This is a genomic window from Streptosporangium sp. NPDC001559, assembly GCF_042893955.1.
Lineage (GTDB): Bacteria > Actinomycetota > Actinomycetes > Streptosporangiales > Streptosporangiaceae > Streptosporangium.
The window spans coordinates 1-110399 of record NZ_JBIAVG010000017.1; the positions used below are offsets into that span (position 1 = coordinate 1).

The following is a 110399-nucleotide window of genomic DNA, read 5'->3' on the forward strand; positions in this document are numbered from 1 at the left end:
CCGCCGACTACGCGGCCGTGATCGCCAGCGTCGGCCTCGACGCGGGCGAGGCGATCCGCATCGTACGGGCGGCTCTGACGTCCGGCACGGCGGCACCGGCCTCGTCATGACCGCGACCCGGCCGCAGAGGTCACATCGCAGGGCACATGACGTCGGCCTGGCGGCCGATCAGGCGGCGTCCGAGCCGCTGCATCGGCTGCTCCAAAAGTCCCGCACCGACTCCGCGGTGATCTCGATCTCGGTGTGGGTCATGCGGAGCGGCAGTAGCCGGATGGCGGCCGCTCGTTCCGGTTGCCGGAGCGGGAACCGGCTCGTGAAAGACGCGGGCGTCTGACCGGTCGGATCCACCCGGGTGGCGGCTCGCCGTAGCCATAGGTCCGAGTGCGGGGCCGGAACGGTGGACGGCGGCGACTCCGCCCGCGTCGGCCTGCTGACGCCACTGACCGTTCCATTGTCGATCAAGCCTCGTGACCTGCTGAGAGTGGCCGAATCACGGGTGGCGGTGGTGACCAGGTCGTTTGAACGGTAGCGGACGCCATCTCCACCAGCCGCCAGGCGTACGGAAATTCCCCCGGGGTCGGTCGTTTTCCCGGCCGACTCTCATTAAGGCGGGGCTCCCGTTAAGTCGGAGCTCCGGATCGTTGGACGAAATGCGTCACGGACGGCGTCCTCCTGCTCGACTCCCACCGCGAACCACGGCCCCTGTTTCCCCGCGTGACTGAGCGAAGGGGCCCGCATACCCGGCAGTGCCGGTTTCATCGGCATCGAGAAAGCACCTGTTCCTGTTGAAAAGGGGTATCAGTGCGATTAAGACTGCGATCACGTCTGACGTTGTTCATCGCCGCGGCGACATTGGCCACCGTGGTGGCAGGCGCGCCCACGCCGGCCGAGACCCGGATCGGCACGCCGGAGTCGGCGGTGGCCGAGGCCGGGGGAGCGGCTCCGATCTGGGGCGAGTGCCCGCCGGCGGAACCCGGTACCCTGCGCGACCCACGCCAGCGGTGCGCGACGTTGCGGGTGCCGCTGAACTACCGCGCCCCGCGCGGGCGGAGCATCGAGATTGCGATCTCCCGGATCGTCACGACGCGACCCGGGTCGCGTCGCGGGATCCTGCTGTCCAACCCGGGCGGCCCGGGCGGCAGCGGCCTGGAGCTGCCCAGCCAGCTAGTGAACGTCCTGCCGCGCGAGGTCCTGAATCGGTACGACCTGATCGGCTTCGATCCGCGAGGGGTCGGCCACAGTACCCCGGTCACCTGTGGCCTCGATCTCATGAGGCAGTTCACGCTGCTGGTGCCCTACCCGGCGCCGGACGGTGGCATCGAGCGCAACCTCGCCTTCGCACGGGACACCGCAGCCGCCTGCGCCGAGCATTCCGGCGATCTGCTTCCGTTCGTCACCACGGCCAACACGGCCCGGGACATGGACCGCATCCGAGCCGCACTCGGTGAGCCGAAACTGTCCTACTTCGGCGTCTCCTACGGCACCTATCTGGGAGCCGTCTACATTTCGTTGTTCCCGGGACGCACCGATCGGATCGTGCTGGACAGCGCGGTCGACCCGGGTCTGGTGTGGCGGGACTTGTGGCGGGCCTGGAGCCAGGCGGTCGCCGTGCGCCTGCCCGACCTCCTCGCCTTCGCAGCCGAGCGGGACGCCGTCTACCGTCTCGGCGCGACGCCGGACGAGGTCAGGCGCACGTATGACCAACTGACCGCGGCCCTCGACCGGCAGCCCCTGCCGAACCCGGGCGGCCCCGTACTCGACGGCAACGCACTGCGCGAGATCACCCGGGTGGGGCTTTACTTCGACGGCTTCTTCCCGCTCATGGCCGAGCTCTGGCAGGAACTGGCGGCCGCCATCCCAGGATCCACCGTGGACACCACCATCCTGACGCGACTGGACCGGCTGCTCTCCGTCGGCGGTGTCATCGGTGGCAGTGGCACCGGGACGGCGGAGACACCGGCGGACAACCGTGTCGCCGCGCTCTACGCGGTGATCTGCGATGACGTCGCCTGGCCGCGCAGCGTGGCGTTGCACGCCCGGCAGGTCGCGGCCGATCGGCGGGCGTGGCCGGTGACGGCGGGCATGCCGTCGAACCTCTGGCCGTGCGCGGCGTGGCCGACCCGGCCGGTGGAGCCGCCGGTGACCGTTACCGGTCACGGGCCGCGCAACGTGCTGATCCTGCAGAACACCCGCGACTCGGTCACGCCCCTGGCGAGCGCGCGAGGCCTGCGCGCCGCGCTCGGACGACGAGCCGCCATGATCACGGTCGACCAGGGCGGCCACGGCGTCGTCGGCCTCGGCAGCTGCGCCGACGAGGCGATGAACTCCTTCCTCACCACCGGGGCACTGCCTGGGCGGGACCGCTTCTGCCCGGCTCCGTCACCGGCCGACGCCGTCGCCCGCTCCACGCCCTTGCCGTACATACCTTCTGCGGGGCCGCTGTAGGGCTGTTGCCTGTGGCGCCGTGTGCCGGTAGACCGGAGGGGAGAGCAGGGCGGGACCTTGCCAACGCGGGCGCTGACAGTGCCCCGAGGCGGTGGCAGACGCCCAGAGGCGCTGATCGGTCAAAGACGTTCTCACCAGGTGCGGCGAGGCACCGGGGGATGTCGGTAGACGATCTGGCGATCCCCTGATCTGAGTGACGCCTCCGTCTCCCGATCCTACGCAGCCCTCACCCCAGACATGCGAAGGGCCGTTCCCATCAGGTCTGACAGTGAAATAGGTCCCGCTTGCGCAGACGTAGGACCCAGCGGCGTGCGTGGCCGGAACCGTCAGCAGGGGTTCGGCGAGGGCAGCCACGACCGCGGTGACGGTAAGACGCTTGGTCGGCGGCATGGGGATGCCCTTTCACGGAGAGGGCCAGCGAGACCGTTCGGGGAAACGCCTCGAAAGTGACCCGGGAGACCGTTCTCACTTCCTGACCGGGCAGGCGCCCTGCTCCAGTTGGGGCCGCTGTTGCAGGCGGCCGAGGCTGAGTAGAGCATGACGGCGCCCCGCCCTTCGCGCGGAGAGCGAGGCGCCGTCCTATCAGCGAGCGCCAGCCACCTGCGGCGAGCGGATCACGTTCGCACTGTGCGCGGGTCCCGCCATCATCACCAGTACCGTGACGATCCCGAGGACAGACAAGACACGGCGAACCATCGGGACTCCCATCGGATGAGGGACAAGTCACCTGGAGCATGCGCTGGCCCTACCGGATTGTCCATAGCCGAGGACGCTCCGTCGCCCGCCCTCCGAGCAGTACCCCAGGAGGACCCAGCGAGCCAAGTCGGCACGACAGGCGCCGGTGACCGCTACCACGCCACCGAAGACTGCCGCGCGCTACAAGCCGGCCGCCTCGAGGGCGAGGCCCAGGGTAGGTACACCACGGCGCCCCCGTCCTCCGTAGAGGCGGGGGCGCCGTCACGTCTGGGCCCTCGAAGGGTGATGAGGAAGTCTCACTGGTAGGCAACGGCTGACGGCATTCTGGCGGTGCTGCGACTCCTCACAGGGACGATGAGAACCAGCACTCAAAGAAGCGCGGCTGGCGATCAAGCATTGGTTACGACCCCCCAGAGGCGATGAGGCGGGTCTTCTTCGCCAGCGACGGAGCGAGGTACGTCACGTTGGGACCCCTCACAGGGGTGATGAGGACGATCGCACTCGGCTGGACCTGAGGCCTCACCATGTTGTTGCGAACCCTCGTGGGGCTGATGAGTACGTACAGGCGAGAGCGGCCCAAGATCTGAGTGACTTACAAGTCACGAACCCTTCAGGGCGATGAGCCACCAGTCTGCCCCGCGACGCCGACGGCCGCAAGCAACGGCGCCCCCGTCCTTCTGGGCGGGGGCGCCGTCGAGCCGCTACAGCCAGACGCATTCCTTCGCGTTGGTGAAAACGCTGGATTCGCTCAATACGAGCACTCCCGGGCAGCTATAGCTCTTGCCCCAGGGGGTGATGGTGATCACGCCGGGACCGGAGGACAGCGGGGTCATGGGCCCAGTGCACCCTTCTCCGGTCAGCCACAGGAAGTGGAACATCGGCTCGCCGCTCTCCAACCTTCCCTGAGCGCAGACGAAGGTGCGGTCGGTGGCGGCGGCGGCCGGGGTCGCCGCCAGTGGAGCCGCGAGAACCACGGCGGCTGCGGTGACGGCGAGGCGTTTGATCAGGGACATGGGGGTGCCCTTTCACGAGGGTTGGCGAGACCGTTCGGGGGAGCGCCTCGAAGGTAACCCGGGAGAGCGGTCCCGCTCCCTGGCCGGAAGCGGACAACGACGCCCCCACCTTCCTGGAGCCGCACCGCGAGGGCGTCGCCGTACCGCTCGGCGTCGCGTCAGTCGTACAAGGCGGTGCCTCGGTCCTGCACGGTGCCCGGGAAGTCGACCGACGATATCTCGCCCACCCCCGCCCGAGGCGGTGCCTCCGCCCTTCCGGACGGTGGCGTCCTGCTGTGTGACAGCGTGTCAGGATTGGCAGTAAACCAGTGCTTAATGGCATGTTTTCTTATGGCGCAAGTGTGTGGTGTGCGTGACCCTCGGAAATGGAAATCCTCACTCCGGAAGGTGCACAAATGATCTCCGCTCTGAAGCGCCAGAAGAAGAGCATCGCGCTTGGTATAGCCGCTTTGTCCACGCTCGGCGTGCTCGCAACATCGGGCACGGCATCTGCGTCCAGCACTGCTGAAACAAAGGCACTCGCCTGCGGCTGGGACCCCACCCCGGCCCTCGCCGCCGCCTACTACAACCACTGCGACCCCAGCACTCATGTCCTCATCCGCGTAGAACGGACGTGGCCGCTGAGCGACTACGACCAGTGCGTCGGGCCAGGAAGGACCTACCTCGGCACTACTTACGAGGTTCATAACGCCTGGTACAAGGGCTCTCTCTGCTGAGCCTAATCAGCTCTTGACGCTCGCCGCTCCCCAAGGCGGCGGGAGCTTGGGGCAACCCGGCTGAGAGGGTGACCACCGCGTCAGGTGCGTGCGGTGGAAGCGCACCGGCTCAGGTGCGAAGGGAACAGGGTGTCTCTGTCTCGGGGAGACGGAGAGGCACTTCCTCGAACCGACTGATCGTGTCGCCGCGCTGGAGGCCGGGAGTGCTCTCCGGGACAGGGGGGGACGCCTTCCTGTTCACGTCCTGTCGCCGCACTTTCCGTTGAGACAAGACAGGGGGACGGTTCGGCCTGCCGGAGCCGTCGGTATCACCACCTGTCATATGGCGGCCCGGTCTATGACGTGAGGTTCCGCCGGTGTCGCCAGGCGAGGTCCAGCACGGCCGCGCCCGCAGCCTGCATCGGCTCGTGGTGGACGTATCGGCTCACCTGGTCGGCCTGGAACGGGATGCCGGCGACCCCGACGACCCGCCCTTCGGCGTTGTCGTTGACGATGCCCTCGAAGAGTTCGTCGAACACGTCCGCCTCGATCACGGTGACGGCCAGGATGTCCGCCGCGAACGTCAACGGGTCGATCCCCAGTCCGAGGACGAAGGAGCGGAGGCGGCCTTCGGCCTTCGCCTGTTCCATCCGCTGGTAGAAGGGCCAGGACCCGTAGGAGAAGGTCTCGCCGTACACCTCGGAGCGCCCCAGGAACTCCTCGCTGTACTCCCGCGCCGTTCCTTTCCAGAGGTCGAAGTCCTGGCTGGACGACGCGGCGCTGATCGGCTGGAAGACGCCCACCGGCATGACCTGGTAGAGGCCACCTGCGTGCGCGACCTTGGCGGGGTCGCGCCAGTGCAGGACGAAGGTCATGTCTCCCGTACGGTCCTGCCGCAGGGTCAGCATTGAGACGGCGGGGAGCACGACACGTCTGCCCAGGTCGGTGGGGTCCCCGACGAGGGATCGGAAAGGGAGTCGTTCTTCGCGGAGCAGCCGGGCCGCCGCCAGTTCGTGCGCCGCGGTCTCCCCGACGTTGACACCGTCGAAGTAGGAACCGCCGGTGAAGCCCAACGTCGGCCATGACACGTCGAGCAACCGGTAGCACGGCCGGTTCTCGAACAGGGCGGGCCGGTCATGGCCGGCGATGGCCTCGGAGTAGTTCGCGCTGTCCTCGGGAAGGGCCGAACGGGCTTCCGGCTCCTCGCCCGTCACCACCGGGGAAGGAGCCTGATCGCTCCACTTCAGGGTGATCCGGTCGAGGGGGAGCGGCTCGTCCAGCCGCCAGTCCTCGCGGGTCAGCAGGGGTGTCGCCCCCACCTGCCGGCAACCGTCATGGAACCGGCTCGCGACGCGAGCGAGGTCGTGGCGGCGACCGTTCATGTAGTCACGTACCTCCCGCCAGGTCGGGCGGGAACCGGTCGGCCGCTCGTTCACACTCATCGTGCCTCCGGGGCAGAGGTGGCGTCGACCATCAACTCTAGGGAGCCTCCGATGCCTCCAGGAGGGAGCCGGGCGCCCGGTGAATGGGCGGCGCCCCCGGTCCTCCGTAGAGGTGGGGGCGCCGTCATGCCGTTCGGGGTCGTATCAGTCGTACAGGGTGGTGCTTCGGTACCACACCGTGCCCGGGAAGTTGACCGACGATGTCTCGCCCACCCCCACCCGGGGGCCGGTCATGGCGACCCATCCCACCGCGGGGTTCACGTGCACGCCGCTCACGTAAACCGCTTGTGTGCCTGTGCCGCCCGTGCACTTGCTGTGGACGACGTACCCCTCCTGCCAGGTGGTGCAGCCCGTCAGGGTGGCGTGGGCGGGGGATGCGGAGCCCACCAGCAGCGACGCGGTGAGCAAGGCGGTGGCGGACATGGCCGTAAATCGACTTCTCATGTGTGCTTCCTCCGGTTTCAACGGCAAAGCCACTTCCAGTATGAAATTGTCCTAAATGGACGATACGGACTAGGAGGGGCCGGGCAAGCGCTTTCTGTGCCTTCACCAGGCCGAGAACGCCCTGCGGTGACGCCCTGTCATTTCTGACAAGTCGTTTTGACTTCGCCGTCCATGAAATTGTCGGGCCGATCAAGGGCCGACTCGGATGGCCCGGCCCGCTGGACGGTTTCCTCCGCGAAGCCGGGCCGGAGATCTCTGGCCTGGCCTGACACCGGTCTTCCTGTTCGATCACGAGAACGGGAACGGCGGGGCTCGGAACCGGCGACCCCGGTGGTTCGCGTGGACGCCTGTGTCCTCGCCGTGGTGCGGGGCGGCGAATACGCGACGATCGGGCGGGATGACTATTGGCAGTTGTCTTTGTGAAAATTACCGTCAGGTCATGATGCGACGGATATCTCTTCTGTTGATCTTCGGCCTTCTTCTGTCCACTCCTGGAGTGGCCTTCGCCGGAACGGGCGCCCCCATCTACGTCGGCGACTCCTTCGGGACCAACGGCCGCTGCACGGTCGGGGCGGCTGTTCCCGGCGGGTTCGTCACCTCCGGGACCTGCGGCTCTCCGGGCGAGACCGTGCGCGCGGCGAACGGGGCGGTCGTGGGGACCGTCCGTGCCTCGACCTACCCCATCCCCTCCAGCGCCTGGGTCAGCGTGACCTCCGCCTGGGAACCGGTCGGCGTCCTCAGGGTCCCCGGTGGTCGTGACCTGCCGGTTCGTGGCAGCACCCCGGTTCCCGTCGGCTCCCAGGTCTGCGGCTTCGGCGGTACGACCGGGTGGCGGTGCGGCACCCTGCTCGGCAGGAACGCCTCGCTGAGCCTGCCCCAGGGAACGGTGACCGGCCTGCTCGTGACCAGCATCTGCTTCGAGCCCGGCACCCCGCCGGGATCTCCCCTCTACGCGAACGGTCAGCTGCAGGGAATCCTGCTCGGCTTCTCCGGCAACTGCAGCGCGGGGGGCCGTTCCTACTACGTGCCCATCAACGAGATCCTGCGGCAGTACGGACTGACCCTGCTCACCTCCTCCTGACCTCCGGACACCGGAGCACGCGTGACCGGCCACGATGAGGGGCCGTCCAACGGGAACCCGGGGGCGGCCCCTCGTCATTGAGGGCGGGCGAGAACCCGGTGCCCGGGATCGGGTGAAAGAGGGCGACCAGTTCTCACGGACGGAGCCCAAGTTTGATCGCCCAAACCGAACCGGACGACGCGGAGGTGATCGCCCGCGCCCGGCGTGATCCCGCAGCGTTCTCCGTGCTGTTCGACAGGCCGTCCTTCGACAAGTTCTGGCGTGACGTCGAACGGCTTCTGCTGGGAAGGCCGTGATCTCCGGAAGTGTCGAACCCCACGCCCTGTGCCGGAGTCTGAGTCGGTATGAGGTCCTGGGGTTCTCTTGGGCGGTTGGTCGTGGTGGCGGTGTCGCTCGGGTTGCTGGTGGCGGGGGGCGCGTGGTGGGCGTTGACCGCGGCGGGGGAGGCGTTGTGGAGCGACATACCGATATTTCGCCTCTTCCCTGGCGGCTGACGTTCCCGGGTGCGGCGCGTCCCAGGGGACGCGCCGCTTGGAGGTCAGGCGACCTTGGGGGAGGGAGCCTTCCAGGTGTTGCAGGCGCCGGGCTTCCCCGATCCGTAGCCGGCCTTGAACCAGGCGAGACGGTTGGCGGGCTTGCCGTACCACCTGGGGATGAACCTGCCGTACTCCTTGGGCGTTCCGGCGGAGAGCAGACGCCCCCAGTCGCGGGCCGTACGGCCGAGGCTCCTGACGGACACTCCGGCCAGGCAGTCGGCCTGCTGGTAGAAGCGGTGGGTCTGCTCGTTCATCTCGGCCTCCTCACCGTCGTAGCGCAGTGCCCACCAGGCCTCGCTGATGCCCGTCTGCGTCTGGACGAACCCGGCGTAGGCGCGGGCGACCCCGACGAGGACGGGCAGTTCGGACTTGGCCTTGATCCAGTCGGAGCGCAGCTGCACCTCGACGGAGCGGTTGCAGCTGGTGGCGAAGGAGCCGGACACCTTGATGCCGGTGTAGCAGGGGCTGTGCTCGTAGGTGTCCTTGATCGTCACCTCGGCCGGGACGAAGTTCTTCACCCGTTTGCCCCAGGCGGCGTCCAGGCAGCCGACGACCTTCTTGAGATAGGCCGTCGTTGAGGCCTTGGTGGTGCCCTTGACCGCAGTGCAGGAGACCGAGGGCAGGGCGGGCACCGTGTAGAGCGGGTTCTGGGTCAGCTCGGGCGCGCCGACGACGGGGTACGCGGACGCGGCGGTCGGGATGGAGAACAGAAGAGCCAGGGCTCCGGCGGAGACCGTCAAAACACGGCGAGTTGTCATAGATCGTGATCGTAGGGAGCGACGATCCCGCACGGACGTGTCGTGATCATGTCGTGCCCCAGGGGGCCTCCAAGGACCCCAAGGCCTTCAGGGCCTCCGAGGGCCCCAGAGCTCTCAAGACCCCCGGGGCTCCCGCCGGTGGGATGTCACTGCCTGCGGCGGAGGTTGCCGTCGTCGAGGCGGGCGTTGACCAGTTTGCCGATGAGGCCGATGAGCTGGTCGCGTTCGGCGCGGGTCAGCGTCTCCGCCCAGTAACGCTCCCTGGCGTTGTACACGGTGAACGCCTCGACGAAGGCGGTCCTGCCCTTCTCCGACAGGGTGACGATGTGGGTCCTGCGGTCGCGTTCCGACAGGCGGCGCTCGATCATCTCCTGGCCGACGATCTTGTCGAGCAGGGCGGAGGCCGCGGCCCTGCTCATCCCGGAGAGCCTGATCAGGTCCCGGGACTCCATCTCCCCGTACATGTAGAGGATCAGCAGCAGTTTGAGCGTGGGGGCGGCGACGGCGTCGGCGCGCCTGAGGGTGGCGGACAGGTCGTAGAACACGAGGCTCGTCGCGCAGTGCAGCGTCATGCACAGCCGCATGGCCTCGTCGTCGACCCCGGGGATCTGCGGGGGGACGGACTCGACCGCCTGGCCGATCAGGGACCACATGGTGGTGTCCTCCACGGCGTCGGGCGCGGTCTCGGCGTTCGGTGCGCGGTCACTGGGCAACGGCACGGCTCCGCTTGTCTGGGTGGTGGGAACGATCAGGACATTCAACCATCATGATGACTGCCAATGTATTGACGGTCAATCTATTGACAAATTTTGCGGTGCTGCCCACGCTGGTCGAACCCAACCGAGAGTACGGAGACACCGCCGCATGATGAGGTATCACTCCCTGGGCGTTAACGGTCCCAAGGTGTCCGCGCTGAGCATCGGCTCCTACCACACCTACGACCGGATGCGTCACGAGGACATCGTCGAGTTCCTGACGACCGCGAGGAACGCGGGGGTCACGTGGTTCGACGTGGGCCACTACACCTCGGCCGCCCGGCCGGACGACCCGGTCTCCGAGACCGACATGCGGTTCGCGGCGGCGCGGGACGCGGCGGGCATCGCCAGGGAGGACTACTTCCACACCGAGAAGCTCTGGTACGGCGGGCCGCGCCCCTCCTTCCGCGACCAGCTCGCGGAGTCCCTGCCCCGGGCCAGGGTGGACGCGGCCGACTGCGTCATCTACAACCCGGACACGGCCTACTACTTCCAGACCGTCGTGGACATGAAGGACATCGTCCGTCAGATGGCCGGGCTGGTGGAGGCCGGGCTGACCAGGTACTGGGGCATCAACCACGCGACCCCCGCCGAGATCGACGAGGCCTGCGCCTACGCGCACCAGGAGGGCATGCCGCTGCCCAGCGTGCTGCAGCTGCCGTACTCGGCCATCGCCAGGAAGATGGGCGAGGACAGCGAGCTGGCCGAGGTCATGGAGCGCTGGGACCTGGTCATCCAGACGACGAACGTGCTGGCCGTCGGCGTGCTGGCCGGGCGGCGCGCCGCAGGCAGCGAGCGCCCGCTCGGCCCCACGGGCATGACCAGGCACGCAGAGAAGGTCCGCGACGCGTTCGCCGCGCGGGCGGAGGAGCTGGGCGCGACCGCCGCGCAGCTCGCGATCGCCTTCGCCCTCACCCACCCGCGTACGGCCTCGGTGCTCTTCGGAGCCAGCAGCGTCGAACAGCTCAAGGCCAACCTCGGAGCGCTCGACCTGGTGAACAGGCTGGGCACGGAGGGCGTGCGCGCCGCCGTCGCCGACCTGCCCCAGAACCCGGACGAACTGCGGGTCGGAGAGATCGACACCGAGCCCGCCGTGGGCTGACCCGCGCGCGAGCGCACCCGTCGGGGGACAAGCTCCAACCATCTGTTTTGAAGAAAGGCCGACCCGTGAGCCCAACCACCACGCGCATCCGACGCCTGATCGCAGTCGCCGGTGCCACCGGTCTCGCGCTGGCGATCACCTCCTGTTCCAGCGAACGCGGCACGCAGAAGACGGCCGCGGGCGGCGACAAGGCGGGGACGTTCGTCTTCGCCGCCGCCTCAGAGCCGGTCGCGCTGGACCCGGCGTTCGTCGCCGACAGCGAGAGCACACGGGTCGCCAACCAGATCTTCGAAGGTCTGGTGTCGATCAAGCCCGGCACGGCCGAGCCCGCGCCGGGCCTGGCGACCTCCTGGTCGCAGACCGACGACGGCCTGAACTACACCTTCCAGCTCCGCAAGGATGTGAAGTTCTCCGACGGCACACCCTTCGACGCCGAGGCCGTCTGCTTCAACTTCGAGCGCTGGTACAACTGGAACGGTCCTTTGCAGGCCGAGAACATCAGCAACCTGTACCAACTGGTCTTCGCCGGCTTCAAGACCAGCGACAACCCGGCACTCACCAAGAGCATCTACAAGAGCTGCGCCGCCGAGGGCGACGCGGTCACCATCACGCTGACCCGCCCCTACGGCAGCCTCATCCCCGCGCTGGCCATCTCGTCGTTCGCCATGCAGAGCCCGGCCGCACTGAAGCAGTACAAGGCCGACGACCCCGGCGCCTCCGGCGACGTCCGGCGCAACGAGTACTCATCCGCCCACCCCACCGGCACGGGACCGTACCTGTTCGAGTCATGGGAGAAGGGACAGCGGCTGACGCTGCGCGCCAACCCCGGCTACTGGGGCGGGAAGCCGAAGATCGACAAGATCGTCGTACGGATCATCCCGGACGGCACCGCCCGGCTGCAGGCGCTGCAGAGCGGTGAGATCGACGGCTACGACCTGGTCGCGCCTGCGGACGTGCAGGGGCTGTCCGGCGCGGGCTTCCAGGTCCTGCCCAGGGAGCCGCTCAACATCCTCTACCTCGGCATGAACCAGGCCGACCCGCTGCTGGCCGACATCAGGGTCCGCAAGGCGATCGCTCACGCCCTGGACAAGCAGGCGATCGTCTCCCAGACGCTGCCCGCGGGCACCAAGCCCGCCGAGCAGTTCATCCCGCCGCCGGTCAACGGCTACGCCGACAGCGTCGCCACCTACGACCACGACCCGGCCAAGGCGAAGAAGCTCCTCGAAGAGGCGGGCGCGGTCGGCAAGACGGTCACCTTCAACTACCCGACCGGCACGTCGAGGCCGTACATGCCGAGCCCGGAGGACACCTTCGTGGCGATCCGCACCCAGCTTGAGGCGGTCGGGCTGAAGGTCAACGCCGTACCGGAGAAGTGGAGCCCCGAGTACCTGGAGAGGATCAAGGCCAAGACCGACCACGGCCTGTACCTCCTCGGCGGGACGGGCATCATGAACAGCGCCGACACCTTCCTCGGCATCTTCTTCGGCCGCAAGACCGTCGAGTGGGGCTTCGAGGACAAGAAGCTGTTCGAGTCGGTCGCCGCGGCGCGCAGCGCGCGCAACCTCACCGAGCAGGGCGAGAAGTACGCCACGGTGAGCAAGGAGCTCATGGACCTGCTGCCGGGCATCCCGGTGGCCCACCCGGTCCCCTCGCTCGCGCTCTCGCCCAGGATCTCCGGTTACGTCACCAGCCCGCTCGCGGCCGAGGTGTGGAACAACCTCCAGATCAAGGGCTAGGGAACAGACGACATGATCGCCTTCGTCGCCCGGCGCCTGGCCCTGGTCGTGCCGGTGCTGTTCGGCCTCAGCCTGCTGCTGTTCGTGTGGCTGCGGCTGCTGCCCGGGGACCCGGCGCGGGCACTGCTCGGCGAACAGGCCACCCAGGAGGGAATCGACCGGGTCAACCACCTGTACGGGTTCGACCGGTCGCTTCCCGAGCAGTTCCTGCTCTTCCTCGGGCGGCTCGTGCGGGGCGACCTCGGCTCCTCCATCAGGACGGGCCAGAGCGTGGTGGACAGCTTCCTTGAGCGTTTCCCGGCGACCGTCGAACTGGCGGTCGCCGGGCTCGGCCTCGCGGTCGTGGCCGGCATCCCGCTCGGCTATCTCGCCGCCCGCCGCAGGGGCGGCCCGCTGGACCACCTGTCCGTCGGGGCGTCCCTGCTGGGGGTCGTGGTCCCGGTGTTCTTCCTGGCCTACCTCCTGAAGTACGTCTTCGCGATCCGGCTCGGCTGGCTGCCGACGGCGGGACGCCAGGATGTCAGGCTCGACGCGACCCACCCGACCGGCCTGTACGTGCTGGACGGGGTCCTGACCGGGGAGTGGGACGCCGCCTGGGACGCCCTGCGGCACCTGATCCTGCCCGCGATGGCCCTCGGGGCGATCCCGCTGGCGATCATCGTGCGGATCACCAGGGCCTCGGTGCTGGAAGTGATGAACGAGGACTTCGTCCGCACCGCGCGCGCCAAGGGCCTGACCCGGGCCGTGATCCGGCGCAGGCACGTCATGCGCAACGCGCTGCTGCCCGTCTCCACCACGATCGGCCTGCAGGCCGGTGCCCTGCTGGCCGGGGCGGTGCTCACCGAGACGGTGTTCGCGCTCAACGGGGTCGGGGAGTTCCTGTTCACCGCCGTCAACCATCTGGACTATCCGGTGCTCCAAGGATTCGTGCTGTTCATCGCGGTCATCTACGCGATCGTCAACCTGCTGGTCGACGTGTCGTACGCGGTCATCGACCCCAGGGCGAGGCAGCGATGAGCGCCCCGACCGCCGGGGCCGTCCCGGTGCGGGCCGGCGGGACGTGGCGGGTCGCGTTGCGCCGCCTGCTCCGCCGCGGATCCGCGGTCGCCGGAGGCGTCATCGTGCTGCTGTTCACGGTGATCGCGCTCGCCGCGCCGCTGCTGACGCCGTACGAGCCGGGCAGCGCCGAGTGGGCGGGGAAGATCACCCCGTCGTCCGTGCCGGGGCCGGGCCCCGGCCACCTGCTCGGCCTCGACAGCTTCGGCTCCGACCTGTTCACCCAGCTCGTGTACGGCGCGCGGCAGTCGCTGGTGATCGGCGTCACCGCGACCGGGCTCGGCCTGCTCGTCGGGGCGCTGGTCGGCCTGCTCGCCGGAGGGCTCGGCGGCTGGGTCGACACGCTGGCGATGCGGGTGACCGACGTGATGCTGTCGATCCCCGCGCTGCTGCTGGCGGTGAGCGTCGCCGCCGTGATGGGCCGCAGTCCGGTCGCCGTGATGATCGCCATCGCGGCGGCGCAGGTGCCGGTCTTCGCCCGCCTGCTCAGAGGGTCGATGCTCGCCCAGCGAGGCCTGGACTACGTGGTCGCGGCCCGTTCGGTGGGCGTGCCGACGAGCCGGATCGTGTTCGGCCAGATGCTGCCCAACTCGGTCGGTCCGGTGATCGTGCAGGCCACCCTCGTCCTGGCGACGGCGACGATCGAGGTGGCCGCGCTGTCGTTCCTCGGCCTCGGGCAGGCCGACCCGACGGTCGCCGAGTGGGGCCGCATGCTGGTCAAGGCACAGGCCAGGCTGGAGAGCGCCCCCCATCTGGCGCTGCTGCCCGGCGCCTGCATCGCCGTCACGGCGCTCGGCTTCACCCTCGTCGGTGAGGCCCTGCGCGAAGTCCTCGACCCGAAGACCACGAGGTGACCATGTCCCTGCTCGACGTACGGAACCTCCGGGTACGGTTCGCCTCCGCCCAGCCCGCGATCGCCGCCGTGGACGGCGTCAGCCTCACCGTCGAGGCCGGGGAGGTCGTGGCGCTGGTCGGCGAGTCCGGCTGCGGCAAGTCCGCGACCGCGCTGGCGCTGCTCGGGCTGCTGCCCGACTCGGCGCGGGTCGAGGGCGCGATCGTGTTCGACGGCGAGGACCTGACCACGCTGAACGACCGGCAGCTGTCGGCCAGGCGCGGCCGTGACCTGGCGATGGTCTTCCAGGACCCGATGACCTCGCTCAACCCGGTCGTGCCGATCGGAGTGCAGATCACCGAGGTGCTGCTGCGGCACACCGACCTGTCGAAGGCGGCGGCCGGGGCCCGCGCGGAGGAGTTGCTGCGCGAGGTCGGCATCCCCGACCCGCGCCGCAGGATGCGGCAGTACCCGCACCAGCTCTCCGGCGGCATGCGCCAGCGCGTCATGATCGCCACAGCGATCGCGTGCGGCCCCAAGCTGCTCATCGCCGACGAGCCGACCACGGCGCTCGACGTCACGATCCAGGCCCAGGTCCTCGAACTGCTGGCCAGGCTGGCCCGTGACCACGGCGCCGCCCTGCTGATGATCACCCACGACCTGGGCGTCGTCGCGGGCCTGGCCGACCGGGTCAGCGTGATGTACGGCGGGCGGGTCGTCGAGACGGCCTCGGCGGAGGAACTGTTCCGCATGCCCATGCACCGCTACACCCGTGGCCTGCTCGCCTCGATCCCGGCCCTCGACTCCCCGCAGGACACACCGCTCACCCCGATCCCTGGCTCGCCGTTCGACCGGCTGCCCTGGGAGTCGGGGTGCTCGTTCGCGTCCCGGTGCGCGGTGGCCGACGAGGCCTGCATGGTCCCCGACCTGCCCATGACCGACGACTCTCCCGGCCACCGGTTCCGGTGCGTCCACCCGGCGGGCGACGCGCCGGTCCCCGTTCCCGTCTCTGCCTCTGCCTCTGCCTCTGTGCGGGAGCCTGCCGCCCCCGCCGAGGGGGAGGGCCCCGAGCCGCTGGTGCGGATCAGCGACCTGCGGGTGCGCTACCCGGCCAGGCGCGCCGCGGTCACCAACCGCCCCGTCGAGTACGTCCGCGCCGTGGACGGGGTCAGCCTGGACCTGCCGAAGGGGCGGACGTACGGGCTGGTCGGGGAGTCGGGCTGCGGCAAGTCAAGCCTCGGCCGCGCGCTGCTGCGCCTCGAACCGGTCGCCTCGGGCAGCGTGCTCTTCGACGGCGTCGACCTGGCCGGGATGCGGGAGCGCGCGCTGCGCCCGATGCGCCGCCGGATGCAGATGGTCTTCCAGGATCCGATGGCCAGTCTCAACCCGCGCCAGAGCGTCGGCGACATCCTGGAGCTGTCGCTGCGCGTGCACGGCGTGCCCGGCGGGCGCGGGGAGCGGCGCGCCAAGGTGCTGAACACGCTGGACCAGGTGGGGCTGCCACGCACGGCCGAACACCGTTACCCGCACGAGTTCTCCGGCGGCCAGCGCCAGCGGGTCGGCATCGCCAGGGCGATCATCCTCGAACCCGACCTGCTGATCGCCGACGAACCGGTCTCCGCGCTCGACGTCTCGGTCCAGGCGCAGATCGTCAACCTGCTCCAGGAGGTCAAGCGGACGCTGTCGCTGACGACGCTGCTGATCGCCCACGACCTGGCCGTGGTTCGGCACATGAGCGACACGGTCGGCGTGATGTACCTCGGCAGGCTGGTCGAGGAGGCGGACTCGGGGGAGCTGTTCGAACGCCCGCTGCACCCCTACACCGTGTCGCTGATGTCGGCGGTTCCGCTGCCCGATCCGGTGGCCGAGGCGCGGCGGGAGCGGATCATCCTCAGCGGGGACCTGCCGAGCCCGGCCGCCCCGCCGAGCGGCTGCCCCTTCCACACCCGCTGTCCCTTCCGCAGGGAGACCCGCTGCGCGGAGGAGGTCCCGCAGGTCAGAGAGGTCGTCCCGGGACACCGAGTGGCCTGCCACTGGGCGGAGGACATCGCGGGCCTGGCGTGAGGACCGCGCCGTACGGACGGCGTCCCCACCGCCCGATGGGGCTTCGGCCGGTGGGGACGCCGCCCTCTCCCGTCACGGCGTCCGGTACAAGCCTTCCTCCATCAGGCCTCCACCGGGCCTCCGCGGGCGTAAACCATGTGCGAACTGTCGGTGGGGCAGGCAAGAATGCGGAGCATCATGGTTATCTCCCCAACGCTTCCGTTCACCGCCACGACGTCGCTCAACGGCGACATCGTGGTCTTCTACGTCGGCCCCGAGCCCCGCATGACGGCCGAGCAGGCGCTCGCCTTCGCCGACCTGCTCCGCGACCTGGCGACCGAGCCCGCCTGTCTCAGCTGACCGGGAGGGCGGGGACGGCCGGCCTTCCGGTCGTCCAGCCCGCCTCAAGGACCACCTCGACCTGGTCGTCCCCGTTGCCCGGCTTGCCGGTGACGGTCGAGGACAGCACCTGTGAGGTGACGGGGTCGATGACGAGGGTCCGCCGCACGGCCACCGGGAGCCGTGTGGCGCCGGCGGTCTGCAGGGTGAAGGAGAAGGCCGCCCCGGCCCTGCCCCGTTCGTCCTTCGTCTCACCGAGATAACGCACCTCGGGCAGGTCGGCGAGCGCCCGGTAGGCGGCGGCGCGCACCTTCGGCGGCGACGGCTTGCTCCACAGCAGGCCGCTGAGCGCGTCCGCGACGACGCCGTCGAGAGAGCCGCCCGGCGCGTCCCTGACCAGTTCGGCGACCTGTTCCCGCAGGGCGACGGGATCGGTGGGCAGCGCCCTGATCTGTTCGAGGGTCATGGGCTTGCCCGCCATGCTGAACGCCGTCCCGTCGGTCACGGCTCTGAGCCGGCCCCGGTCGGGTGCGGCGGACAACGTCCCGCCGGGCACCGGCCACGTGGCGGGGGAGCCGTCACGGCGCCAGGCCTCCTCGTCGGCCTCGCTCGCCGGGCGCGCGCCCAGGGAGCGGGTCCCGACCCAGATCCCGTCGCCGTCCTCGGCGACCCACTGCTCGGTGAGTCGTGACTCGACGACCCGGTAACGGTCGCCGTCGCCGCCGAACGACTCCGGGTAGGTCCGCCGGTTCAGCTTGCTGACGTGCCAGTACGGGCCGTCGGCGGCGACGTCCGCCTCGGCGGTCACCGCGGCGGCCAGCAGGATCGACCGCCCGGAGACGGTCGCGCTCTCCGTGACGTACGGCGACGCCGCCGAAGAAGGCGCCCGCCCCGGCCCGGCGGTCGTGGCCCCCGTGACCACGACCGCCACCGCCACCGCCGTGGCCACCACCGTGCCCACCGTCGCCGTGGCGGCGAGAGCCCCGGTGATCCCCTTGACGAACCTCAGGCGTGGCCGCCTGGCCTCGGCGTCCAGGGCCTGGCGCACTTTGGCCTTGAGGATCGGGTCGGGCCGTGGCTCGCCGTACAGCTCGCGGAGCGTCTCCAGCTCATCCACGGCGGGTCTCCTCGGGGTCGAGCATCGGATTGGTCTCACCCAGGATGGCGCGCAGCTTCCGCCTGGCCCGGTTCAGGCGTGATCCCACGGTTCCGTAGGGGATGCCCAGGGCCGCCGCGACCTCCTCATGGCTGAGGTCGGCGAGGGCGACCAGGAGCAGCACGTCGCGGTCACGCTGGTGGAGTTCGGCGACGGCGGCGGCGAGACTCGGCCGCAGGCTCTCCGCGCTGACCCGCGCCGCGACGCGTTCCTCGTGCCCGGGGGCGTCGGGCGCGGGGCCGTGCCGGCCGAGCGCGCGCAGCGTGCGCACCTCGACGCGGCGCTGCCTGCCGATGAGGTTGGTCGCGATGCCGTACAGCCAGGCACGGACCCCGGCGCGGGACGGGTCGTAACGCGACCGTTTGCGGAACGCCGTGAGGAAGGTCTCCGAGACGATGTCCTCCGCGACGTCGTCGCCCAGCCGCTGGGCGGCGTAGCGGTGGATCTCGGCGAAGTGGGCGTCGAAGATCGCGCCGAACCACTCGGCCTCGTCGAGGGAGTGAGGCACGGCCTCGGGGCTCCCCGCACGGACGGCCCATGAGATCGAGGTCACGAAGGTCTCCCGTTTCCAACGCGGTCGGCGGTCACCCCTTCTCACCCGATCCACCGGATCGCTTTCACGGGCCCGTTCTCAGCGGGCTCCCTCAAGGACGTCGCGGACGTCCATGAGGGCGAAGCCGAGCAGGTTCAGACCCCGCCAGGTCGCGGGGGAGGCGGCGCGTTCGTCGTCGGCGGCCAGCCCGATGCCCCAGATCGGGTCGACGGGACTGGCCTCGACCAGGACCCGGTCCCGGGTGCCGAGCAGGAAGTCCCCCAGCTCCGGGTGCGCGCCGAACTTGGCGGTGTTGCCGCGCACGACGGTCGCGTACCGGTGCTCCTCCCACACGGCCTCGTCGAAGCCGCGGACCTCGCGGCCGAGTCGTTTGGCCTCGCCGGGGTGCGTGGCCGTGAGGATCGCCGCCGCCGTCTCGTCGTCGCCGAACAGCCACGCCTTGTGCGCCATCATGTGGTGCTCGGCGGAGGGGAAGACGTGCTCGCCGCCGCCGAAGGCGTTCTCCGCGGGGAAGGACGCCCGCCACCACTGGCTGAGGCATCCGGCGCCGGTGCCGCCCCCGCGCGGCGGCCGGTGGCCCCAGAAGAACAGGTAACGCAGCCGTCCGCCGTCACGCTCGGCGGCGACGGCCTCGGTGACGGAACGCGGCAGTCCGGTCAGGTCGGGCACCGTCACACCCTGCCACGCACGGTCGGCACGCGGCCAGCGGTTATCCGCGCGGGCGACCGGCCGGGTACGGCGACGGCCTCCGCCCGCGTCGCGCCGTGTCGCGGGCGGAGGCTCCGTACGTTGAGGGGCCGGCGCGGTCCCTCAACGTACGGCGACGGCGTAGGCGAGCAGCCACTCGACGCACTCGGTGACGTGCCTGGCGTGCGTCAGGTCCCGGCCCCAGGCGTACAGGCCGTGCCGGGCCACGATCACCGCCGGGACGGCCGCGTCGTGAGCCTCCTCGAAACGGTCTCCGAGTTCGGCCATGTCCTGGCTGTTGGCGATCACCGGGACGACCACCTCGTCGTCGTGCGCCAGCCGTCCGATGCCCTTGAGCATCTCGATGTCGCGCAGCGGCACGCCCCCTGGCCAGTGGTGCCCGGCGACGACGGCGTTGACGGTGTGGACGTGCACGACCGCGCCCGCGCCGGTCAGCGCCGCGACCCGGGCGTGCAGGCCCGCCTCGGCCGAGGGCCTGCGCGGCTCGACGCCCTCGACCGGCACCGTCTCACCCGCGGGGCCGACGACCGAGACGTCCGCGGCGGTCAGCTCGCCCTTGTCCAGACCGCTGGCGGTGACCGCCAGCCGCAGCGGGTCACGGCTGACGACCTCGGAGAGGTTGCCCGAGGTGCCGCGCATCCAGCCGAGCCCGGCGAAACGCGCCGACTCGGCGGCCAGCCGGGCACCGGCCCCGAGGACCAGCTCCGCCGTACGGGAGTCCCGCCCGGCGCTCATCGCGGCCCCCCGAAGCCCGGCCCCCCGAAGCCCAGCTCTTCGAAGGACGCGACGACCGGGTGCGGGCCGAAGTCGGCGTTCTCACCCGGCTCGCCAGGACGGCGCAGGCCCGTGGTCCGCCAGCCCGCGGCGGCGGCCGCGTCCAGCTCGGCGGGTACGTCGGACAGGAAGAGCAGATCCGTCCCGCCGAGTTCGGCGGCGATGCGCCGGTAGGACGACGCCTCCCGCTTCGGCCCCGCGTTCACCGTGTCGAACCACCCTTCGACGAGGACGGACAGGTCCCCGTCCCCGGTGTGCGTGAACCACGGGCGCTGGGCGGAGACCGAGCCGGAGGAGAAGACCGCCAGACGCCTCCCCTCGGCGTGCCAGGCGCGCAGGGCCGGGGCCACGTCGGGGAAGAAGTGCGCGGTCAGCTCGCCCGCCGCGAACCCCTCCGCCCAGATCCGCCCTTGCAGTGTCTTCAACGGCGTCGCCTTGACGTCGTGGTCCATCCAGTCGTGCAGCACCTTCACGACCTCCTCGGTGGTGCCGCCGCCGATCTCCTCGACGGCGGCGCGGACCTCGGGGTCGTCCCGGTTCGCGTCGATCCACGGTCCGAGTCTGGGCCTGGCGAAGGCGTAGAGCCCCACGTGTACGGACTCGGTGGAACTCGTCGTCCCCTCGATGTCGAGCACGGTCCATCCGGTCATCGGGTAAGCACCTCCACGAGGTCGGGGGCGGGCTCGCAGGCGAGGGCCGACGTGACGCCCACGGGGTACGGCGGGGTGTCGGTTTCGATGTGAACCATCAGCTCTCCTCGGTGCGGCCGGAAACGGCGAAGTGGTCGCGGACACGGGACGGCTCGTAGACGCCGTGCTCGGTCACGATTCTGGTCACCAGGCGCGGCGGGGTGGTGTCGAAGGCCGGGTAGTAGCCGACGACCCCCTCGGCCGCGGTGCGTCGTCCCAGCACGTGCAGCACCTCGTCGCCGTCACGCCGTTCGATCACGACGTCGTCGATCGTGCGCGCCTGCGGGTCCGGCGCGTCGATCAGCGCGTGGTACGGCACGCCGAAGGCGTTCGCGGCCAGGGCGACCCCCAGTGTGCCGACCTTGTTGACCACGTGACCGTCGAGCGTGACCCGGTCGGCCGCGGTCAGCGCCACGTCGGCGAGCCCGTCGGCCAGCGCGGCCGCGACCATCCCGTCGGTGATCAGGGTCGGCCGGTAGCCCATCTCGACGAGCGTGGCCGCGGTGAGCCTGGCGCCCTGCAGGTAGGGGCGGGTCTCGGTGCAGACGAACTCCAGGTGCTTGCCCGCGGACCGCGCCGCCCGCACGGTCGCGATGAGGAAGGCGTCGGCCCAGCAGTGGGTGAGCACCCGCGCGCCGTCACCGAGCAGGCTCGCCGCGTGACGGCCCAGGGCGGCGCTGCGCGCCCGGTAGGCGGCGTCGTGCGCGTTGGCGGCCCGGGTGACCGCCTCGACCAGCTCAGCGCCCGAGGTCGCCTCCCGCCCGTCGAGCACCACCCCGAGCACTCCCTGTACGGCGTCGCGGATGTGGTTGTTCGTCGGCCGTGTCGCGATGAGCCTGGCTCCCGCCCGGCGCAGGTGGGCGGCGGCCTCCTCCGGCGGCTCCCGCCGGGCCTCGCGGGCGGCCAGGACGAGTCCGGCGGTCGCCGCGAACAACGGTCCGGAGCTCTGCGTGACCATCCGTTCGATGGCCGTCGCGACCTCCTCGCTGGTCGTACAGCGCACCCAGCGCACCTCGAAGGGGTAGACGCGCCGGTCGAGGATCTCCACCGCGTCGTCGGTGATCCTGACGGAGTCGGCCAGGACGGGGGTGTCACTCATTGAGGCCTCCAGGAGACGTCGCCGCCCACGGGCGGCCGGGTACCGCCCGGCGTCATCGCGACGACGGCGACCCGGCCCCTGCCCGCGCTCATGCCCTCACTGAACAACGTCACGCCGCTCGGCGCCAGCCGTGTCCCGCCGGGCACCCGTGTGTTCCCGGCCTCCGGGAAGGCCGTGCGGCGCTCCGACGCCGGCACGGCTGTGCCGTCGCGTGGAGTGCGCGTCGGCCGTTCCCCTCGCGGGACGCGGGGTCAGACCGTCGCCGGTGCCCGCATCAGCTCGGTGCGGTAGCGGGCCAGGGCCGAGGGCAGGCCGATCATGACCACGCCGACGAGTCCGCCGCCGTCGTGGTAGCCGACCGCGACCTCCCCGCCGAGATCGCCTTCCAGCACCCGGATGTCGTCGCCGCCGAGCCCCGGGGCGCCGAAGGACTGGATGCGCAGGTCGTACTGGTCGCTCCAGAAGGTCGGCAGCGGCGTGAACGGGGCCGGATCGTGCCCGGCCTGCCCGAGGTCGGCCAGCAGGGTCGGCACCGCGCGCTTGGCCGTGTCCGTCGGAACGCTCCAGTGCTCGACCCGCCGGGCGACGTCGTCGTAGCGGGGGTTGGGGAAGCGCGCCACGTCGCCGACCGCGACCACGCCGGGACGGCCCTCGACCCGCAGCGCGTTGTCACAGAGCACACCGTCGGACAGGTCCAGGCCGTTGCCCCCGAGCCACTCGGTGTTGGCCGCGGAGCCGACCGCCTCGACGACCACGTCGGCCTCGGCCACGGTCCCGTCGGACAACTCGGCACCCGCCGGGGAACCCTCCCCGAGGAAGCGCCTGACCGTACGGCCCAGCAGGAACCGCACCCCCTCCTCCTCGTGACGGCGCCGGAGCGCGGCCCCCAGTCCGGCGCCGAGCGGGCGGAGCATCGGCTCGGCCTCGGGGGCGACCACGGTGACCTGGCAGCCGAGCACGCGGGCGGTCGCGGCGACCTCACAGCCGATGAACCCGGCCCCGACGACCAGCACCCTGGTTCCCGGCAGCAGTCGCGCGCGCAGCGCCGCCGCGTCCTCAATCGTCCGCACCACGTGCCGTCCCTCGGGGCCGGGCACGGGCAGCCGCCTCGGACGCATCCCGGTGGCCACCACCAGCCCGTCGTAGCCGATCTCGGTGCCGTCGGCGAGCCGTACGGCCCGTGCGGCCAGGTCGGCCGAGGCGATCGGGACGCCGAGCCGCCATATCACGTCGGCCACCGCCGGGCGGAGCCTGAAGGCGACCGCCTCGTGCGTGACCTCCGAGGCCAGCGCCTCCTTCGACAGCGGCGGCCGGTTGTACGGCAGGTGCCGCTCGTCGCCGACCGCGACGATCTCCCCGGTGAAACCACCCGCCCGCAGTCGTTCCGCCGCTCGCAGGCCGCCCATGGAGGCGCCCGCGATCACGATCCGGCTCGCTGCCACCGTCATCCCTCGACCGTGATGGCCTGGAGCGGGCACACGTCGGCGGCCTCCTCGACGGCGTCGCGCAGCGCCTCGTCCACGTCGGGCTCGTAGGCCAGCCTGCCGTTCTCGTCGAGCCGGAAGACCTCGGGCGCGGAGAAGACGCACTGCCCGTGGTCCTTGCAGACGCCCATGTCGACGATGACCTTCATTTCATTACTCCTGGTGGTACGGGGAGGGGCAGGGGTCGATGCGGTGCGGCGCCGGGAGAACTCCCGTCGGCGGGTCGAACCACGACAGGGCCTGACCGGTGCCCATGGAGTTCTCCTAACCGTTTGACTCCAAACAAACTAGGACCTGCCAATGGCGATGGTCAAGGCCGGCGATAAGTCGTTTGGAGTCAAACGAACTGCTCGAACAATATCGCGATTTTTCGTGGTATGTCGGTGAACCCGCAGGTCGGAGGGGAGGGTAAAGCGGGGGTTCGCCGTTCGCCCCGGTTTCATCGACGGTACGCGGGCCGGGCTTTCGGTCTGTGGGAAAGGGCTCTTGCGCCAACTTCATTTGAGCACATACGATCCCGGCCACGTGGTTCGTACGGGTACGAACGAAACATGTCTCCGTGCCGCCCCACACTTCTGTTCTGTCCCAATGGAGGGTCGCCATGGCCGTCAACGAATCGGCAGCCACCCCGGCCACGCTGTCACGCCGACGCATCGGCGTGCCGGACATCGTGTTCTTCGTGGTCGCCGCGTCCTCCCCGCTGACCGTCGCGGCGGGTGGGACCCCACAGAACTTCGCGACCACCGGTGTGCTCGGCGTGCCGTTGATGTTCCTCATCCTGGCCGCGGTGCTCGCCCTCTTCTCGGCGGGATACGCCGCGATGAGCCGTCACATCTCCAACGCGGGCGCCTTCTACGCCTACATCACCCACGGTCTCGGCCGTGTCCCCGGTGTCGGCGCCGCCTTCGTGGCGCTGGTGGCATACAACGCCATGCAGGTCGGGCTGTACGGCCTGCTCGGCTTCAGCACCTCGGGATTCCTCTCCGGGGTCCTGGGCGTCGAGGTGCCCTGGTGGATCGTCTCGCTCGTCTTCCTGGCGGTCATCGCCCTCCTCGGCTACCGCAGGATCGACCTCAACGCCAGGGTGCTCGCCGTCCTGCTGGTGTGCGAGGGCCTGCTCGTCCTGGTCTTCGACATCTCCCAGATCGCCACCGCCCCGCAGGGGCTGTCGCTGGAGCCGTTCGGCTGGAACGCGCTGACCACTGGGGCGGTCGGCGCCGCGTTCCTGTGGACGATGGCGGCCTTCATGGGCTTCGAGTCCGGGGCGATCTACAGCGAGGAGTGCCGGGACCCGCGCAGGACCGTCAGCCGGGCCACCTACATCGCCGTCGCCGTGATCGGTGTCTTCTACGCCTTCACCGCCTGGGCGACCGCGATGGGCGCCGGACCGGGCGACGTCATCGCCGCCTCCCGCGAGCACGGCCCCGAACTGGTCTTCGTGCTCGGCGAACGGGCGCTCGGCCCGGCCTTCTCGACCCTCGGCCAGGTCTTCCTGATCACGGCGGTGTTCGCCGCCACGCTCTCCTTCCACAACGCGGTCGCGCGGTACTTCTTCGCGCTCGGCCGTGAGGGTGTGCTGCCCGAGAAGCTCGGACTGTCACACCCCAGGCACGGCTCGCCGTACATGGGGTCGGTCAGTCAGACCGTCTTCGCGGCGGTCGTCGTGCTCGCCTTCGGCCTGTTCGGCGGGGACCCGATGGGCACGCTGTTCAACTGGTTCACCAACCTGGGCGCGCTGGGCGTGATCCTGCTGCTGGTCGCCACCTCGGTCGCGGTCGTCGGCTTCTTCCGCAAGGAACGGCGGGGGGAGAGCGCCTGGAACGTGGCGATCGCCCCGGTGCTGGCCGGGCTGGCGCTGTTCGCCGTCCTGTACGTCGCGTTCACCAACTTCTCCGCCCTGCTCGGCACCCCGCCGGACTCGGCGCTCAACTGGGCGCTGCCCGCCGTCGTGGTGCTGGTCGGCGTCGTCGGCCTGATCTACGGCGCCTACCTGAGGTCCGCCGATCCGCGGGCCTACGCGCGGATCGGACAGGGGGCGCCCGTGCGGGACTGACGGCCGTGCGAGGCGGCGCCGATCGGGGGATCGGGACTCCGGCAAGGGTGACCTATACTTGTTCGGGTCCGTACGATCCATCCTGAGCTGCGAAAATCCGCTCAGAGGTGGTTTTTTTCCTGGCCTTTGCGTCCTGTTCGGGACTGACGTCGAACGTATGGTTCGAGGCCAAATGAGGCGAGTCGAGGGAGACACCGTGAGCATGGATTCCGTGGAAGGCGCCGCCGGCCATCCGGGGGAGCGGGACGCCGCCGTCCTCAACAGCTTCCCGACCGGCGCCGAACTCGACAGCTACCTGCTCGGCGCGGGTCCCTACTACCTGCTCGAAACCGACCCCGTCCAGGAGTGACGGGGACGTCATCCGAACACCATCCGGAGGAGATCCATGCGCCTCGACGAGGTCGACCTGGCGGACAACGACAAGTTCCTGGACGGCGACACCCCCTGGCGCATGTTCGACGTGCTCAGAGCCGAGGCGCCGGTGCACTGGCAGGACGAGGGCGAGTACGGCAGCGGCTTCTGGTCGGTCACCCGGCACGCCGACATCGTGGCCGTCGACCGTGACGCCGAGACCTTCACCTCGACGAGGTTCACCAACCTCGAAGAGGTGGACGAGCGCCAGGCGACCATCCGGCGCTCCCTGCTGGAGACCGACGGCCCCCGGCACGGCGTGCTCCGCCGGATCCTGCAGCGCCAGTTCACTCCCCGCGCGATCGCCGGATACGAGGTTTTCCTGCGCGGCCTGACCGCCAGGACCCTGGACGCCGCCCTGGCCAAGGGCACCTTCGACTTCGTGAAGGAGGTCTCGGCGGACTTCCCGATCAACGTGCTCGCCAAGATGCTCGACGTCCCCGAGGACGACACCCAGCAGCTCATCGACTGGGGTAACCGCATCATCGGCAACACCGACCCCGACTACGCCGACGTGCTGCTGCACAGCCAGGAGAGCGAGAAGTACCGCGACCTGCCCTTCCGTAGTCCCGCCTCGCTTGAGGTCTTCGAGTACGGCCGGGAGCTGGCCCGCAAGCGCCGGGGCGGCGACGGTACCGACCTGGTCAGCAAGCTCGTCAACGAGCCGACCGCGGACGGGGTCCCGCTGTCGGAGCGCGACTTCGACAACTACTTCCTGCTGCTGGTGGTCGCGGGCAACGAGACCACCAGGCACGCGATCACGCACTCCATGCGCGCGCTGATCGACAACCCGGGCGAGGCCGAGCGGCTCCGCCGGGACCCGTCGCTGATGCCGGGCGCCGTCGAGGAGTTCCTGCGCTGGGCCTCCCCGGTCTACCACTTCCGCCGTACGGCCACGCGTGACGTGGAGATGCACGGCAGGCGGATTCGCGAGGGGGACAAGGTCGTCATGTGGTTCGCCTCGGGCAACCGGGACGAACGGGTCTTCGACGACCCCTACCGGTTCGACGTCACCCGCGCCGACAACGACCACATCACCTTCGGCAAGGGCAGCCCGCACTTCTGCCTGGGCAACGCGCTCGCCAGGCTGGAGATGCGGGTCATGTTCGAGGAACTGCTGCCCCGGATCTCCGACATCAGGCCGGCCGGTGAGTCGCGCCGCGTCCGCTCGAACTTCGTCAACGGCATCAAGACCCTGCCGGTCACGGTCACCCTGGCCTGACGACCGCTCCGTGAGGCCCGGATCCGCCGGGCCTCACGGAGCGGATCCGTCAGCGGACGGGATCGAAGTCCCGCAGGGCGGCGGGCTGCCTGCCCGTGACGATCTGCTCGGCGAGCAGGCGGCCGGTGACCGGACCGTGGGTGAGTCCCCACATGCCGTGCCCGCCCGCGACGAACCTGCCGGGCGCGTTCGTCGCTCCGACGAGGGGACGGCCGTCGGGGGTGACGGGACGCGGGCCGACCCACGCGTCGGTGAGCCCGTCCCACGAGACGCCGGACAGCAGCGGCCTGGCCGAGGCGATGATCGCGTCGATGCGTGCCCGGTCGAGAGGGGCGTCCGCGTCACGGAACTCCATCGTCCCCGCGACCCGCAGCTTGTCCTGGTACGGCGTGCACGCCACCCGGACGGCGGGCAGGTAGACCGGCCCGGGGACGGGCTTGTCGGTGGGGACGGTGAAGGAGTAGCCGCGTCCCGCGCGCACCGGGACCCGGACCCCCCAGGCCGCGCCGAGATCGTTCAGCCAGGCGCCGGTCGCCAGGACCACGGCGTCCGCGACGACCGTCTCCCCGGCCCCCGACCGTACGGCCAGGCCGCCCGCCTCCTCGTGCACCCCGGTCACCCGGAAGCCGGAGCGGATGACGACGCCCTTGGCGACGACCGCCTCGGCCAGCGAGTGGGTGAACCGTCCCGGGTCGACGTAACGCTGGTCGTCGAGCCGGATGCCCGCCCGCACCTTGGAGGACAGCTGCGGCATCTGCTCGCGCAGGGCGTCGCCGTCGAGCGCGGTGTAGTCGATCTTCAGGCCGGAGTCGTCGATGCGCCTGAGCTCGTGCAGCAGGCCGGTGGCCTGCCGTACGTTCTCGAAGGCCGCGGTGATGGGGGCCTTGATGGTCGGGGCCTCGACACCGCTGGAGGTCAGGATGTCGAACGCCGCGAGGCACTCCTCGTTGAAGGCGAGGTTGGCCTGAACGGCGCGGTTCCACGACTTCCAGGTGCAGTTCGCCGCGAACCGGGTGAGGAAGGACCACAGTCTGACGTCGGGGGTGGCGGGCACGTGCAGCGGCGCGCCGGGGTCGAGCAGGGAGCGCAGGCCGTACTTCAGGACGCCGGGCTCGTTCAGCGGGATCGCCAGGCCGGGGGAGAGCCAGCCCGCGTTGCCCCACGAGGCGCCCGCGGCGACGCCGTCGCGGTCGACCACGGTGACCTCGACCCCGTGCTCCCGCAGGAACCACGCGGTGGACAGGCCCACCACACCGGCACCGATCACCACGACCGAGCGCGGACCACCGTCGACACCCATGACCACTTCTTTCGCTTCTTGAGGGGGTTCCTACCATTCGAGCATCGTCGGAACAGAGGGGAAATGAACTGTATGCCGCGGACAAGTGGATCGGGGAGGTTTGACGGACAACGACAAAGACCGAAGATCAGGGGCGGCCGACCGCCAGGGCGATGATCATCGCCAGCCGCTTCTCCGGCATGTCGAGCCGCAGATCGGTGATCTCGGCCATCCTCCTGAGCCGGTATCTCACGGTGTTCGGGTGCACGCCGAGGCGTTCGGCAGCGGCGGCCAGGTCCCCCTGCGCCTCAAGCCAGGCGCGCAGCGTCGCGATGTGACGGGTGCCGTGCTCGGCGTCGTGCCTGGTCAGATCGGCGACGGGGCCTCGGGAGGGGACGCGCCCCGCGGAGGCCGCGGCCCGTAGCCGCTGCAGCAGGATCTCATCCCACGACTCGTCGTAGACGACCGCGACGCCGCCGCCGGGCCGCGCCGCCCGCAGGGCGAGACTCTCGTCGGCCTCCTGCCTGCAGGAGGGCAGCTGCGCCGGGTCCGCGGTGCCGCCGACCCCCGCGAGCACGGTGACCTGCCGGGGCAGCACCCGCACCATCGCGGCCAGCCAGTCCAGGGCGGGGGTCACGTCGTTGCCACAGGGCAGCAGCGTGTACAGGGTGTTGCCGAACAGCGTGCTGCGCCCGGGCCGTGACCAGCCGAACCCGGTGGTGGCCCGCTCGAACGCCAGCAGCACCGCGGCGTGCCGCTCCTCGGCGATGTGCGCCTGGAGCGCGATCACCCGGAACCGCCCCCTCGGCAGGCCGAGCCTGGTGATCACCGCGTGGGCGTCGGCCGTACCCTCGAGCAGGCGGATGACGAGGTCCGACTCCACCTGGCGCTCCAGGTCGGCGCTGACCCGGGAGCGCAGCAGGTGCAGCGCCACCGCCCGCGCCCCGTCACCGAGGACCGTCCTGTGCCGTTCCGGCAGGGGCCGTTCGCACTCGACCCAGATCGACCCCAGCAGCTCACGCCCCGCCCGCACGGCGACCACCATGCGACCCCTGAGGCCGTGCTCGGGGGAGGGGCCGACGAACAGGGGCTCGTCGGAGGTCGCCAGGTGCGCGAAGACCCCCTTGCCCTCGAACAGCCGCCGTACGGCATCCGGCACCCGCCTGCCCAGGATGGTCTCAAGCCGGGCCGGGTCCGCGGTCTGCTGCGAGCCCGAGTAGGCCAGGACGCGGGACATCTGGTCCTCGATCGTCACCGCGGAGCCGACCTCGGCGGCGAGGGTGTCGGCGAAGGAGAACAGGTCGGTGGGGCCCCGTCCGGCGTCGGTCTCGCGCCCTTCGAGCACCAGGCCGTAGACCACCCCGGACAGCTGACTCCAGGAGACCTCGGGCTCGACCAGCAGCACGGCGATCCCGGCGCCCGCGGCCTCGGCGAGCACGGCCTCGTCGAGTGGCGGGCTCACCCGGACCAGCATCGCGACGGCGCGCGCCGCCCGTGCCAGGCGGACCGCCTCGGCCGCCGAGTCCACGCCGACGGCCAGGAACACCTCACCCGTCGCGGGCCGGGTGTCGGTCGGGTCGTGCACGACCACACTGCGCAGTTCGACGTCCCGGGAGGCCGGGGCGCAGCACAGCCGGGCGCCGTACCCGCCGAGCACGTTGACCAGCCGGTCCAGCCTCAGCATCCGGCGCGCCCGGGAATGCGGCCTCTGGTGCGTTCCACATCCCGATTCTCCCCCGTCCCCGCCGTGCCCCCGCCGTGCCCCGGGAAGGGGCCCGCGGGCCTCCTGAAGGCCTACGGTGAGGACATGCGCCTGACCGCCTTCACCGACATATCACTTCGTATCGTGATGCGGTTGGCCGTGGCGCGGGAAGAGGACCTGCTCACCACCCGTACGGTCGCGCTGGCGCTGGCGGTGCCGTACTCACACGCGGCGAAGGCGGTGGCGCGCCTGGTCGAGCTCGGCCTGGTCGAGACCAGGCGGGGGCGCGGGGGCGGGCTCCGGCTCACCGGCGCGGGCCGGGACGCCTCGATCGGCGGCATCGCCCGCGCGCTGGAGAGCGGGGGAGACCTGGCCGGATGCGAGGACGACCCGCCGTGCCCGCTGCGGGCGGCGTGCAGGCTCCGTACGGCGCTGGCCGAGGCCAGGGAGGCGTTCTTCGCCTCGCTCGACCGGATCACCGTCGAGTCCCTGGTGGCCTCCCCGGCCGGTCCGGCGCTCATCCTGCTCGGACGGGGTCCCGGACCGGAGGAGCAGGAGGGGGACCTTCGTCCCTAGAGGAGATGGCTTTCGGCCCCGGTGACCGGTGGAGATCACGGGTTTTAATTTGCATGTCAGATGAATATTTAACTTCCTCCCGTTCTCTCCCATCCCCTCCCCTGGAGGCCACGTGCTTTCCCCGGAGTCCGCCGAGACCGTCCGCGCCACGCTTCCCGTCATCGGAGCCTCGCTCGACGCGATCACCACGCGGTTCTACGCCACGATGTTCGCCGACCGTCCCGAGTTGCTCGACGGCCTGTTCAACCGCGGCAACCAGGCCAGCGGTGAGCAGCGAAGGGCACTGGCCGGGTCCATCGCCTCCTTCGCGACCGCGTTGCTCGACCACCCCGACGAGCGCCCCGACCGGCTGCTCGCCAGGATCGCGCACAAGCACGCCGCGGTCGGGGTGACCCAGGACCAGTACGTCATCGTGCACAAATACCTCTTCGGGGCGATCGCCGACGTGCTCGGCGACGCGGTGACCCCTCAGGTCGCGCAGGCGTGGGACGAGGTCTACTGGCTGATGGCGGGCGCGTTGATCGCCATGGAGGCCCGCCTGTACGCCGAGGCGGGAGCCGGCGAGGGGGAGAGGACCTGGCGCCGCTGGAGCGTCGTCGAACGCCGCGAGGAGACACCCGACGTGGCCTCCTTCCTGCTGAGGCCGCTCGACGGGGAACCGGCACCGCCCGCGCGGCCGGGACAGTACGTCAGCGTCCGGGTGCTGATGCCGGACGGCGTCCATCAGCTCCGTCAGTACACCCTGTCGGGCGGGCGGGACGGTCTGCGGAGGATCACGGTCAAGCGGGTGCGCGGCGACGGCTCACCCGCGGGCGAGGTGTCCGGTCTGCTGCACGAAACGGTGCGAGCCGGTGACGAGCTGACGCTGTCCGCGCCGTTCGGAGAGGTCACGCTTGAGGACGGCGACCGCCCGCTCGTGCTCGCCTCGGCGGGCATCGGGTGCACCCCGATCGCCGCGATGCTGGGGCACCTGGCCGAGACCGGTTCCGGGCGTCAGGTCATGCTGCTGCACGCCGACCGCTCCCCGGCCAACCACGCGCTGCGCGAGGAGACGGCCGAGCACCTCGGGTCGCTGTCCCGCGCCGAGAGCCTCCTCTGGTACGAGGACGGGGCACCGGAGGGGGCCAGGACCGGGCTGATGGACCTGGCCGGAGTCGAGGTGCCCGACGGCGCGGTCGCCTACCTGTGCGGGCCGCTGCCCTTCATGCGCCGGGCGCGAACCCAGCTCATCCACGCCGGGGTGGCGGCGCGTGACGTCCACTACGAGGTCTTCGGCCCCGACCTCTGGCTGGCGGACGAGGACGCCTAGACGACAGAACGGCCACCCGGTGACCGTCCGGCGGGTGCCGGGCGGCCGCGGGTGGCCGTTCCTTTCTCTATGTGGTGTCCCGGCTGGCGGGATCGTGATGGTCCAGGGGGTGCGTCAGCCGTACGGACAGCGGGTCAGCGCTTCTCGGTCCTGAGGGAGACGATGGTCCCCGGCGGGAGGTAGGCCGTCGAGGTGGCGCCCGCGGAGACCCACGGCCCGACGCTGTAGACGTAGCCGACGGAGGGATTGGCGTGCAGGATGGTGACGCCGACCCGGTGCTGACCGGTGCCCGAGGCGCAGTAGCTGGAGGCGTAGGACCCCGAGGTGGAGACCTTGCAGTTCTCGGGGGCCGCATTGGCGCCGGAGGCCCCGCCGATCAGGAGCGCGCCGGTGAGCAGGGTCGCCGCGGACAGGGACAGGGCCCGGATGCGGGTTTTCAAGAGCGTTTCCTCCGGTGGGAGAGGTGGGGGGTGATTCGCGGGTACGGCGGAGCCGCCCGCGTGGCGGCCGGAGCGTGTGCTCCGGCGTCCGCTCTCCTGGGGTGGCACACACCAGGGAACGGAGGCTGGAGGGTCAGCGCGCGAGCGCGCCGACGGAGACGGCCGTGCTGGAGCCCGTGATGGAGGAGATCCGCCCGGCGGGCTTCAAGGGAGCGATCGCCCACGTTCTGGCTTTCACGTCTTCTTCCTCCGAGGGGGGACTTGGAGTGTCGGAAGCGCCGACCGAGCCTTTCCTTTAGGAAAGTTTCCTAAATAGGAAGATACTTGCCTGGGAAGATGAGTCAAGGGCCGACAGCGCGGTAATTTCGGCCGACCGTGAACCCCCTCCCGGAACGGCTATCGGACGTGCTCCCTCGGCCGCTCCCCGGAGAGCGTGGGAAGCGGTGAGGCGGAGTCCAGCGGGACCTCCTGCCCGCGTACCAGGTCGAGTTGGACCGTCTGGCGCGGCAGCAGCGCGTCCAGCAGCCAGTCGCCCGCGATGCGCGTCCTGCCCCCGGGGATCGCCAGCAGGTGGTACCCCCTGGCGACCACCTTTGCGGGCAGTCCGGAAAGAGGCACCCCCAGTGGGTCGGCGGCGGCCTTGACCCCGCCGAGGTCGACGACGAACCCGAGGTCGTGGTGCCGGTACGGCTCCCGCTCCGCCCTGCCGTAGGAGGCGGCCAGGTTGAGCGCGGCCCGCGCGCCCTGCCGTACGGCGTGCTGGGCGGTCATCGCGGTGTACTGGCCCGGCCTGGTCAGATCGGGTACGGCCGCCGCGTCCCCGCAGGCGAGGATCTCGGGATGGCCGGGTACGCCGAGATACTCGTCGACCAGCAACCTGCCCCGCTCCGTCGGCAGCCCGAGCGACTCGACCAGCGGGTCCGGCCGTACGCCGACGCACCAGATCAGCGAGCGGGTCGGCACGAACTCCCCGTCGGAGAGCCTGACCCCGTCCGAGGTCGCCTCGGCCACGCTGGTGCCGGTGCGGATCTCGACGCCGCGTTCGGCCAGGGTGCGGTGGGCGACCCGGGAGAGCCGCTCGTCCAGGTCGGGCAGGATGCGCGGGGCGAGGTCGGCCAGAATCCAGCGGACCGGCTGTTCGCGCAGGCCGGGACGGCGCCGCCAGGTGTCCAGTGCCAGCAGTTGCCCCTGCGCGGTGACCTCGGTCCCGGTGTATCCGGCGCCGACGACGACGAACGTGCAGCGGGCCCGGCGCTCCTCCCGGTCGTCGGAGGCGTCGGCGAGCTCGATCTGCCGGATGAGGTGGTCACGCAGGTAGAGGGCCTCGGCGAGGCTGCGGAAACCGTGCGCGTGCTCGGCCACCCCGGGAATGGGCAGCAGCTTGTTGACGCTGCCGACCGAGAGCACCAGGCGGTCGTAGCCAAGCTCACGGCTCCGCCCCTCGGGGTCGACGCACCGCACCCGCCTGCCCGCCACGTCGATCGAGTCGACCGAGGCGAGCAGGTGCCGTACCCCGGGGCAGACGCTCGTCAGGGGAATCGCGATCTTGCGTGGGTCGAGGATCCCGGCCGCGACCTCAGGAAGCAGCGGGAGGTAGAGGAAGTAGTCGGTCGGGTTGATCAGGACGATCTCGATCGCGCCGCGCGCCATCCGGGAGAGGGTCCGGGCCGCGCTGAAGCCCGCGAAGCCCCCTCCCACCACGACGATCCGTTGCCGCTTGCCCATGTCCGGCCTCCTCCGGTGGTGAAATCCCGCCCTGTCGGCCCTGCCCGTCACACGCGGCGTCAAGCGTCGGAGGGGCGTAACGCCCGTGTGAAAAACGGTGAACGCCGTCCAGGACGGTTCACCTCGGCTCGGGCTTTACCTGTGAACGACACGCCCTCCCTTGTTCATGAAACTTATGCCTGATAGAACGGACGGGCCGTGGCCAGGAAGGTCCGGCGACGGAAAGGACGGCCTATGGGCGACCTCGTCATCGTCAACTGCACCGTGGTCGACAGCAGGGCCGACAGCGGGGCCGACGGCAGGACCGCAGAGGGCGCGCGGGTGCTCACCGACGCGGCCGTGCTGGTCAGGGGAGAGCGCGTCGTGCTCGCCGGCCCCCGGGAGGAGGTCCTGCCCCACGCCGAGGGGGCGAGGGTGATCGACCTGGACGGCGCCCACCTCACGCCCGGCCTGGTCAACATGCACACCCACTTCTCGCTGTCGCTGCCCGGCGGCGCCGGGGAGGGCGTCAAGAACCTCAACCCCCACGAACTGGCCCTCCACATGGCCGACGGGGCCCGGCGCACCCTGCGCTGCGGCGTCACCACCGTGCGGTGCGTCGCGGAGAAGGACCACGCCGACTTCGCCCTGCGCCGCGCCATCGAGGCGGGCACCGCGACGGGACCGCGCGTCTTCACCGCGGGACAGGCGCTGGTCTGCACCGGCGGACACGGCCACGAGGGCTCGGACACCCTGGAGTGCGACGGCGCCGACGGGTTCAGGCGTGGCGTCCGCACCCAGCTCAGGGCGGGCGCCGACCTGATCAAGGTGATGATCTCCGGTGGGATCGCCGGGGAGCACGAGCGCATCGACACCCCGCAGCTGTTCTCCGACGAGATGGCCGCGGTGCTCGCCACCGCCCACGCCTGGGGGCGCAAGGTCACCGCGCACGCCGGCCCCGCCCCGGTGATCGCCGAGGCCGTGGAACTCGGCCTCGACTGCGTCGAACACGGCTACCAGCTCACCCCGGAGGTCGCGGCGGCGATGGCGGCGCGCGGCACCGCCCTGGTGCCGACCCTCATCGTCACCAGGTGCAAGGAGTTCTTCGACGAACTCGGCGTGCCCGAGTGGATGCAGTGCCGCTCCCTGGGGGCCGGCCCGCGTCACCTGGAGAGCTACGCCATGGCCCTTGAGGCGGGCGTCGAGGTGCTGCTGGGCAGCGACATGCCGCCCTTCTGGGACTTCGAGGGCACCAACGCGACGGTGCGGGAGCTTGAGCACATGTCGGAGGGCGGCCTCGGTCCGGCCCGCGCGCTGTACGCGGCCACGCTCGGCCCCGCCCGCTGGCTCGGCGCCGCGCAGGACATCGGCACCGTCGAGGCGGGCCGCTACGCCGACCTCGTCGCCATGGACGCCGACCCGCTGGACTCGGCGTCGGCCTTCCGCACGATCCGCTGGGTGATGAAGGGAGGCCGGGTCGTCCGCGACGACCGGGCCGGAGAGGCGAACCATGTCTGAGAGCGCATCCGGGACCGCGAGCGCCGACGTCGAGGCGATCTCGACGGGCATCGACGACATGTACGAGGCGTTCCTGCGGGGCGACCGGGCGCGCTTCGACGCCCACCTGCACGCCGAGGTCACCGTCTGGGAGACCCATCTGCCGGGGCCGCTGCGCACCCGCGCCGAACTGGATGCATATCGTGAGGAAAGGGACCAATCAGGCGCCCGGCCCGTCCTCGACGGGTTGCGGGCGCAGGACAGGCGGATCGACGTGTGGGGGGACACCGGAGTCGCCCGCTACGTGCTCGTCGCCGAACCGCCGGGCGCCCCCGCCGAGCACAGCAGGGTGACCGACGTGCTGCGCCGTACCGGTGACACGTGGCTCATCGTCCACCACCACGCCGAACTGCTCGGACCCTGAGGCCCTGAAAGGAGACGTCACCGTGGAGAACACCGTGGAGAACACGGAGGACGGCGACATGGAGCTCCACGACCTGCGGGTCGTGGTCGACCGCATCGAGGGCAGGTCCGTCTGCGGGATGGAGGTCGGCGACTGTTTCACCCTGGAGAACAGCGCGCACCTGCGGCTGCCCGACGGCAAGCACTTCTGCGTGTACGCGCTCGCCTCGGTGCTGCCCTTCCTCGCGGCCAAGCAGCGTGACCTCGCCTCGGGGGACTGGCTGGCCCAGGACTCCCTGTTCGCCTGCCCCGACCCCGAGGAACGGCTGGTGATGCGGGTCGAGCGCACCGGCCGCCGCAGGATGAACTCCGCCGACCTGACCTGAAGGAGCCCCCATGACCGTCGCCGAGATCGGCCTCGGCCTGCAGAGCGACAAGAGGGCGGGCGACTACGCCAGGCTCGCCCGCCGCGCTGAGGAGCACGGCTTCGACGTGCTGAGCGTGTTCGGCGACCTGATGTACCAGCCCCCGATCTTCCCGCTGCTTGAGATGGCCGCCGCCACCCGCCGGGTACGGCTCGGCCCGGCCTGCCTCAACCCCTACTCGGCGGCGCCGTACGAGATCGCGGGGCAGGTGGCGGCGCTCGACCTGGCCTCGCACGGCCGGGCCTATCTGGGACTGGCCAGGGGCACCTGGCTCGGTGCCGTCGGCATCGCCCAGCCCAGGCCGCTGACCGCGCTCGACGAGGCGGTGAAGGTGGTCCACCTGCTGCTCGCGGGCGACCGGGAGGGGTTCGAGGGGGAGATGTTCCGCCTGGCCCCGGGCACCGCGCTGCGCTACGCCGTGCACAGGCCGCGCCCGCCCCTGCTGCTGGGCGCGTGGGGGCCGAAGGGGGCCGCCCTGGCCGGGCGGATCGCCGACGAGCTGAAGGTCGGCGGCAGCGCCAACCCGGCGATGGTCCCGGTGATGCGCGAGCGGGTCGCGCGCGGCGCGGCGGAGGCGGGACGCGACCCCGCCGACGTCGGGCTGGTGTTCGGCGCGGTGACCGTCGTCGACCGGGACGGGGCGGCGGCCAGGGCCAGGGCCCGCACCGAGGTCGCCATGTACCTCGCGGTCGTCGCGGACCTCGACCCGACCGCGCACGTCCCCGCCGACCTGCTGGCCCGGGTCAAGGAGCTGGTCGACGCCGGACGGCACGAGGAGGCCGGGCGGCTGATCCCCGGCGACCTGCTCGACCTGTTCGCCTTCTCCGGCGATCCCGAGCACGTCGCCGCGCAGGCGCAGGCGCTCATCGACGCCGGGGTGCGGCGCGTGGAGTTCGGCACCCCGCACGGCCTCACCGACGACGGCGGCGTCGATCTGCTCGGCGCCGAGGTGCTTCCGCTGCTCGACCGCTCCCCGCGTGTCGTGGCCGGTTGAGCACGAGGGGGTCACGTTCCGTCATGTCGAAACCCGATCCGCCGATAACCTTCGACCCATAAGGCGAAAGGCGCTAATCACCTCACAGTCCTGATTTCAGGAACGTTCAGCAAGCGTGAACATATAGCTGAACGAAGGAGGCCACATGACGACGAGGCGCACCAGAGGCCCGGGGGCGGGCCGGGTCGGGGTGATGGACAAACGCGGGCGCGCCGACCGGGCGGCGGCCAACGCGGGCGCGCCCACACTGGAGTTCACGGCGCGGACCCCCTACGACGAGTACGTCGGCACCGAGGTCCTGCACGGTCTGCAGCGGACGGTCACCGACGTGCCCGAGGAACTGGCGTTCCTGGTGACCACCCAGGTCATGGAGCTCTACTTCGGCCTGCTGCGCGCGGAGTGGACCCTGGCCAGGGGGCTGCTCGACGAGGACGACGCGACCGGGGCCACCACGGTGATCGTCAGGAGCGTGCGTCACTTCGAGGCGCTCAACGCGGCCTGGACGGCGCTCGGCTGGATGACCCCCGCCCAGTTCAACTCCTTCCGTGACGAGCTTGGCGAGGCCTCGGGATTCCAGTCGGCGATGTACCGGCACCTGGAGTTCCTGCTGGGCAACAAGTCGGAGTCGCTGATCCGCCCGCACCGGCGGGACCCGAGGGTCTACCAGGAGTTGCTCGACGCGCTGCGGGCCCCGAGCCTCTACGACAGCGCGCTGGCCCTGCTGTCCAGGAGGGGCTTCGACATCCCCGTACGGGACGACCTCACCGCGGAGTACGTCCCCAGCCCGCTGGTCGAGGCGGCCTGGGTCAGGGTCTACGCCGAGCAGGGGCCGGGCGATGAGCTGTGGACCCTGGGTGAGGCGCTCACCGACCTGTCCGAGCGCTTCTCCGACTGGCGTTACCGCCACCTCATGGCGGTGCGCAGGTCCATGGGGGCCAAGCCGGGCTCGGGCGGTTCGAGCGGGCTGAGCTGGCTTGAGCGCAGCCTGCGCCGGGAGGTCTTCCCCGAGCTGTGGTCGGCCAGGACGGCGATGTAGCGGTTCAGAAGAGCCGGGGGGTGACCACGGAGACCACGGTGGTGACCCGGTCGGTGTCGTTGTACATGCTGTGCGGGACCGCGGACCTCAGGTGCACGCTGTCACCCGGGTGCAGGCGGTGCTCGACGCCGTCGACCTCGTAGATCAGCTCGCCCTCCAGCACGAAGGCGAACTCCTCACCCGGGTGACCGTAGGCGTCCTCGCGCCGCCCGCCGGGGGCGATGCGCACCAGCAGCGGTTCGAGGACGAGGTTCTGGCCGCGGGCGGAGAGCATGCGGTAGGTCTGCTGCCCCGAGATGTACTCGGTGGCCCCGGCCTGCGCCCGGGTCAGGGTGAAGTGGCCGGGCGGCTGCGGGGCCTGCGGCTCCTCCCGCCGGGGCTCCTCGCCGAAGAAGTCCCCGACACCGCGGCCGAGAGCCGCCGCGACGCCGTTCAGGGCGGTCAGGCCGATGGCGGAGATGCCCCGCTCGACCTGGGACAGGAACCCGATCGAGAGCCCGGAGGCGGCGGCGAGCCCGCGCAGCGTCAGGCCGCGCTCCTTGCGGAAGCGCCGCATCCTGGCGCCGACGTCGCCGTGGACCCCCGCTCTCGCGTCGCCCTGGTGCTCCGGCACGGCCACCGGCTCTCCTCCTCCGCCTTGTTCGCTCCCGCCAAACATAGTTCACGGAGCACGGCCGTACGGCCCGCGGGCTCAGACTCGCAGCATCGCCGCCATCGGCGGTTCCTTGCCGGTGAGGTACCAGTCGCCGATCCAGACCTCCTTGGCGTCGGTCGGGTCATGGGTGGCGAAGGTGCGGGCATTGCGCCAGAAACGGTCGAATCGGTACTTGTTGGCGGTGCTGCGCGCGCCCGTGAGATCGAAGATCTCCTGGGTCACGGTCAGCGCCGCCCGGATGCAGGCGACCTTGACGCCGAACGCCTCGACGAACAGCTCCGTCGGGTCGTCGTCGGGGTCGCACCGCTCGATCCTGCGGGCGGTGTCCAGGAGGAAGGCGCGGGCGGCGCGCAGGTCGACCGCGCAACCGCCGATACGGCGGCGGACGAGGACGTCCTCCGTCGCGCTCTCGAACTCGGGGAAGCTCGGGCGGTCCAGCTTGCGCACGTAGTCGAGGGCGGCGTCGAACGCGCCGAGACCCGGCCCGAGCATGATCGCCGCGTGCATCAGGAAGACGTAGGACAGAAAGGACGAGGAGGCGCCGTTGCCGTTGAAGTGGTAGCCGTCGGGGACGAACACCTCGTCGTAGACGATGGTCTGGCTGTGGGTGCCCCGCTGGCCCATGGTGTCCCAGTCGTGCTTCATGGTCACGCCCGGCTGGTCGAGGGGGAGCAGCGCGTTGTAGCGGCCCCTCCTTCCCTCCAGGGTGAGGCCGACGGAGGCCCATCCGCCTCCGCCGCTGTTGGTGTTGAACGCCTTGGTGCCGTTGACGACGAGACCGCCCTCGACGCGCCTGGCCGTCACGGGCCCCGGCGCCCCCGCCTCGGAGTTCGAGGCGCAGAGCCTGACTCCCTCGTCGCGGATCAGGCGGGCCATCTCCACCTTCGTCGACTCGGGCAGCGTGTTGCCCTCCCGGAAGATCTCGAAGGTCACGAGCGCCTGGACCACGAAGTTCATCCCGGCCGAGGAGTCGCCCGCCATGATGTCCAGGGCGATCCTGAAGAAGTCCTCGGTGTACAGCTCGGGCCTGGCGTCGTTGATCCCGCCGAACCTGTGGGGCAGGCAGAAGGCGAACAGGCCCTCCTCCCAGAGCCGTCGCATCCCGAACGTGGTGTCGACGTTGGCCGCGTCGACCTCAGCGGCGCTCTCCGGCAGTTCCTTGCGCAGGAGCGCGGCTCTGTGGGTGAGGTCGGCTATCCGTTGTCTGACGGCGTCCTCACCATTCATAGCGGAAGTCGCCCCGTTTTCCTGAAATTTCATGACCTCTCCCGTCTTGCGGTCGTGTACCCGACGAGCAGCTGGAACCCGGGCCTTCGACCTGCGCGCACCGCCACGCCGGGACGTCCGTCAACCGGCCGGGCCGCGCCGCCCGGTGGGGTCCGGACCGGACGTCGAGGCGACCGTCCACCGGACCTGCCGCGCGAGAGCCGTACCCGCGCTTCGAATTAAGTAAAATCCGTATTCGGATTCTAAGTCAAGGCTTGACCGAAGTGCCCGGCTGTCGGTTGCCCGGTATTGACGGAGCAAGGAGAGCGCCGGATACTCGAAAAAGAATACTGATTCGGATTGACCGACGTCGTCGGTCCGGGTCCCCGCCCGCACGACCGGCCGAACCCCCTCCCCACAGAGGAGACAGTGGAATGCAGCCCTTCGTCGTCGGACTCGGGGGCACGACACGCGCCTCCTCGAGCAGCGAGAACGCCCTGCGCCTCGCGCTCGACGCCGCGGCCTCCGCCGGGGCCAGAACCGAGCTGTTCGGTGCCGACTACTTGTCCGGCCTGCCGATGTACGACCCGGCGCGCCCGCCGGGAGGTCCCGGGCGGCGCCTGGTGGAGGCGCTGCGCTCGGCGGACGGTGTGATCGTCTGCTCTCCCGGCTACCACGGCTCGGTCTCCGGCCTGGTCAAGAACGCCCTCGACTACGCCGAGGACCTCAGGGACGACGCCCGCCCCTACCTGACGGGCCGCGCGGTCGGCTGCGTCACCACCGCGTACGGCTGGCAGGCGGCCGTCACGACGCTGCAGGCTCTGCGCACCATCGTGCACGCGCTGCGAGGCTGGCCCACCCCCCTCGGCGCGGCCCTCAACGTCGCCGAGGGCCGGGACGGACGCGGCTGGAGGCCCGACGAACGGGTACTCGCCCAGCTGCGCACCGTGGGGCTTGAGGTCTGCGGGCGCGGCGTCGTCCCCCCGCCGCGGGGGATACGCGGCGCACATCAGAACGAATCTTCGGATACTGCTACGGTGGGAACGCGCTGACAACCGGACCGAGGGGCGACGGCACCGCTGACGGCATCACCGGCGGAGCCCCTCGCGCGTCCACGCTGGGCGGAGGGAATGGCATGTCGGGAGGCCCGGCGACCGCCCCCGGGAAGGGCGGCCCCGAGGACCACGCGGGGGGCAGCTGGCTGCCCGGCCTGCACGAGGGTCTGCTTGAGGAGCCCCAGCAGCGCCGCAGCCGCCGTTCCGCCCTGCAGATCCTCGACGCCGCCAGAACGGTGCTGGCGCGCGACGGCGTCGACGGCTTCACGATGGCCGCGGTCTCCGAGGCCTCGGGCATCTCCATCGGCGGGATCTACGGCCGTTTCGACGGCAAGCAGGGCCTGATGCGGGCGGTCGGGGACATGATCCTCACCCGCCTTGAGGACGACCTCACCGAACGGCTGGAGCGGGCCGGGACGACCCTGGCGGACGTGGTGCTCGCGTTCGTCACCTGCCTGTCCGAGGACGTCGCCTCCCACGCCGTGCACCCCCTCGCGGAGCACTCGACGGACGACGAGCCGCTCAGGGCGCGCAAACTCCGCGCCCGTGAGCGCATGTTCGCCTCCTTCAGGCTGGCGGTGCTGCGCCACGAGGACGAGATCGGGCACGAAGACCCGGAGGCGGCCCTGCTGACGGTCTTCCACATGTGCCTGAGCAGCTTCCTGACCGCCTACGACCTCGGTGGCGGGCCGGGGCTGCCGAAGTCGGCGGCGCACCTGCGCGACGAACTGGCCCGCGCCGGTCTCGCCCACCTCACCTCCCCGGCTCCCCGGTCGTAGACCACGTCATCGGGGCTCACGACCGGAGCGCCGGATGACGCCCGTACGGGCGCGGCGGTGTCGCCTGTTGCCCGTCGCGCCGGGCGGGGTATCGCTCATGGCATGAGCTCATCACCCAAGGATCCCCTGCCGGATCTCGACCCCTTCGACATCTTCGACACCGAGGCGGCCCGTCTCGACCGATACTTCTCCGGGCTCGACGAGGAGGGCTGGAACCGCCCCTCCCGCGCGGCGGGCTGGTCGGTGCGCGACGTCCTCGGGCACCTGGCGGGGGAGGAGCTGTACAACCACGCCTGCCTCGACGACGACCTCGACGGGTTCTCGGCGATGCTCAGGCGAGAGGGGGTCGAGGGCGGGTTCAACGCCTTCAACGACTGGTGCGTGCGCCGCCGCAGGGACCTGCCCGTCGAGGAGGTGCTCCAGGAGTGGCGCGAGGCGAACGGCGAGACCCGCGCGCGTATGCGGGCACTCGGCAGGGACGCGTCGCTGCCGACCCTGGCCGGGCCGTACCCCGTCGGGCTGCAGACCTTCCACTACGACTCCGAGTACGCCACCCACGCCGACGACGTCGGGGCGCCCGTCTCGGAGGAGGAGGCCGACGACCGGGCCTGGTGGCGGGCCAGGGTCGCGGTCTTCGTGCTCGCCGAGCAGGGCTCACAGGCCCAGGTCGAGCCGACCGCGGAACGGATCTGGGTGTACGCCTACGACACGGCCACGCAGCTGCCCGTGCCGATCTTCGTCGAGGCGACCGTCGGCAGGCTCCCCGACGACTACCCGATCGACCGCAAGGTCAGAGCCGCCCTGCGCTGCCTGGCCTGACCCCGTGGCCCCTCTCGCGGGCAGTACGGCCCGCCCGTCCTCAGGACGACAGGAGGTGCGCGTTCGGCCCGCGCGCCGCCTCGGCCAGCTCCGGGATCTCCAGCACCGTGACGCCCGCCGCGGTGAGTTCCTCGGCGCCGCGGCAGTCGACGAACAGCAGCGGCTCCCGCCAGGCCAGCACGACCCGCCGCACTCCGCTGCCGATGATGAGCGTGCTGCAGGGCACCGGGCGGGAGTGGCGCACGCTGCACGGCTCCAGGCTGCTGTAGACGGTCGCGCCGGGCAGCCGGGGGTCGCCGGGGGAGACCCTGGAGAGCGCGACCTCCTCGGCGTGCAGGTTGGGGCCGGTCTCCCGGGAGTGCCCCCTGGCGATCTCCACACCGTCCGCGCCGACCACCACGGCGCCGACCGAGAAGGCGGTCGAGGAGGGCGGGCAGAGCCCGGCCAGGTCACACGCGAGCCGTAGCCATTCGTGGTCGTCCAACTCTCCCCCTCCGGTGGAACCGTCCCCGCAACGCTACCGGGCCTGTCCGCGGTGCCCCTGGCCCCGGGCCGGGGAACGCGTCAGGTTCCCGGACGGTCCTCCTGGCTCCTGAGGTAGGCCAGCACCGCCAGGACCCTGCGGTTGGTCCCCTCGTCCGGCGGGAGCGAGAGCTTGGCGAGGATGTTGCCGACGTGTTTGCCCACCCCCGTCTCCGAGATGGACATCATCCTGGCGATCGCGGTGTTCGAGTGGCCCTCCGCGACGAGCGCCAGGACCTCGCGCTCCCGCTCGGACAGCGCCGAGAGCGGGTCGTGGTGGCGGCGCAGCAGCCTGCGCACGACGTACGGATCGACCACGGTGCCGCCGTCGGCCACCTGGCGCAGCACGGCGGCGAACTCCTCGACGTCGACGATCCGGTCCTTCAGCAGGTAGCCGATCCCCCTGCCCTCCCCGGAGTCGATGAGCTCGTAGGCGTAGCTCTGCTCGACGTACTGGCTGAGCGCGACCACCGCCAGCCCGGGACGGGCGCGGCGCAGCTCGACGGCGGCGCGCAGTCCCTCGTCGGTGAAGCCGGGAGGCATCCGGATGTCGGTCACCACCAGGTCGGGGGAGTGCTCGGCGACGGCGGCCACGAGCGCCTCGGCGTCGCCGACTCCGGCGACGACCTCGAAGCCGAACCTGGCGAGCAGCCCGGCGAGCCCCTCCCGCAGGAGCACGGCGTCCTCGGCGACGACTACTCGGACGGGTCGTTCTGGCCGCAAGGGATCTCCACACGTAGCAGGGTCGGGCCGCCGGGCGGGCTGGACATCAGCATTCTGCCGCCGGCGACGGAGACCCGGTCCGCCAGGCCGGTCAGACCGGTTCCCTCCCGCGGGTCCGCCCCGCCCCGGCCGTCGTCGGAGATCTCGACCACGAGGAGGTCGCCCTCCGCGCCCGCGGTGAGGGCGGCGCACGTGGCGCCGCTGTGCCTGGCGATGTTGGTCAGCGCCTCCGCCGCCACGAAGTAGGCGGTCCCCTCGACGTGGGCGGGCAGCCGTTCCGGCAGGTCGGCGCGGACGGTCACCGGCACCGGGCAGCGGTCGGCGAGCTCGTCGAAGGCGGCGGCGAGCCCCTGGTCGGACAGCACCCGGGGGTGGATGCCGTGGATGAGCTCCCTCAGCTCGGCCATGAACTGTTTCGCCTGGCCGTGGGCCTGCGCCATGGCCTCGGCTGCGGGGGAGCCGGGCGGGACGTCGAGCCTGGCCATGCCGATCTGCAGGGTGAGGCCGACGAGCCGCTGCTGGGCGCCGTCGTGCAGGTCGCGCTCGATGCGCCGCCGTTCGGCCTCGAAGGCGTCGACCAGCCGGGCGCGGGAACGCGAGACCTGCACCAGCTGGGCGCGCAGCCGTTCGCCGGGCCCGCCCTGGAGCAGCGCCCGCGCGAGCGCCGCCTGCGCGCCCGCGAGCACCGCCAGCGGGTAGGGCAGCAGCGGCAGCAGCACCAGACCGGCCAACGCGTACGGCAGCGCCTCCCCGAGGCCGCCGACCTCGGTGAAGCCCAGGGAGACCGGGTCCATCTCCCCGGCCACCAGGAAGGGGGCGGCCAGGAACGAGACCGTCAGCAGCGCCAGCAGCAGCACGACGGCGTAGACCACGGGCCCGGCCGTGGCGAGCAGGAGGGCGTAGCCCAGCTCGCGCCAGGTCGCCGGCTCGGCGTAGCGGGTCCGCAGCCACGGCCACACCCCCGGCGCGGGCGGCGCGCGGTGCCCGGAGACCAGCGGCGGGGCGCCGACCATGCGCGTACGCAGCCGTTCGACCCTGGCCAGGGCCGTCGCCACGACCGGCCAGAGGGCCACGAGCCCGGCGCCGAGCAGGATGAGCGCGACGGCGGGACCGGGGGACAGCGGCCGCCCGCGCGCCTGCCGCAGCAGCACCAGGCCCCACGGCCACGCGAGCGCCCCCAGCGCCAGTACGGCCCCGGCCGTCAGCGGGATCCCGGTCAGCAGGTAGCCCGCGGAGCGCCACGGCCAGCCCGTGGCCAGGAAACGGCGGTCGGTGACCGCCTCAAGCGGGGTTCTCGGTTCTCGGGACGGCACGCGCCCCACGCTAGCCCGCCCGTTCGTCCCGCCCCATCCGTCTGGCGGTAGTCCCCGGGTACGGCCGGCCACCCCCGGATCGGGTGTTCCGGCGTAGTGACCGTGGCTCGGGGCGGGTGATGTGCTGACGCGGCGTCCGGGACGGTCCCGGATGTGAACGGAACCGAGAGAAAGGCGGAACGGCGGTGGCGTGGAAGGACAGGGGCGTGCTCGCCTACCTGCTCATCACCTTCGGGGTCTCCTGGGCGGGGATGTTCGCCGTACGGCTGCTGCTGGGGATGTCCCTGGCCGACCCGCCGGCGCAGTTGTCGATGGCCTTCGTCCCCGCGATCGCGGCGTTCGTCGTACGTCGCTGGGTGACAGGGGAGGGGTTCGGCGACGCGGGTCTGGCGCTCCGGCTGCGAAGCGCCTGGCCCTACTACCTGGCGGCCTGGTTCGGCCCGCCCGCGCTGGTGGTCGTGTCCGCCGGGGTCGCCGCGGCCACGGGACTGGCAGACCCGAGTTTGGCGTCGTTCGACGACGTGCTTCCCGGCCTGCCGGGGTGGGCCTTCCTGCTGCTGCTGGTCGGCCTGGTCCCCCTGCTGTCCCCCCTCTACTGGGGAGAGGAGTTCGGCTGGACCGGCTACCTGCGGCTACGCCTGTTCACCGGCCGCCCGGTGCTGTCCTCCGTCGTGACCGGTCTCATCTGGGGCGCCTGGCACTACCCCCTGGCCTTCCTCGGGTACGTCGAGTACGCCGACGTCGTGGCCGGTCTGCTGATCTGGACCGTCTCCTTCCAGTTCCAGGAGATCCTTCTCGGCTGGCTCCGCCAGCGCAGCGGCAGCATCTGGCCGTCGAGCCTGGCGCACGCGGGCAACAACATGGTCCTGTTCCTGCTGGTCGGCATGTTGCTGGGGAAGGAGGGCACGCGGTTCGGCGGTTCGGCGGCCGACCTGGTCGTGATGGGGCCGCTCATCCTGGCCTCGATCCTGGTCGTCCTCGGCGGGCGGGGGAGGCGGTCTCCGGGGAACGCCGTCACCGGGAGCGGCAGGGCCGCCGGAGCCGTCGGAACCGGCTGACCGGACGGCGGTTCACGGCGGCCCCAGCCGGTGTCTCACGCCCCGGAAGTGTTCTTTGCCATGCGCCCGTTACTGTGGATTGAGAGCTGGTCACAGAGGGATGTCATGACTGGTCACAGGGGGGCGCCATGAAACGCATCATCGCCGTCACGGCTCTTGTCATGGTCACCACGGTCGGGCTCGTCGTCACCGGGACCGGTACGGGGACCGCGGCGCGGGAGCTGCCGAAGGACAACGGCAGGACGCCGGTGAGCCGGTCCCAGTACGAGACGCTCCTCAACCAGTGCTCCTACGCCGCGACGGCACGGCGCAGGACCGAGTGCCGGGACACGGTCAGGCAGGGCTACCGGGTGGGCGGCGAGGAGAACCCGGACCTGGACTGCCGTGAGTACTCCGGGGTCTCCGTGTGCGGCAGGCTGCGGCTGAGCCCCGCTGAGCGTGCGTGCGTGCGGGACTCGGTCGCCAAGGGGTTGACCTACCGCCGCGCCGAGGTCGAGTGCTACGCGTTCACCTGACGGGCGGCCGGGGCCCCGGTCAGGGCTTCCACTCCTCCTTCCAGCCGGGACGCAGGCGGTAGCCGTACGCCGTCTCGGTGAGCGCCTCGGTGAGCACCTCGTCGCGGATGGCGGCGACGGCCAGGGCGTGCGCCTCACCCGCGGTGAGGCTCTCGCCCTCGCGGATGCGGCTTTCGAGCCCGTCGAGGACGGCCCGGTTTCTGGTGAACATCTCGACGATCCTGATCTTCGCCTCGCTGTTCGAGCGGATGTGGTCGATGAACCCTCGGCCGCTTCCCGGGCCGAGGGTCCTCTCCCCGAGGGTGGCGACGAGGTCGGTCTCCGCGGCGAGAGCTTCGGCTCCGGCGACCTCGCGCCTGATGGTGTGGAACAGCCAGCCCGCGATCTCGGCGGTCACGTCATCTCCTTGGACATGCGCTGCCCCGGCGGCAGTCGCGATTATTTACGATCATTAATCGCAATTCCGGTCCTGTCGACAGGGGGCGGGTCGCCCACCGTCACGGCAGGACGGGCCCGGCGGGACGGGCCGATGGCCGGTCTCCGCCACCCGCCCGTCCGGACTCGCTCACGAGGCGGTAGCGTAACGACCAGATGTAGTGATTTTTCGGTGATTCGCCTGATGGTTGGGCATTTTGGGCTCGGGGGGAACTCCTCTGTCGTCCCACGCGTCATTCCGGTGTGAATCCCCCGACACCGAGAGGCATCGCCTGTGCGTAGCTCGTTCTTCGGAAACCTCGACCAGGGGCAGGTTCCCGGTCACTTCGCCCTGCAGAACGCCAAGATGCTGCGGGTGCACCTGAACGGGGAGGTTCTGGCCCGGCAGGGGTCGATGGTCGCCTTCCAGGGGCAGATGGACTTCGACTACGAGGGAGGCGGCGTGGGCCGCCTGCTGAAGAAGATGGTCACGGGGGAGGGCGCGCCCCTGATGCGCGTGCGGGGCCAGGGCCTGCTCTTCCTGGCCGACAACGCCGACGACGTCCACCTGTTCTACCTGGAGAACGAGGCGATCACCGTCAACGGCAGGAACCTGCTGGCCTTCGACCCGCAGCTCACCTGGGACATCCAGCGGGTGCAGGGCGCGGGCATCGCCACCGGCGGTCTGTTCAACACCACCGTCCAGGGCACCGGGTGGGTGGCCGTGACCGCGCACGGGGCTCCGGTCCTGCTCGACGCCTCCCGCATGCCCACCTACGCCGACAGCCAGTCCGCGGTGTGCTGGAGCACGGGTCTGCGTGTCGGCGTCAACCGCACCTTCAAGGCCTCGGCGCTCATCGGGCGCGGCAGCGGCGAGGCGGTCCAGCTCGCCTTCCAGGGACAGGGGTTCGTCCTGGTCCAGGCGAGTGAGGGCCCGATCGTCCCGCAGAACGGCGGCTGACACCCCGGCGGGTGATCCCGGCCGGGGGGTCACCGGGGCGGCGCGGGGCGGGCGGCGCGCCGGAAGAAGGCCGCGATCGCGTAGGGGTCGACCGGGTCGGTGAGCAGGGCGAGCATCTCCTCCCGGCGTGCCGGGTCCACCTTGAAGGGATGGCCGAACACGTGCGGCCCGGTCCCGTCGTCCAGCAGCCTGGTCAGCATCAGGTCGCCCGGCCGCGCCTGAGAGGGCAGCAGCTCGTCGGCCAGCGTGACCGGCGGCCCGGCCTCGTCCGCCGCGTCGCGCAGGGTGATCCGGTCGTCGTGGACGCCCAGCACCTCCCACAGGCGCAGCGGCGTCCCGCGCCACGAATCGAGCAACCGGACCTCGTCCTCGCGCAGCCACTCGCCCCGCGCGTCGAGGAACTCGCCGACGACGTCGTTCTCGAACAGCGCCAGATCCGCCAGGGCGGGCTCGGCGACCCGGACGCTCAACCCGACCAGGTCGTCGATCAGGCGGCGCCTGGCCGGGCGGTCGCCGTAGACCAGCAGGCCGCGGAACAGGTGCGCGGCCCGCGCGGGCAGCGGATCACCCGGGTCGGTACGGCACGCGGCGTACTCGGCCGCGTCCCGCTCGGCGGGGGCCAGCCCCGGAGACAACGCCAGCGCCTCGGCGACGAGTCCGGACGCCTCGAACGAGCGGCCCTCACCCTCGGCCGACCTGGCGGCCAGCAGCAGCGCCGCGGGGTCGGTGCGCGGCAGGGCCTCGACGAGCCGCGCGGGCAGCGGCTCCCGTTCGACCTCGTCGGCGATCCTGGCGAGCACCGCCGCCGAGCGGCCCAGGTAGGTCAGCGTCCGCGAAAGGTCGGCGCCCTCCCCGTAGGTGCGCAGCGCGCTGCGCACCAGGGCCAGCCTGACGACGTCGAGCGGGGCGAGGTCGGCGACGGAGTCCGGCTCCCACGGCGCGCCCACGATGCCGACCCGGCCGCCCCGGACCTCCAGCGAGGCGCCGTTCAGCAGCGGGGCGAGCGGCGGCAGCGGATCGGCGAACGTCTCGGGGTCCTTGGCCAGCAGACCGAGGACCGCGACGTCGATCGAGACCCCGGGGCTCGGCTCAAGCCCCTCGGCGAAGGCGCGCAGCGCCTCGAAGGCCCGCTGGGCGAACTCCTCGGTGACCCGGACCGCCCGTTCGGCGGAGAACCCGGCCAGCGTCGTGGTGGACAGCTCGAACCCGCCCCCGCGCAGGCGTAGCGCGACCACCTCCTCCGGCCGCACCGCCGAGAGCCAGCCCTCAGGCCCGGTGAGGTACGGCTCGCCGGCCTCGACCACGGTGCGCACCGTGCCGCCCCCCGCGAGCGGCAGCCCGTCGCCGTCGGCGAGACGGGCCCACAGCCGCAGGTCGTCCACGGCCCGCAGCGTGCCGTCCGTCAGCTCGGCCCTGGTGGCCAGGTGCGTCAGCACCGCGCCCTCGCTCAGCGTAAGAAGCTCACTCACCCGTCCATTGTTCTCGACGTTCCCGCTTCGCCGTACCGGGCCCCGGCCGGGGCGTGCGGTGCCGGACGGGCCCGGAACGTCAGGACGCCGCCGTCCCCTTCGGAAAGGGGCGGCGGCGTTCGGGGACGGGGGGCCGGAACCCGGCCGTTCTGGCCGGGCGGGTGGTGAACGCGGGGGGTACGGGTTCTCCGTGGGCTCCGCGCCGGATGTCTCATCGTCGCGTCACGGAGAGGTGCCGAAACGCGGGTTGTCGGCGAGCCAGGCGGCGTAGCGGACGCTCTGCCGTACCGCGTCGGCGTGGGCCGCCTTGGCGTGCTCGACGATCGAGGCGGCGGCTCGCGCACCCGGGCCTTCCGGGTGCCAGCCGAGCAGTTGCCGCCACCGCAGTGGAGCGTCCACGAGCGGTACCAGCGCCACTCCCGGTGTCGGCTGGAAGGTCGCCTGGCACAGCACGACCGCGCGGCCCACCTTGGCCAGGTGCATGCATGTCGCCACGTCCGTCTCGTAGATGGTCTGCGGCGTGAAGCCCGCGCGGGCGCACGCCGTGGCGAAGCAGTCCCCGAAGCAACTGTCACCCGGGGTGACCGCCCAGCTCTCGCCTGCCAGTTCGGCCAGTGTCACCTCCTTCCGATCCACGAGGGGATGGTCCTCGTTGAGCAGGACGAAGACCGGGTCCATGCCCACGGTCAGCCACACCACCGGTCCTTCGACCGGAGGGGCGCTCTCCCCGCAGGCGCCGATGAGCGCGAAGTCGATCCGGCCGAGCATCACCATCGTGGTCAGCTCCCTGGCCGACCACGACGTGTACGTGCTGACCGGGGTCGACGGCCACGCCCTGGCGAGCCGGTCGACCAGCCCGCCGAGAATGGGGCCGTTGGTGGCTCCCAGCCGGTAACGAGGGATGTCACCGGTGGCGTTGGCGAAGCGGACCGCCTCCTCCTGGAGTTCCCTGGCGGCTGGCAACAAGACCATCGCCCTGGACAACACCAGTTCCCCGAGGGGTGTGGGCCGCGCACCGTTGTGGTCGCGTTCGAAAAGAGCTCCCCCGAGCACTCGCTCAATCCGTTTGAGCTGCGCGGTCAGCGCGGGCTGTGCCAGCCCGAGATGGCTGGCAGCTTTGGTGACGCTCCCGGCCTCTGCGACCGCGCGCACGATCCTGAGGTGTCGGAGCTCGAGATCCATACCGGGAAGGTAAGGCTAAGACGTTATGGCCGCAATGCAAACCGTGTCACGAAATCTGACTCAATTTCGTGAAAGCGCTCCAATGAGAAGGGAACAAGGAATGCCGGGGGGCGCGGCGGAGGTGGGACGGGGCAGGTGGAGGCCCATGACAACGGGAGTCGATCCACGCGGTCCCACCGGGGAAGACCTGCTCCGAGAGCCCTGTCATCCGCACGTTACTCGCGATGGGACGTTTATGCACGCATCGGACGAAGTGTTGATAGATCACACCAGAGAAACACGAACATGAATATCTCCGTCGCCATCCGGAACGGGACGCCGAGCGGGTGACGGCCGTGTGACGCCGCGGGCTCCGGTGGGAAGGTCCCCGAAAGGTTCCTGGACGGCCCGCAGGAGGCCCACAGAGAGGCCGCAGAGGGGCCACAGGGGCCCTTGGAAAGGCTTCCGGGGATCACCCGGAGTAACACGCCCGAAAGGGGTGAGACAAGGTTCTGGGGCCGTAAGCCGATCCGGGAAGGAGAGCGGAGCATGAGCGAGGAACGACAGGCGGACGTCCAGGCGCTGTCCACGACCGACACCCGCGTCTACGAGGCGGTGGCCGTGCTCGCGGTCGACACGAGGACCGCGAGCGTCGAGGAGATCGTCCACGCCACCGACCTGCCGGAGCAGGCCGTACGGCACAGCGTCGAGACCCTCACCAAGGCGGGCTGGCTGACGGCCGAAGGCGGGTCCTACGCCGTCGGCCGTCACGACTGGAGCGTCGAGCGCTGACCTCCCGGACGGGGCTCACGCGCGCCGGCCGTACGGTCAGGACCGCCAGACCTTGGCCACGACCTCGGCGACGTCGGGGGCCTGGGCGAGGCCGGAGGCGAAGGCGGGCCGCCACAGGGTGGGGTTGAGGATGTCGATCCCGAAGACGGAGATGGCCGCCTGGTCGGGCGCCACGTGGGCGACCGCCGCGTCCCCGAGCGTGGTGACCTCCGCGTCGAAGCGCTCCCTGGTCTCCAGATGCGCCAGCGGCTCGACGACGACCACCGCGGAGCTGCCCGCGGCCAGGTCGGCGTTGGTCACCGAGCGGACCCCGCCGTCCATGTAGTGGCGCCCGCCGATCTCCACCGGCGGGAACACGCACGGCACGGCGCAGCTCGACGCGACGGCCAAGGACAGCGGGACACCCGAGTGCCGGTCCCAGACCACGAACCCGCCGGTCGTGGTGTCGACCGCGGTGACCAGCAGCCGGCGCTCCGGCCACTCCTGCACGGGCAGCCGCCTGCCGATCTCCTCGGTCCTGGCCCCGGTGTCCCCGGTGCCGAGGGCGAGCGCGCCGACCCGCCGCCTGGCCTCCTCCGGGTCGAGGGAGGAGTCGTGGAGCAGGCCGAAGACGGTCATCACCGCCTCGGGGTCGACCCGCGGGGACGCGGCGGGCTCGGCCTCCGCCTGCGCGACGACCGCCTCCTCCAGGTCGACGCCGGTGGTCATGAGGGTCCCCACGACCGACCCGGCGGACGTGCCGATCACGAGATCGGCCTCACCCAGGTCAAGGCCCGCCCGCCGCAGGCCGGTCACGACGCCCGCCTCCCACGCGATTCCCGCGATTCCTCCGCCGCCAAGCACCAGTGCTCTCGTCATGTCCCCATTGTCGCGGTCGCGGGGAGTGTCCGTCCGAGCCGCGCATCCCCTCCTGGCCGGTTCGAGCCCCGGGGACGATCCGCGCCGGATGGGGAAAGGTCATGATTCCGGCGCACAACCTCAATCAAGGTGAAGGTCACGTTAGAGTGAAATGTGTCCGCGAACATGGAGCTCACCGTCGGCCAGCTCGCCTCGCGCAGCGGGGTCGCCGTCTCCGCCCTGCACTTCTACGAGGCCAGAGGCCTGATCAGCAGCCGCCGTACGGCCGGCAACCAGCGCCGTTTCAGCCGTGACACGCTGCGCAGGATCGCCTTCATCCGGGTCTCGCAGCGGGTCGGCATCCCGCTGAGGACGATCCAGGACGCCTTGTCGGCCCTGCCGGACGAGCGCACCCCGACCCGCGACGACTGGGCCAGACTCTCGGCGGCCTGGCGGAGCGAGCTGGACGACCGCATCAGGCAGCTGCAGTTGCTCAGGGACGGCCTGACCGACTGCATCGGCTGTGGCTGCCTGTCCCTCGACCGCTGCGCGCTGATCAACCCCGACGACAAGGCGGCGGCGGGCGGCCCCGGCTCACGGCTGATGCTGCGTCCGCGGGAGTGCCCGGTGGACTGTGATCCGCCGAAGGCCGGGGCCGCCTGAGGGTCGTCCTCAGAGGCCGTGCGCGCTCAGCCAGAGCCGGTTGGCGCGCTGGTCGGCCATGGCGCGCCCGACGTCCTGGCCGGGGCCGGGCGCGTCCTGCTCGACGACCAGCCAGCCCTCGTAGTCGCGCAGCTCGCGCAGGACACCCGCGAGGTCGACCTCGCCCGCCCCGAGCGGGGGGAAGGCGTCGCCCGCGATGACCGCGGCCAGGTCGCCGCCCGCGGCCCGCGCCCGGTCGCGCGCCCGCCTGCTGGCGTCCTTGAGGTGGACCTGCCTGATCCGGTCGCCCCACAGCCGCAGCGCGGTCACGGGGTCACCTCCGGCGAGCCAGAAGTGGCCGGTGTCCAGGCAGATCGAGACGTCGGTGAGGTCGAGCAGCCTCTCGACCTCCTCGGGGGTCTCCACGAGTGTGCCCAGGTGGTGGTGGAAGACGGGTTCGAGACCGCGGTCCCGGCAGCGGTCGGCGGCCTCCTGCACCCGTGAGGCGAAGTCGGCCCACGCCTCGCCGGGCAGGCCGGGGGCGACGCCCTGGGCGAACCGCCTGCGGTGCGGCGGACAGGCCAGGGTCAGGCGGGGGGCGAAGCGCGGGTCGGGCACCGGAACGCTCGCGAAGATCGCCAGCGCCGTGTACAGCCCGGCCAGCCCGGCGGCGAAGGCGTCCTCGTCGTCGTAACGCAGGTCCACCTGGCCGCCCGCCAGGCCCATCCCGGTCCTGGCCAGCCGGTCGAGCAGTCCGCCGCCGGTGCCCAGGTAGCCGATCGGCCCCGAGTCGATTCCCTCGTAACCGGCCTCAGCCAGCCCGTCGAGCAGGAGGTCGGGGCTCGGTGTACCGCCCCCTGCCCGGTTGATCCCGAAGTTGACGGGCGCGTTCGCGACCTTGATCGACATGGCCTATGTCGTGCAGGTCAGCCAGCGGAGGGGGTTGTCATGGGTGATCATGCGGATGGCGCCCTCACCGATGCCCGCCTCGCGGAGCCTGGGCAGGAGGGTGCGGAACAGGTGGCTGTAGCCCGCGCCGCCGTACCGCTCGATCTCGGAGACCCTGGACAGGCCGCTGCTGAGCAGCAGCCTGGAGGCGTAGCCGTCCTCGATGAGGTCGAGGGCGTCCCTCAGCCGGTCGCCGCCCATGGAGGTGAGGCAGACGTAACCGCCCGACTCGACGACCTTGTGCGCGGTCATGGGGTCGGCGCCCGCGTCGGCGACGCTGATCCGGTGCGCGGGGACCCCCTCGGACAGGAGGATCTCCAGCAGGGGCAGGCCGCCGCGCTCGGAGACGGCGAGGGGCAGGCCGGAGGCCAGGGAGGCCCTGGCGGCGGCGACCGCGCACCGCTCCTCGGCGGAGGTCGGCTCCTCGTCCCAGGCGCTGATCTCGCCGATCACCCCGGGGCGGGAACCGGTGCCGTCGAGGCCGTCGTTGATCTCGTCCATCAGGTGGGCGGTGAGCGTGTCCACGTCGGCGGTCAACGCCCACGGCGGGCTGAACGGCCCGGCGAAGAAGCCGGTTCCGGCGATCACGGACACCCGGCTGCACGCCGAGATCCTGGACAGGGTCGCGGCGTCGCGACCGGTTCCGATGGAACTGAGCTCGACCACCAGGCCGAGCCCGTCGGACCTGCGCAGTTCGCGCAGCTCTACGGAGGCCGCGTCCTCCTCGTCCAGCCAGCGGTGCGGGTCGGACGGGACACCCGCCGCCCACCGCAGGTCGGCACGAAGGCGCTCGCGGGGCAGGACCGAACCGGTGATGGCGGACACGGCACAGGGGCCGCTCACGGTCCTCACACTGACGGTCTTGACAAGGGGAGCCTCAGACATGGACGGACATTAACCCACTTTTGGGGCTAAAATCACCCAATTCACCAGGGTTTTTACCTTTGACTTGTCAGGGCTGTTTCGAGGTCTCGTCATCCCCAAGGATTCGTAACCCCCGGTCGCGGCCGGAAAACGTCGGTCGCCCCGGCTAGGGTCCCTCCCGTGATCACGACCTCACCGGAAACCCCGCTCTGCGCCGTCGGCCGGATGGTCCTGCCCGTCGGCGACCTCGACGCGGCGCTCTCCTTCTACCGCGACGTCCTCGGCTTCGCCGTGCTCCACGACCGGACCGACGACGGCTACCGCTACCTGCACGTCGGGCTGCCGGGGCAGGAGCCGGTCGGGGTGTGGCTCATGCCCGCCGCCGGCCGGGAGCGGGCACCCGGCGGCAGGCCGTCGCTCGTGCTCTACACCGCCGACCTCGGCCGCCTCTCCCGGCGCCTGGGTGAGTACGGCGTGCGGGTGTGGAACGAGCGGGAGGACGCCGAGAGCCGTTCGCTGCACCTGGCCGACCCTGACGGCAACACACTGATCGTCGCGGAGCTCAAGGGCTGAGGATTGAGCGCGATCCACTCGAAGGCGCCTATTCTTTGACGAAACCAACGTCCAGGGGATCGAGTGGCCACTTCCAACGGGATGCATGACGAACGCGACGCCTCCGGGCGTCCGTCCGAGACCGGAGACGCCGACGTCCTGAAGGACGAGGCGGCCCGGCGTTCGGGCATTCACGGCTGGCTCGACGGTGTCAGGTCCACCAGAACCGGCCGCCTCACCCTCAAGATCGTCATCGGCGTCATCGGATCGGTGCTGGTCGTCGCCGGCCTCATCATGGTGCCCTTCCCCGGGCCCGGCTGGCTGGTCGTCTTCGCGGGCCTGGCCGTGCTGGCGACGGAGTTCCACTGGGCGCACCGCCTGCTGCAGTTCGGCAGGCGGACGCTGGCCGCCTGGACCGCCTGGCTCGGGCGCCAGGGCTGGACGGTCAAGATCCTGGTGGTCCTGGCCGCCGCCGCGACCGCCATGGTGATCGTCTACTACGGTCTGAGGCTCAGCCTCCACATCGACCTGATCGCCGAGGCGCGCGCCTTCCTGAGCCGCTGACCTCCGGCCGCGCTCGCGGTGCACGCCCGGCCGGACGGGGATGGCGACGATCAGCCCCGCCCGGCCCGCGTGTCTCCGATTTCTCCCGTTCCCCATTGGAATCACCCCCAACCATCCTCTTCTCGGTCCTCTTTGGGCGAATCCCATCAGTCCATTCCCGGAAGCCGCCCTTGTCAGGGAAACCGATTCGGTATAGATCACAAACTATGAGTAGCTCCCGCCCTAGGCTGCGCCCGTGCCTGTGACTCCTGGAATCAACAAAACGCTCGGCGGCGCTGTCATCGCGGCCTGTCTGACCGTGCTCGTCCCGTCCGCGGCCCACGCCGCCCTGCCGGCGGACGTCACCCTGCCCGACACCGGGGTGACCGTCAGGGAGAGCTCCGCGGACCCGCTAACGGTGTCCTCCTACACCCTCGGCAATCTCGCCTACCTGCGCAGAGGTGAGGCGTTCGCCAAGCAGAAGGGGTACCAGGAGATCACGGTGGCGCCGGGCGGGACCAAGGCGCTCGCGGTGCCCAGCTCCTACAGCTCGGGGCACGACTCGGTGCTGCTGGCCGATCTGGTCTCGGAGAAGGCCGTCAAGATCCAGACGGTGCAGAAGCCGTTCGTCGCCCACTTCGCCCACTGGTCCCGCGACGGCCGCAAGGTGGTCCTGACCGTCCAGCGCAAGGCGGCCGGAGGCTGGACGACGACCGGGTTCGTGATCGTCGACGTGGCCGCGAAGACCGCCCGCACCGTGACCGTCTCCGGGGTCGACCCCGCCGCGACGTTCCGCTGGACCCCGGACAACGCCCAGCTGGTCGCCGCCCACCAGGGTGGCGTCCGCTTCTACGGCCAGGACGGCACGGCCAGGCGCACCCTGGCCAAGACCGGCGCCCCGGGTGGAGGAGAGGACGTCTTCTCCCCCTCCGGCAAGGGGCTGATGACCTGGTGCCCGGCGAGCTACGCCGAGGACGTCTGCGTCTGGGACCGCGGCTCGGGAAAGATCGCGGTCAAGGTGAAGGGCGTCAAGCCGAAGGCCCTGCTCGGCTGGTGGGACGAGCGCAGCTTCGTGGCCGTCCTGCCCGGCTCCGGCGTCTACAAGGTCGTGGTCGTGGACGTCAAGGGCAAGGGCCTGCGGGTCCTGGCCGACGTCTCGGCGCGCGACTGGAACAGGAAGATCTATCTGAGCTACACCCGTAGCTGACCGCTCCGCCGGGCGCCGCCTCGCGGTGCCCGGCCGTACGGAACCGTCCCGGGACGCCTGGGCGCCGTCCGGCGAGTCCTGGAGGCGCGGCGCGCCTGATGGCTCAGAGGTACAGGCCGGTGCCGTTGTCGGTCTGCGGAGTGGCGATGGCGTGCAGGTCACGCTCGCGCATGACGAGATAGAGCTGCCCGTGCACCTCGACCTCGTACTGCTCCTCGGGGTTGAACAGGACCTTGTCGCCGACCTTGACGGAACGGGCGTTCGCCCCCGCGCCGCAGACCTCACCCCAGACCAGCCGGTTGGCCATCTTCACCGTCGCGGGAATGACGATGCCCGCGGTGCTGCGGCGCTCCTCCGACTCCTGCTCGATCTTGACCATGACACGGTCGTGGAGCATCTGAATCTCGAATTTCGGGTCACCCACAGGAGAAGCTTATGGGAACGGCGCCCCTGGGCCACCGGTGATCCGGCGGGCCGCCGGCCGTACGGCCCAGGCGAACCTTGAAGTCCCCCGAGGGGCCGAAAGTAGGATTTTCCGCTATGACGTCCTCTGAGCTCGTGAACGACTTCGTCGCCTGGCACCTGGAGAGCAACCCCGTCCAGGCCACCCTGCTGGGGGCCGAGGGCTACGACCGGACCCTCGGTGACCTCTCCGAGGCGGGCTTCCTGGCCAGGGAGGGTGAGTCCCGGCGCTGGCTCGAACGCCTCGCGCGGGCCCCTCAGGAGGAGGGGTTCGAGGAGGAGATCGACCGCGAACTCGTCGTCTCGACGCTGCGGGGCGCCCTGGCGTACGAGGACTGGCCGACCTGGCGGCGTGACCCGGCGGTCTACGTGGGTACGGTCTTCGGCTCGATGTTCAGCCCGTTCCTGCAGCGCCTGGCGCCCGAGGCCGAACTGGTCGAGGCGGCGGTGGCCCGGCTGGCCGAGGTCCCCGGCGTCCTGGCCGCCTGCCGGGCCAACCTCGACCCGGCGCTGGCCTCCGAGCTGCTGGTCAGGCGGGGACTCGGTCAGGCGCGCACCGCGCGTAACTTCCTCACCGTGACGGTCCCCGGCCTGGTCGAGGACGAACGGCTGCGCGCCCGCCTGGCCGAGGCGGCGGAGCCCGCCGCTGCGGCCTTCGACGACCTGGTCGTCTTCCTTGAGGGCTTCCGGGCGGGCGGCACCTGGCGGATGGGGGAGGAGCTGTACTCCAGGCTGCTGCACGAGCGGGAGACCCTGGGGTACGGCGCGGCCGAACTGCTCAAGCGCGGCCAGGAGGCTTACGAGGAACTGGACGCGCAGATGCGGGAGGTCGCGCTCCGGCTGCCCGGAGGCACCGAAGACTGGCACGCGGCCGTCACCGCGCTCCAGGACGACCACGCGCCGACCCTTGAGGACATGCGGGCCGAGTACGAGGCCGAGACCGAGCGGGCCAGGCGGTTCGTGCGTGAACGCGGCCTGGTGACGTTCGCGGAGGGGGAGGAGTGCCGCGTCGTGCCCTCCCCGGAGTTCCAGCGGCCCATCCTCGCCGTCGCCTCCTACCTGCAGCCCCCGCCGCTGTCCACCTCCCGGATCGGGCACTTCTTCGTGCCCTTCACCCCCGACTCCTTCACCGGGGAGCAGGTCCGCCAGCGGCTGCGCACGAACGCCAGGGCGCAGATGCCCTCCATCGCCGTCCACGAGGCCTACCCCGGTCACCACTGGCACCTGTCCTGGGTCGCGGGCAGCCCCCGCCGGGTCCGCAAGCTGTTCCGCACGCCGTACTTCGTCGAGGGCTGGGGCCTGTACGTGGAGAAGGTCATGCGGGAGCAGGGCTACTTCACCACCGCGGCCCAGGAGCTCGCCCACCTGGACTTCCGGCTCTTCAGAGCGGCCCGCATCATCGTGGACACCTCGCTGCACTGCGGTGACATGACCGTCGAGGAGGCCGAGGAGTTCATGACGACGAGGTCCACGCTCACGCCGGGGACCGCCAAGGGTGAGGTGGACCGCTACTGCGCCTGGCCCACCCAGGCGCCGTCCTACCTGACGGGCGCCCTGGAGATCGACCGCATCCGGGACGACTACCTGGCCGCGGGACGGGGTGACCTGCGCGCCTTCCACGACAGGCTGGCGGGCTCGGGCGGCCTCCCCCTCGGCCTGGCCCGCAGGGTCGCCCTGGAGGGGTAGGACGCCGGCCGGGCTCTCGGCGAGGCCGGGGATCCGGCCGGCGTGGGGTGTCAGGCGGGCAGGCCGGACTCGATGGGCAGGCCCGCCTCGGCCCAGTCCTGGATGCCCTCGCGGTACTTGCGGACGTGGGTGTAGCCGAGCGCGGTCAGTCGCCTGGCCACCGCCTCGCTGTTGCCGCAGGAGGGGTTGGAGCAGTAGGTGACGACGGCGGCGTCCTTGTCGGGGAGCAGCCCGGCGGCGCGCTCGGCGACCTCGCTCTCGACCAGGGCGATCGCGCCCGGCAGGTGCTGCTGCGCGTAGTACTCGCCGCCGAGGGTGTCCAGGACGACGACGGAGCCCGTCTCGATCGCGGTCCTCAGCTCGTCGCGGGTGATCAACTGGGTCATGACCGGCCTCCCGAAGGATAAATGGACTATAGTCCGTTTTTGTGAACAGGAGAGAATTTAACGGACTACGGTCCGCTTCGTCAACCGAGCCGCTACGCGTGCTGATGGGCGAGCCGCCCAGGGAGCGCGCCGACGCCGCGCGCAACCGTACGAAGGTGCTGGCCGCCGCGGCGCGGCTGTTCCGCGAGCGGGGGGTGGACGGCGTCTCGATGGACGCGGTCGCGGCCGAGGCGGGCGTGGGCAAGGGGACACTGTTCCGCAGGTTCGGCGACAGGTCGGGTCTGGCCGTCGCGCTCCTCGACGAGCGGGAACGCGAACTGCAGGAGGCGATCCTGACCGGCCCCGCGCCCCTTGGGCCCGGCGCGGAGGCCGCCGAGCGGCTGGCCGCGTTCTTCGAGGCCTATCTCGACTATCTGCTGGCCCACCTCGACCTGGTCAGGGTGTCGGAGACCGCGAGCCCCGGCGCCCGTTACCGCATCGGCGCCTACCGGTTCTGGCACCGGCACGTGGCGATCCTGCTCGCCGAGGCCCGCCCCGGCTGCGACGCCGACCCGCTGGCCCACGCCCTGCTCGCGCCGCTGGCCGCCGAGCACATGACGGCCCTGGTCGCCGAGTACGGCCGGGCACGCGCCAGAAAGGCCGTACGCGTACTCGTCACGGAGTGAGAATCGTGCAGACGAACGTGCATGCGAACGTGCAGATGCCCGATTCGCCCTGAACTGCTAGGGAATCGGCGTCAGACGTAGGTGCCGCGAACCTCGACGATGTCGGCGAGCGGGAACTCCAGATAGTCGCCGGCCTCCTCGCACCAGGCGTCCAGCGTCCCGCCGCGCAGCTCACCGTGGCTGATGGTCGCGGTCAGTCCGTCGGCCAGCGTGATCGCGGCCCGCACGCCCCGGTCGACCACGAAACCGAGCAGCGACTGCTGGGCGGTGGGCAGGCGGGAGGCCATGCGGCCGATCACCGCCCACGTCCTGCCGTTGCCACGGGCGCCGTCCCCGGTGGCCAGCAGCCGCCTGGCGTGCTCACCCGGGTCCGGAGGGGCGTCGAGGACCGGGTACGGCGGCTGCTCGAACTCGGCCACCCGCCCCCCGGGCAGCAGGATCAGCCGCCCGCCCTGGGGCTCCTCGATCCGGGCACGGCGGACGGTGATCTCCCCGGTGTCCTCCACCGGGACCGGGGCGTAACCGTTCTCCCGCAGCGCGGCCAGGGTCTTGGCGGCGGGCACGGAGCTGGCGAGCACGGTCGGCGCGAGCAGCCGGAGCCCCAGCCTGCCCAGCCGCCGGTGACCGGCGATCTCGGCCAGCAGCACCGGGTCGGAGGCCTGGACGATGCAGGCGACCGTGGTCACGGTGACCTCGCCGTGCCGCCTGGCGATGTCGCGCACGAGATAGTCGAGCGGCTGCGGCACCGTGCCGACCTCGGCGAGATCGGCCAGCAGGTCGTCGGCGGAACATCCGGTGTCCATCGCCCGCCGTATGCTCGCCGGGCTGAAGCGCCACACCGAGGCGGCGCCCCTGGACTCGCGGTCGGCGGTCCGGTCGAGCAGCTCGGCCAGTTCGGCGGAGGGGGGACCCGTCACCACGGCGGTCAGGTCGGCACCGAACAGCGCGCTGCGCCGTACGCTGGCCAGGGCCCTGATCGAGCACTCGGCCAGGAGCGGGTCGTTCTCGACGAGCGGCACCGAGTCGTCGTTCTCGTCGCCGGCCGTCTGCAACGCGGCCAGCGCGCGCCCCAGGTCGGTGATCGTGTCGTAGGCGACCAGGCCGAGCATCCTGGCCTCCTCAAGCGCGGCGGGCGCGCACTCGCCAAGCAGCGGGCGTTCGAGCAGCGGGGAGTGCCAGTGGGCCGCCTCGACGAGCCCGGCCTGGTCGGCGCACGCCGTACTGGCGGGCAGGCGGGCCAGCACGCCCAGAACCGCCCGTCTGGCGCGGGCGACCATGATCCCCGCGGGGTCGTCGCCGAGCACCGTGCCGTATCTGCCGTCGATCCGGCGCAGCGACGAGCGTTCCATGCGCCACCAGGCGGCGAGCAGCACCCGGAGCCTGGCCGCCGCGTCGTCCAGCCGCCAGCGGTCGAACTTCTCGGTCGGCACCAGGCCGCCCGCCGTGTCGTCCCAGGCCAGCAGCCGGGCGACCGCGCAGATCTCCAGCAGCAGCCGGGTCTCGTCCTCGTCACAGCCGATGTCCTTGGCCAGCCTGCGCACCTCGCGCACACCGACTCCGCCCGCCTTCAGCAGCGGCAACGGGATCTTCGCGGTGTTCTCCAGCATCGCGGCGCAGCGCTCGACCACGTGGGGCGCCGCCAGGGTCATCAGGTGGTCGACGGCCTCGGGGTCGACGGGGACGGTCGCCAGGTCGGGCGGGGCGGGGGTGAACGGGGGGTGGTAGTCGGCCCCGCGCAGCGCGAGCGCCACCTCCCTGGGCATCTCGGCGGTGTTCCAGCTCGGCCGGAAGAGCAGGCCGTGGTCGCCCGCCCACTTCTCCGGGGAGCCGGGGACCACGAACCGGCCGCCGTCGACGCCGCGGGACGGGCCGTCCCAGGCGAACTCGTCGAGCAGCCTCCTGGCTCCCTCGGGAGCCCGTTCCAGCAGGGCGGCGAGGCGGCCCGGGTCGGAGAGCACCTCGATGATCTTGCTGACCGTCTGGCGCTTCTGCCCGTTGGGCAGGCCGAGGGCCCTGGCCAGCGCGCGCAGGGCGTCGGCGCTGACGGTCCACGAGTTCAGGTAGTGGGCCAGCGATTCGCCGAGGCCGCACGGAGCCGTCCAGCAGCGGGCCAGGCCTCCGGCGAGCCGGATGCGTCCCTCGTCGTCGGGCCAGGCGAGGGCGTGGTCGGACAGCAGGTCGATCCAGGGGGCGGTCTCGGCCTCCGAGACGCCCATGAACCCGGCCAGCGTCTCAAGGTCGACACGGCCGCCCAGGGCCAGGGCCGCCTGCGCGACCTCGAAGGAGGGCAGGGGAAGGGCGCGCATGACCGCGGAGATCGCGGATCCGTTGCCCAGCCGCTGCGCCAGGGTGTCGAGGCGCCGCGGCCACGGTGCGGCGATGGCGTCCGGCCGGTTGGCCAGGATTCGGGTGAGCCGTTCTTCGTCGAGGGTCTTCAACCAGCCGAGCAGGTGATCGTCCATCTCGCAGCTCTCTGCAGGAATCTCACACGGGGACTCTCCGTGAGCCATAAACATCCACGGTAATGCAGAGGGCGTCGCCAGGGGACGCACCGCGCAGAATGCGACAGGTTCACAGGATGTTCACCGTGTCACCGCCAGGTCAGCACATGGTCACTGCCAGGTCACCGTCGGGTCGGCGGTGGGTCGGCGGCTGGCGGGAGGCCGGGATCGGCACGGGTTTGGCCGGTCCCGGGACCGCTCGCGGGGGTGCGTCACGGGCCCGGGACCGGCCGGCGCCAATGAGGGAAGAGGCGGCGCCGTCCGGGATGGTCTTCGCGGGGGTACTGCGGGGGCGTCAGCCGAGGACGGCCCAGACGATCTTTCCGTAGGGGGCCAGGGGAGCCCAGCCCCAGCGCACGCTCAGCGACTCGACGATGTGCAGTCCGAGCCCGCCGATGTCCAGGGGTGACGGATCGCGCAGCGCGGGAAAGCCCGATCCCGGGTCGTTGAGCGCGCAGGTGACCAGTCCTCCCCGGCGCAGCAACGAGAGCCTGATGGGTTCCTTGGCGCGTGACTCGGCCAGGCGCAGGCCGTGTCTGAAGGCGTTGGTGGCCAGCTCGGAGACGATGAGCTCCATGTTCTCGACCAGGTCGGTGAGCTTCCAGCCGGTGAGTGTCCCCGTGGCGAAGCTGCGGGCGGAGTGCACCGACTCTGCCTGCGGGGGAAGCACGAAGGTGGCGCTCGCCATGGCCGCTGATCCGGAGAGAAGATCGCGTGCCGTATCGGGCCACCAGCCGACGGGGGGCCACCAGTCGAGCGCCGTCCAGGAGGTCCGGGAGAGCGCGGTGTGGGCGGACTGCACAGCGATCATCATGGTGCAAACTCCCGTGCAGGTGCAAGAGCGAATGCACGTGCATAAGGTGCGTGCAACCGCTACGGTTACCCATGAAATCGGCAATCGGACAGAAAGGGGATCTTGTCCGCGGCTGGGAAATCTTGGGCCGCGAAGTGACAGACTGTCGATCAGGAAAGCGAGCGAGGAGCAACCACGTGTCCATGGACCCGCCCGGTACCGGTTCCACCGTTCGGCGCATCATGCTCGGCGCAAGCCTGCGTCGCCTGCGTGAGGAGAAGGGGCTTCCCCGTGAGGTGGCCGGATTCCACATCCGGGCCTCGGAGTCCAAGATCAGCCGGATGGAACTGGGTCGCGTCGGTTTCAAGACACGAGACGTGGAAGACCTGCTCACCCTGTACGGCGTGCTCGACGACGCAGAACGGCGCGGCCTGCTGGAGATGGTCCGCGAGGCGAACACCCCCGGCTGGTGGCACAAGTACGGCGATCTCCTGCCGAACTGGTTCACCACCTATGTGGGGCTGGAGGAGGCGGCGAACGTGATCCGCACCTACGAGGTGCAGTTCGTTCCCGGCCTGCTGCAGACGGCGGCCTACGCGCGCACCGTGATCCGGTTGGGCTACCCGGACGTGCCGGAGGCGGAGATCGAGCGTCGTGTGCATATGCGCATGCAGCGTCAGGAACGCCTGACCAAGAAGGACGGTCCCCGCCTGTGGGCCGTCATCGACGAGGCGGCCCTGAAGCGCCCTATCGGAGGACGGGAGATCATGCGCGAACAGCTCCAGCACCTGCTGGAGGTGGCCGCGCTGACCAACATCACCATCCAGGTGATGCCCTTCCGCTTCGGCATGCACGCGGCCGAGGGTGGTGCGTTCAGCATCTTGCGGTTTCCCGAGTCCGACCTGTCGGACGTCGTTTATGTCGAGCAGCTCTGGGGTGCCCTCTACCTGGACAAACGTGAGGACATTGATCCATACCTCACGGCCATGGAGCAGCTGTGCGTGGAAAGCACCACGCCTGGGGGCACCGCCGAGATCCTCGGCGACCTTCTCAGAGAGATCTAAATGAACCACACCTACAACGGCATGCCCGCCACGGACCTGGCCGGGGCGAGTTGGCGTAAGAGTCGTCACAGCAACTCGACGGGCAACTGCGTCGAGCTGGCGGAACTGCCCGACGGCAGTATCGCGGTCCGGAACTCCCGCTTTCCCGGGGGGCCGGCACTGATTTACACCCGCGACGAGATCCGTGCGCTGGTGCTCGGGGTGAAAGACGGGGAGTTCGACAGCCTTACGGTGTAACGCCGTTTTCACATCGGGGCGAGTGATTAACCTCGCCGTGCCGATGACGTAACCCGGGGAGCGGGTCGGCGGAGAAGAGTGTGAGCCAACAGCGAATGGGGGCTCAAGCCATGCTCGACCGGATGACCCTGTATCCCGTGGCCGACGACGTGCTGTTCGCACCAGGCGGTCGCGTCGTGATCCGCACATATGGTGTCGCCTCGCAGGCCACAGGCGACGGTGCGACCACTCCGGTGTCCTACCGCACATGGGTCACCGGAGTACGCGACCAGCCCTGCCACTGGAGATGGAGGCACTGCGAGGAGGCCCGCGCGGGCCACCAGGGAGTGCTGATGTGGTTGACGGGCCGCGGACCGCGGCCCGGCCCTCAGACGGGGGCGTTCCAGGTGAGCGCCACCGGTTCGCCGTGCTCGAAGCCCAGCCGGGAGTAGGTCCCGGTGTCCAGGCGGAACAGGCGGCCGTCCTGCGCGGGAAGTCCCAGCCAGCGGGCGCACAGCACCCGCAGCAGGTGACCGTGCGCCACCACGGCGACCGTGCCGTCCGCGGCGCGGGCCCTGGAGATCACCCGGTCGGCGCGTGCCGCGACCTCCTGCGCGCTCTCGCCGGGATGCTCGGCGTCCCCGGGGACGACCCCGTCGCGCCACAGATACCAGCCGGGGCGTGTGCGCCGGATGTCCACGGTCGTGACGCCCTCGTAGCCGCCGTAGTCCCACTCCCACAGGTCCGGGTCGATCTCGTAATCCGTCAGCCCGGCCAGCTCCGCCGTACGGCGGGCCCGCGAGGCGGGGCTGACCAGGGTCAGCCCGAAGGACCCGCCCCCGACCAGCGGCGCGAGCGCCCGCGCCTGCTCCTCGCCCCTGGGGGTCAGCGGCAGGTCGGTACGTCCCGTGTGACGCCCGTCCCTGCTCCACTCGGTCTCACCGTGCCGCAGCAGAATCATCTCGTCCATATGTGATCCATCATGCCGGTACGGCCTCCTGGTTCTGGTGGGGTGGGTCCCTGATGAGCGCACGACCGGCGGAAGGGGTCATGAGAAGCTGGGGCCGTGACGATATCTGTGGGTTTGGTGGGCGCGGGACCGTGGGCGGAGATGGTGCACGCACCGGTTCTCGCTGCCGGACCGGACACGCGCCTGGTCGGTGTGTGGGCACGGCGCCCCGAGGCCGCCGCCCGGTTCGGGGTCCCGGTCTACGAGCGGATCGAGGAACTGTTCGACAACTGCGAGGCGGTCGCCTTCTCCGTGCCGCCCGCCGTACAGGCCGAGCTGGGGGTGCTCGCCGCGCGGGCGGGCAAGGCGCTGCTGCTGGAGAAGCCACTCGCCGCAGACCTCGACGGGGCCAGACGGCTCGCCGAGGCGATCGCCGAGGCAGGAGTGCCCTCCCAGATGGTCCTGACCTGGCGTTACTCCGCGGCGACCAGGGCCTTCCTGGCCAGGGTCTCGGCCATCGAGCCCTTCGGCGGCAACGCGGTCAGCGTCTCCGGCTCCATGCTGGGCGGCGACTTCGCCACCCCCTGGCGACTCGAACGAGGTGCGATCCTCGACATCGGCCCGCACATGATCGACATGCTGGACGCCGCGCTCGGCCGGATCACCGGTGTGCGCGCGCACGGCAACCCGCGTGGCTGGGTCGGCCTGCTGCTCGAACACGAGACGGGCGCGGTCAGCGAGGCCTCGCTGTGCATGAGCGTCCCCGGTGAGACGTCGCCCTCCAGGGTCGACGTGTACGGCAGGCTCGGCAGCGAGCACCTCGACGGGAACCGCCTCGGCTCCGACTCGTTCGCCGTCATGCTCTCCGAGTTCGCCGAGACCGTCGCCCGCGGCGGCGGCCACCCCCTTGACGCGGCACACGGCCTACGCCTCCAGGAGGTGATCGCCGAGGCCGAACGGCAGTTGCACTAGAGAGCCCTGCCTCTCTGCCCCGCCTACGGCGTCGCGGGCTTGGCCGCTTCGGGTCGGTGTCCTCCCTCGTCGCTCCGTCGCCGCGCTCCCGCGTTCCTCGGTCCAGACACCGACGCGCCCAAGCCGACACCCCTCACGCACGGCTCCGGGTTCGCAGAAGTCGGGAGGGTGGACTTGACGGAGGCGAGGATCGGGGGGATTGATAGCGTTTGTTTGTTGCACGGCGTGTAGCGAAGTCCGGTGTGAGTCCGGCGCTGTCCCGCAACTGTCATGCTCAGAGGAGCGTTCTCCCTGATCGAGCCAGGTCGCCTTCCGCCGTGCCGACGCTGTCTGCCCTCGTGGAAAGGGTGACCCCGTCCCTTCACGGGTCTCTCCTGTTCCGATGACCGAAAGGATCCCCCGAGTGAGGCCCGCACGTATCGCCCTCGTCGGCGCGCTGTCCGGTGTGCTTGCCCTGTCCGGATGCGCCGGGAGCACCGGAGGCGCCGGAAACACCGGGAGCACGGCCGACCCGTCCGCGACGACGGCGCAGTCCCCGCAGGGGGCGGCCTTCCCCGTCACCGTCCAGGCGGGCAACGGCCCGGTCGTCGTCCAGAAGCGCCCGGAGCGCATCGTCTCGCTGTCGCCGACCGCGACCGAGAACCTCTTCGCCGTCGGCGCGGGCCCCCAGGTCGTCGCGGTGGACGACCAGTCGAACTATCCCGCGCAGGCGCCGAAGACCACCCTGTCCGGGTTCAAGCCGAACGTCGAGGCGATCGTCGCCAAGAAGCCCGACCTGGTCGTGCTCGCCAACGACATCGACGGCGTCGTCGGCAAGCTGGGCGCGCTCGGCGTCCCCGTGCTGGTCGAGCCCGCGGCGGCCAAGCTCGACGACGCCTACGACCAGATCGCCGACCTGGGCCTGGCCACCGGCAACGTGGACCAGGCCGGTGAGGTCGCCGGTGACATGAAGAAGCAGATCGAAGCCCTCGCCGCCGAGGCGCCCCAGGACAAGAAGCTGACCTACTACCACGAACTGGACAGCACGCCGTACTCGGCGACCTCGACGACCTTCATCGGCCAGATCTACGGGCTGTTCGGGCTGACCAACATCGCGGACAAGGCCCCCGACGCGGCGGGCGGCTACCCGAAGCTCTCCGCCGAGTTCGTCGTCAAGGCAGACCCGGACCTCGTCTTCCTCGCCGACACCAAGTGCTGCGGCCAGTCGCGGGAGACCCTCGCCAAGCGTCCCGGCTGGTCCGGGCTCTCGGCGATCAAGAAGGACAGGGTCGTCGCCCTCGACGACGACCTCGCCTCCCGCTGGGGTCCCCGTGTCGTCGACCTCGTCAAGCAGGTCGGCGAGGCCGTCCGGAAGACCGCGACCAGTTAGTTGACATCCTCCCGGCCCCGAAAGGACCGGGATTCCCAGCCGAAACCGGGTGGTTCGCGGTTCACAGCCCCGCCCAACGGCTGGAGGGCTCCCCGCGCTGCCACCCCATGCCCTGGGGCGGTCACGCAACGCCAGCTTGGTTATCGCCGGCCCGATCACCGTAGCCAACCCCGCCAAGCACATCCGGAGAACGCCATGAGAGACCGTTCCGCATCTCCCCCCCGCCCTGAAGGACGGGGCATCCATGCTGGAGGAACGTGGTGACCGGTCTCTCCCGTCCCTCAACGGGCGCGTCCTCGCCGGAGAAGGCCGGTGCCCGCCGTGACGCGGCCCCCGGCCTCCTCCGGACGGCGGGCAAGCGGCTTCCCCGCCGGACCGCGGGGCCGCGCCCGTTCGTCACACTGGCGGCCTGCCTCCTGCTGCTGGCGAGCATGCTCGCCGCCCTGCTGGTCGGCGCGGCGGACATCGCGCCGCGCGGGGCCGCGCTGCAGCTGCTCGACTGGCTGCCGTTCGTCTCCGCCGACTCCGGGCTCGCGCCGGTCGAGCGGGCGTTGCTGCTGGAACTCAGGCTGCCCAGGGTCCTGCTCGCCGCGATCGTCGGCGGCCTGCTGGCCTGCGCGGGCGCCGGGTACCAGGGGGTGTTCCGCAACCCGCTGGCCGACCCCTACCTGCTGGGGGCCGCCGCCGGGGCGGGCCTGACGACGACGGCGGTGATCGTGTTCACGACCGGCGAGGGAGGCACGCTCCTGGTGCCCGGCGCGGCGTTCGCCGGGGCGATCGGCGGTGTCCTGCTCGCCTACGCGCTGGGCAACGTCGCGGGGCGGGGCGGCGGTACCGCGACGCTGGTCCTGGCCGGGGTCGCCGTGACCTCCTTCCTCACCGCGGTCCAGACGTTCCTGCAGCAGCTCGACGTGGAGGAGCTCCAGCGCGTCTACGGCTGGATCCTCGGCAACGTCGGCGGCGGCTGGGAGCAGGTCAGGCTGATCCTGCCGTACGCGGCGGTCTCCGTCGTGGTCATGCTGCTGTACGGCAGGCTGCTCGACGTGCTGTCGGTCGGCGACGACGAGGCGGCCAGCCTCGGCGTGAACGTGGCCAGGGTCAGGCTCGTGGTGCTGCTGGCCGCCTCGCTGGCCACCGCCTCCGCCGTGGCGGTCAGCGGGCTCATCGGCTTCGTCGGCATCGTCGTCCCGCACGTGGTCCGTCGCCTGGCCGGGGGGTCCTACCGGGTGGTGCTGCCGTTGTCCCTGGTCGGCGGGGCCGTCTTCCTGGTCCTGGCCGACCTGGCCGCCAGGACCGTGATCGCCCCGGCCGAGCTGCCCATCGGTGTGGTCACGGCCTTCGCGGGGGCGCCGTTCTTCGTGGCCGTGCTCCGCCTCACCCGGCGGGTGGAGACATGAGCCGCGTCGAGGCCAGGGGGCTCGGTGTCGTCCTCGGCGGGCGGGCCGTGCTGTCCGGTGTGGACCTGCGGGCGGGTGCGGGGGAGTGGCTCGCCGTCATCGGAGCCAACGGCGCGGGCAAGTCCACCCTGCTCAGGGCGCTGGCCGGGCTGCTGCCCCACTCGGGCGAGGTGCTCGTCGACGGCGCGCCGGTGCGCGGGCTCAAGCCGAGGGAACGGGCGCGACTGCTGGCCTACGCCCCGCAGACCCCGGCGCTCCCCGGGGACATGACGGTCTTCGACTACGCGATGCTCGGCCGCACACCGTACATCCCGCACCTGGGCAGGGAGAGCCGGGAGGACCGGGAGGTGACCGCCTCGGTGCTCGACCGGCTCGACCTGTCCCCGCTGGCCGCCCGCGCGCTCGGCCACCTGTCGGGCGGGGAGCGCCAGCGGGTCGTGCTCGCCAGGGCGCTGACCCAGCGGGCGTCGGTGCTGCTGCTCGACGAGCCGACCACGGCCCTGGACCTGGGGCACCAGCAGCAGGTCCTCGAACTCCTCGACCGGCTCAGGCTGGCCGACGGCCTGACCGTGGTCACGACGCTGCACGACCTGAGCGTCGCCGGGCAGTACGCCGACATGATGACGCTGGTCGCCGGCGGTGGGGCCGCGGCGGCGGGCACTCCCGCGCACGTCCTCACCGAGGAGCTGATCGGTGAGCACTTCGACGCCCGGGTCCGTGTGGTGGCCGACGCGGGCGGCAGACCACAGGTCCACCTGGAGCGCCCGTGAGACTCGGACTGAGCAGTCGTGAGGAGGACGGGGCCACGCTGACCTCGCTGCTGTGGGAGTGCGGCCCCGGCTGGCGGGCGATCTCCTCGGCGATGCTGGGCGGCGGCGTCGGGCCGGTCGGGTGGGTGCTCAACGCCCAGGTGGCCGGGGGTTACTCGCGGATGGACCCGGTGGCGCACCTGCTGGAGATGGCCCCGCCGGGACCCGGGGTGGGCATGCTGACCGCGGCGGCCGTCGACCGGTTCACCACGGCCGCCGACGGGGGAGTCGAGGTCGCGGCGACCGTCGGCCTGCGCGTGCCGACCTGGGCGGCGGCCCCCGAGGGGACCCCCGACCCCGAACTGGCGCCGATGTACCTGCCGGGGACGATCAACATCGTCGTCGCCGTCCCGGTGGCGATGACCGACGCCGCCCTGGTCAACGCCGTCATGACGGTCACCGAGGCCAAGTCCCAGGCGCTGGCCGAGGAGGGTTTCCCGGGTACGGGCACCGCCTCGGACGCGGTCTGCGTCGCCGTGCGGGAAGAGGGGCGGGCAGAGCTGTTCGGCGGCCCGCGCTCGACCTGGGGCGCCCGCGTCGCCCGTGCGGTGCACGCCGCCGTACGGCAGGGCGCCCGTGACTGGATGGGCAGGAACGGCCGGACGACTTGGGAACCATCTTCAGGACTGTCCGAAATGTAGGGATTGGTGGTTGATCTAGGCGTTGTCTTCGGAGGTCTGGTGGGATGTGTCCTGGTCGAACGGTGATTGTTTGTCTACTGAATACTTATCCGGGTGATGTTCTATTGACTTCTGCACTACGGTTGCCACGCTTGTCCTAATCCCCCCTATGGAGTGGCTATGCGGCGATTCGTCTTGGCTTTCGCACTCCTCGGCCTCGTCGTCCCCGTGGCCGCCGCGACGGTCCCCGCGTTCGCGCACGAACATCCGAGTGGCATCACCGACCTGGTGACCCCGGCGGTCGTCAGGGTCGAGGCCAAGGCGCGCGTCGACATCACCCTGCTCGACCACATCGGCGAACTGGTCCACGTCGAACGCTCCTACGACGTGCCGATCGGTGCGGGCACCGGCACCGTGGTCAACCCCGAGGGCGCCTTCGTCACCCTCACCAGGGTGGTCAGGACGGACAAGGACGTGGCGGTCTACGCCGCCAACAAGATCTTCGCCGAGCACCACAAGGTCAAGATCCCTGACGACTTCAAGCGGCACACCCTGAAGGACAAACTACTCAACCATCACCTGCAGGAGTGCTACCCGCCCAAGCTGCCGACGGCCACCTGCATCGTCGACGTGACCACCGAGATCCGTGTCTTCCCCAACATCTCCCGGCCGGACGACGAGGGCTTCAAGGCCGAGATCACCCGCGTGGGGGACAAGCCGGACAGTCCCGCCGTGCTCGTGCCGGTCGGGCGCGCGGACGCCAGCGCGGGCCTGCCGACGGCGCCGCTCGCGGCCCAGGTGCCGGACAAGGACTCCTGGCCGGTCGCGGTCGCCGGGTTCACCGGACGGCCGGCGGCGAACCTGCCGGAGACCGTGGACATCGCCCACCTGAGAGCCGGAGGCGCGGGCGAGGGCGGCCGAGGGTTCCAGGACCCGGAGAACAAGGTGGACGAGCCGCGCAAGCTGGGGGCGCTCGTGGACCGGGGTCTGCTCGGTGGCCCGGTGATCGAGGACAAGAAGGGCGAGGTCGTCGGCCTGCTCGTCGGAGGAGGCGAGGACGGCCGCATGATCGGGGTCCGGGAGGTCACCAAGGCCCTGGCCGAGGCCAGGGTCACCCCCAGGAGAGGGCCGATCGACGCGGCCTTCGAGCAGGCGCTGACCCGCTTCCACACCCACTACTACGGCGACGCGGTCCCCGCCTTCCAGCGTGTCCTCGACCTCTACCCGGGGCACGTCCTGGCGGCGGCGCACCTGAAGACGTCCCAGCAGAAACGCGGGACCGCCGAGGACGAGGGAGCCAAGCGGGCCGCGGCCGCCGCCGGTGACGGCGCCGCCGGGCCTCCCCTGTGGCCCTTCCTCGTCGGGGGAGGCGTGCTGGTGCTGGCCGTACTGGCCGGGGCGTTCCTGCTGTGGCGCGGAAGGGGGACCGAAGAGGAGGAGGCCGAGGAGGAGCCGGTACGGAACACGCCGCCGCCTCCCGGACCGCGGACCGCACCTCGCCCTGAGGCACGGCCGACGAGGCGCGGGGCACCGGACGAGGCGGCCGACGCCACCGTCGTGGTCGGCCGCTCATTCCCCGCGCTGCCCAGGACGACCACCGCGCCGGGCACTCCCGTGCTGGTCGCGCGGGACCCGGGCGGCGGGCCCGGCACCAGGGAGACCGAGACCAGGCCGGACGCCGTCACCGTCACCCAGAAGTACTGCACCGCCTGCGGGATGCGGCTGGGGCCCGCGCACCGTTTCTGCGGCTACTGCGGCCACCCCACGGAGGCGTGATGGCCCAGAACGACAGAGCCCTGATCGGCCAGGAGGTGGCCGGGTACCGCGTCGAGGACCTGATCGGCAAGGGCGGCATGGCGGTGGTCTACCTCGCCATCGACTCCCGGCTGAACCGCAAGGTGGCGCTGAAGGTCCTCAACCCGCTGCTGGGCGAGGACGAGCGCTTCCGCCAGCGCTTCGTGCTGGAGTCGCGGACGGTCGCGAGCATCGACCACCCCAACATCATCCCGGTCTACGAGGCCGACGCGGCCGAGGACGGCACGCTCTACATCGCGATGCGCTACGTGGACGGCCCCGACCTGCGGCGCCTCTTCTACGACCGGGGGGTGATGCAGGTCGGCCAGGCCAACAGGATCTTCGCCCAGGTGGCGGCGGCGCTGGACACCGCGCACGCGCACAATCTCATCCACCGGGACGTCAAACCGGCCAACATCCTGATCGCGGGCCACACCGAGGGCGACCACGCCTACCTCACCGACTTCGGCATCACCAAGCACCTCACCTCGCTCTCGGGGCTGACCCAGACCGACCAGTTCATCGGCACGCCCCGCTACATGTCCCCCGAGCAGATCAACAAGGAGCATGTCGACGGCCGCTGCGACCAGTACGGCCTGGCGTGCGTGGTCTACGAGGCGCTGGCCGGGCGGCTGCCGTTCCAGCGGGACAACGAGATCGCGCTGCTGTGGGCACACCTGGCCGAGACGCCGACCCCGCTCAGCTCGCTGCGGCCCGAGCTGCCGATGGAGGTGGACGGCGTCATGGCGCGGGCGCTGGCCAAGTCGCCCGAGCAGCGCTACGACACCTGCACGCGGTTCGTCACCGAGCTGCGGGACGCGATCAGCGGCCAGTCCTACCGGCTCGCGGAGGCGGCCCCCCATGACCTTCAGGCCTCCCGGACCTCCCAGGTCTCCCAGGCCGAGCCGGAGACGCCCGCGAGGAGGCCAACGCCGGGATCATCGAGGAAGGCCTCCCAGCGGAAACGCGGGAAGAGGCGGGGGATCGTCGTCGGCGCGGGCGTCGCCGTGGCGGCCGTCGTCGCGCTGGTCGCGGTGCTCGCCACGGTCCTGAGGGGAGGAGGCGAGTGGACGCCGTACGCGGGATCGTCCGCGGTGCCGGTCGCCTTCGAGCACCCGCCGGACTGGACCCCCCGCGCGCACGCCGACGTGTTCGTGGTCGCCTCCCCGAGGGCCGGGGAGTTCGACGCGCTGTTCGGCACGCCGGTCACCGCCGACTGGGCGGCGGTCAACGAGATCATCAAGGCCTCCCCGGCGGAGGCGACCGGGATCTACGCGCAGACCCTCGACACCCTCGACCCGCGGAGCGGGGCCCAGCAGCTCCAGGAGACCCTGCAGTCCTCGCTGCCGGGCACGGTCAACGTCTCCTCCGAGGTCGTCCAGGTGCTGGTGGGGGGCAAGCCGGCCGTACGGCTCGAAGGCTCGATCACCGACCCGCAGCGCGGTGGCAGACTGGACTTCACCGGCTGGGCAGTGGAACGACCGGGCAAACCCGCTCTCATGATTTACTTCTGCGCACCGGGCACCTGTGACAGCTCGCTGGCCAATCGGTTCGTGCGGAGCGTGGCCTTCGGGACCTCCTGACTTGTGGTCCACTTGTAAGCCACTTGCCTGGGCGTTTTGTCCTGTATGCACGGAGGGCGGAAGGGATTAGTCTCCCCGCATGGCGGTTCCCTCTCCCCTCCTGCGACGCTCCGGCGCCGCTTTCCTCGCCCGGCACCTCCGCACGGTGCCCAGGGCGGATCTGCTGATCGGCCTGGCCGTCATCGCACTCGGCACGCTGGAGGCCTTCACCGTCGCCGCCGACCACGGCGCGGCGGAGACCCCCGAACTGTGGTGGATCGGCCAGGCGCTCGTCACCGGGGTACTGGTGTGGTTCCGGCGCAAGGCGCCGGTCGCGGTCTTCATCCTGATGATCCTCGCCCAGTACGCCTGGCACCGGCAGGGCTACGAAGGCTGCCAGACCTGGCAGCTGGCCTCCCTGCTGATCGTCTTCCACACGGTCGCCGCCGAGCTGCCCGTCAGGCCGGGCCTCGCCTGGGCCGTGACCGGCATCCTGGTCTTCGACTCCGGTGCCGTCGACCACCGCCTGCTGCCCTTCGACGAGGTCATCTTCCTCACGGTCATCTTCGGCGCCGCCTACCTCACCGGCCTGGCCGTGCGCGCCTACGCCACCAGGGCGCACCGCCTGGCCGCCCACGCCGTACAACTGGAACGTGACAGGGAACGCCAGGCCGCCGAGGCCGTCGCGCAGGAACGCACCCGCATCGCCCGCGAGCTGCACGACGTGGTCGCCCACAGCGTCAGCATGATGGTCATGCAGGCCGGGGTGATGCGCCGGATGGGAAGCCCGCACGAGGACATGCTGCTCGGCATCGAGCGGATGGGCCGGGAGGCGGTGGACGAACTGCGCGTCATGCTCGGCGCGCTGCGCATGCCGCTCGACGAGGCCATCCCGCAGCCGGGACTCGACCTGCTGGCTGGCACGGTCACCTCGCTGGCCTCCTCCGGGCTGCGGATCGGTCTCGACATCGTCGGCGATCCGGTACGGCTGCCCCCCGGCCTCGACCTGTCGGCCTACCGCATCGCGCAGGAGGCCCTGACCAACGCGGTCAAGCACGGCGGCGAGTCCGAGATCACGATCACCATCACCTACCACGGTGACCACATCGAACTTGAGGTCCTGGACGGCGGCGGCGGAGCCCCGTCCGAGCTGTCGACGGGCAACGGCCTCGTCGGCATGCGTGAGCGTGCCGCGCTCTTCGGCGGCCGCTTCGAAGCGGGCCCCCGCCCGGAGGGCGGTTTCCGTGTCCACGCGTCCCTGCCTATCTCCCACCAGGAGGTGTTCGCCGATGAACGGATCAACTGAGACGAGCATTCGTGTCGTGATCGCCGACGACCAGGCCATGGTCCGCGCCGGGCTGAAGCTCGTCGTGGAGAGCGAGGCGGGCATGGAGGTCGTCGGGGAGGCGGCGGACGGGCTCGAAGCCGTCTCCGTCACCCGCCGCACCCGGCCTGACATCGTGCTGATGGACATCTCCATGCCGCGCATGGACGGTCTCACCGCGGCCAGGCAGCTCCTCGGCCAGCCCGCCCCGCCGAAGGTGGTGATGCTGACCACCTTCGACACCGACGAGAACCTCTACGCCGCGCTGCGCGCCGGGACCAGCGGGTTCCTGCTGAAGGTCTCGCCCCCCGAGCAGCTCGTCGAGGCCATCCGGGTCGTCGTCGGCGGTGACGCGCTGCTCGATCCGGCGGTCACCACCCGGGTCATCGCCTCCTTCGCGGGCCGCCACGACCCGGCGCCCCCGCCGCAGCTGGCCGAGCTGACCCCGCGCGAACTTGAGGTGCTGCGCTTCCTGGCCAGAGGCATGACCAACGCCGAGATCGCCGGGGAGCTCTTCGTCGGGGAGGCCACGGTCAAGACGCACGTCGCGCGGGTGCTCATGAAGCTTCATCTGCGGGATCGGGCTCAGGCCGTGGTGTTCGCGTACGAGTCGGGCGTGGTACGGCCGGGCGCGTCCGTGGGGTAGTGGGAGATCCACTCCGTGCGGCTCATCCTGAGCATCTTGACGCCGAGTGAGCCGATCGCGACCGCGCTGGCGCCCCACAGCGCGACCGAGGCCGGGCCGTACGGAACGACCAGGGAGGTGCCGTAACCGATCGCGACGACGAGCGGCACCCACCAGTGCGTGAACCCGGCCCGCCACACGCCGGCCAGCAGGACCGGCATGCCGAAGATGGCGAAGAAGAGCCAGGGCATCTGGAAGCCGAAGACGACGCCGGGCAGGTTCAGCATCTCGTCGAGGATCTTGGCGGTCTGCTCGGGGGTGTTGCGCTGCCCCAGCCACCACTCCACCGGGTCGATCATGAGCATGCCCGACAGGTTGATGTAGCCGAGCGCGGTGAGCGTGCCCGCGACGTGACCGAAGACCACGGCCCTGCGGCGCATCACGTGCAACAGGGCGATGGCGGCCAGCGCCATGAGCAGGTAGGACCAGTGGTACAGGGCCGACTGGGCCTGGGCCAGGGCCGGGTTGTCGCCGTAGCTGACGGCCTCCCGGTCGTCGCCCCAGGTGCCGGGGTCGATGATGACGGCGATCGTCTGCAGGAGGGGTGCGACGATCAGCAGTGTGCCGGACGCGACGCGCCTGAAGTCGGCTGAGTCCTTGAGCATCGGGAATTCCTTGCTGTGCCTTGCTGTGCGGAACCAATGCAAGGAAGGTAGGCCCGCCCTCGGCGCCGGGTCGTCCGCCGGGGGAGGGACCCACTCTCCACCCGGCGGCGTATCGTCCCGTGACGCCGTTCCTCAGGAACAGGGCAGGCTATAGCCGGTCGGCCTGCAGGGGCCCTGGTTTCCGCCTCCGTCGGACACGTGTCCCGCCACTGCCCAGATGACGTAGTCCGCGTTGCCCGAGCCGGTGTTGCGGCTCAGAGTGATCGGGGGATAGGGCGGGTCGTCCGTGTTGCTGACGTTCAGGAGATGCAGGCCTCCCCGGAGGGGGTTGTGCCACCGGTCGGTGGCTCCGCTGGGCGCCAGCCCGTTGTTCAGGAAGACGTTGTCGGAGACCGGGTGGAGCTGCCCGGGCACCTGCTGGTTGTCGATGTACAGGCCGACCGTCCTGTTGCGGGAGAAGGTGTTGTTCCGCACGATCAGGCCGTCGAACTTCGGGGCGGCGCGCATTCCGATGGAGTTGTCGTCGAACGCGTTGTACTCGATCGTGGTCGGCCCCGCCAGCGCCCACACGCTGTTCGCCTCGATGGCTGTGTCGGCGTTCTTGAAGACGTTGTCGCGGAACGTGAAATTGCCCGAGTCGTAATTCAGGGCCACCGGGACGTTGTCGAAGACGTTTCCTGTGAACAGACCGTTGAAACTTTCGACGAAATTCAGCCGGCCGTTTCTCAGTATGCTCGATCTCACCGTCGGCTGCCGCCCCGAGAAGAAGGTGCCGCCGTGCAGGGTGCAGTTGTCGACCGTCAGGTGACCTAGGTTGACGAAGATGGAACCCATCTCGCAGGTGTCCGGCGTTCCATTGGCGGTCACCGCCGCCAGGGTTTTGATCGTCACTTGCGTGACCCGCACGTTGGAGAGGGTCACAGCGGCGCTGTGATGGGCGCTGAGCCCCGCGAGCCGGCCGTCCTTCACGGTCACCCCCGGGAAGCCGTCGTCCACCAGGCCGGCCGACAGGGTGTGGCCCGCGAGGTCGATGGTTATGTTCGCCGCGTTGACGGTCAGGGTGGTCGGGCCGGGGCCGGTGCAGGTCAGGTCGGCGGCCAGGGTGACGCTGGATGTCAGCACGTCACCGCAGCCGACCGTGGTCGCCTGGGCCGGTACGGTCTGCAGCAGCGCGGCGGGCAGGACGAGCGCGAAGACTCCCGCGGCCATGCGCAGGCGTTGCCACATCGCCTTCCCCGCACGGTTTCTGATCATTTCTCTCCTGATTCCCTCGGTACGTCCGTCTGGTTCTCCGCCGGCGTTCCCCGAAATGTCACCTGATGGAGCTGATCATCGTTCAGAGTGCCTGGAAACCGGTTGCCGGAAAAGCCAGTAAATTGGCCCGTCGGTCCCGTGAAGGAGGCCGTTCCGGTAGTTGCCCGACAGCCGGACCGGGACCGCCGGCCTCGGGTCGGCGAATCTGTCTTGGGAGATGAATCGAAATCGATGTCGACCGGTGCTTGTTTTATCGGCGACAACGCCTGATCGCCTGTGGCGGGCGGCTTTTCCGGAGGACGGACCTGTCTCCCTGGAAGACCGGTGCCGGGTCTCAGGCGGTCGGGGGCGGGGCGATGCCGTTCATGAGGGTGGAGATCAGGGCCTCGACGTGGCCGGGAGGCGTCACGATCGAGCCCGGGGCCGCGCCCTGAAGCAGGCGGGGGAGGACCAGTTCGTGACAGACGCCGACGAGCAGCGTGGCGGCGGCCTCGGGGTCGGCCGAGGGGGTCAGGCGGCCGAGGTCGCGTTCCGCGCGCAGATAGCCGGCGAGCATCGCCTGCAGCCCCCGGCCCTCGCCGAGGGGGTTGGGCAGCGCGTCGAAGCGGGCGAGCACCTCGGGCTGGGAGAGCAGGCCCGCGAAGGCGGGCAGGAAGGCCTTGTGCAGGGCGAGGCCGTAGGCGAGGCAGGCGCGCAGGTTGCCGGCGACGGTTCCCTCGCCCGGCCTGGCGGGCAGCGGGCCGAGGTCGCGCTCGACCGAGCGGACGTGGGCGTGCAGCGCCAGCGCCAGCAACTCCTCCTTGCCCTCGAAATGGTTGTACAGCACGCCGTCCGCGACCCGCGCCGCACGGGCGATGTCGCGGACGGTGAGTCCGGTGGTGCCGCGTTCGGCGATGAGCCGTCCGGCGGTGGCGACGAGGTGCTCGCGCAGGCTCAGGCCGTCGGTGCCGTCACGCAGGGCGGCCGCTTTTCTCGGTGACATCACCCCGCATCCTAGTGAGCCAGGTGGGTCACGGCCGGGTGGCGGTGATCAGCCAGGCGGCGCCGCGCAGCCGTACGGCACCGGCCCGCTCGAAGGGGCGCATCGCCTCGGTGAGGGCGTCGAGGGCGCGGGAGGCCGACTCCTGATCGGCCTGGCCGAGCATGAAGCGGACGGGACCCCAGGCGCCAAGGAAGGCCGCCGCGTCCTCGGTGGACGCCCCCCATGTCTGTGGGGCGTCCACGGGGGTCGTGGTCACGTTCTCGAAGCCCGCGGCGGTGAGCACCTCGTGGACGCGGGCGGGGTCGGCCAGCGACTCGGGGCCGGGCCCGCCGGGTTCGGTCGTGGCGGGGCGACGCGGCAGGTGCGGGGACATCGCGGCGAGGACGCGGCCCAGGTCCTGGTCGTCCAGGTTCCGCAGCGACAGCATGGCCAGGCGCCCGCCGGGGCGCAGCGCGCGGCCGATGTTGGCGAACGCGGCGACAGGGTCGGCGAAGAACATGATTCCGAACCGGCTCGTCGCCACGTCGAACCGGCCGGAGGGCAGCGGGTGGACCTGGGCGTCGCCCCGCTCGAAGGTCACGTTGGCGACGCCCTCCGCGTCCGCGCTCGCGCGGGCCCGCCCGAGCATGGGGGCCGAAAGGTCGAGGCCGACCGCGTGGCCGTGCCGGGCCAGCCTGGCGGCCAGCCGGGTCACCCGCCCGTTGCCGCAGCCGACGTCCAGCACCGTGTCCCGCTCCTCGACGGCCGCCGCCGCGAGCAGGGGTTCGTTGAAGGCGTCGTTCACGGCGTCGTAGCGGTCCTGGTGGTCGGCCCAGTGGTTGCCCTCGTAACCGTTCCAGGCCTCGGACTGGCGGACGTTGACGACAGAGCCCATGTTTCCTCCCCGAGCTGATATGAATATCCGTTCATGAACACTCGTTCATAATGGGACGCGAGGCGGGAGGGTGTCAACCGCACGCGCCCCGGGCTCTTCGCCGATTAGGTCTTACTGGAAAGCTTCTTTGCTTTTACTCTCGATGCGTGGATCTCCAGGTTCGTCATCTGAGGGTGCTGTGTGCGATCGCGGACAGCGGGAGCATCTCCAGGGCGGCCGTGACCCTGAAGATGTCCCAGCCCGCGCTCACCGCTCAGCTGCGCCGTATCGAGCAGATGTTCGGCGACCCCCTGTTCGACAGGGGCCCCGAAGGTGCCCGCCCGACCATGCTCGGCGAGTGGCTGCTCGTCCGCTCCCGCTCCCTGGTCTCGGCCGTCGACGAGCTGGAGCGGACGGCCAGGCGTTACGCGCCCCCGCAGGTGGAGATGGCGCCGATCCGGGTCGGCTGCGCCCCGACCCGGCTGCGGATCTATCTGGCCAAGACCCTCCGCAGGCTGCTGCCCGGCGCGGAGATCAGGCTGCTCACCGAGCAGACGATCGACACGCTGCCCGGCCTGCTCGAATCGGAGCGGATCGAGCTGGCGACCCTCGACGACTATCCGGACCACCGGCTCTCCGCGCCGCCGGGCGCGGTGTACACCGCCATCGCGGTCGAGCCGCTCTTCGTCGGCCTGCCCGCCGGTCACCCGCTGGCCGAGCACGAGGAGGTCGAGCTGCGCGACCTCGCCGAGGAGGACTGGGCGCTGCCGACCCCGCTTGAGTCGGGGCCCAGGGAGTACTTCTGGAACACCTGCGCCGCGCACGGCTTCACCCCGCGCGTGGCCTACGGCGTCAACCTGGAGGTCGGGGTCGACCTGGTCGCGGAGGGGCGCTGCGTCAGCCTGTTCCAGGCGACCGTCCCGGCCAGGGAGGGCATCGCGATCCGCCCGCTGGCCGGCTCGCCCCTGCGCTTCCGGCACCTCATCGGGTGGACCGCTCCCGGGCCGATCACCGCGCACGCCGACGATCTGGTGCGGGCGCTGACCACCACCTACTGGACGGAGTCGCAGCGGGCCCCCGCCTACCGCGGCTGGCTGGAAAGGCACGGGCCGCTGAAGCGGTTGTGAGCCGTAGTCTCGCGGCGTGATGACCAGGAACTCGCACTGCTCCTTCTGCGGCAGTGCATACGCCCTCGACCAGGCGTGGCCGCGCACCTGCTCCTTCTGCGGCAACACCGCCTACCTCAACCCGCTGCCGGTCGCCGTGATGCTGCTGCCCGTCGACGACGGTGTGCTGGTGATCCGCCGCGGCGTCGAACCGCACCGGGGCGGCCTCGCCCTGCCGGGCGGCTTCGTCGACGTGGGGGAGTCCTGGCAGCAGGCGGCGGTCAGGGAGCTCCGCGAGGAGACGGGGGTCGTCGTCGGCGCGGACGCCGTCCGGCTCCTCGACGTGCTCAGCGCCCCCGACGGCACCGTGCTGATCTTCGCCATGGGGCCGGAGACCCCCTCCGCCGCGCTTCCGCCGGTCGTGCCGACCGACGAGACGACGGAGTGGCTGACGATAGACGGCCCACGGGAGCTGGCCTTCCCGCTGCACACCAGGGTCGTGGCGGACTACTTCGCCGGTAGGTGACCTCCCGGGACGGGCCCGCCGCGGTGCGCCCGTCCCCATCCCGTACGGCCATACGTATCGGTCCGTCCGAAACATCCATCCCGAGGGCTTCACTGGGCCCTTGTCCGGATGATCCACACCGCCCCTGCCGTAAGAGGTGTGTCAATATTCAGGTGTCTTGTGTATATTTTCCGTCGTTGGCTCACATCTGAGGGAGGATTTATCGTGCGAGCGTTCCCACGGGTGCTCTTCGACGAGGCACACAACGAGTCATGGACCATCCGCAGGGACGTGGCCGAAACGATGAATCCGGGGCATCCCGACGACAACAGCTACGCCCGCGCCGCCGAGACGCTGCGCCGCCTCGGGCACACCGTGGCCGCGCACACCGGCGGACCGGTCACCCCGGCCCTTCTCGCCGGGCAGGACGTCCTCGTGATCGCCCACCCCTCCGCCGACCGCTGGGAGCGCACCACCGGCCTGGGCAGCCCCGTCCTGCCGGTCGAGGAACTCGACGCGATCGAGGACCACGTCACGGCAGGGGGCGGCCTGGTCGTGCTCGCCGAGTGCGAGCAGGAGAAGTACGGCAGCAACCTCGCCGAACTGCTCGGCCGCTTCGGCGTCACCGTCGAGCACACCACCGTCCAGGACCCCGGGAACTCCCACAACGGCGTGGCCTCCTGGGTCCTCGGCGTCCCCGGCGACCCCTCGCAGCGGGAGGACCCGCTGGCCGGGGCGCGCAGGGCATGCTTCTACCGGGCGGGCGTCCTGACCGGCCCCGAGCACGCGAACGTGCTGTTCCGGACCTCGCGGACCGCCGACCCCGCCGACGCGCCCCTGGCGCTGGCCGTACGGCACGGCGAGGGCAGGGTCGTGGTCGTCGCCGACTCCGACCTGTTCGGCGACGACTCGATCGGCGACTACGACCACGCCGTGCTCTGGGGCAACCTCGTCACCTGGGCCGCCCGGGTGCCCGTCCCCGCCGGGCGTCTCCAGGAGATCCAGGAGATCTCTGTGGTCCGCGAGTCCTTCCAGGGACTCAAGGCGGCCGTCGAGGCGCTCCAGCCGCTGCAGGCCAAGGACGGCTCCATCGAGGGAGACAGGGACAGGGCGGTCGAGCTGATCGCCGAGATCGTCGAACACGTCGTACGGCTCGCCCCGTGCTTCCCGCACGACGAGGCCTACCTCACCGCGGTGGTCGCCGACCTGCGCAAGTGGGTCGAGCAGGGCCTGGGCGTCCCCGACTTCCTGGACTCCCTCGACGCCTTCCACCCCGACACCCAGCGGATCGACGGCCTCGAACACCTGGTCGTCTTCCCGATGTACACCCAGAACGGAAGCGTCCGCCGCCACCTGGAGGCCGTGCTGATCCGCACGGTCTGGCCCGAGTGGCTGGCGAACCTGGAGAGCGAGCGCTACGACAACCCGCTCTTCGTGCCGATCGCCTTCGAGGACTTCACCTCCGGCTACGACACCAACTCCGCCGTCCTGTTCCCCGAGACCGTCGCGGTGCGTCAGACCCCGGCCCGTTTCACCTGGGGCGGCATCTTCTGCGACCGGGAGGCCGCCCGCTTCCGCGCGGTCAGCGGGGCCGCCGCCGAGACGCTCAAACTCGCGCTGCCGCCGGACGCGGCGCGGCTGGTCGCCTCGCAGGAACTGGCCCAGGACACCTTCGTGCTCTGGGACCTGATCCACGACCGCACGCACAGCCACGGCGACCTGCCGTTCGACCCGTTCATGATCAAACAGCGCATGCCGTACTGGCTCTACTCCCTTGAGGAGCTGCGCTGTGACCTGACCGCGTTCGGCGAGGCCGTGAAGCTGGAGCGGGAGGGCGTCCCGCACGCCCGCTACGTCCAGATCGCCATCCTGTTCGACCGGCTGTTCCGCTTCCCGATCACCGGTGACCGGGTCCGTAACTACGACGGCCTCGGCGGGCAGCTGCTCTTCGCCTACCTGCACCGCAACGACATCGTCAGGTGGACGGACAATCGGCTCAGCGTCGCCTGGGACCGGGTCGCCGACGGCGTCGCCGACCTGCGGGGCGAGGTGGAGAAGCTCTACCGGGACGGGATCGACCGCTCCAAGCTCGCCCACTGGCTGGCCGCCCACCAGCTCGTCGCCGCCTACGTCGAGCCGCATCCGGCCTCCGTCTGGCACCGGGGAGTGGACGCGCTGCCGGTCGAGGGCTTCCCCAAGGCCGTGGTGGACGCGGTGCTGCCCGACGAGTTCCCCCTGAGCATGTTCTACGAGGCCCTGCGCCGTAAGCTCGGCGATGTCGTCGAGTCCACGAGGGGAATCCGGGCATGATCATTCTGGTGACGGGCGCGGCCGGGCCCGCGGGCAGGGCGGTCGTACGCCGCTTCACGGACAAGGGGCACACCGTCATCGGCGTCGACAAGTCAGGCGCGGAGGGCACCCTCCCGGTCGACCTGCTCGACGCCGAGGCGGTCAGGCGGCTGGCCGCCGACGTCCAGGCCGAGCACGGCCGGCTGGACGGCGTCGTGCACCTGGTCGGCGGCTGGCGCGGCTCGAAGACCTTCGCCGAGACCAGGCTTGAGGACTGGGACCTGCTGCACGACCTGCTGGTCCGCACCCTGCAGCACGTCACCCTCGCCTTCGAGCCGCTGCTGAGGGCGAGCGGGCACGGCAGGTTCGCCATCGTCTCCGCGCTGGCCGCGGAACGGCCGACCCAGGGCAACGCGGCCTACGGCGCGGCCAAGGCCGCGGCCGAGGCCTGGACCCTGGCCTTCGCCGACGCCCTTGAGGGCTCGGGTTCGACGGCGAACGTCCTGGTCGTCAAGGCCCTGGTGAACCAGGCCATGCGGGAGGCCGCCCCCGAGCGGGCCTTCCCCGGGTTCACCGACGTCGAGGACCTCGCCGAGGCGATCGACGGCCTGTGGGACACCGAAAGGAACGGCGAAAGGATCGTCCTGGCCCCGTGAGGCGGGACGGCGAGAACGACGCGGGCGGCCGGACACCGAAGGGCGGCCGCCCGACCGAGGGGAAGAAGTGACAGACGCCATCCGCAGACACGACCCGCTGGTCAAGGGATTCGCCAGCGACAACTACGCCGGAGTGCACCCGGAGATCCTCCAGGCCCTGGCCCTGGCCAACGAGGGACACCAGATCTCCTACGGCGAGGACGTCTACACCGAGGCCCTCCAGGAGGTCTTCCGCGGCCACTTCGGCCCCCTGGCACAGGCGTGGCCGGTCTTCAACGGCACCGGGGCCAACGTGGTCGCGCTGCGCGCGATGACCGCCCCCTGGGAGGCGGTCGTCTGCGCCGAGTCCGCGCACATCCACACCGACGAGGGCGGCGCCCCGGAACGGTCGGCCGGGCTCAAGCTGCTCACCGTCGCCACCCCGGACGGCAAGCTCACCCCCGAGCTGGTCGACACCCAGGCCTGGGGCTTCGGCGACGAGCACCGCGCCCAGCCCAGGGTCGTATCGATCACCCAGGCGACCGAGCTCGGCACCCTCTACACCCCCGACGAGGTCAGGGTGATCTGCGAGCACGCCCACCAGCTCGGCATGCTCGTCCACCTCGACGGCGCCCGCGCGGCCAACGCCGCCGCCGCGCTCGAGGTGCCGCTGCGCGCCTTCACCACGGACGCCGGGGTCGACGTGCTGTCCTTCGGCGGCACCAAGGCCGGGCTGATGTTCGGCGAGGCGGTCGTGGTCCTCAACCCCGACGCCGTCAGGGGACTGCGCTACCTGCGCAAGAGCGCGATGCAGCTCGCCTCCAAGATGAGGTTCGTCTCGGTGCAGTTCGAGGCGCTGCTCGCCGGTGACCTGTGGCTGCGCAACGCGCGCAACGCCAACGCCATGGCCCGCAGGCTGGCCGCCACCGTACGGGAGATCCCCGGGGTCGAGGTGCCCAGGCCCGTGCAGGCCAACGCCGTCTTCGCGGTCCTGCCCGCCGAGGTGACGCAGCGGCTGCAGAAGCGCTTCCGCTTCTACACCTGGAACGAGGCCGCCGGGGAGGTCCGCTGGATGACCGCCTTCGACACCACGGAGGCGGATGTGGACGCCTTCGCCGCCGCCGTGGCCGAGGAGATGCGCGCGCAGGCGTGAGAACACGCGGCCCGGTCCCGTACGGCGGACGCCGGGGAGAGCCGCGCGGGGACGGGTCAGGACTTCCTGCCCGTCTCCTTCTCGTAGGCGGTCAGCTGCTGTTCCAGAGCCTTCATGAGTTCGAACACCTGGCTCGGGGGGATGCGGATCCGGCTGACGATCCTGGTCGGCACACTGACGAAGTGCTGGCCCGACGAGGGGTCGTTGGCGAGCTGGGGCGGTCTGGTGATCACCGCGAAGTCCAGAACGAAGCCATCCTCGGTGTGCCACACCGATGCGAAGTTGGCGTACTGCCCGGCCTCGACCTCGGCGGAGATGCTCACCTCCAGGCGGTTCTCCGGTTCGTCGTTCACCATTTCTGTTCTATCTCCTCCGGCCAGGTTGCTCAATGCTGCCCTGGCCGGGGGAACGGGCGGCGCAGGGACGCGCCGACCTCGTCGAGGCGGACGCCGTACAGGGGGTGGACCCGGGAACGACCGGGGAGAGCTAGAGGATCGAGGGCAGTGGCCTGGCCCCGCGCTGGGCCAGCATGTCGGTCATCAGCTTGATCTCTCCCGTTTGACCCGCGACGATGTGCCGCGCCAGGGTGGCCACCTCGTCGCGGTCCGACAGTTTCAGCAGCCCCTCGCTCATCTGCACGCCGCCCTCGTGGTGGCGGATCATGAGCTGAAGGAAGAGGATCTCCTGCTCCTTGCCCGTGGCCTCGCGGAGCCTCTTGAGCTCCTCCTGGCTGGCCATACCGGGCATCGCACCCGGGGCCGCCGCCGTTACGCCGTGGCCGTGACCGGACATCCAGGCCATCGGCGGGCGCTCGGTCGACTGGTTGAGCCCCCACTGCTGGAGCCAGCCGCTGAACATCCCGCGCTGGGCGGTCTGCGTGACGATGATGTCGTAGGTGAGCACCCGCAGCGGATCGTTCGTCGTGTCGTCTCGCATGATGAAGGCCATCTCGACGGCCTGCGAGTGGTGCGTGGCCATGTCACGGGCGTAGCCGGCTTCGGCGGAGGAGTCGGTGGGGGACTGCCTACCCCCCAGGAACAGCACGGAGCCGACGAGCGCGAAAACGATGACTATCGCAAGGATCGTCCACGGTCGACGTGATCTGGGGCGTTCTACGGGGGTCTCCATCGCCTAGTCAGCCTACCGGTTACCAGCTGTGGGGAGGGAGTGCGGTACTTATTCCCGCTATACGTAGGTAGCGCATAAGGTGACTCGGACATGGTTTGCCCCCTGGAGGATTGATGATCAAGGAAGAGGCACGGTCGAGACGTGAGCGTCTCAACCAGATGCGTGAACAGCAGAAGCGCCGTGAGCGCCGTGCCGGGATCATCATGTGGGGGGCCGGAGGCCTGGTCGTTCTGCTGCTCGTCGGAGTGGTCGGCTTCTATCTCGTCAATGAGCGGGCGCAGACCTCACTGGACTCGGTGGCGAGCGCCAAGTACGCGGGCGGATCGCACAAGGAGACCAAGATCAAATATGCGGAGAACCCCCCGATGGGCGGGGAGCACAACTCCGTATGGCAGCGCTGTGGCATCTACGACGAGCCCGTGAACAACGAGAACGCCGTGCACTCCCTGGAGCACGGCGCCGTGTGGATCACCTATCGGCCCGACCTTCCCAAGGACCAGGTCGAGACGCTGAAGAAGGCCGCCTCGAGCGACTACATGCTTCTCAGCCCCTACCCGGGTCTCCCCAAGCCCGTCGTGCTGAGCTCCTGGAACAAGCAGCTGCAGCTCGACAGCGCGGACGATCCGCGACTGGCCAAGTTCGTCGCGAAGTACAAGAACAGCCCTGAGACCCCCGAGCTCGGCGCCTCCTGCGAGGGTCCGAACAGCGTCGACAAGCCCGCGTCCCAGAACCCCATTCCCGACGCCACGCCCGCTCCCTCCTCGAGCGCCTCCTGACAAGAGGGAGGGTGGCGACCTCGCCGCCCTCCCACACGCGGGCCGCCGGAGGGCGCCGAGGGTTACGAACGGTCTCTCAGGGGGCGTAGGACCACTCCCACCACGGCGTCGGTGGGTACGTAACCGTACTGTCGCGAGTCTCCGCTGCCGTCGGGGTTGTCTCCCAGGAGCACCAGACTGGCCGGGGGGACCACCGCTCCGGCCCCTTCGAAGGGAAGGGGCACCGGATCTCCGGGGATCGCCGCGACCCGTTTGATGACCCGCCGGGCACGCAGGGCCTCCCGGGGACCCAGCTCCCCGGGAACGGGCCGTATCCACTCAGGCAGGTCGACGACGGCCACCTCCCCTGCCCGGATCCGGCTTCCCCGGCAGCGCCGTACCAGCAGCCGGTCGCCGTGACGGTAGGTGGGCGTCATGCTGGGGCCCCGCACCGTGACCACCAGATAGCCCCGGCGCAGCCGGTTCAGCCAGCCCACGAGGCAGGCCAGCGCGACAAGGGTCAGTGCGGTCTGGATCATGTGAGCGTCGTCTCGTAGCCACGGGCCTGCAGGGCGAAGAGCCGGGAGTAGACGCCTCCCTCGGCGACCAGCCGGTCGTGGTCGCCGCACTCGATGATCTCCCCGTCGGAGAGGACCGCGATCTGGTCCGCGTCGCGGACCGTGTTCAGGCGATGGGAGATCAACAGGCTGGTACGGCCGCCGCGGTGCTCGCGGAGCCGGGCGTGAACCTCGGCCTCGGCCTCCGCGTCGAGACCGGAACTGGGCTCGTCGAGGACGAGCATGTCCCGGTCGTCCCGAAGCAGCGCCCTCGCCAGCGCCAGCCGCTGCCCCTGCCCGCCGGAGAGCAGCATGCCCATCTCCGGGTGCTCCTCGTCGATCCCGGCCAGGAACATCCGGGTCAGCATGGTGTCGTAGCCGTTCGGCAGCGCGGCCAGCACCTCGTGCACCCCGGCACGCCGCGCGGCGGCCTCGATCCGATCTCGGTCCTCCAGCCGGGCGAGGTCGCCGAGGCCGATGTTCTCCGCCGCGGAGAGCTCGTACTCCACGTAGTCCTGGAACACGGTGCCTATCCGTTCCCGCAGCTGGGCGGGGTCGGTGTCCCGCAGGTCGACTCCGTCCCAGCGGATCTGACCGCGGGTGGGGTCGTAGAGCCTGCAGAGCAGCTTCACCAGTGTGCTCTTGCCCGCGCCGTTCAGCCCGACCAGCGCGGTGGCCCGGCCTGCGGGAACGGTGAGGTTCACGCCACGCAGCACCCACGGCTGGTCGGGGCCGTAGCGGAACCAGACATCCCGGAACTCGATCCCTCCCGTCAGCGCCGGTACCGGGGAGGGAGAGGCCAGGACCGGCAGGTCGGGGTCGACCGTGGTCGCCACGTGGTAGTGGTCCAGCATGAGCAGCGCCTGGTAGGAGGCTCCCAGCTGACTGATGATCGCGGACAGGGAGCCCTGGACCCCGGCGACCGCGGCCACGAGCACCGTCACGTCACCCACGGTGAGTCGTCCGGCCCGGGAGGCCAGGACGGCCCAGATCAACCCGCCGCCCGCGACTCCGGCTCCCAGGAGAGCCAGGAGGATCTGCACTCCCAGCTCGCGCCGCTCCAGGGCGCGGTTGACGGCGTTGGTCGAGCGCAGCTCGGAGAGCATCCGGTTCCTGAAGAAGTCCCCCAGTCCGAAGAGGCGGACCTCCTTGGCCTCCCGCGGGGCGCTGAGCAGGTTCGCGTAGAAGTGCTGCCGCCGCTCGGCGTAGCCGGTCCGCCACATCGCCCCCACCCGGCGCCGGCCCAGCAGGACCTCCGCCCGCGTGGTGGGGATCGCGGTGACCGCGACGGCCAGCACCAGCCAGGGGTTGATCAACAGCAGGGTGACCAGGAAACCGGTCAGGGTCAGCAGACTTCTTCCGATGCCGGTGGCGCTGTTCAGCAGGTGTACGGGGCCGGTGCTGCCCGCCTGCTGCGCCAGGCTGATCCGATTGTGGAAGTCCGGGTTCTCCAGGGTCGCCAGCCCCCGCAATCGGTCGTTCATCGCGGTGTAGAGCCGGTCGACCGCGACCGCCCGCACCCGCCGCCCCACCTCGGCCTCGGTGTACTGGGACAGCCGCGGCACGACCACGGCGCAGACTCCCGCGAGAGCGAGCGCCACGGCCGCCCAGACCAAGGCCGCGTCGGGGACCCCGCCGACCAGGCCGTCCAACGTCAGCCGGGTGAGCCAGGCGACCACCACCGGCGCGAGCCCTGCGGCGACCGAGAGCAGCACCAGTACGACCAGCGCTCCCGGAGCGGCCATCAGCGTCAGCCGCGCCGCCATGAGGGTGTGGCCGAACGCCGTGGCGGGGGTGAGCCCGGCCGTCGCTCCGGCCTGCCTCACATCTCCGCCGGTACGGCCACGGCACCTCGCCCGGTGTGGGTCACCGCGCCGTCCGCGCCGAGACGGCACATGGCGGGGTAGGCGGAGGTCTTGAAGGCGGCGGCCAGCGGCCCGCGATCCCGTTCGATGACGACCATGACGTTCTCCCGGAGCTCCGACACCATGTCGGCGGCGACCTCGTCCGTCGGCGCCACGATCACGGCCATCGCCTGACGACGGCCCTCGGGCAGTGCCCGCGCCGCCGCGGCGAACCTGGGAAGCCACTCGTGGCACGCGTCGCAGGTCGGGGAGAAGAACCCCACCAGCCCACCGGCCAGCTGTGCCCCGGTGACCGCCTCGGCGTCCACGGTGCGGGCGGTGAAGGGACCGGGGCGGGTCCCAGGACCGGTGATCGGCTCGATCATGGACTTCGGATGGGTCAGGCCGTCGAGGCGTTCTGTGTGGTCCCGTAGCCGGCGGATCACGCCCAGTGTGAGGACCAGGTTCAGGACGGTGACGACGACACACAGAATCACGGCTGCGGCAACAAACATGTCCACTGCTTTCTTCACTTCGATTTGTTCGGGTGGTACGGAGACGGGGCGAACAGGGCGACAAGATCGTCCATGCGGATCACCAGGGACGCGACGGTGAGGGCGGCGATCACCGTGACCACGGCGAGGGCCGGCTCCGTCGGCCCGGCGGGGGAGAGCAGGGCCGCCAGCAGGCCGGCCACCGCCACCACGATCAGGACGAGGTTGCGCGCCAGGTGCACCGGTCCCAGCGGTGTGCCTCCGGCTCCGAAACAGCGGCACGGGGCGCGTTCACCCCGGCGCAGCGCCGCGGTGATCGCGATCGTGAATCCGGCGGTCGTCACGGTGGCGAGGGCGAATCCCGCCGCGACGGTGGCGGGGAGGAGGGTCAGGACGACGACGGCCAGTTCGGCGGCGAACACTCCGAGGGCGACCGGCCGCCGCCACCCGCCCGCGAGGGAAGGCAACAGCAGGCCGGTCGATTTCGTGAATTCGGCAAACGCCTTACCGGGCCGTTTGCTGATCGCCGCTACGGCGAAAGTGCTCGCCACGAGCACCTGGCAGCCCAGGGTGACGAGTGCCATTGGTCGTTTAGACGGGGACTAGGAGCAGACGCTGCACGTGATACGGCGGGCGCTGTCCTCGCAGAGGCACAGCTTGGTCAGGCCCCCTCCGCAGGGAATCTCGTAGAGACACGGCCCCGTGTAGGGGTAGGAGCCACAGGGGCAGCTCGCGGCCGCGCTCGTCGCGGGCACGAACCGGCTCAGCAGCCGGTCCCCCAGAATCCCCAATTTGTTAAGCATGTCGCAAACCCTTCCTCCGGCCGCCGGTTCCGCGCGTGAGAGATTAATATGCGGCCGGAGTGGTCTCCGGGGCGGCATGTTGTTCACGCTAACCGCCGTTTATCGGCAAAACAATAGATTCTTGCCGAAGAATGGCAATTGCAATTCCGGGAGGCCAATTATCCATTGATCTGGAAGGGTTTGGTTTCGAATTCCCGACTCTCCTGCCGGGTAATCCGGACGGATGTGAGCGCCGAGGTCGCCGGGCCTCCGGAGGTTCTTCCTCCGGTTCGGCCGTGGTCCGCGTATGCGCCATGAGCTGCGGACATCTGCCTGTCCCCGGCGTGTCCCGCGCGACGGCCACGGCCTTTCCGTGTCGTGACGGGCTCTCGCCCTCCCCGGGGTGCGACCGGCCCGTGCGAACCGGTCGCCTTTTTCCGGCTTTTCGGCCCGCCGGTTCGGACCGTTCCGCCTTTTTTGGGCATCACTTCGTGCTGTTTTTTCGGTCCGTTTGGCGGATGGGCGGAGTGTCACGGCCCATGCCATTTCGGTGAGATTTCTGTGAATGGCACGGAAAACATTTCCGTATGGAAATCGTTACTTTATGTGAGCGCATTATCCGATGAATGGAGCGGACCGGTCAAGTATCTATAAAATGTGAAATGGTTCACAGGTTGACCGCTTCGGGAGAGGGTAGTGCGACGCCGGTCTCCGGGACGGCGGGGCTGACAGGGCGCGGAGCGGCCCCGCCCGGCATGCCGCGGGCGGTCCTGAACCACCGGGCTATCGGAGTATCCGCTCCAGCGGAACCGCCTCCAGGCCGTGGGCCTCGGCCACCGGCTGGTTGGTCAGGTGCCCCTCGTGCGTGTTCAGCCCGGGGGCCAGCACGGGGTCCTCGCGCAGCGCCTGGCGCCAGCCGAGGTCGGCGATGGCCAGGACGTAGGGCAGGGTCACGTTGGTCAACGCGTAGGTCGAGGTGTGCGGGACGGCACCCGGCATGTTGGCCACGCAGTAGAAGATCGAGTCGTGCACCCGGTAGGTCGGGTCGGCATGGGTCGTCGGCCGGGAGTCCTCGAAGCAGCCGCCCTGGTCGATGGCGATGTCCACCAGGACCGAGCCCGGCCGCATCCGTGAGACCAGTTCGTTGCTGACCAGTTTCGGGGCCTTGGCGCCCGGCACCAGCACCGCGCCGATGACCAGGTCGGCGTTGAGGACCGCGCGTTCGACCTCGAAGCTGTTGGAGGCGACCGTCTGGCAGTGGCCCTGGTAGATGACGTCGGCCTGGCGGAGCCTGTCGATGTTCTTGTCCAGCAGGACCACCTCGGCCTGCATGCCGAGCGCGATCACCGCGGCGTTCATGCCGGAGACCCCGGCACCGATCACGACCACGCTCGCGGCGTGCACCCCGGAGACGCCGCCCATCAGCACCCCGCGCCCGCCCTCGGGCCGCATCAGGTGGTAGGCCCCGACCTGGGGGGCGAGGCGCCCGGCGACCTCGGACATCGGGGCGAGCAGCGGCAGGGAGCCGTTGGCGTTCTGCACGGTCTCGTAGGCGATGCCGGTGACCCCGGACTCCAGCATGGCCCGGGTGCAGGCCTCGGAGGCGGCCAGGTGCAGGTAGGTGAAGAGCACCTGCCCCTTGCTCATCCGGTGGTACTCCTCGGCGACGGGCTCCTTGACCTTCAGGACGAGGTCTCCCTCGGCCCACACGTCGTCGGCCGAGTCGACGACGACGGCGCCGACGCTCTGGAAGTCGGAGTCGGGAATCGACGACCCCGCCCCGGCGTCCTTCTCGATGAACACCTGATGACCATGCCGGACCAGTTCCTGGGCACCGGCTGGGGTCAGGGCCACACGGTACTCGTGGTTCTTGACCTCGCGGGGAACAGCGATCTTCACGGCTCCTCCAGATTCGTGCACCTATGTCATCTTCACTCTGCGTTCCCGAGAAAGAGGGCACTACGCGCAAGGTGCAATGAATCGCTCATCGTTGATAACACGCTGTCAAACTGCGGAAGTCGTCATCTTTCTGGATGCCCGATTGACCGTCCGATTACCGGGGATTTTGAGTGATCGGTAGGCTCGTTCGCGAGGGACGCGACGATACGGGGACGAAGACGATGGAGATGCGCACCGGTCCTGGCGGCACGGACGACCCGCCGGTGCCGCAGGGGCCTCCACCCGCCCGTCACGGCCATCACCAGGGCCATCACCAGGGCCGGCCTGACCCGACGGGACCGGGGCGCGGGAGCGGGGACAGGTCCGGTCCGCCGGGCGGCCGAGGCCGTCCCACGCCCCCCGGAGGACCCCGGGACCCCCGCGACCCACGGGACCCCCGAGCGGCCGGATACGCTCCGCAGCCGCCCCGCGCCACCAGGATCACCACGATCGCCCTGGTCGTCGCCCTGGTCATCGTCGTGCTGACCGCGGGCGTGCTCGGCACCCTCGCGGTGCTGATGACCCGCAACCCCGACCTGCCGCTGGGCGCGACGCCGCCCCGGCGGCTGGCCGTACCCATCCATTTCGCACCGGTGACGGGCGCCCAGCAGGGGCCGTGCACCGACCCCGACGCCAGGCCCGACGACCTCGGGCAGGTCTGTTACACACTGGCCGCCGGGGTCAGCGTGGACGCGGTGCGCAGGATCGAGGCGGTCCAGGACCGGGGCGGCTCCTACTCGGTGAAGATCGTGTTCGCGCCCACCTTCCGAGACCAGATCAACGACCTGACCCAGGAGACGGTCACCCAGCAGATGGCGATCGTCGTCGGGGAACGGGTGGTCGCGGCCCCCAGGGTCGCCCAGGTGATCACCGAGGACAGCCTGAGCATCGCGGGCTCCTTCACCAAGGAACAGGCCGACGCCATGGTCGCCCGGCTGCTCGGTGCCGCGAACGCGCAGTCCTCGGCGACCCCGACGCCTCCCGTAACGCCCCCCACAGGGCCACCCACCGTGCCTCCCACGACGGCGCCTCCGGCCACGACCGCGCCCACCGGTCAGGCACAGACCCCGGCCGCCACCACGGGAACCACCACAGGGGCCACGGCCGGGCCCACGACGGGAGCCGCCGCGCCCGCCGGGGCGCGGGGGACCGACCCTCACTATCCGGACTGCGCGAGTGTGGTCAGGGCGGGATACGGCCCCTACTTCAAGGAGACCCACAAGGAGTACCACTGGTACACCGACAAGGACGGCGACGGCGTGGCCTGTGACGAGGGAGACCTATAGGGCCGCCCGCACAGGTCTAGAGCACCCCCTGGACGGCCTCTATCGCGAAGTAGAGGGCGAAGACCAGGGTGACCGCCCACAGCAGCCACGGGATCCGCCCGGCCCGTCCGACGGCCGCCTGGACGACCGTGTAGGAGATCACCCCGGCGCCCACGCCGTTGGTGATGCTGTAGGTGAAGGGCATCAGCGCGATCGTCAGGAACGCCGGTACGGCCAGCGTCAGGTCCTCCCAGGGGATGTTCCTGGCCTGGGTCATCATCAGCGCGCCGACGAGCACCAGCGCCGGGGCCGCCGCCGCGGCGGGCACGACGGAGGCGATCGGGGTGAAGAACAGGCTCAGCGTGAACAGGGCGCCGGTCACCAGCGCCGCCAGGCCGGTCTTCGCGCCCTCGCCGACCCCGGCCGCCGACTCGACGAACACCGTGTTGGCCGAGGCGCTGGACAGGCCGCCGACGGCCCCGGCCACGCCGTCCACGGTCAGGATCGCGCCGAGGCGGGGCACCCGGCCCTGCTCGTCGACCAGTCCCGCCTCGTCGCTCACCCCGATGATCGTGCCCATCGCGTCGAAGAATCCGGAGAGGACCAGCGTGAACAGCACGACCGTCGCGGTCACCGGCCCCGCCTGGGAGAAGCCTCCGAAGAGGTCGAACTGCCCGACCAGCCCGAAGTCCGGCGCCGCGACCACGCCCTCGGGCACCCGGGGCACCACGACACCCCAGCTCGCCGGGTCGATCCTGGCGGTGGCGTTGACGACGATCGCCAGCACGGCGGTGATCGCGATGCCGATCAGGATGGCGCCCCTGGTCCTGCGCACGTAGAGCACGATCATCAGCAGCAGGCCGAAGCAGAAGATCGTGACCGGCCAGCCCGTCAGGTGCCCCGTCCTGCCCAGTTGCACCGGCGTTCCCGTGCCCCGCGCCACGAACCCGGCGTCGACCAGCCCGATCAGCGCGATGAACATTCCGATGCCCACGCTGATCGCGTGCTTCAGGGCCAGCGGGATGGAGTTCATGATGAGCCTGCGCAGCCCGGAGACCGCGAGCACCACGATGACCAGGCCCTCCAGCACGACCAGTCCCATCGCCTGGGCCCAGGTCATGTGCGGGGCGGCCTGGTAGGCGACGACGGCGTTCAGCCCGAGCCCGGCCGCCAGGCCGAAGGGGGCGTTGCCGACGACTCCCATCAGCAGCGTGCTCACCGCCGCCGCGAGGATCGTCGAGGTGGTCAGCTGCGTGATCGTCAGCTTCGCGCCGGTGACGTCCGTCGCCCCGCCCAGGATGATCGGGTTGAGCAGGATGATGTAGGCCATGGCCATGAAGGTGGTGATCCCGCCCCTGACCTCGCGGCCGACCGTCGAACCACGCGCCGACAGTTCGAAGAACCGGTCCATGAGCCTCCCATCGCCCTGAAGGACGATCGGGTTCCTACCCCCGTGGTTCCGGCGCGATGTCAGAGGCCGTGTCCTGGACCGTTCCATTTCGCCGCGGAACCGTACGGTCAGGCGGGAAGCGAGGGATGGATGGAGGGTGACGTGCGGAGATGATTCGCCCTGTGCAGGGGGGTTCGGGTGGGTTAGGATCGGCGCACCGATTCCAGGCGCTGGAGCGTTCCTTCGCCGTGCGACATCCGATGGGGTCTCGGCCGGGCGTTCCTCTTCCGGGAACCGGAACGGCCCGCCGCCGTATCCGCCGGATCGCGATGCTCACCGGTCGGGATCTCTCCACGGTGACGGGCCGTGCCGGTCTGGTACCGGCTTTACAGGCGGGCTGACCCGCTGCTAGTCGGGATAGCTCCAGCTCGTCTTGTTCTCCTGGTTGAGCTGCAAAGAATACTGACTGGTGCTCTGCGAGGGGGAAGACGAATCAGCACTTGCAGTCGTAGCATTGCTCATGGCTGCAAATGTGGCCGTAAATAGGACGGCGAGGGCAGACAAAGCGAGGCGTCGGCGCACGGGGGAGGCTCCTGTCGTGGGTTCTGCTGCTCGAACGATATCTTTCAAGGGGTAACGTGGCTGGTCAAGACTTGGTGGGGCAACGCATCAAGACCGTCCGACGTCAACGTGGTCTTTCCCAGGCGCAACTCGCCCATCCGGAACTATCCGACAGTTATGTGTCGCTGATCGAGAGCGGCAAGCGTACGCCCACTCCGGCGGTCCTTGAGCTGCTGGCCGAGAAGCTCGACTGCTCCCTCACCTACCTGATCAACGGCGTGACCGCCGAGCAGATGCAGGAGATCGAGCTGGGCCTCGGCTACGCCAGGCTGGCCATGGAGAACGGCGAGGTCGGCGAGGCGCGCACGCGTTACGCCGAGCTTCTCGCCGACAGCGGCCTGGCGGGCCTGCCCCAGCACAGACAGGACGCCGAGTACGGCCTGGCCCTGGCCACGGAGGCCTGCGGCGACCTCGACGGCGCGATCGCCCTGCTCAACGGCCTGCGCGAGAACGACCCCGCCACGATGACCCCCGAGCGCCACATCGCCGTGGCCGTCGCCCTGTCGCGCTGCTACCGCGAGCAGGGAGACCTGGCCCAGGCGGTGAACGTCGTCGAGGAGATCCTCGGTGGCGCGGTCAGGCCCGCCTGGACCGACGGCCTGATGAGACTGGGCGGCCAGCTGCTGGCCGCCTACGTCGAGCGGGGTGACCTGCTGCGGGCCAGGCAGTTCTCCGCCGAGGTGCTCGCCGCGGCCGAGGTCCTCGGCACCCCGCAGGCGCTCACCCTGGCGCACTGGGGCGCGGCCATCGTCGCGGTCGAGAGCGGGCGCGGCGACGAGGCCGTCACCCACGTCGAGCGCGCCCTGGCCATCCAGTCCGAGTACGGAGACCCCCGTAGACTGGCCCGTCTCCGCAACGACTACGCCCAGGTCATGCTGACCGTACGGCCCATGCAGGCGGGCGCCTGGCGTGAGCTGCTGGTCAAGGTCGAGAAGGAGCTCTCGGAGAGCTCGGCCAACCCCATGGACAAGATGCGCTGCGCGATGAACCTCGCCCGCGCCGAGCTGCTGCTCGCCAACCCCCAGCGGGCCGGAGAGCACATCAAGGCCGTCTGCGACATGCTCGACGGTATGCCCAGGCCGCTGCAGATGGAGGCGCGCCTGCTGCACGGCCAGACCTCCGCCGAGCTGGACGGCCAGCAGCGGGCCCTGCACGAGCTGCAGGCCGCGGCTGAGGCACTCGACAAGCTGCCCGCGACCCGCTACACCGCCCACGCCTGGCTGACGGCGGCGCGGGTCCTGGAGCGCATCGACGAGCCCGACCGCAGCGTGGACGCCTACAAGAGGGCGCTGGCCTGCGTGGGGCTGTAGGAACCGCTCCGTTCCGCCGGGCTCACGGGTTCGGCGGAACGGAATGGAAAAGGTGACATCCGAAAGGCCATGCCCGGGGATTGCCGGGCATGGCCTCGGACGTTTTACGGACGGCCGCAGAGGTGGGCCGCCGGCGCGTGCAGACACGGAGGTAGGGACCGCATGAGGGCGTCGGTAGCCTTGGGGGTGCCATGAAGACTTCCCCTGCCGCGGCAGCCCTCACGCTCCTGGCCGCTCTCCTCCTCGGTACGGCCCTCGCCTCACCCGCCCTGGCGCACGACTCGCTGAAGAGCAGCGACCCCGCCAAGGGCGCCACGGTGGACGGCCTGGACCGGGTGAAGCTGACCTTCACCTCCAAGGTCAACTTCCCGATCGTCGTGGTGCACGCCAAGGAGGGCGCCGCCTACCAGGAGGGCAAGCCCGTCATCGACGGGCCGGTCGTCACCCAGCGGCTCAAGCCGGGCCTGCCGCCCGGCGAGTACGTCATCGCCTACCAGGTGGTCTCCTCGGACGGGCACCCGATCGACGGGGAGATCCCCTTCACGCTGAGCGGCTCCGGTGAGCCGTCGCCCTCGCGGAGCGCCACGGCCGCCGAACCCGGAGCCGAGCCGAGCGCCGCGTCGGCCGCCGAGCCCGCCCCCTCGTCGCAGGAGGCCGCCCCCGTCGCCCAGGCGGCGCAGGAACCTTCGAGGGGCATTCCCGGCTGGGTGTGGATCGTCGTCGGCGGTCTCGTCGGAATCGGCATCGGGCTGATGTTCAGCCTTCGCGGGAAGAGGCGGTCATGAGCAGGCGGGAGCGGGCCGTGCCCGCCGTGGAGGAGACGGCGGACAACGGGAGGATCGTCAGGATCGCCCTCGCGAGCGCGGGTGTCGCCGTCGTCGCACTGGCGGTCGCCATGATCGCCGGAGGCGCCGCGACCCCGCGCGTCATTCCCGGCCTGCCGGACGAGGGCGCGTTCACCCGCTGGGGCCTGCCGCTGTCGAAGATGCTGATGGACGTGTCGGGGGTGCTCACCGTCGGCGTGCTGCTGGCCGCGACGGTCTTCCTGCCCAGCGACAAGGGGCTGCTCGGCAAGCCGGCCCTCGCCTACGTCAAGGGCGCCTCGTGGCTCGCGCTCGCCTGGGCGGCCTCGGCCGCCGCGACGATGATCTTCAGCCTGTCCGAGGCGCTCAGGGTGCCCGTCGCCGACGTGCTCGGCGGCGACGAGCTGACCAGCTACGCCAGCCAGATCTCCCAGGGCATCGCGCTCACCCTCGTGGTGCTGTTCTCGATAGCGATCGCGCTGTTCGCCCGAGGGACGATCACCGTGGGGGCCTGCGGAGGGCTGCTGGTGCTGGCCATGGCCACGCTGCTGCCCCCGGCGCTGACCGGGCACTCCTCCTCTGCCCCCAACCACGACCTCGCGACCACCGGGGTGGCCGCGCACCTGCTCGCCCTGGCCCTGTGGGTCGGCGGCCTGGCCGTGCTGTGCTTCCACGCGCTGCGGCGGCAGCCGTTCCTGGAGACCGCGGCCGCGCGCTTCTCCACGCTGGCGCTGGGGTGCTTCGTCGCCGTCGGCCTGTCCGGCCTGTTCAGCACGGTGGCCAGGCTCACCTCGGTCGAGGAGCTGTTCACCTCCGCCTACGGCCTGATGCTGCTGGCCAAGACCGCGGCGTTCGCGGTGCTCGGCGTGTTCGGCTGGTGGCACAGGAAGCACACGCTGCCGCAGCTCTCCGCCGGGACGCCCAGGGTGTTCGCCCGGTTCGCCTCCGTCGAACTGCTCATCATGTTCGCGACCGTCGGCGTGGCCGTCGTGCTCGCCCGCACCGCCCCGCCCGAGGAGGTCCTGCGGACCGACCCGGTCGTCGACCTGCTCGGCTATCCCCTGCCGCCCGAGATCTCGGTGGCGAACCTGGCGTCGCTGTGGTGGTTCGACCTGTTCACCGGCACCGTGATCGCCCTGCTCGGCGGCTTCTACCTGGCCGGGGTCGTACGGCTGTCCAGGCGCGGCGACCACTGGCCCGCGGGCCGTACGGCCGCCTGGTTCGTCGGCCTGCTGATCCTTGTCCTGGCCACCCAGACCGGGGTCGCCCGCTACGCCAAGGTGTTGTTCAGCGCGCACATGGCCGAACACATGACGCTGGCCATGCTGGTGCCGATCTTCCTCGTCCTCGGGGCCCCCGTCACGCTCGCTCTGCGCGCCCTCAAGCCCGCCGCCCGCAGGGGCGACCGAGGTCCCCGCGAGTGGCTGACCACGATCCTGCACAGTAGGTTCGTCCGGTTCGTCACCCACCCGGCGATCGCCACCGCGATCTTCGTGGTCTCGACCTACGCGCTGTACTTCACCCCGCTGTTCACCGCCGCGATGGAGGAGCACCTCGGCCACATGGCCATGACGGCGCACTTCCTGCTGAGCGGCTGCCTGTTCTTCTGGGTGATCATCGGGATCGATCCCTCGCCTCACACGCTGCCCCACGTGGCCCGGCTGATCGTCCTGTTCGTCACGATGCCGTTCCACGCGTTCTTCGGCATCGCGCTGATGAGCATGGGGACGGTCATCGCCGCCGAGTGGTACGACCAGCTCGGCCGTACGTGGGGCGCCTCCTCGGTGGCCGACCAGCAGACCGGTGGCGCCATCGCCTGGGGCTTCGGGGAGATCCCGACGCTGATCGTGCTGATCGCGCTGGCTTTCCAGTGGTGGCGCGACGACGACCGCAAGGCCCGCAGAGCCGACCGCAGGGCCGACGCGGCCGCGGCTCGCACCGGCGGCACCGGCGACGCGCAACTCGACGCCTACAACGACTATCTGGCCAAGCTCAACCAGCGCGACAACTCCCAGTGAACCGCGACCGCCTCCACGGCCCGCCCCGCGATATGCCTCCCGGCGGCCGAGTCCGGTCGCCCGGGCGTCAGGCGATCCTGTCCGCGAGGGCCATTGGCGGCTCCGGCAAGTAATCTGGAGGAAACGGGGATCAGCACCACCGCGACGGCACACCGATCGCCACGCGCCATGCCCGGACACACACGGGGGTCCACGTGTCCGGACAGGGAGGCCGGTGACCGCCGCACGCGGCGGAAGGGGTGAGCAGTGGCCAAGGAACTGAGCATGCACGCGGACCGAACCCTTGCCCGGGCCCTTGAGGAACACCTGACCGGGTGGGCGCGTGACAACGACGTCACCGTCGAGATCTGGGCGCTGCCCGCCCGTGACGTGCCGGTCGAGGTCACCGGCGCCCTCCTGGCCACCCTTGAGGAGGCGCTGTCCAACGTCCTGCGGCACAGCGGGGCCGACGTCGTCTCCGTCGCGGTGACCCTGGGGCAGGCGGGCCTGCGCATGACGGTCAGCGACAACGGGGTCGGAGTGTACGGCTCCGCCGTCGGCAGGGGGGTCGCCGCCATGCGCGGGCACTTCGCCGGCGTCGGCGGGACACTCAGCGTCAAGGGCGTCCCGGGCGGGGGGACCACCGTCACCGGGACCGTTCCCATCGGACGCCTGGGACGCTGAGCGGGTCGCCCGGGAGACGCCGGGCGCGGCCGTCAGGGAAGCGTGAGGATCTCGTGGCCGCTCTCGGTGACCAGGATGGTGTGCTCGAACTGGGCGGTCCGCTTACGGTCCCGGGTCACCGCGGTCCACCCGTCGGGCCAGATCTCGTAGTCGATCGTGCCGAGCGTCAGCATGGGCTCGATGGTGAACGTCATGCCGGGTTCGAGGGTGACCGCGAGCGACGGGTCGTCGTAGTGCGGGACGATCAGCCCGGAGTGGAAGGTCGTGCCGATGCCGTGCCCGGTGAAGTCGCGGACCACGCCGTAGCCGAACCGCTTGGCGTAGGCCTCGATCACACGGCCCGCCACGTTGAGCTGGCGTCCGGGGGCGACGGCCTTGATGGCCCGGTTGGTCGCCTCGCGGGTGCGCTCGACCAGCAGCCGGGACTCCTCGTCGACCTCGCCGACCAGGAAGGTCGCGTCGGTGTCGCCGTGCACGCCGCCGATGAACGCGGTGATGTCGACGTTGACGATGTCGCCGTCGCGCAGCACGGTGTCGTCGGGGATGCCGTGGCAGATCACCTCGTTGATCGAGGTGCACAGCGACTTGGGGTAGCCGCGGTAGCCGAGCGTGCTGGGGTAGGCGCCGTGGTCGCAGAGGAACTCGTGGCCGATCCGGTCGAGCTCGTCGGTCGTGACGCCGGGCGCCACGTGCCTGCCGACCTCTTCGAGCGCCTGGGCGGCCAGCTTGCCCGCGACCCGCATCCGCTCGATGATCTCGGGGGTCTTGACGTCGGGCTCCCCGGTCTTGGGGGATTTCTTCCCTACGTACTCCGGCCGTTCGATGTGGGCGGGAACCTTTCGGGTGGGCGAGATCCGCCCGGGCTGGAGCAGTGTCGTCATGGTCCCCCAGTCTAGTTGCGGTTCTCACTGGGCAGGATTGATCGTATGAGCGATCGATGGTGGTTCTGTCTCACGCACATGGCGGTCGAGCCCGACGAGGGCTGCCCGAACAAGGACCGCATGGGCCCCTACGAGACCCGGGAGGCCGCGGCCAACGCCCTGAAGACCGCGGCCGAGCGCAACGAGTCCTGGCGCGCGCAGGACAAGGCCTGGGACGACGACTGAGCGGACGCTACCGCTCCTCGACGACGGCGTAGGCGCGGACCGGGAAGGTGCCGAGGCCCACGACCATCGGGGGAGCGGCGTGGAGGCGGAACCCGGTGTCGGGCAGCGCGGACAGGCCGGTCATGTGCTCGACGATCGGGATGCCCGCGCCGAGCAGAAGCGTGTGAGCCGGGCGCTCGCCCCTCGGCGGGGTGTCGTCGATGTTCAGCGAGTCGATCCCGACGAGGGCCGCCCCCTGCTCCCGCAGCCACCGCGCCGCCTCCGGTTCGAGGTAGGGGTGGCCGTGGAAGTAGGCCTCGGTGCCGAAGTGCCGGTCCCAGCCGGTGTGGACGAGCACGGCCCTGCCGCGCACCTCAAGACCGGTGAACCGGTCGGCTCCGACGGACCGTTCCCCCTCGGCCCTGATGACCAGTCCGGGAAGGTCGGCGACCGCCTCCAGCGGCACCCCCGACAGGTCGGGGCCGTCCGGGTAGCGGTGGTAGGGGGTGTCGAGATAGGTGCCGGTGTTGGCGGCCAGTTCGACGGTGCCGATGTGGAACTCGGTGCCCGGAGCGTAGACCTCACGTGAGGCCTCCCGGCTCAGGTGCACACCGAGCCGGGGGCCGGGGACGCCCGGGTAGGTGAGCATGCCATCGGTGACGCGGTGGCTCAGCTCGATCAGCCGTGTCATGGGAGACCCATCGTCTTTCTGTCGTTTCGGGCGTTTCTGAGCACGGCGGTCAGGCCGATCGCGGCCCAGACGACGTTGAGGATCGCCGAGGGCCACGCGGAGTGCCAGCCCGCGTTGACCATCAGGGCGGCCGACCCGGCGAGGTTGATCACCTGGTACGGCAGGCCGTCCCCGGCCATCCGGGACGAGGACACCATGGCGTAGCCGTACAGCATGACGGCGGCGCCGGACCAGCCGAGGACGTCGACGAAGAGGGGCACCGGATCACGCCCCGGTGGGGAGGGTGCTCATGCCTCCATGGTCCCGGCCTCCCTTGTTGAAGCGCAAATAAAGTCTTCTAAACAGGAGCGTAAGCTGAGCTGCATGGAAATCGATCCGCGGCGGCTGCTGGTGCTCCACGAGGTGGCGGTCCGCGGCGGTGTCATGCGGGCGGCCGAGGCGCTGCACCTGACCGCCTCCGCGGTCTCCCAGCAACTCGCCCAGCTCGAACGTGAGGTCGGTCTCGCGCTCATCGACCGCTCACAGCGCAGGGTCGCCCTCACCCCCGCGGGCCGGGTGCTCGCCGGATACGCCGGGCGGATCGAGGAGGAGCTCAGCGAGGCCAGGCGGGAGCTGACCCGCTTCACCGAACTGCTGGCCGGTCCGGTCTCGATCGCCGCCTTCCCCACGGTCATCCGGCATCTGGTGCTGCCCGCCCTGGTCACGCTCGCCGAGCGCCACCCCCAGGTCGCCCCCCGCGTCCACGAGCTGTACGGTGCGCCCGCGCTGCGGGAGCTCAGGCTCGGCGGGATCGACCTGGCCATCACCGAGCAGGACGCCGACGAGCCCGTCCCCACGCACTCGGCGCTCGTCTCCCACCCGCTCTACGTGGACGAGTACCGCATCGTGGCGCCTCCCGGCTGGGCGGAGATCCCCCGCACCGTCACGGACCTGGGCGGGATGCCGTGGATCGCCGGACCGGCCGACCAGGCCTGCGGGCAGGCGCTCGAACGGCTGGCCGCCCTGCACGGGTTCACCCCGCGCAGGGCGCACGTCATCGAGGAGTTCCCGCCCACCCTCTCCATGGTCGCGGCGGGGCACGGGGTGGCGATCGTCCCCTCGCTGGCGCTGCTCGAGGTCCCCGCGGGGGAGGTCGTGGTGACCGGCATCCCCAACGTGGGAGCCCGCAGTCTCAGCGTCGTGACCCGGATCAGCCGCGCCCGCTCGGGAGAGCCGGGGCCGGTGCAGGCGGTGGTCATCGCCGCGCTCAGGGAGGCGGCGCAGGCTCTCGGCACCCGGGTCGGCAAACGCTACGGGACGCCGCGACGACGGCGCTTCACCTGGGGCACGGACGGCGGACAGGGACGGCCGACGGGAGGGGCGGTCAGTAGGAGGGGACCCGGGGGCCGCTGACCCGTTCGAGCAGCCTGGCCAGCCTGTCGCGCAGGCCGGGCCGCCTCCCGGTCTCACCCGCGGCCAGGCTGATCAGGTGCTGGGCGCCGTCGAAGGAGAGCGGCGCCCGTTCGGTGACGGCCAGCGCGTCGTGGGCGAGGCCCTCAAGCTCGGGGTCGCCGCCGTCGAGCGCCAGGACGGTCGCCCCGACACGCCGGGCGTCACTGACCCGTTCGAGCAGGGGTGCCGGGGCCCGCTCCTCGGCCACGACGAACAGCGTCTCGCCCCGCCTCGCCCGCTCGATCCTGTCGAGCCCGACACGCAGGTGCTCGGGGGCGCCGGGGTCGGGGGCCCAGCGCACCAGGGTCGGAGCGAGCTGGGGAAGCCCGGCGAGCCTGGCCTCGTCACCCAGGTGCGCGGCCAGGTGCCAGGGCTCCTCGCCGGGCGTGCCGACGACCAGCAGCCCGCCGGGTGAGCGCGTCGCGCGCAGGGTGAGGCCGAACTCGCGGGTGCGCTCGACCCAGCCGGAGGAGGAAAGGATCTCACGTAGGATTTCCGCTGACCGAGAGTCCATCCCTCCATGGTGCCCCCCGTCGCCCCGGTACAGCCTGAGGAACACGACCCTGGCATGATCTGGACAGACAACGCCGGCAGACAGTGAGCGGGGAGCGACCAGTGAGCACCGATCTTCCAGACGTGAGCGGCATCTCCATCGGAATCCTTGGCGGCACCGGTGACCAGGGCAAGGGGCTGGCCAGGCGGTTCGCCCTGGCGGGCAATCCGGTGCTGATCGGCTCGCGCAGCGCCGAACGCGCCCAGGAGGCCGCGGCGGGTCTCGGCGGCCAAGTGAGCGGCGCGGACAACGCGACCGTGGCGGCCCAGGCCGACGTGGTGATCGTGGCCATCCCCTGGGACGGCCACCGTTCCACCCTTGAGTCCCTGCGCGCCGAGCTGGCGGGGAAGATCGTCGTCGACTGCGTCAACCCGCTCGGCTTCGACAAGCAGGGGGCCTACGCGCTGCCGGTGGAGGAGGGCAGCGCCGCCCAGCAGGCCGCCGCCGTGCTCCCCGACAGCCGGGTCGTCGCCGCCTTCCACCACGTCTCCGCCGTTCTGCTGCTCGACCCCGAGGTCGAGAAGATCGACCTGGACGTGCTCGTCCTGGGTGACGACCGCGAGGCGACCGACACCGTGCAGGCGCTGGCCTCCCGGATCAACGGCGTGCGCGGCGTGTACGGCGGCCGCCTGCGCAACGCGCACCAGATCGAGGCGCTGACCGCCAACCTCATCTCGATCAACCGCCGCTACAAGGCCCACGCCGGGTTGCGCGTCACCGACGTCTGAGCCTCGTCACCGGCCGGGTCCTTTCGCGCGGGGCGCCCCCGGGCGACCGAGGTAGGCGTGGAGATCCACGAACGGGCTTCAGATCCAGCCGACGTCCTGGGCGATCCTGATGGCCTCGACCTTGTTCCTGGCGCCGGTCTTGGCGATCGCCCCGGTCAGATAGTTGCGGACCGTCCCCGCCGACAGGTGCAGCCTCGCGGCGATCTCCTCGGCGGGGGCGCCGAGCGCGGCCTCCCTCAGCACGGTCGTCTCCCTCGGGGTCAGCGGGCTGGCGCCGTAGGCGAGGGCGGTGGCGACCAGTTCGGGGTCGAGCACCCGCAGGCCCTGGGCGGTCCGGCGGATCGCGTCCGCCAGCCGGTCGCCGGGGGCGTCCTTGACCAGGAACGCCTCGATGCCCTCGGCCAGCGCCCTGCGCACCTGCCCCGGCTGACCCATCGCGGTGAGGACGAGCACCCGGCAGCCGGGCAGCCGTTCCCGCAGCTCGACGGAGGCGGTGATGCCGTCGACGACGGGAAGCTCGATGTCCAGCACCGCGACGTCAGGACGGGTCCGTAGCGCGGCGGGCACGATCTCGTCGCCCCCGGTGACCTCGGCGACCACCTCGATGTCCGGTTCGAGACGCAGCAGCGCGACCAGCGCCGCCCTGATCATGTGCATGTCCTCGGCCAGCAGCACCCTGATCACGCGGGCACCTCCATCGCGAGCCGGAACCCGCCGCCCTCGGTCCGGCCGGCGCTGACCGAGCCGCCGAGTCCCTCCGCCCGCTCCCGCAGGCCGGTCAGCCCGTTGCCGCGCCCGGCCTCTCTGCGGGCGCGGTCGTTGACCAGCTCAAGGCGCACCGCGCCCTCGTCCGCCGAGGTGCTGATCGAACAGGTCGTGGCCTGGCTGTGCCGTACGACGTTGGTGACCCCCTCGCGCACGGCCCAGGCGAGGGCCTCGTCCACCGGGCGGGGGACCGTCAGTTCTGCCAGGTCGGTCCGGCAGTTCACGCCGGAGGCCTCAAGCAGAGCGACCGCCCGGTGGACCTCCTGCGCCAGTGACATCTCCCGGTATCCCCTGGCCACCTGCCGCACCTCCTGCGCGGCGTCCCTGGCCACGGCCGCCAGCTCGGAGAGCTCCGTCTTGGCCGCCCCCGGGTCGGCGTCCACGAGCCGGTGGGCGAGGTCGCCCTTGAGGGCGATGGCGGTCAGGCTGCTGCCCAGGCCGTCGTGCAGGTCACGGGAGATACGCAGCCGTTCCCGCAGCACCGCGGCCTCGGCCAGCTCCATCCTCGCCTCGGCGAGCTGCTCACTGACGACGACCAGCCGTACCGCCCCGTAGGTCACCCCGCTCGTCACGACGACGGTGACCAGGTTGTACAGGGCGAGTGGCACGCTGCCGCCGGAGACGACGAATCCCATCCCCAGGTCGATCATCCCGATCACGGCCATCACGGGGATCGCCGCTCCGAGCCGCAGTCTGAGGAGCACCGCGGAGGCCAGGATCGTCTGCATGCTCGACGCCCAGTTGTAGCCGAGAAACGGCGAGAGCGAGAACAGCACCGGGATCGTCCCGTAGGTGACGGCGATCTCGACGATCAGGGCGACCGGCACGCCGCTCGGCTCCCGCCCCCGCAGTGCCCGCCGTACCACCAGGTGATGCGGAACCAGGAAGGCGAGGGCGGCCACCGTCAGGATCACGCCCTCCAGGGGAGTCCTGATCAGAGAGAAGATGACCAGGGTGAAACCGACGGCGATGACGTAGACGGTGCCCACGGCCACGTGCTGAGGGGTGATCCGCATGTCAGGAACCTACCAACCTACGATTTCCTGCTCTCCCAGCGGAACCCGCGGACGATGACGAGCACCGCGATCGCCGCCCACACCGCCAGCTTCAGCGTCGGTAGGGCGGCCGCCCGCAGGTCGCCGCCCAGGCTGCCGTGCGCCGCGTAGGCGGTACGGGCCATGTCCACGACGGCGTCGGTCGGCAGCAGGCCGAGGACCGTGCCCACCCAGCCGGGCAGCACCTGCATGATGGGGCCGAAGCCGCCCACGCCGAGTCCCGCCAGCAGGAAGAACGGCATCGCCATCGGACCGGCCAGCTCGCTGCGCGGCACGATCACGGTGAAGGCCGCGCCCAGCAGGCACAGCACGAGGGCGCCCGCGACCACGGCGAACAGGTACAGCAGCGGATCACGCGGCACCGGCAGGCTCGTCAACCCGTACAGCGCGACCGAGACCACCGCGGTCAGCGCCGTGCTCTGCAGGACGAGGTTGACGATCTCCCCGCCGAGGATGTCGCGGTCACCGAGGCCGGTGGCCCGTAGCCGCTTGAGGAGGAGCTGGTCACGCCGGGTGCTCAGGGTGACCGCGGTCTGCTGGAACGTCGAGATGACGAGGACCGTGGCCAGCACTCCCAGGTGCATGTCGACCAGGAACTCCGGGCCGCCCTCCCCCAGCCGGTCCATCATCAGCGGCATCCCGGTGCCGAGCAGGAGGAACAACAGCACGGACGTGCTCAGCGCCGTACGGTCCCGCCAGAACAGGCGGCCGTTGAAGCGGGTGACGACCGTCAGGTCACGTGCGGACACGGTCACACCACCTCCTTTTCCGTCTCGTCGGTCTTCTCGTCGGTCGCGAGGTCGAGGAACAGGTCTTCGAGCGTCGCCGTACGGACCTCGAAGCCACGCAGTCGCAGACTGTGACCGGCCGCCCAGTTCAGCAGGGCGTGGGCGGTGAGGTCGGGGTCGGGGACGCGGTAGACGGCGAGGTCGCCCTCCGCCGTCGCGCCGGGGACGGGCAGGTCCTCCAGACGGGCCGAGGGGGGAAGCTCGAAGGCGACCCGGCCCGTCTGGGCGGCCAGGGTCTCGGCCATTCCGCCGCCCGCGACGACCGTCCCACGGTCCATGATCACCATGCTGGAGGCCAGGCGCTGCGCCTCCTCCAGGTAGTGCGTGGTGAGCAGGACGGTCGTGCCCTGCCCGGCCAGCTCCAGGATGATCTCCCAGGTGTCCCTGCGGGCCCTCGGGTCCATCCCGGTGGTCGGCTCGTCGAGGAAGAGCACGTCCGGCCTGCTCAGGATGGCCAGGGCGAGGTCGAGACGGCGCTTCTCCCCGCCGGAGAGCTGGCGCACCCTGGTGCCCGCCTTCGCGTCGAGTCCCGCCAGCCCGAGCGCCTCGTCCCCGGGCCTCGGAGCGGCCACGAAGTCCCGCCAGGCGTCCACCGTCTGCGCCACGGTCAGATCGGGGAAGAACCCCGCCTCCTGGAGCATGATGCCGCTGCTGCGGCGCACCTTCACCCGGTCCTTGACCGGGTCGAGGCCGAGTACCCGGACCGTGCCCTCGTCGGCCTCCTGGAACCCGGCCAGCACCTCGACCGTGGTGGTCTTCCCGGCACCGTTGCGCCCGAGCAGGGCGAAGATCTCCCCCTGCGCCACCTCGAACGAGACATCCTTGACGGCCGTGAAGTCCCCGTAGGACTTCCTGAGCCCGTCCACCTGAATCGCTGTCACACCTCAGAGCATGCGGTCCGGCGGCCCGCTCCGGCAGTGAGGAATTCACATGTCTGACGCATCAGGGCAAAGTCCTCGGACCCTTCTCGACTAGGTCCACGGCGTGGTGGACATCCTTGACACATGACTGAACTTCGCCCGGAGACGCGCACCGTCCATCTGCCCAGGCCGTCGCTGAACGGCAGCCGCCCCATCGCCGTGCCGATCTACCAGACCTCGGGCTTCTCCTTCGAGGACCCGGCCGTGTTCGCCGACGGGATGAACCGCCCCGACGGCGCCTTCGTGTACGGCAGGCTGTCCAACCCGACCGTCCGCTCCCTCGAGGAGGCCGTCGCCGGGCTGGAAGGCGGCGTCGGGGCGGTCGCGACCGCCTCGGGCATGGGGGCGATCAACTCGGTACTGCTCGGGCTGCTCAAGCCCGGCGACCACCTGATCGCGCAGAAGCCCCTGTACGGCGGCACCGCGGCGATGCTCAACGACCTGGCCTCGCGCTTCGGCATCGAGGTCTCCTACGTCTCTGAGGACGACCCGGAGGCGTTGCGCGCCGCCGTACGGCCGGAGAGCAGGCTGGTCTACCTGGAGACCATCGCCAACCCGGTGACCCAGGTGGCCGACCTGCCGGGGATGTGCGCCGCCGCCCGTGAGGCGGGACTGATCTCCGTGGTGGACAACACCTTCGCCTCACCGGTGCTGTGCC

The 110399-nt window shown here is 70.8% G+C and carries 115 protein-coding genes and 1 riboswitch (1 of these 116 running past the window's edge); of the genes, 60 read left to right on the forward strand and 55 right to left on the reverse strand.

The genetic code is table 11. The features are described 5' to 3' along the window. Nucleotides 1-801 precede the first annotated feature (801 nt). Entirely contained in the window at nucleotides 802-2445 is a 1644-nt protein-coding gene (locus ACFYY8_RS31925; protein WP_390047409.1) for an alpha/beta hydrolase, read from the forward strand. Nucleotides 2446-3842: 1397 nt separating this feature from the next. On the opposite strand, the gene ACFYY8_RS31930 is transcribed toward ACFYY8_RS31925, so the two are convergent. Then, complete coding sequence (locus ACFYY8_RS31930) at nucleotides 3843-4154, reverse strand: hypothetical protein (protein WP_390047411.1); 312 nt, start codon at nucleotides 4152-4154, stop codon at nucleotides 3843-3845. Nucleotides 4155-4549: 395 nt separating this feature from the next. Here ACFYY8_RS31930 and ACFYY8_RS31935 point away from each other — a divergent pair, with 395 nt between their 5' ends. Beyond that, the gene (locus tag ACFYY8_RS31935) at nucleotides 4550-4870 is read left to right on the forward strand and encodes a DUF6355 family natural product biosynthesis protein (protein WP_390047413.1); all 321 of its coding nucleotides are present in this window, start codon (nucleotides 4550-4552) and stop codon (nucleotides 4868-4870) included. Between the two features lie 335 nt (nucleotides 4871-5205). Here the strand turns inward: ACFYY8_RS31935 and ACFYY8_RS31940 are convergent, their stop codons facing one another. Further along, nucleotides 5206-6291 (reverse strand): hypothetical protein, encoded by a 1086-nt coding sequence (locus tag ACFYY8_RS31940; protein ID WP_390047415.1) that lies wholly within the window; start codon nucleotides 6289-6291, stop codon nucleotides 5206-5208. A gap of 144 nt (nucleotides 6292-6435) precedes the next feature. Further along, nucleotides 6436-6735 carry a hypothetical protein gene (locus ACFYY8_RS31945; RefSeq protein WP_390047417.1) on the reverse strand — a complete coding sequence of 100 codons (300 nt, stop codon included), beginning with the start codon at nucleotides 6733-6735 and terminating at the stop codon, nucleotides 6436-6438. Between the two features lie 439 nt (nucleotides 6736-7174). On the opposite strand from ACFYY8_RS31945, the gene ACFYY8_RS31950 reads away from it, so the two are divergent. Both ACFYY8_RS31950 and ACFYY8_RS31955 read left to right on the forward strand, forming a co-directional pair. Beyond that, the gene (locus ACFYY8_RS31950; RefSeq protein ID WP_390047419.1) at nucleotides 7175-7816 is read left to right on the forward strand and encodes a S1 family peptidase; all 642 of its coding nucleotides are present in this window, start codon (nucleotides 7175-7177) and stop codon (nucleotides 7814-7816) included. Between the two features lie 152 nt (nucleotides 7817-7968). Next, complete coding sequence (locus tag ACFYY8_RS31955) at nucleotides 7969-8112, forward strand: hypothetical protein (protein WP_390047421.1); 144 nt, start codon at nucleotides 7969-7971, stop codon at nucleotides 8110-8112. A 242-nt stretch (nucleotides 8113-8354) separates the two neighbouring features. On the opposite strand, the gene ACFYY8_RS31960 is transcribed toward ACFYY8_RS31955, so the two are convergent. Further along, nucleotides 8355-9110, reverse strand: a complete 756-nt coding sequence (locus ACFYY8_RS31960; protein ID WP_390047423.1) for a hypothetical protein — start codon at nucleotides 9108-9110, stop codon at nucleotides 8355-8357. A gap of 146 nt (nucleotides 9111-9256) precedes the next feature. Next, the gene (locus ACFYY8_RS31965) at nucleotides 9257-9829 is read right to left on the reverse strand and encodes a MarR family winged helix-turn-helix transcriptional regulator (RefSeq protein ID WP_390047425.1); all 573 of its coding nucleotides are present in this window, start codon (nucleotides 9827-9829) and stop codon (nucleotides 9257-9259) included. A gap of 145 nt (nucleotides 9830-9974) precedes the next feature. On the opposite strand from ACFYY8_RS31965, the gene ACFYY8_RS31970 reads away from it, so the two are divergent. The 6 genes from ACFYY8_RS31970 (at nucleotide 9975) to ACFYY8_RS31995 (ending at nucleotide 16994) form a co-directional block, all read left to right on the forward strand. Further along, nucleotides 9975-10967 (forward strand): aldo/keto reductase, encoded by a 993-nt coding sequence (locus ACFYY8_RS31970; protein ID WP_390047427.1) that lies wholly within the window; start codon nucleotides 9975-9977, stop codon nucleotides 10965-10967. A gap of 65 nt (nucleotides 10968-11032) precedes the next feature. Beyond that, a complete protein-coding gene (locus tag ACFYY8_RS31975) occupies nucleotides 11033-12703 on the forward strand; it encodes an ABC transporter substrate-binding protein (RefSeq protein WP_390047429.1) in 1671 nt (556 codons plus the stop codon). 12 nt (nucleotides 12704-12715) lie between these two features. After that, on the forward strand, nucleotides 12716-13720 hold the full coding sequence (locus tag ACFYY8_RS31980) for an ABC transporter permease (RefSeq protein WP_390047431.1): 1005 nt from the start codon (nucleotides 12716-12718) through the stop codon (nucleotides 13718-13720). Beyond that, nucleotides 13717-14613 (forward strand): ABC transporter permease, encoded by an 897-nt coding sequence (locus tag ACFYY8_RS31985; protein ID WP_390047434.1) that lies wholly within the window; start codon nucleotides 13717-13719, stop codon nucleotides 14611-14613. Before ACFYY8_RS31980 ends, ACFYY8_RS31985 begins: the two co-directional genes overlap by 4 nt. 2 nt (nucleotides 14614-14615) lie before the next feature. Continuing rightward, entirely contained in the window at nucleotides 14616-16655 is a 2040-nt protein-coding gene (locus tag ACFYY8_RS31990; protein ID WP_390047436.1) for a dipeptide ABC transporter ATP-binding protein, read from the forward strand. A gap of 177 nt (nucleotides 16656-16832) precedes the next feature. Then, nucleotides 16833-16994, forward strand: coding sequence for a hypothetical protein (locus ACFYY8_RS31995; protein WP_352008692.1), 162 nt, complete (start codon nucleotides 16833-16835; stop codon nucleotides 16992-16994). Here ACFYY8_RS31995 and ACFYY8_RS32000 read toward each other — a convergent pair. The 9 genes from ACFYY8_RS32000 to ACFYY8_RS32040 all read right to left on the reverse strand — a co-directional run bounded on the left by ACFYY8_RS32000 (nucleotide 16987) and on the right by ACFYY8_RS32040 (nucleotide 23585). After that, complete coding sequence (locus tag ACFYY8_RS32000) at nucleotides 16987-18090, reverse strand: CU044_5270 family protein (RefSeq protein WP_390047439.1); 1104 nt, start codon at nucleotides 18088-18090, stop codon at nucleotides 16987-16989. The two genes, ACFYY8_RS31995 and ACFYY8_RS32000, sit on opposite strands and share 8 nt — an antisense overlap. Beyond that, entirely contained in the window at nucleotides 18083-18682 is a 600-nt protein-coding gene (locus tag ACFYY8_RS32005; RefSeq protein WP_390047440.1) for an RNA polymerase sigma factor, read from the reverse strand. The genes ACFYY8_RS32000 and ACFYY8_RS32005 overlap by 8 nt, the downstream gene beginning before the upstream one ends. A gap of 78 nt (nucleotides 18683-18760) precedes the next feature. Beyond that, the gene (locus ACFYY8_RS32010) at nucleotides 18761-19357 is read right to left on the reverse strand and encodes an NADAR family protein (protein ID WP_390047442.1); all 597 of its coding nucleotides are present in this window, start codon (nucleotides 19355-19357) and stop codon (nucleotides 18761-18763) included. A 135-nt stretch (nucleotides 19358-19492) separates the two neighbouring features. Then, the gene (gene mtnB / locus ACFYY8_RS32015; protein WP_390047445.1) at nucleotides 19493-20125 is read right to left on the reverse strand and encodes a methylthioribulose 1-phosphate dehydratase; all 633 of its coding nucleotides are present in this window, start codon (nucleotides 20123-20125) and stop codon (nucleotides 19493-19495) included. Next, entirely contained in the window at nucleotides 20122-20814 is a 693-nt protein-coding gene (gene mtnC, locus ACFYY8_RS32020; protein WP_390047447.1) for an acireductone synthase, read from the reverse strand. The genes mtnB and mtnC overlap by 4 nt, the downstream gene beginning before the upstream one ends. 97 nt (nucleotides 20815-20911) lie before the next feature. Continuing rightward, a complete protein-coding gene (locus tag ACFYY8_RS32025) occupies nucleotides 20912-21952 on the reverse strand; it encodes a s-methyl-5-thioribose-1-phosphate isomerase (RefSeq protein WP_390047449.1) in 1041 nt (346 codons plus the stop codon). Further along, a complete protein-coding gene (locus ACFYY8_RS32030) occupies nucleotides 21949-22149 on the reverse strand; it encodes a hypothetical protein (protein ID WP_390047451.1) in 201 nt (66 codons plus the stop codon). Before ACFYY8_RS32030 ends, ACFYY8_RS32025 begins: the two co-directional genes overlap by 4 nt. Nucleotides 22150-22203: 54 nt before the next feature. Further along, nucleotides 22204-23400 carry an NAD(P)/FAD-dependent oxidoreductase gene (locus tag ACFYY8_RS32035; RefSeq protein ID WP_390047453.1) on the reverse strand — a complete coding sequence of 399 codons (1197 nt, stop codon included), beginning with the start codon at nucleotides 23398-23400 and terminating at the stop codon, nucleotides 22204-22206. Beyond that, entirely contained in the window at nucleotides 23397-23585 is a 189-nt protein-coding gene (locus tag ACFYY8_RS32040; protein WP_352008700.1) for a ferredoxin, read from the reverse strand. Before ACFYY8_RS32040 ends, ACFYY8_RS32035 begins: the two co-directional genes overlap by 4 nt. 452 nt (nucleotides 23586-24037) lie before the next feature. Between ACFYY8_RS32040 and ACFYY8_RS32045 the strand changes: the two genes are divergently transcribed. From ACFYY8_RS32045 to ACFYY8_RS32055, 3 genes are all read left to right on the forward strand, one after another. Next, a complete protein-coding gene (locus ACFYY8_RS32045) occupies nucleotides 24038-25489 on the forward strand; it encodes an APC family permease (RefSeq protein WP_390047455.1) in 1452 nt (483 codons plus the stop codon). Between the two features lie 202 nt (nucleotides 25490-25691). Next, on the forward strand, nucleotides 25692-25838 hold the full coding sequence (locus tag ACFYY8_RS32050) for a hypothetical protein (RefSeq protein WP_352008702.1): 147 nt from the start codon (nucleotides 25692-25694) through the stop codon (nucleotides 25836-25838). 36 nt (nucleotides 25839-25874) lie between these two features. After that, entirely contained in the window at nucleotides 25875-27122 is a 1248-nt protein-coding gene (locus ACFYY8_RS32055; protein WP_390047457.1) for a cytochrome P450, read from the forward strand. A 49-nt stretch (nucleotides 27123-27171) separates the two neighbouring features. On the opposite strand, the gene ACFYY8_RS32060 is transcribed toward ACFYY8_RS32055, so the two are convergent. Both ACFYY8_RS32060 and ACFYY8_RS32065 read right to left on the reverse strand, forming a co-directional pair. Beyond that, nucleotides 27172-28422, reverse strand: a complete 1251-nt coding sequence (locus ACFYY8_RS32060; protein WP_390047459.1) for an NAD(P)/FAD-dependent oxidoreductase — start codon at nucleotides 28420-28422, stop codon at nucleotides 27172-27174. Nucleotides 28423-28549: 127 nt separating this feature from the next. Then, nucleotides 28550-30085, reverse strand: a complete 1536-nt coding sequence (locus ACFYY8_RS32065; RefSeq protein WP_390047461.1) for a PucR family transcriptional regulator — start codon at nucleotides 30083-30085, stop codon at nucleotides 28550-28552. Between the two features lie 123 nt (nucleotides 30086-30208). Here ACFYY8_RS32065 and ACFYY8_RS32070 point away from each other — a divergent pair, with 123 nt between their 5' ends. Continuing rightward, a complete protein-coding gene (locus tag ACFYY8_RS32070) occupies nucleotides 30209-30679 on the forward strand; it encodes an RrF2 family transcriptional regulator (RefSeq protein WP_390047463.1) in 471 nt (156 codons plus the stop codon). 112 nt (nucleotides 30680-30791) lie between these two features. Then, nucleotides 30792-31988, forward strand: a complete 1197-nt coding sequence (locus ACFYY8_RS32075) for a globin domain-containing protein (RefSeq protein WP_390047465.1) — start codon at nucleotides 30792-30794, stop codon at nucleotides 31986-31988. A 134-nt stretch (nucleotides 31989-32122) separates the two neighbouring features. Here ACFYY8_RS32075 and ACFYY8_RS32080 read toward each other — a convergent pair whose 3' ends face one another. Both ACFYY8_RS32080 and ACFYY8_RS32085 read right to left on the reverse strand, forming a co-directional pair. Continuing rightward, nucleotides 32123-32428 (reverse strand): hypothetical protein, encoded by a 306-nt coding sequence (locus ACFYY8_RS32080; protein ID WP_390047466.1) that lies wholly within the window; start codon nucleotides 32426-32428, stop codon nucleotides 32123-32125. A 396-nt stretch (nucleotides 32429-32824) separates the two neighbouring features. Next, complete coding sequence (locus tag ACFYY8_RS32085) at nucleotides 32825-34153, reverse strand: NAD(P)/FAD-dependent oxidoreductase (protein ID WP_390047468.1); 1329 nt, start codon at nucleotides 34151-34153, stop codon at nucleotides 32825-32827. Nucleotides 34154-34387: 234 nt separating this feature from the next. Here ACFYY8_RS32085 and ACFYY8_RS32090 point away from each other — a divergent pair, with 234 nt between their 5' ends. From ACFYY8_RS32090 to ACFYY8_RS32110, 5 genes are all read left to right on the forward strand, one after another. Then, nucleotides 34388-35650, forward strand: coding sequence for an amidohydrolase family protein (locus ACFYY8_RS32090; RefSeq protein ID WP_390047470.1), 1263 nt, complete (start codon nucleotides 34388-34390; stop codon nucleotides 35648-35650). Then, a complete protein-coding gene (locus ACFYY8_RS32095; protein WP_390047472.1) occupies nucleotides 35643-36053 on the forward strand; it encodes a DUF4440 domain-containing protein in 411 nt (136 codons plus the stop codon). The genes ACFYY8_RS32090 and ACFYY8_RS32095 overlap by 8 nt, the downstream gene beginning before the upstream one ends. 22 nt (nucleotides 36054-36075) lie before the next feature. Next, nucleotides 36076-36417: a TIGR04076 family protein gene (locus tag ACFYY8_RS32100; protein WP_390047476.1), complete on the forward strand. Its 342-nt coding sequence runs from the start codon at nucleotides 36076-36078 to the stop codon at nucleotides 36415-36417. Nucleotides 36418-36427: 10 nt separating this feature from the next. Next, nucleotides 36428-37450: an LLM class flavin-dependent oxidoreductase gene (locus tag ACFYY8_RS32105; RefSeq protein WP_390047478.1), complete on the forward strand. Its 1023-nt coding sequence runs from the start codon at nucleotides 36428-36430 to the stop codon at nucleotides 37448-37450. Between the two features lie 145 nt (nucleotides 37451-37595). Continuing rightward, nucleotides 37596-38486, forward strand: a complete 891-nt coding sequence (locus ACFYY8_RS32110; protein WP_390047480.1) for a tryptophan 2,3-dioxygenase — start codon at nucleotides 37596-37598, stop codon at nucleotides 38484-38486. A 4-nt stretch (nucleotides 38487-38490) separates the two neighbouring features. On the opposite strand, the gene ACFYY8_RS32115 is transcribed toward ACFYY8_RS32110, so the two are convergent. Beyond that, a complete protein-coding gene (locus ACFYY8_RS32115; RefSeq protein ID WP_390047482.1) occupies nucleotides 38491-39105 on the reverse strand; it encodes a helix-turn-helix domain-containing protein in 615 nt (204 codons plus the stop codon). A 72-nt stretch (nucleotides 39106-39177) separates the two neighbouring features. Further along, nucleotides 39178-40368 carry an acyl-CoA dehydrogenase family protein gene (locus tag ACFYY8_RS32120; RefSeq protein ID WP_390047484.1) on the reverse strand — a complete coding sequence of 397 codons (1191 nt, stop codon included), beginning with the start codon at nucleotides 40366-40368 and terminating at the stop codon, nucleotides 39178-39180. 413 nt (nucleotides 40369-40781) lie between these two features. Between ACFYY8_RS32120 and ACFYY8_RS32125 the strand changes: the two genes are divergently transcribed. The 3 genes from ACFYY8_RS32125 to ACFYY8_RS32135 all read left to right on the forward strand — a co-directional run bounded on the left by ACFYY8_RS32125 (nucleotide 40782) and on the right by ACFYY8_RS32135 (nucleotide 43000). Beyond that, nucleotides 40782-41399, forward strand: a complete 618-nt coding sequence (locus tag ACFYY8_RS32125) for an NADPH-dependent FMN reductase (protein ID WP_390047486.1) — start codon at nucleotides 40782-40784, stop codon at nucleotides 41397-41399. A gap of 83 nt (nucleotides 41400-41482) precedes the next feature. Further along, nucleotides 41483-42181, forward strand: a complete 699-nt coding sequence (locus ACFYY8_RS32130) for a TetR/AcrR family transcriptional regulator (protein WP_390047488.1) — start codon at nucleotides 41483-41485, stop codon at nucleotides 42179-42181. Nucleotides 42182-42283: 102 nt separating this feature from the next. After that, nucleotides 42284-43000 carry a maleylpyruvate isomerase family mycothiol-dependent enzyme gene (locus ACFYY8_RS32135; RefSeq protein WP_390047490.1) on the forward strand — a complete coding sequence of 239 codons (717 nt, stop codon included), beginning with the start codon at nucleotides 42284-42286 and terminating at the stop codon, nucleotides 42998-43000. Nucleotides 43001-43040: 40 nt separating this feature from the next. Here ACFYY8_RS32135 and ACFYY8_RS32140 read toward each other — a convergent pair whose 3' ends face one another. The 3 genes from ACFYY8_RS32140 to ACFYY8_RS32150 all read right to left on the reverse strand — a co-directional run bounded on the left by ACFYY8_RS32140 (nucleotide 43041) and on the right by ACFYY8_RS32150 (nucleotide 45558). Then, entirely contained in the window at nucleotides 43041-43484 is a 444-nt protein-coding gene (locus ACFYY8_RS32140) for a dCMP deaminase (protein WP_390047492.1), read from the reverse strand. An 80-nt stretch (nucleotides 43485-43564) separates the two neighbouring features. Continuing rightward, nucleotides 43565-44245, reverse strand: a complete 681-nt coding sequence (locus ACFYY8_RS32145; protein WP_390047494.1) for a response regulator — start codon at nucleotides 44243-44245, stop codon at nucleotides 43565-43567. After that, complete coding sequence (locus ACFYY8_RS32150; RefSeq protein ID WP_390047496.1) at nucleotides 44218-45558, reverse strand: sensor histidine kinase; 1341 nt, start codon at nucleotides 45556-45558, stop codon at nucleotides 44218-44220. Before ACFYY8_RS32150 ends, ACFYY8_RS32145 begins: the two co-directional genes overlap by 28 nt. A 185-nt stretch (nucleotides 45559-45743) precedes the next feature. On the opposite strand from ACFYY8_RS32150, the gene ACFYY8_RS32155 reads away from it, so the two are divergent. Together ACFYY8_RS32155 and ACFYY8_RS32160 are read left to right on the forward strand one after the other, a co-directional pair. Beyond that, complete coding sequence (locus ACFYY8_RS32155; RefSeq protein WP_390047498.1) at nucleotides 45744-46616, forward strand: CPBP family intramembrane glutamic endopeptidase; 873 nt, start codon at nucleotides 45744-45746, stop codon at nucleotides 46614-46616. 128 nt (nucleotides 46617-46744) lie between these two features. Further along, nucleotides 46745-47131 (forward strand): hypothetical protein, encoded by a 387-nt coding sequence (locus tag ACFYY8_RS32160; protein WP_390047500.1) that lies wholly within the window; start codon nucleotides 46745-46747, stop codon nucleotides 47129-47131. Nucleotides 47132-47150: 19 nt separating this feature from the next. Here ACFYY8_RS32160 and ACFYY8_RS32165 read toward each other — a convergent pair whose 3' ends face one another. Then, complete coding sequence (locus ACFYY8_RS32165; RefSeq protein WP_390047502.1) at nucleotides 47151-47528, reverse strand: hypothetical protein; 378 nt, start codon at nucleotides 47526-47528, stop codon at nucleotides 47151-47153. A gap of 312 nt (nucleotides 47529-47840) precedes the next feature. Between ACFYY8_RS32165 and ACFYY8_RS32170 the strand changes: the two genes are divergently transcribed. Then, a complete protein-coding gene (locus ACFYY8_RS32170) occupies nucleotides 47841-48506 on the forward strand; it encodes an AIM24 family protein (RefSeq protein WP_352008726.1) in 666 nt (221 codons plus the stop codon). 29 nt (nucleotides 48507-48535) lie between these two features. On the opposite strand, the gene ACFYY8_RS32175 is transcribed toward ACFYY8_RS32170, so the two are convergent. Both ACFYY8_RS32175 and ACFYY8_RS32180 read right to left on the reverse strand, forming a co-directional pair. Beyond that, the gene (locus tag ACFYY8_RS32175) at nucleotides 48536-49975 is read right to left on the reverse strand and encodes a hypothetical protein (RefSeq protein ID WP_390047504.1); all 1440 of its coding nucleotides are present in this window, start codon (nucleotides 49973-49975) and stop codon (nucleotides 48536-48538) included. 222 nt (nucleotides 49976-50197) lie between these two features. Next, a complete protein-coding gene (locus ACFYY8_RS32180) occupies nucleotides 50198-51157 on the reverse strand; it encodes a LysR family transcriptional regulator (RefSeq protein ID WP_352008728.1) in 960 nt (319 codons plus the stop codon). Between the two features lie 145 nt (nucleotides 51158-51302). On the opposite strand from ACFYY8_RS32180, the gene ACFYY8_RS32185 reads away from it, so the two are divergent. Together ACFYY8_RS32185 and ACFYY8_RS32190 are read left to right on the forward strand one after the other, a co-directional pair. Further along, nucleotides 51303-51446 carry a DUF6158 family protein gene (locus ACFYY8_RS32185; RefSeq protein WP_390047506.1) on the forward strand — a complete coding sequence of 48 codons (144 nt, stop codon included), beginning with the start codon at nucleotides 51303-51305 and terminating at the stop codon, nucleotides 51444-51446. 239 nt (nucleotides 51447-51685) lie between these two features. After that, nucleotides 51686-51928 carry a hypothetical protein gene (locus ACFYY8_RS32190; protein WP_390047508.1) on the forward strand — a complete coding sequence of 81 codons (243 nt, stop codon included), beginning with the start codon at nucleotides 51686-51688 and terminating at the stop codon, nucleotides 51926-51928. Nucleotides 51929-51964: 36 nt separating this feature from the next. On the opposite strand, the gene ACFYY8_RS32195 is transcribed toward ACFYY8_RS32190, so the two are convergent. Continuing rightward, a complete protein-coding gene (locus ACFYY8_RS32195; protein ID WP_390047510.1) occupies nucleotides 51965-52786 on the reverse strand; it encodes a patatin-like phospholipase family protein in 822 nt (273 codons plus the stop codon). Nucleotides 52787-52951: 165 nt separating this feature from the next. Here ACFYY8_RS32195 and soxR point away from each other — a divergent pair, with 165 nt between their 5' ends. Further along, nucleotides 52952-53428 (forward strand): redox-sensitive transcriptional activator SoxR, encoded by a 477-nt coding sequence (gene soxR, locus ACFYY8_RS32200; RefSeq protein WP_390047512.1) that lies wholly within the window; start codon nucleotides 52952-52954, stop codon nucleotides 53426-53428. Nucleotides 53429-53437: 9 nt separating this feature from the next. Here soxR and ACFYY8_RS32205 read toward each other — a convergent pair whose 3' ends face one another. Both ACFYY8_RS32205 and ACFYY8_RS32210 read right to left on the reverse strand, forming a co-directional pair. Continuing rightward, complete coding sequence (locus tag ACFYY8_RS32205) at nucleotides 53438-54316, reverse strand: sugar phosphate isomerase/epimerase family protein (RefSeq protein ID WP_390047514.1); 879 nt, start codon at nucleotides 54314-54316, stop codon at nucleotides 53438-53440. Nucleotides 54317-54319: 3 nt separating this feature from the next. Next, complete coding sequence (locus ACFYY8_RS32210) at nucleotides 54320-55198, reverse strand: aryldialkylphosphatase (protein ID WP_390047516.1); 879 nt, start codon at nucleotides 55196-55198, stop codon at nucleotides 54320-54322. 201 nt (nucleotides 55199-55399) lie between these two features. Between ACFYY8_RS32210 and ACFYY8_RS32215 the strand changes: the two genes are divergently transcribed. The 3 genes from ACFYY8_RS32215 (at nucleotide 55400) to ACFYY8_RS32225 (ending at nucleotide 57521) form a co-directional block, all read left to right on the forward strand. Further along, complete coding sequence (locus ACFYY8_RS32215) at nucleotides 55400-55792, forward strand: VOC family protein (protein ID WP_390047518.1); 393 nt, start codon at nucleotides 55400-55402, stop codon at nucleotides 55790-55792. 63 nt (nucleotides 55793-55855) lie between these two features. Then, nucleotides 55856-56335: a TIGR02611 family protein gene (locus ACFYY8_RS32220; RefSeq protein ID WP_390047520.1), complete on the forward strand. Its 480-nt coding sequence runs from the start codon at nucleotides 55856-55858 to the stop codon at nucleotides 56333-56335. 235 nt (nucleotides 56336-56570) lie between these two features. Further along, nucleotides 56571-57521 carry a hypothetical protein gene (locus tag ACFYY8_RS32225; RefSeq protein WP_390047522.1) on the forward strand — a complete coding sequence of 317 codons (951 nt, stop codon included), beginning with the start codon at nucleotides 56571-56573 and terminating at the stop codon, nucleotides 57519-57521. Between the two features lie 103 nt (nucleotides 57522-57624). Here ACFYY8_RS32225 and ACFYY8_RS32230 read toward each other — a convergent pair whose 3' ends face one another. Further along, complete coding sequence (locus tag ACFYY8_RS32230) at nucleotides 57625-57945, reverse strand: co-chaperone GroES (protein WP_352008736.1); 321 nt, start codon at nucleotides 57943-57945, stop codon at nucleotides 57625-57627. Nucleotides 57946-58061: 116 nt separating this feature from the next. Between ACFYY8_RS32230 and ACFYY8_RS32235 the strand changes: the two genes are divergently transcribed. Continuing rightward, nucleotides 58062-59669 (forward strand): DUF885 domain-containing protein, encoded by a 1608-nt coding sequence (locus tag ACFYY8_RS32235; protein ID WP_390047524.1) that lies wholly within the window; start codon nucleotides 58062-58064, stop codon nucleotides 59667-59669. A 50-nt stretch (nucleotides 59670-59719) separates the two neighbouring features. Here ACFYY8_RS32235 and ACFYY8_RS32240 read toward each other — a convergent pair whose 3' ends face one another. Then, complete coding sequence (locus tag ACFYY8_RS32240) at nucleotides 59720-60055, reverse strand: rhodanese-like domain-containing protein (protein WP_390047526.1); 336 nt, start codon at nucleotides 60053-60055, stop codon at nucleotides 59720-59722. Nucleotides 60056-60159: 104 nt separating this feature from the next. Between ACFYY8_RS32240 and ACFYY8_RS32245 the strand changes: the two genes are divergently transcribed. After that, entirely contained in the window at nucleotides 60160-60720 is a 561-nt protein-coding gene (locus ACFYY8_RS32245; RefSeq protein WP_390047790.1) for a TetR/AcrR family transcriptional regulator, read from the forward strand. A gap of 71 nt (nucleotides 60721-60791) precedes the next feature. Here ACFYY8_RS32245 and ACFYY8_RS32250 read toward each other — a convergent pair whose 3' ends face one another. Both ACFYY8_RS32250 and ACFYY8_RS32255 read right to left on the reverse strand, forming a co-directional pair. After that, nucleotides 60792-63182: a helicase-associated domain-containing protein gene (locus ACFYY8_RS32250; RefSeq protein ID WP_390047528.1), complete on the reverse strand. Its 2391-nt coding sequence runs from the start codon at nucleotides 63180-63182 to the stop codon at nucleotides 60792-60794. A 334-nt stretch (nucleotides 63183-63516) separates the two neighbouring features. Then, entirely contained in the window at nucleotides 63517-64035 is a 519-nt protein-coding gene (locus ACFYY8_RS32255) for an ATP-binding protein (protein WP_352008740.1), read from the reverse strand. Between the two features lie 221 nt (nucleotides 64036-64256). Between ACFYY8_RS32255 and ACFYY8_RS32260 the strand changes: the two genes are divergently transcribed. Together ACFYY8_RS32260 and ACFYY8_RS32265 are read left to right on the forward strand one after the other, a co-directional pair. Continuing rightward, nucleotides 64257-65078: a helix-turn-helix transcriptional regulator gene (locus ACFYY8_RS32260; RefSeq protein ID WP_352009446.1), complete on the forward strand. Its 822-nt coding sequence runs from the start codon at nucleotides 64257-64259 to the stop codon at nucleotides 65076-65078. After that, complete coding sequence (locus tag ACFYY8_RS32265; RefSeq protein WP_184715044.1) at nucleotides 65079-65315, forward strand: DUF397 domain-containing protein; 237 nt, start codon at nucleotides 65079-65081, stop codon at nucleotides 65313-65315. Between the two features lie 367 nt (nucleotides 65316-65682). On the opposite strand, the gene ACFYY8_RS32270 is transcribed toward ACFYY8_RS32265, so the two are convergent. Beyond that, a complete protein-coding gene (locus ACFYY8_RS32270; RefSeq protein ID WP_390047530.1) occupies nucleotides 65683-66264 on the reverse strand; it encodes a histidine phosphatase family protein in 582 nt (193 codons plus the stop codon). Nucleotides 66265-66360: 96 nt separating this feature from the next. Here ACFYY8_RS32270 and ACFYY8_RS32275 point away from each other — a divergent pair, with 96 nt between their 5' ends. From ACFYY8_RS32275 to ACFYY8_RS32315, 9 genes are all read left to right on the forward strand, one after another. Beyond that, nucleotides 66361-67215, forward strand: coding sequence for a Gfo/Idh/MocA family protein (locus ACFYY8_RS32275; protein WP_390047532.1), 855 nt, complete (start codon nucleotides 66361-66363; stop codon nucleotides 67213-67215). A 230-nt stretch (nucleotides 67216-67445) separates the two neighbouring features. After that, nucleotides 67446-67499: riboswitch (cobalamin riboswitch) on the forward strand. 119 nt (nucleotides 67500-67618) lie between these two features. Continuing rightward, nucleotides 67619-68584, forward strand: coding sequence for an ABC transporter substrate-binding protein (locus ACFYY8_RS32280; RefSeq protein WP_390047534.1), 966 nt, complete (start codon nucleotides 67619-67621; stop codon nucleotides 68582-68584). 431 nt (nucleotides 68585-69015) lie between these two features. Continuing rightward, a complete protein-coding gene (locus ACFYY8_RS32285; RefSeq protein ID WP_390047792.1) occupies nucleotides 69016-69981 on the forward strand; it encodes a FecCD family ABC transporter permease in 966 nt (321 codons plus the stop codon). Next, nucleotides 69978-70751 carry an ABC transporter ATP-binding protein gene (locus ACFYY8_RS32290; protein ID WP_390047536.1) on the forward strand — a complete coding sequence of 258 codons (774 nt, stop codon included), beginning with the start codon at nucleotides 69978-69980 and terminating at the stop codon, nucleotides 70749-70751. Before ACFYY8_RS32285 ends, ACFYY8_RS32290 begins: the two co-directional genes overlap by 4 nt. After that, entirely contained in the window at nucleotides 70748-71431 is a 684-nt protein-coding gene (locus ACFYY8_RS32295; RefSeq protein ID WP_390047538.1) for an adenosylcobinamide amidohydrolase, read from the forward strand. Before ACFYY8_RS32290 ends, ACFYY8_RS32295 begins: the two co-directional genes overlap by 4 nt. A gap of 159 nt (nucleotides 71432-71590) precedes the next feature. Next, on the forward strand, nucleotides 71591-73186 hold the full coding sequence (locus tag ACFYY8_RS32300) for a zinc ribbon domain-containing protein (protein WP_390047540.1): 1596 nt from the start codon (nucleotides 71591-71593) through the stop codon (nucleotides 73184-73186). Then, nucleotides 73186-74787, forward strand: coding sequence for a serine/threonine-protein kinase (locus tag ACFYY8_RS32305; protein ID WP_390047542.1), 1602 nt, complete (start codon nucleotides 73186-73188; stop codon nucleotides 74785-74787). Before ACFYY8_RS32300 ends, ACFYY8_RS32305 begins: the two co-directional genes overlap by 1 nt. Before the next feature lie 79 nt (nucleotides 74788-74866). Beyond that, on the forward strand, nucleotides 74867-76072 hold the full coding sequence (locus ACFYY8_RS32310) for a sensor histidine kinase (protein ID WP_390047544.1): 1206 nt from the start codon (nucleotides 74867-74869) through the stop codon (nucleotides 76070-76072). Next, entirely contained in the window at nucleotides 76056-76736 is a 681-nt protein-coding gene (locus tag ACFYY8_RS32315) for a response regulator (RefSeq protein WP_390047546.1), read from the forward strand. Before ACFYY8_RS32310 ends, ACFYY8_RS32315 begins: the two co-directional genes overlap by 17 nt. On the opposite strand, the gene ACFYY8_RS32320 is transcribed toward ACFYY8_RS32315, so the two are convergent. The 4 genes from ACFYY8_RS32320 to ACFYY8_RS32335 all read right to left on the reverse strand — a co-directional run bounded on the left by ACFYY8_RS32320 (nucleotide 76676) and on the right by ACFYY8_RS32335 (nucleotide 80490). Beyond that, nucleotides 76676-77380: a hypothetical protein gene (locus ACFYY8_RS32320; RefSeq protein WP_390047547.1), complete on the reverse strand. Its 705-nt coding sequence runs from the start codon at nucleotides 77378-77380 to the stop codon at nucleotides 76676-76678. The genes ACFYY8_RS32315 and ACFYY8_RS32320 overlap by 61 nt on opposite strands. 132 nt (nucleotides 77381-77512) lie before the next feature. Continuing rightward, complete coding sequence (locus ACFYY8_RS32325; protein ID WP_390047549.1) at nucleotides 77513-78634, reverse strand: right-handed parallel beta-helix repeat-containing protein; 1122 nt, start codon at nucleotides 78632-78634, stop codon at nucleotides 77513-77515. Nucleotides 78635-78968: 334 nt separating this feature from the next. Then, the gene (locus tag ACFYY8_RS32330; RefSeq protein ID WP_390047551.1) at nucleotides 78969-79616 is read right to left on the reverse strand and encodes a TetR/AcrR family transcriptional regulator; all 648 of its coding nucleotides are present in this window, start codon (nucleotides 79614-79616) and stop codon (nucleotides 78969-78971) included. 28 nt (nucleotides 79617-79644) lie between these two features. Beyond that, a complete protein-coding gene (locus ACFYY8_RS32335; protein WP_390047553.1) occupies nucleotides 79645-80490 on the reverse strand; it encodes a class I SAM-dependent methyltransferase in 846 nt (281 codons plus the stop codon). 146 nt (nucleotides 80491-80636) lie between these two features. On the opposite strand from ACFYY8_RS32335, the gene ACFYY8_RS32340 reads away from it, so the two are divergent. The 5 genes from ACFYY8_RS32340 (at nucleotide 80637) to ACFYY8_RS32360 (ending at nucleotide 86157) form a co-directional block, all read left to right on the forward strand. Continuing rightward, nucleotides 80637-81596: a LysR family transcriptional regulator gene (locus ACFYY8_RS32340; protein WP_390047555.1), complete on the forward strand. Its 960-nt coding sequence runs from the start codon at nucleotides 80637-80639 to the stop codon at nucleotides 81594-81596. A 19-nt stretch (nucleotides 81597-81615) separates the two neighbouring features. Continuing rightward, nucleotides 81616-82101 (forward strand): NUDIX domain-containing protein, encoded by a 486-nt coding sequence (locus ACFYY8_RS32345; RefSeq protein ID WP_390047794.1) that lies wholly within the window; start codon nucleotides 81616-81618, stop codon nucleotides 82099-82101. A gap of 204 nt (nucleotides 82102-82305) precedes the next feature. After that, nucleotides 82306-84390 carry a DUF6421 family protein gene (locus ACFYY8_RS32350; RefSeq protein ID WP_390047557.1) on the forward strand — a complete coding sequence of 695 codons (2085 nt, stop codon included), beginning with the start codon at nucleotides 82306-82308 and terminating at the stop codon, nucleotides 84388-84390. Further along, nucleotides 84387-85025: an SDR family NAD(P)-dependent oxidoreductase gene (locus tag ACFYY8_RS32355; RefSeq protein WP_390047559.1), complete on the forward strand. Its 639-nt coding sequence runs from the start codon at nucleotides 84387-84389 to the stop codon at nucleotides 85023-85025. Before ACFYY8_RS32350 ends, ACFYY8_RS32355 begins: the two co-directional genes overlap by 4 nt. A gap of 67 nt (nucleotides 85026-85092) precedes the next feature. Next, nucleotides 85093-86157, forward strand: coding sequence for a threonine aldolase family protein (locus ACFYY8_RS32360; protein WP_390047561.1), 1065 nt, complete (start codon nucleotides 85093-85095; stop codon nucleotides 86155-86157). A gap of 56 nt (nucleotides 86158-86213) precedes the next feature. On the opposite strand, the gene ACFYY8_RS32365 is transcribed toward ACFYY8_RS32360, so the two are convergent. Both ACFYY8_RS32365 and ACFYY8_RS32370 read right to left on the reverse strand, forming a co-directional pair. After that, complete coding sequence (locus ACFYY8_RS32365; protein ID WP_352008757.1) at nucleotides 86214-86513, reverse strand: DUF3467 domain-containing protein; 300 nt, start codon at nucleotides 86511-86513, stop codon at nucleotides 86214-86216. 130 nt (nucleotides 86514-86643) lie between these two features. Further along, nucleotides 86644-87201 (reverse strand): DUF305 domain-containing protein, encoded by a 558-nt coding sequence (locus tag ACFYY8_RS32370; RefSeq protein ID WP_390047563.1) that lies wholly within the window; start codon nucleotides 87199-87201, stop codon nucleotides 86644-86646. A gap of 197 nt (nucleotides 87202-87398) precedes the next feature. On the opposite strand from ACFYY8_RS32370, the gene ACFYY8_RS32375 reads away from it, so the two are divergent. Further along, nucleotides 87399-88061: a DUF3105 domain-containing protein gene (locus ACFYY8_RS32375; RefSeq protein WP_390047565.1), complete on the forward strand. Its 663-nt coding sequence runs from the start codon at nucleotides 87399-87401 to the stop codon at nucleotides 88059-88061. Nucleotides 88062-88123: 62 nt separating this feature from the next. Here the strand turns inward: ACFYY8_RS32375 and ACFYY8_RS32380 are convergent, their stop codons facing one another. From ACFYY8_RS32380 to ald, 6 genes are all read right to left on the reverse strand, one after another. Further along, on the reverse strand, nucleotides 88124-88579 hold the full coding sequence (locus ACFYY8_RS32380) for a S26 family signal peptidase (RefSeq protein ID WP_390047567.1): 456 nt from the start codon (nucleotides 88577-88579) through the stop codon (nucleotides 88124-88126). Then, nucleotides 88576-90423 (reverse strand): ABC transporter ATP-binding protein, encoded by a 1848-nt coding sequence (locus ACFYY8_RS32385; RefSeq protein ID WP_390047569.1) that lies wholly within the window; start codon nucleotides 90421-90423, stop codon nucleotides 88576-88578. The genes ACFYY8_RS32380 and ACFYY8_RS32385 overlap by 4 nt, the downstream gene beginning before the upstream one ends. Next, on the reverse strand, nucleotides 90420-90956 hold the full coding sequence (locus tag ACFYY8_RS32390) for a hypothetical protein (protein WP_390047571.1): 537 nt from the start codon (nucleotides 90954-90956) through the stop codon (nucleotides 90420-90422). The genes ACFYY8_RS32385 and ACFYY8_RS32390 overlap by 4 nt, the downstream gene beginning before the upstream one ends. A gap of 14 nt (nucleotides 90957-90970) precedes the next feature. Then, a complete protein-coding gene (locus ACFYY8_RS32395; RefSeq protein WP_390047573.1) occupies nucleotides 90971-91519 on the reverse strand; it encodes a MauE/DoxX family redox-associated membrane protein in 549 nt (182 codons plus the stop codon). 18 nt (nucleotides 91520-91537) lie between these two features. Next, complete coding sequence (locus ACFYY8_RS32400) at nucleotides 91538-91738, reverse strand: hypothetical protein (RefSeq protein ID WP_390047575.1); 201 nt, start codon at nucleotides 91736-91738, stop codon at nucleotides 91538-91540. A gap of 762 nt (nucleotides 91739-92500) precedes the next feature. Next, a complete protein-coding gene (gene ald, locus ACFYY8_RS32405; protein ID WP_390047577.1) occupies nucleotides 92501-93616 on the reverse strand; it encodes an alanine dehydrogenase in 1116 nt (371 codons plus the stop codon). 227 nt (nucleotides 93617-93843) lie between these two features. Here ald and ACFYY8_RS32410 point away from each other — a divergent pair, with 227 nt between their 5' ends. After that, the gene (locus ACFYY8_RS32410) at nucleotides 93844-94941 is read left to right on the forward strand and encodes an excalibur calcium-binding domain-containing protein (protein WP_390047579.1); all 1098 of its coding nucleotides are present in this window, start codon (nucleotides 93844-93846) and stop codon (nucleotides 94939-94941) included. Nucleotides 94942-94957: 16 nt separating this feature from the next. On the opposite strand, the gene ACFYY8_RS32415 is transcribed toward ACFYY8_RS32410, so the two are convergent. Then, complete coding sequence (locus ACFYY8_RS32415) at nucleotides 94958-96331, reverse strand: NCS2 family permease (RefSeq protein WP_390047581.1); 1374 nt, start codon at nucleotides 96329-96331, stop codon at nucleotides 94958-94960. A gap of 635 nt (nucleotides 96332-96966) precedes the next feature. Here ACFYY8_RS32415 and ACFYY8_RS32420 point away from each other — a divergent pair. The 4 genes from ACFYY8_RS32420 (at nucleotide 96967) to ACFYY8_RS32435 (ending at nucleotide 101725) form a co-directional block, all read left to right on the forward strand. Continuing rightward, entirely contained in the window at nucleotides 96967-98241 is a 1275-nt protein-coding gene (locus ACFYY8_RS32420) for a helix-turn-helix domain-containing protein (protein ID WP_390047796.1), read from the forward strand. A 191-nt stretch (nucleotides 98242-98432) separates the two neighbouring features. Continuing rightward, nucleotides 98433-99026, forward strand: a complete 594-nt coding sequence (locus ACFYY8_RS32425; protein ID WP_390047583.1) for a copper resistance protein CopC — start codon at nucleotides 98433-98435, stop codon at nucleotides 99024-99026. After that, nucleotides 99023-101062 (forward strand): cytochrome c oxidase assembly protein, encoded by a 2040-nt coding sequence (locus ACFYY8_RS32430; RefSeq protein WP_390047585.1) that lies wholly within the window; start codon nucleotides 99023-99025, stop codon nucleotides 101060-101062. The genes ACFYY8_RS32425 and ACFYY8_RS32430 overlap by 4 nt, the downstream gene beginning before the upstream one ends. Nucleotides 101063-101326: 264 nt before the next feature. Continuing rightward, complete coding sequence (locus ACFYY8_RS32435) at nucleotides 101327-101725, forward strand: ATP-binding protein (protein WP_390047587.1); 399 nt, start codon at nucleotides 101327-101329, stop codon at nucleotides 101723-101725. Between the two features lie 32 nt (nucleotides 101726-101757). Here the strand turns inward: ACFYY8_RS32435 and map are convergent, their stop codons facing one another. Then, on the reverse strand, nucleotides 101758-102606 hold the full coding sequence (gene map / locus ACFYY8_RS32440) for a type I methionyl aminopeptidase (RefSeq protein WP_352008772.1): 849 nt from the start codon (nucleotides 102604-102606) through the stop codon (nucleotides 101758-101760). Nucleotides 102607-102651: 45 nt separating this feature from the next. Here map and ACFYY8_RS32445 point away from each other — a divergent pair, with 45 nt between their 5' ends. Beyond that, the gene (locus ACFYY8_RS32445; protein ID WP_352008773.1) at nucleotides 102652-102831 is read left to right on the forward strand and encodes a hypothetical protein; all 180 of its coding nucleotides are present in this window, start codon (nucleotides 102652-102654) and stop codon (nucleotides 102829-102831) included. Nucleotides 102832-102838: 7 nt separating this feature from the next. Here ACFYY8_RS32445 and ACFYY8_RS32450 read toward each other — a convergent pair whose 3' ends face one another. Beyond that, nucleotides 102839-103501, reverse strand: coding sequence for a cyclase family protein (locus ACFYY8_RS32450; RefSeq protein ID WP_390047589.1), 663 nt, complete (start codon nucleotides 103499-103501; stop codon nucleotides 102839-102841). Further along, nucleotides 103498-103761: a hypothetical protein gene (locus ACFYY8_RS32455; RefSeq protein WP_390047591.1), complete on the reverse strand. Its 264-nt coding sequence runs from the start codon at nucleotides 103759-103761 to the stop codon at nucleotides 103498-103500. Before ACFYY8_RS32455 ends, ACFYY8_RS32450 begins: the two co-directional genes overlap by 4 nt. A gap of 103 nt (nucleotides 103762-103864) precedes the next feature. On the opposite strand from ACFYY8_RS32455, the gene ACFYY8_RS32460 reads away from it, so the two are divergent. Further along, entirely contained in the window at nucleotides 103865-104893 is a 1029-nt protein-coding gene (locus ACFYY8_RS32460; RefSeq protein WP_390047593.1) for a LysR family transcriptional regulator, read from the forward strand. Here ACFYY8_RS32460 and ACFYY8_RS32465 read toward each other — a convergent pair. Next, nucleotides 104865-105446, reverse strand: coding sequence for a hypothetical protein (locus tag ACFYY8_RS32465; RefSeq protein ID WP_390047595.1), 582 nt, complete (start codon nucleotides 105444-105446; stop codon nucleotides 104865-104867). The two genes, ACFYY8_RS32460 and ACFYY8_RS32465, sit on opposite strands and share 29 nt — an antisense overlap. Nucleotides 105447-105547: 101 nt before the next feature. Between ACFYY8_RS32465 and npdG the strand changes: the two genes are divergently transcribed. Continuing rightward, entirely contained in the window at nucleotides 105548-106213 is a 666-nt protein-coding gene (gene npdG / locus ACFYY8_RS32470; protein WP_390047597.1) for an NADPH-dependent F420 reductase, read from the forward strand. A 78-nt stretch (nucleotides 106214-106291) separates the two neighbouring features. Here npdG and ACFYY8_RS32475 read toward each other — a convergent pair whose 3' ends face one another. Genes ACFYY8_RS32475 through ACFYY8_RS32490 form a run of 4 tightly spaced genes read right to left on the reverse strand, consistent with a single transcriptional unit; the run spans nucleotide 106292 to nucleotide 109702 of the window. Then, nucleotides 106292-106897, reverse strand: coding sequence for a response regulator transcription factor (locus tag ACFYY8_RS32475; RefSeq protein WP_352008779.1), 606 nt, complete (start codon nucleotides 106895-106897; stop codon nucleotides 106292-106294). After that, nucleotides 106894-107994 (reverse strand): sensor histidine kinase, encoded by a 1101-nt coding sequence (locus ACFYY8_RS32480; RefSeq protein WP_390047602.1) that lies wholly within the window; start codon nucleotides 107992-107994, stop codon nucleotides 106894-106896. Before ACFYY8_RS32480 ends, ACFYY8_RS32475 begins: the two co-directional genes overlap by 4 nt. 17 nt (nucleotides 107995-108011) lie before the next feature. After that, on the reverse strand, nucleotides 108012-108788 hold the full coding sequence (locus ACFYY8_RS32485) for an ABC transporter permease (RefSeq protein WP_390047604.1): 777 nt from the start codon (nucleotides 108786-108788) through the stop codon (nucleotides 108012-108014). Then, nucleotides 108785-109702 (reverse strand): ABC transporter ATP-binding protein, encoded by a 918-nt coding sequence (locus ACFYY8_RS32490; protein ID WP_390047606.1) that lies wholly within the window; start codon nucleotides 109700-109702, stop codon nucleotides 108785-108787. The genes ACFYY8_RS32485 and ACFYY8_RS32490 overlap by 4 nt, the downstream gene beginning before the upstream one ends. Nucleotides 109703-109825: 123 nt before the next feature. Between ACFYY8_RS32490 and ACFYY8_RS32495 the strand changes: the two genes are divergently transcribed. After that, nucleotides 109826-110399, forward strand: partial view of a trans-sulfuration enzyme family protein gene (locus ACFYY8_RS32495; RefSeq protein ID WP_390047608.1) — the beginning only. 599 nt of this gene lie beyond the right edge of the window; 574 of the gene's 1173 nt are visible here — the first part of the coding sequence; its start codon is at nucleotides 109826-109828; its stop codon lies beyond the right edge, outside the window.

Bases quoted from the DNA above. Each gene is read 5' to 3' on its own strand.
- ACFYY8_RS31930 (WP_390047411.1), bottom strand. From the start codon at position 4,154: ATGTCCCTGATCAAACGCCTCGCCGTCACCGCAGCCGCCGTGGTTCTC.
- ACFYY8_RS31935 (WP_390047413.1), top strand. From the start codon at position 4,550: ATGATCTCCGCTCTGAAGCGCCAGAAGAAGAGCATCGCGCTTGGTATA.
- ACFYY8_RS31940 (WP_390047415.1), bottom strand. From the start codon at position 6,291: ATGAGTGTGAACGAGCGGCCGACCGGTTCCCGCCCGACCTGGCGGGAG.
- ACFYY8_RS31945 (WP_390047417.1), bottom strand. From the start codon at position 6,735: ATGAGAAGTCGATTTACGGCCATGTCCGCCACCGCCTTGCTCACCGCG.
- ACFYY8_RS31950 (WP_390047419.1), top strand. From the start codon at position 7,175: ATGATGCGACGGATATCTCTTCTGTTGATCTTCGGCCTTCTTCTGTCC.
- ACFYY8_RS31960 (WP_390047423.1), bottom strand. From the start codon at position 9,110: ATGACAACTCGCCGTGTTTTGACGGTCTCCGCCGGAGCCCTGGCTCTT.
- ACFYY8_RS31970 (WP_390047427.1), top strand. From the start codon at position 9,975: ATGATGAGGTATCACTCCCTGGGCGTTAACGGTCCCAAGGTGTCCGCG.
- ACFYY8_RS31980 (WP_390047431.1), top strand. From the start codon at position 12,716: ATGATCGCCTTCGTCGCCCGGCGCCTGGCCCTGGTCGTGCCGGTGCTG.
- ACFYY8_RS31985 (WP_390047434.1), top strand. From the start codon at position 13,717: ATGAGCGCCCCGACCGCCGGGGCCGTCCCGGTGCGGGCCGGCGGGACG.
- ACFYY8_RS31990 (WP_390047436.1), top strand. From the start codon at position 14,616: ATGTCCCTGCTCGACGTACGGAACCTCCGGGTACGGTTCGCCTCCGCC.
- ACFYY8_RS31995 (WP_352008692.1), top strand. From the start codon at position 16,833: ATGGTTATCTCCCCAACGCTTCCGTTCACCGCCACGACGTCGCTCAAC.
- mtnB (WP_390047445.1), bottom strand. From the start codon at position 20,125: ATGAGCGCCGGGCGGGACTCCCGTACGGCGGAGCTGGTCCTCGGGGCC.
- mtnC (WP_390047447.1), bottom strand. From the start codon at position 20,814: ATGACCGGATGGACCGTGCTCGACATCGAGGGGACGACGAGTTCCACC.
- ACFYY8_RS32025 (WP_390047449.1), bottom strand. From the start codon at position 21,952: ATGAGTGACACCCCCGTCCTGGCCGACTCCGTCAGGATCACCGACGAC.
- ACFYY8_RS32035 (WP_390047453.1), bottom strand. From the start codon at position 23,400: ATGACGGTGGCAGCGAGCCGGATCGTGATCGCGGGCGCCTCCATGGGC.
- ACFYY8_RS32040 (WP_352008700.1), bottom strand. From the start codon at position 23,585: ATGAAGGTCATCGTCGACATGGGCGTCTGCAAGGACCACGGGCAGTGC.
- ACFYY8_RS32045 (WP_390047455.1), top strand. From the start codon at position 24,038: ATGGCCGTCAACGAATCGGCAGCCACCCCGGCCACGCTGTCACGCCGA.
- ACFYY8_RS32050 (WP_352008702.1), top strand. From the start codon at position 25,692: ATGGATTCCGTGGAAGGCGCCGCCGGCCATCCGGGGGAGCGGGACGCC.
- ACFYY8_RS32055 (WP_390047457.1), top strand. From the start codon at position 25,875: ATGCGCCTCGACGAGGTCGACCTGGCGGACAACGACAAGTTCCTGGAC.
- ACFYY8_RS32060 (WP_390047459.1), bottom strand. From the start codon at position 28,422: ATGGGTGTCGACGGTGGTCCGCGCTCGGTCGTGGTGATCGGTGCCGGT.
- ACFYY8_RS32065 (WP_390047461.1), bottom strand. From the start codon at position 30,085: ATGCTGAGGCTGGACCGGCTGGTCAACGTGCTCGGCGGGTACGGCGCC.
- ACFYY8_RS32070 (WP_390047463.1), top strand. From the start codon at position 30,209: ATGCGCCTGACCGCCTTCACCGACATATCACTTCGTATCGTGATGCGG.
- ACFYY8_RS32085 (WP_390047468.1), bottom strand. From the start codon at position 34,153: ATGGGCAAGCGGCAACGGATCGTCGTGGTGGGAGGGGGCTTCGCGGGC.
- ACFYY8_RS32090 (WP_390047470.1), top strand. From the start codon at position 34,388: ATGGGCGACCTCGTCATCGTCAACTGCACCGTGGTCGACAGCAGGGCC.
- ACFYY8_RS32095 (WP_390047472.1), top strand. From the start codon at position 35,643: ATGTCTGAGAGCGCATCCGGGACCGCGAGCGCCGACGTCGAGGCGATC.
- ACFYY8_RS32105 (WP_390047478.1), top strand. From the start codon at position 36,428: ATGACCGTCGCCGAGATCGGCCTCGGCCTGCAGAGCGACAAGAGGGCG.
- ACFYY8_RS32110 (WP_390047480.1), top strand. From the start codon at position 37,596: ATGACGACGAGGCGCACCAGAGGCCCGGGGGCGGGCCGGGTCGGGGTG.
- ACFYY8_RS32120 (WP_390047484.1), bottom strand. From the start codon at position 40,368: ATGAATGGTGAGGACGCCGTCAGACAACGGATAGCCGACCTCACCCAC.
- ACFYY8_RS32125 (WP_390047486.1), top strand. From the start codon at position 40,782: ATGCAGCCCTTCGTCGTCGGACTCGGGGGCACGACACGCGCCTCCTCG.
- ACFYY8_RS32130 (WP_390047488.1), top strand. From the start codon at position 41,483: ATGTCGGGAGGCCCGGCGACCGCCCCCGGGAAGGGCGGCCCCGAGGAC.
- ACFYY8_RS32135 (WP_390047490.1), top strand. From the start codon at position 42,284: ATGAGCTCATCACCCAAGGATCCCCTGCCGGATCTCGACCCCTTCGAC.
- ACFYY8_RS32160 (WP_390047500.1), top strand. From the start codon at position 46,745: ATGAAACGCATCATCGCCGTCACGGCTCTTGTCATGGTCACCACGGTC.
- ACFYY8_RS32180 (WP_352008728.1), bottom strand. From the start codon at position 51,157: ATGGATCTCGAGCTCCGACACCTCAGGATCGTGCGCGCGGTCGCAGAG.
- ACFYY8_RS32185 (WP_390047506.1), top strand. From the start codon at position 51,303: ATGACAACGGGAGTCGATCCACGCGGTCCCACCGGGGAAGACCTGCTC.
- ACFYY8_RS32190 (WP_390047508.1), top strand. From the start codon at position 51,686: ATGAGCGAGGAACGACAGGCGGACGTCCAGGCGCTGTCCACGACCGAC.
- ACFYY8_RS32195 (WP_390047510.1), bottom strand. From the start codon at position 52,786: ATGACGAGAGCACTGGTGCTTGGCGGCGGAGGAATCGCGGGAATCGCG.
- soxR (WP_390047512.1), top strand. From the start codon at position 52,952: ATGGAGCTCACCGTCGGCCAGCTCGCCTCGCGCAGCGGGGTCGCCGTC.
- ACFYY8_RS32205 (WP_390047514.1), bottom strand. From the start codon at position 54,316: ATGTCGATCAAGGTCGCGAACGCGCCCGTCAACTTCGGGATCAACCGG.
- ACFYY8_RS32235 (WP_390047524.1), top strand. From the start codon at position 58,062: ATGACGTCCTCTGAGCTCGTGAACGACTTCGTCGCCTGGCACCTGGAG.
- ACFYY8_RS32240 (WP_390047526.1), bottom strand. From the start codon at position 60,055: ATGACCCAGTTGATCACCCGCGACGAGCTGAGGACCGCGATCGAGACG.
- ACFYY8_RS32245 (WP_390047790.1), top strand. From the start codon at position 60,160: ATGGGCGAGCCGCCCAGGGAGCGCGCCGACGCCGCGCGCAACCGTACG.
- ACFYY8_RS32250 (WP_390047528.1), bottom strand. From the start codon at position 63,182: ATGGACGATCACCTGCTCGGCTGGTTGAAGACCCTCGACGAAGAACGG.
- ACFYY8_RS32255 (WP_352008740.1), bottom strand. From the start codon at position 64,035: ATGATGATCGCTGTGCAGTCCGCCCACACCGCGCTCTCCCGGACCTCC.
- ACFYY8_RS32260 (WP_352009446.1), top strand. From the start codon at position 64,257: ATGCTCGGCGCAAGCCTGCGTCGCCTGCGTGAGGAGAAGGGGCTTCCC.
- ACFYY8_RS32265 (WP_184715044.1), top strand. From the start codon at position 65,079: ATGAACCACACCTACAACGGCATGCCCGCCACGGACCTGGCCGGGGCG.
- ACFYY8_RS32270 (WP_390047530.1), bottom strand. From the start codon at position 66,264: ATGGACGAGATGATTCTGCTGCGGCACGGTGAGACCGAGTGGAGCAGG.
- ACFYY8_RS32285 (WP_390047792.1), top strand. From the start codon at position 69,016: ATGCTCGCCGCCCTGCTGGTCGGCGCGGCGGACATCGCGCCGCGCGGG.
- ACFYY8_RS32290 (WP_390047536.1), top strand. From the start codon at position 69,978: ATGAGCCGCGTCGAGGCCAGGGGGCTCGGTGTCGTCCTCGGCGGGCGG.
- ACFYY8_RS32300 (WP_390047540.1), top strand. From the start codon at position 71,591: ATGCGGCGATTCGTCTTGGCTTTCGCACTCCTCGGCCTCGTCGTCCCC.
- ACFYY8_RS32305 (WP_390047542.1), top strand. From the start codon at position 73,186: ATGGCCCAGAACGACAGAGCCCTGATCGGCCAGGAGGTGGCCGGGTAC.
- ACFYY8_RS32310 (WP_390047544.1), top strand. From the start codon at position 74,867: ATGGCGGTTCCCTCTCCCCTCCTGCGACGCTCCGGCGCCGCTTTCCTC.
- ACFYY8_RS32315 (WP_390047546.1), top strand. From the start codon at position 76,056: ATGAACGGATCAACTGAGACGAGCATTCGTGTCGTGATCGCCGACGAC.
- ACFYY8_RS32320 (WP_390047547.1), bottom strand. From the start codon at position 77,380: ATGCTCAAGGACTCAGCCGACTTCAGGCGCGTCGCGTCCGGCACACTG.
- ACFYY8_RS32325 (WP_390047549.1), bottom strand. From the start codon at position 78,634: ATGATCAGAAACCGTGCGGGGAAGGCGATGTGGCAACGCCTGCGCATG.
- ACFYY8_RS32330 (WP_390047551.1), bottom strand. From the start codon at position 79,616: ATGTCACCGAGAAAAGCGGCCGCCCTGCGTGACGGCACCGACGGCCTG.
- ACFYY8_RS32335 (WP_390047553.1), bottom strand. From the start codon at position 80,490: ATGGGCTCTGTCGTCAACGTCCGCCAGTCCGAGGCCTGGAACGGTTAC.
- ACFYY8_RS32345 (WP_390047794.1), top strand. From the start codon at position 81,616: ATGACCAGGAACTCGCACTGCTCCTTCTGCGGCAGTGCATACGCCCTC.
- ACFYY8_RS32355 (WP_390047559.1), top strand. From the start codon at position 84,387: ATGATCATTCTGGTGACGGGCGCGGCCGGGCCCGCGGGCAGGGCGGTC.
- ACFYY8_RS32365 (WP_352008757.1), bottom strand. From the start codon at position 86,513: ATGGTGAACGACGAACCGGAGAACCGCCTGGAGGTGAGCATCTCCGCC.
- ACFYY8_RS32375 (WP_390047565.1), top strand. From the start codon at position 87,399: ATGATCAAGGAAGAGGCACGGTCGAGACGTGAGCGTCTCAACCAGATG.
- ACFYY8_RS32380 (WP_390047567.1), bottom strand. From the start codon at position 88,579: ATGATCCAGACCGCACTGACCCTTGTCGCGCTGGCCTGCCTCGTGGGC.
- ACFYY8_RS32390 (WP_390047571.1), bottom strand. From the start codon at position 90,956: ATGTTTGTTGCCGCAGCCGTGATTCTGTGTGTCGTCGTCACCGTCCTG.
- ACFYY8_RS32395 (WP_390047573.1), bottom strand. From the start codon at position 91,519: ATGGCACTCGTCACCCTGGGCTGCCAGGTGCTCGTGGCGAGCACTTTC.
- ACFYY8_RS32400 (WP_390047575.1), bottom strand. From the start codon at position 91,738: ATGCTTAACAAATTGGGGATTCTGGGGGACCGGCTGCTGAGCCGGTTC.
- ACFYY8_RS32410 (WP_390047579.1), top strand. From the start codon at position 93,844: ATGCGCACCGGTCCTGGCGGCACGGACGACCCGCCGGTGCCGCAGGGG.
- ACFYY8_RS32415 (WP_390047581.1), bottom strand. From the start codon at position 96,331: ATGGACCGGTTCTTCGAACTGTCGGCGCGTGGTTCGACGGTCGGCCGC.
- ACFYY8_RS32425 (WP_390047583.1), top strand. From the start codon at position 98,433: ATGAAGACTTCCCCTGCCGCGGCAGCCCTCACGCTCCTGGCCGCTCTC.
- ACFYY8_RS32430 (WP_390047585.1), top strand. From the start codon at position 99,023: ATGAGCAGGCGGGAGCGGGCCGTGCCCGCCGTGGAGGAGACGGCGGAC.
- ACFYY8_RS32435 (WP_390047587.1), top strand. From the start codon at position 101,327: ATGCACGCGGACCGAACCCTTGCCCGGGCCCTTGAGGAACACCTGACC.
- map (WP_352008772.1), bottom strand. From the start codon at position 102,606: ATGACGACACTGCTCCAGCCCGGGCGGATCTCGCCCACCCGAAAGGTT.
- ACFYY8_RS32445 (WP_352008773.1), top strand. From the start codon at position 102,652: ATGAGCGATCGATGGTGGTTCTGTCTCACGCACATGGCGGTCGAGCCC.
- ACFYY8_RS32450 (WP_390047589.1), bottom strand. From the start codon at position 103,501: ATGACACGGCTGATCGAGCTGAGCCACCGCGTCACCGATGGCATGCTC.
- ACFYY8_RS32460 (WP_390047593.1), top strand. From the start codon at position 103,865: ATGGAAATCGATCCGCGGCGGCTGCTGGTGCTCCACGAGGTGGCGGTC.
- ACFYY8_RS32465 (WP_390047595.1), bottom strand. From the start codon at position 105,446: ATGGACTCTCGGTCAGCGGAAATCCTACGTGAGATCCTTTCCTCCTCC.
- ACFYY8_RS32480 (WP_390047602.1), bottom strand. From the start codon at position 107,994: ATGCGGATCACCCCTCAGCACGTGGCCGTGGGCACCGTCTACGTCATC.